The organism is Shewanella sp. N2AIL (assembly GCF_022690845.1).
GTDB lineage: Bacteria > Pseudomonadota > Gammaproteobacteria > Enterobacterales > Shewanellaceae > Shewanella > Shewanella baltica.
Map to the genome: position 1 here is coordinate 1 of NZ_JALBYT010000005.1, position 115,343 is coordinate 115,343.

Below are 115,343 nucleotides of genomic sequence, written 5' to 3' on the forward strand. Positions count from 1 at the left end.
TGCTGGGCGTGCCACTTAACAATCCAGTAGCCGCATTGAAGCTCAACCAGCTTGGTTTAATCACCGCGCTCAATGTCAGTACATCGCCCACATCGGTATCACTCGCCGCAAAGGTGTAGCTGTACGCCGCATCTTGAGTGGCGGCAGTGATAGCTGTTGAACTAATCGTCGGCGCATCGTTGACGTTGGTCACTGTGATACTGAAGCTTTGCTCTGCCGTTAAGCCGTCCGTGTCGGTGACTTTCAGTGTCACCGCATGGCTGCCCACATCGGTATTGCTTGGCGTGCCACTTAACACGCCCGTAGCCGCATTGAAGCTCAACCAGCTTGGTTTAGTCACCGCGCTTAAGGTTAATGTGTCGCCCACATCGGTATCCGCAGCCGCAAAGGTGTAGCTGTACGCCGCATCTTGAGTGGCAGCTGTGATGGCCGTTGAACTAATCGTCGGCGCATCGTTGACGTTGGTCACAGTAATGCTGAAGCTTTGCTCTGCCGTTAAACCGTCCGTGTCGGTGACTTTCAGTGTCACCGCATGGCTGCCCACATCGGTATTGCTTGGCGTGCCACTTAACACGCCCGTAGCCGCATTGAAGCTCAACCAGCTTGGTTTAGTCACCGCGCTTAAGGTTAATGTGTCGCCCACATCGGTATCCGCAGCCGCAAAGGTGTAGCTGTACGCCGCATCTTGAGTGGCAGCTGTGATGGCCGTTGAACTAATCGTCGGTGCATCGTTGACGTTGGTCACTGTGATACTGAAGCTTTGCTCTGCCGTTAAGCCGTCCGTGTCGGTGACTTTCAGTGTCACCGCATGGCTGCCCACATCGGCATTACTTGGCGTGCCACTTAACAATCCAGTGGCCGCATTGAAGCTCAACCAACTTGGTTTAGTCACCGCGCTGAATGTCAGTACATCGCCCACATCGGTATCACTCGCCGCAAAAGTGTAGCTGTACGCCGCATCTTGAGTGGCAGCTGTGATAGCCGTTGAACTGATGGTCGGTGCGTCATTAACGTTGGTCACGGTAATGCTGAAGCTTTGCTCTGCCGTTAAGCCATCCGTGTCCGTCACCCGCAGCAACACGACATGGCTGCCCACATCGGCATTGCTGGGCGTGCCACTTAACAATCCAGTGGCCGCATTGAAGCTCAACCAACTTGGTTTAGTCACCGCGCTGAATGTCAGTACATCGCCCACATCGGTATCACTCGCCGCAAAAGTGTAGCTGTACGCTGCATCTTGGGTGGCAGCAGTGATGGCCGTTGAACTGATGGTCGGCGCATCGTTGACGTTGGTCACGGTAATGCTGAAGCTTTGCTCTGCCGTTAAACCGTCCGTGTCGGTGACTTTCAGTGTCACCGCATGACTGCCCACATCGGCATTGCTTGGCGTGCCACTTAACAATCCAGTGGCAACATTGAAGCTCAACCAGCTTGGTTTAGTCACCGCGCTCAACGTCAGTACATCGCCCACATCGGTATCCGCAGCCGCAAAGGTGTAGCTGTACGCCGCATCTTGAGTGGCAGCAGTGATGGCCGTTGAACTAATCGTCGGCGCATCGTTGACGTTGGTCACGGTAATACTGAAGCTTTGCTCTGCCGTTAAACCGTCCGTATCCGTCACCCGCAGTGTTACTGGGTGTGCACCCACATCGGCATTGCTTGGCGTGCCACTTAACAATCCAGTGGCAACATTGAAGCTCAACCAGCTTGGTTTAGTCACCGCGCTCAACGTCAGTACATCGCCCACATCGGTATCCGCAGCCGCAAAGGTGTAGCTGTACGCCGCATCTTGAGTGGCAGCAGTGATGGCCGTTGAACTAATCGTCGGCGCATCGTTGACGTTGGTCACGGTAATACTGAAGCTTTGCTCTGCCGTTAAACCGTCCGTATCCGTCACCCGCAGTGTTACTGGGTGTGCACCCACATCGGCATTGCTTGGCGTGCCACTTAACAATCCAGTGGCAACATTGAAGCTCAACCAGCTTGGTTTAGTCACCGCGCTCAACGTCAGTACATCGCCCACATCGGTATCCGCAGCCGCAAAGTTGTAGCTGTACGCCGCATCTTGAGTGGCAGCTGTGATGGCCGTTGAACTAATCGTCGGTGCATCGTTGACGTTGGTCACTGTGATACTGAAGCTTTGCTCTGCCGTTAAGCCATCCGTGTCGGTGACTTTCAGTGTCACCGCATGGCTGCCCACATCGGCATTGCTTGGCGTGCCACTTAACAATCCAGTGGCCGCATTGAAGCTCAACCAGCTTGGTTTAGTCACCGCGCTTAAGGTTAAGGTGTCGCCCACATCGGTATCACTCGCCGCAAAGGTGTAGCTGTAAGCCGCATCTTGAGTGGCAGCAGTGATAGCCGTTGAACTAATCGTCGGCGCATCGTTGACGTTGGTGACCGTGAGATTGAAAGCGGGCAGGCTCGCACTGAGCACTCCATCACTCACACTGATCACTATTGCCGTCGTCACACCGACATCCGCATTCGTTGGTGTACCGCTTAATTCCCCTGTTGCCGTATTAAAGCTCGCCCATGCAGGTCGATTCGTAATGTCAAAGAGCAGGCTATTACCATCCGCATCTGCACCTGTTGGCACAAAGCTATAAGGTGCACCTTGAGCCACATTCGTCGCGGGTATTCCCAAAATAGTCGGAGCACTATTCACCACAACCTCGAAGGTTTGAGTACTAGTATTACCCGCACCATCTTCGAGCGTAAGGGTGATGGTACTGGTACCCGAGCCAAGCGCAGTCACAGTCACACTTCTGTCGGCATTGCTTCCTGCTAATACAACATCCGCCAGTGGGACCACTGTGGTATCTGAACTCGCTGGCGTCACAAGAATATCCGTCACAGCGGTTACATCATCGGCAATAGTAAACGCGAGCGTAGATGAACTCTCGCCAGGTTGAATGTTTTGATTATCAATTACTGAGGAAGTGGGCGCACTCGTATCAATAGTAACAGATAGAGCGCTCGATGCGACACTGCTATTTCCTGCGATATCAGTAGCAACCGCTGTGATGCTATGGGTGCCCGCACTCACGTTGGTCGCACTAACGCTCCAATCACCACTGCCATCCGCATTGACAGTGCCAAGCTCACCATCAAGTTGGCTGCTAAGGACGACACTGGCACCAGCCTCTGCGGTCCCCGTCAACACGAGTGTTGTATTCTTGGTGATATTATCCGCGAAACTCGTCCCCGAATCGCTTGCTGCATCCAGATCTGGCGTAGATGGAGCAGCTGGCGCCGTTGAGTCTTGAGTAATAGTAGGGACATTCTGGGGTGCGGAAACATTGCTCGCTGCATCGCTGGCAATCACAACGAAATTATTGTCGCTGTCCGTCGATAATGAGGCACTCAGAGTCCAAGTGCCCGCGACCACTATAGTGTCATCCAACACAGTCGCGTTATCGGCAACACCGTCATTATCCACATCGGCATAGAGGCTGATTGTCACCCCATCGTCAGGGTGCGTTCCGCTGATCAATGTCGTTGCCAGATTGGTACTTATAGTGCCAGCAGGCGCAGTAACAATAGGATCGACGGGAGCCGTCGTATCGACAATCACATCGACACTGCTCCACTGGCTGTAGCTTAAGTCGGCATCATTGCTACCCGCATCCCGCATAGTGTCGCCATTAAGTGCTATGCCATTGGTATCGACAATTAAACCACTCGCCCCCGTGTTATCACCCGCTTGGACTGTATATCTATAGGTCAGCACACCGCCGGTAGCAGACACGAATACCGCTTGACGAGCCACACCATCGATATCGAGCGACAGTGTAGAGAGTGTGCCAGAAACAGTCACATCCTCGGTCAAGGTGACAGTGATATCGATAGTGCTGCCGACACCATAATGCCCATCGCTAACGGCGACGACATCCACTGTAGGCACTGTGGCATCTTTCGATATGGTATCGGTCACGGCGGGGCTAAAAACATTACCCGCCGCATCTGTCAGGGTCAGGCTCACTGTCAAAGTGCCATCCCCTAAGCCACTCACATCTATATTGATGAGCTGTTGTGACGCACTCACGACGGCAATAGTGCCAGTGACAGGCGTGCCTGAACTGCCGGTAATAGTGTAATTTGCGCTGGTTCCCACCTCCGCACTCGCTAAGGTCAGGCTAATCGCATTTTGATTTGCCTGAGTCACCGACGTCTGGTCAAAACTGACGCTCGAAATAGTTGGTGCATCCGTATCGACCGAGTGTGCGGTGCCGGCACTATAGGCACCGAGTGCATTACCCGCATCATCGACAATATCACTCGCTGTGTGGCCGACCTTCAGACTACCCGTACCCGATATGCCATTAACAGTGACGGCAATACCGGTTCCAGAGCTAGCGGAAACGCTCGAAATAGTACCAGATACGGTGCCTGTGCTCACCAGGGCAAAATCATCCGTCGTCAGGCTATTCACCGATTCGCTAAAGGCGAGGTTGAATATCACACTGGCATCCGCCGCGGCACCTCCTGCAGGGGCCGAGCTGGTTATCGAGGGAATTTGTGTATCGAGCGTAAGCGCAAGTGCCGTCGACACCGCGCCAGTATTGCCCGCAACATCGGTCGCAGTGGCCGTAATATTATGCGCTGAATTACTGGTTAATAGCGGCGTGGTAAACGACCAATTTCCAGAACCATCTGCCGTTGTTGTACCCAATACACCATCGATGCTGCTCGTGAGCGTCACAGTACTATTCGCCTCGGCGCTGCCTGTGACTGTCGGGGTGGTATCGCTGGTTAAATTATCTGTACTGATGATCCCGGAATCGGAAGCCGTGGCAAGATCGAGCCCCGAAGGGGCTAAAGGTGGATCACGATCGACAGCATGGCTTGCGCCACCGGAATAAGCGGCGGTATAGCCATTGGTGCCATTACCATTACCGGAAGCATCTTGGATATTGGAATTCACCTTGACATCGAGTCTCAGACTACCTGTACCACTCACAGTATTCACAGTCACATCAACACTGGTGCCGGATGCCGCAGAAACACTGGCAATACTGCCACTTGCCGAACCTGTTGCCGTAAGAGCAAAATCATCGGTAGATAGATTGCTCGCTATCTCATCAAAACTCACAGTGAACACTAGACTAGCCGCATTCGCTGCGGGCGATCCCGTCACGACAATCCCAGTCACCACCGGTGGTGTAACATCGGCAACGGTAAAGTTCCAATCGGTTTTATTGCTAATCCCAGCGTAAAGGTTACCCACCAAGTCGGTAATAGCCCCATTAGCGATTTGAATGTAATAACTGGTGTTTTCAACTAGATTCGCGGTTGGGTTAATAGTCAACATGCCACCAGCTGTACTTAACTGTCCCGCATGTGCAGTCACATCAATGGTCGCTACGGCCAGATCATCGGCGTCGTAGATCACTATATTGCCGGTACCGAGTTGAATATCTTCATTCATAGTCAGCACAAAATTGGCACTAACTGCCACCCCAATATCGCCATCTAGTGGGTTAACACTCTGTACTGTTGGCGTGGCTGTATCTATCGCATAGTTATTGGAATCCGTTGTGCCTGTGCCTGCATTACCAGCCGCATCGGCCACCCCAGTGTTATCCAATGTAATGATGTTGGTTGCATCCGTCACACTGGCGGTTGGCGTCAAAGTCGCCGTCCAGGTAATGCCCCCGTCACCGCTGCTGACCACAGTTAAAGTGCCGTTGGCAATAGTCAGATCCGCATTGGTAAAACCAGTCACTGCCTCATTAAAAGTGAAGGTCACCAGGGACGTTTCACCAACCGCTAATGCAGTGTCCGCGACGACTATTGTGGCCGTTGGGCGTGTTGTATCTATGGCATAGTTGTTGGAATCCGCTGTGCCTGTGCCTGCATTACCAGCCGCATCGGCCACCCCAGTGTTATCCAATGTAATGATGTTGGTTGCATCCGTCACACTGGCGGTTGGCGTCAAAGTCGCCGTCCAGGTAATGCCACCGTCACCGCTGCTGACCGCAGTTAAAGTGCCGTTGGCAATAGTCAGATCCGCATTGGTAAAACCAGTCACAGCTTCACTAAAAGTGAAGGTCACCAGGGACGTTTCACCAACCGCTAATGCAGTGTCCGCGACGACTATTGTGGCCGTTGGGCGTGTTGTATCTATGGCATAGTTGTTGGAATCCGTTGTGCCTGTGCCCGCATTACCAACCGCATCGGCCACTCCAGTGTTATCCAATGTAATGATGTTGGTTGCATCCGTCACACTGGCGGTTGGCGTCAAAGTCGCCGTCCAGGTAATGCCACCATCCGATGAACTCACCGCACTTAATGTTCCATTCGCGATGGTAAGGTCCGCATTGGTAAAGCCAGTCACTGCCTCACTGAAAGTAATGGTGACCAATGACGTTTCACCAGCACCCAAAGCTGTATCAGCAACAACCAGTGACGCGGTTGGCCTTGTACTGTCAATTGCATAATTGTTGGAATCAGTTGTGCCTGTTCCCGCGTTACCTGCTGCATCTGTGATGCCAGTATTATCCAATGTGATGACATTAGTAGCATCGGTAATACTGGCCGTCGGTGTTAAAGTTGCAGTCCAAGTAATACCACCATCACCAGAACTCACCGCGCTCAGTGTTCCATTGGCAATCGTTAAATCTGCGTTAGTAAATCCTGTCACCGCTTCACTGAAAGTAATAGTGACCAACGAGGTTTCACCAATCGCCAGTGCAGTACCGGCAACCACTATTGAGGCTGTGGGGCGAGCAGTATCAATTGCATAGTTATTGGAATCAGTCGTTCCGCTTCCTGTATTACCAGCAGCGTTTTGTACACCGGTATTAGCTAGAGTGATGACATTGCTGGTATCCGTAATACTGGCTGTGGGTGTGAAGGTGGCCGTCCAAGTAATGCCGCCATCACCAGAACTCACCGCACTTAAGCTTCCATTAGCAATGGTTAAATCAGCATTGCTAAATCCAGTCACCGCTTCGCTGAAGGTGATTGTGACTAACGAAGTTTCACCTGCTGCAAGAGCTGTATCAGCAACGACAATTGATGCCGTAGGGCGCACAGTGGATATGGCGTAATTGTTGGAATCAGTAGTACCCGTTCCTGCGTTGCCTGCAGTATCGGTCACACCAGTGTTATCAAGTGTGACCAGGTTAGTGGCATCCGCAATACTGGCTGTCGGCGTCAATGTCGCCGTCCAAGTGATGCCTCCATCGCCAGAACTCACCGCACTCAAAGTACCATTCGCAATCGTTAAATCGGCGTTAGTAAAACCTGTCACCGCTTCACTGAAGGTGATTGTCACCAGAGAGGTTTCACCGGCTAACAAACTTGTATCCGCCACAACCAGCGAAGCCGTTGGACGCAGGCTGTCAATTGCATAATTATTGGAATCAGTAGTTCCGCTTCCTGCGTTACCTGCTGCATCTGTTACACCGGTATTATCCAAAGTGATCAGGTTGGTGGCATCGGTAATACTGGCGGTTGGCGTCAAAGTCGCCGTCCAGGTAATGCCGCCATCACCAGAGCTCACCGCACTCAAAGTACCATTGGCAATGGTTAAGTCGGCGTTGGTAAAACCAGTCACCGCTTCACTGAATGTGACGGTGACCAATGAAGTTTCATCTACAGCCAGTGCGGTATCAGCAACCACTATTGAAGCAATGGGACGAACCGTATCGATTGCATAATTGTTGGAATTAGTAGTACCTGTTCCTGTATTGCCTGATGCATCGCTTACACCCGTGTTAGCAAGCGTGATGACATTGGTGGCATCAGTAGTACTGACCGTAGGTGTAAAGGTGGCTGTCCAGGTGACACCACCATCACCGGAACTCACCGTACTGAGTGTGCCGTTGGCGATGGTTAAATCTGCGTTAGTAAATCCTGTCACCGCTTCACTGAACGTAATGGTGACCAGCGGGGTTTCACCAATCGACAGCGCTGTATCAGCCACCACAATTGATGCTGTGGGGCGGGCGGTATCTACGGCGTAATTGTTGGAGTCTGTTGTACCCGTTCCAGCATTGCCTGCGGCATCGGTCATGCCAGTGTTGTCCAGTGTGATCAGGTTACTGGCATCAGTAGTACTGGCTGTGGGAGTCAATGTAGCCGTCCAGGTAATGCCTCCATCACCAGAACTCACTGCACTCAAAGTACCATTCGCAATCGTTAAATCCGCATTGGCAAATCCCGTCACCGCTTCACTGAAAGTGATGGTAACCAGCGAGGTTTCCCCAACCATCAAGGCGTTATCGGCAACTACAATTGTTGCTGTTGGTCGCGATGTATCAATAGTGAAATTACCGGAATTGGTGGTGCCGCTTCCTGGTGTTGATGTAGCAACGCTGCTGACGCCAGTCATGTTAACCGTAAATACGTTTGTTGCATCGGTAATACTAGCTGTTGGTGTGAAAGTTGCCGTCCAGGTAGTGCCACCATCACCAGAGCTTACAGCGCTCAGTGAACCATTTGGAATAGTGATATCAGCATTGGTAAAACCGGTAACCGCCGTTGAAAATGTAAAAGTGACTGTGGAGGTTTCGCCTGCTCTCAGTGCTGAATCCGATAAGTTAACGCTGCTGAGTGTTGGGGTAACAGCAGGCGGTGTATTAACAGCGCCTTGGATGGTAAAACTTCTGAACTCAAACTTGGCGACGTCAGCCGCTTGGGTACAGTTTGTACTGCAATCAAAATAGAGCTTAAAACCTGTCAGCTTAACCCCGGAAAATGCGGTTAGTTGCCCCGATTCGAAAGTAAAGGATTCACCGAAAGTACTAGTGCCATTTATTGTAGAAGAGTTGACCGTGCCCCCCCCCCGAACCATACCCACAATCCGCACATTGGTGAAGTTATGGGTATACTCTCCACTACTTAAGCCTGTGAGCTCAAACGCAGTAGTATTGGTTCCGTCTGCCTTTAAATAGAAATAGTGATTACTATTAATATTGGGAGTACCGGTCGAGATATAAGCAATGCTGCCTCCATAAATTCCAACATTCTGTATACTATTATTTCCATCCGTTGCCGTTAATCTGAAATCGGTAGTACTAAGTTCTGTAGTGAGATTTCCTGACCAACCAGAAAATGTTTTTGTACCATTCGAAGCCGCTAATACACCCGAAAAATCCCTTAACGCCTTCTCAGAAAACGCCAACGTAGATTCAATATTTCCGCGGGTAACTTCTAAATCCCAGTCGCCCTGTAATTCGGCATTACCGGTTAAATTATTGGAAGCGGCAATATCCAAACCCGTGTTATTGCTAATGATATCCAGCAGCGCTTCACCGGTTTCGTTTGCGGCCAGATCGCAACCGTAAAATAATAAATCGCCACCTTCACGCACCGCGCCTTTTAGCGCGGCAAATGCGTGCACTTCATGCTGGATTGTCTCCGGGGTAATACGTGAATTACCGAGCAAAATAGCACCCGCTTGTGCGTGGGAGACCACATGAATAGCGGCGAGATTTTTGTGTTCATCAAGTACATTAATTAATTGCGGTAATCCAGCGATAGAAGAATCTAACTCTACCAATTGCATGCCCGGTTTAAGGGCGCGACGCAATACCAATTTATCAGCCTCAGTCACTGCGCCATCAACAATCACCAGCTCACGCACCGGATGTGCACTCTGGATATCCAGTTGATCGCCAGATAAATCAATTAGATCCTGTGGTAAAGAGGTGTCTGAACGCAATAATAGATCGGTCGATGCACTTATCGATGCATTCAAATAGGATCGCTGATAACTCGGCGCTGCAATAGCACCAGCACCATAGAGTCCGAATGGTAATAACAGCGAGGAAAGCCCACTAAGCAGTGCGTGTCTCATGATAAGTGATTCCCTTCATTTTTTGCGTTAGGTGCTACAGGTTTTTTACTTGCAATAATATTGGCTGCAGTGCCAGTACTATCCAGCCAGAAGTCCATTTCTTGATACTTCATAAATAAGTCAGGCGGTAAAATACTGCGCCTACTTTTGTATTCCACTTTCCGCTTAACGCTATGCAAACCTTTGACCCCAAGATTGTGGTCAAACTCATTTTCAGCATAGTCGACATGATTAAAATCGTGTTCGAATTGCGGTTCGCCAATAAAACGATAGATTAACTCCAGCGTGCGTGCCGGATGCTGGGTAAGCAGATCATAATCCACTAATAGCAAGCGATCAGAAAACTCGCCGTAATAGGCTTCCTTTAGTGCCGTCCATGCACTTCCAACCGCGCCACCAGCATTGATTAATGACTCGCAGCGGCTATACACAGTCTGGCGCGAGGCCGAATTGAACATACGGCTGTAATCAAAAGGGTTTTTACGGTAAATCACTTCAAAACTATCCATAATCCAAGCCGGATTGCGCACACAACAAATCACTTTAAAATCATCAACCAGCTCTACCAATTGGTGCAAACGGGCAGTCCAGTGACGGTTGGTGTCGAAAATCACCGGATGGCTTTTATCTTGGTAATAAGCATCAATTAATGCCCGACAAATGACCTTACGTTTATGTTCATCGAAAAATGAATAGGACTCACTACCCGCCCCCATTTGTTCGAGGGCGCCATTCACAAGCCCTGCCACAGGGCTACTCATAGCCGCATGAAAGCGTGGATTTTGCCGAAGTATACCTGCGAGCAGCGTCGAGCCTGCACGCGGTAAACCTGAAATAAAATGTAATTTGTTTGGCATCAATGTGACTTACTAATTAAAAATATTTATTAAAAAAACTTCCCGACAAACATGCCGGGAATCATTCATCAATTAATTGCGTGCCGGAAATACACCATAAAGGGCAATGCAATAATTCAATGCCAGAAATGGCTGACGGTTTTCATGGGGTAGACCACCACCACTTATACCTAAAGTCTGTGGTGCCATAGCGGTATTTAATGTACCCGGTGCGGTCTGCATATAGTTGACGATACCACTGCCACCACGAATATCCTTGGCCAGATAGGTATTCGCTGCCGGAGAAGGCAAAGTCCCCTGATTATTCAAACCGGTCAGCGTGTGGTTGTGTGCTGGCATTTCAGTGGAGATCAGCGTCACCCCATTTTCGCCAAACTGTTCACCCCAATCCCATATTCTCAGCCCGGGCCCCTGACCTACGCCCGCAACGACCTGCCCCTGCAAATTAGGCAATTGGAACGTGGTTGTACCATTGCCACCATACGTAATTCCGATAATTGAAAACAATGCGGTATTACTTGCGATTGACAATATTTGGCCATTACACAGCGCCCAATTGTGGGGAGCGAAGCTGAATGGCAACAAACGGATTTCACCAATAAATGGATCCATAATTTCGCTCCTTAATTACGCGATGGGAAAATGCCTTCAATACATATGATGTAATTTATCGCTGTAGTAGGCATGATGTTATTGTGTGGTTGTGTTCCCCCTGAGGCTTGCACACTGAGTGCATTCATAACTTGGAGATCGGCACCGCTAGATGGCAAAGGAGCATAAATATTATCGGTATTACTATGAGCAAAGACATTACCCGTAGGGCTGGGTGATGTGGAGGAACTTGCTGTGCTCGCCGACAAACTATGGCTGTGTGAAGGTATTTGCGGCGTTAATAAGGTCACGGATTCAACACCAAACTGCTGACCGATAACTCGGGGAGTCAGACCTGGGCCATTACCCTGCCCAACCGGAAGGCGACCGCGCAAATCCGGCAGCTGGAAAGTGGTGACTCCATCGCCGCCGTATGTCGTTCCAATCAGAGCGAAAAGCGTCGTCTGCTCACTAATACTTAATAGCTGACCCGCGCACAACATCCAACCCCTCGGTGCAAAGCTACCCGCAAACAGACGGATATCACCAATATAAGCATCCATAGTGATTCTCCTCTAGTTACGTGAAGGGTAAATGCCTTGAGTGGCAATGCAATAATTCATCACCAGCGAAGGCTGACAATTTTCATGGGCTTGATTGCCGCCGGTACTGGATACCGTTGCAGGGTCCAACGCTTGTAAACTTGCAGCGGACCCATACAAATTGACCTCACCTGCTGCATTTTTGGCGGCGGCAATATTATTGCCTGCAAGCAACGTGGTATCGCCGACAGTAGAACTGGCCATCACAAGGTGATTGTGTACTGGCAGGTTGTTAGGTACTAGGGTTACATTTTCAACACCCGCCTTACTGCCCTGAGGCAAACCTGCACTAACATTAGGGTGAACTGGTACGCGACCACGTAAATCCGGCAACGCAAAAGTATTGATACCGTCGCCACCGTAGGTCGTACCCAAGAGTGAAAAAAGCGCTTGGTTGGTGTTGATTGGCAATAATTGCCCTGCACACAAAGTCCAATACTTAGGTGCCCAGTTGTATGGGAGAAGCTTAATTTCTCCGAGAAAAAAATCAGACATCCATGACTCCTTAATAAAAGTAAACCTATCTATACATCATCTGTTTGATTACACACGCTTTCCTCTTCCCTCAAACAACACTACCTATGGTGATGGCCACGATAGCCACTCTTGAGTTGGTGATATTTCAAAAGGTGAGAAACCCAAGCGAAGATATAACTGTTTCGCACGCATATTTTGTCGATCAACGCTTAGACTCACACTCGCCTCTTTTGCTTGGGCATAGGCTTTTACCGAGTCCAAAATGACTGAACCATAACCATAGTCACGAAATTGCGGTGCGATGACAAAGTCGACGATATGGACACCGTTAGCAGAGGGATTAAGTATGATTTTGCCAATAGAAATTGATTGATATTCAATGATTAGAGTCACCGCTTGAGGGTATTGGGCAGCGTAACTCGCTTGCTGTAAGCGGTATTGTTGTTGTACTAACAGCTCTCGTTGCTGTGGGGGAAGCGGTAATAGAGACAATTCCGTCCTTGCAGAACAAAATAGTGCAAATACAAAAGCATCGTCATTTTTATACGCATAACGCAATGAATAGGCTTTAGGTAATACTATGTCTTCTACCATCAAATACATTCCCTGTAATAAGTAACTCTAAACAGCGCTTTATAGTTCTTTAATTCGTCGTGGCAGCTCGGGATTAACGGGCAAAACTCAACAAATCGAATGACACAGGTTTAAAGAGTGGCTCAGGGGAATGCGTTCGCAGAATAAAACGGCTAACGGCTTGAAATGACATGATTGCATTTTCCATCCCTAGAATAAAAACGTTAACTTGCTGATATTTTTTAATATAGATAGTTGGCTAAAGCTAGTTCACATCACACAAAAATACAAGATTCATGTTAACTTTTAGTTTCAAAAAGGTGAGGATTAGACCAGTTACAATAACGGTGGATCTGTTCTTTTTGCTTAGCCGAAAAAAAACTTTGTTTAGATTGTGAATCTGCTACAAAGGGCTGCGTGGCTGTTTTAGCATGTATTAACTGACATTGTTCAACTTGGCTGCACTCTTCTTTAGAGAGAGCCAACGAAAACCAATTTGCGATTTTATTCGCTATCGCGGGTAACAACTCCTGATAATCCACGACCATCACTTGGTTACGCTGACTCATCTCTAACCCATAACCCAATAACAAGCGCAATACCTTACATTGATAATCCAGTATCGACTCCCCCTCCTCTGGTACTGATAATTCAAGGAATAAAGGTCGAGACGGTTGTCGCACCATATGATATCCAGCAGACTTTTGCTGTGAGGCTAAGATCTCGACGGGGTCCCTAAGTAGCAATAACACGGGAACTTGAGGATAAAGTGATAGGATCAATGGCCAAAACTGCAAATCCCACGCATTCCATTTAATCAACAAATGCTGTTCAGGATGAAACAACTGACCTTGGGTATTAATGCAAAATATTAAAGCTGCGCGTCTTTCAGTGTCTGATAGGTTCCTATCCAATAGCACTTGAGTCAGCAAAGGCGATTCAGATAACGCCCTGCATTTAGATAACCCCGCAAAACTGCGCGACACTAAGGTAGAGCCACAGCGGGAGAGGTGAAAGATAAATCCGGCAGGCTGCACTTGTTCTACTAGTCCCGAAAGATTTGGCGCAGGTAAGAGAGCGGTTTTAGGTTTGATCAAGGCTGACAATAACTGACCCCGCACGGCAGAAATATGCTCAGAGTAGAAAAGATGAATCGGTTTTTCTGCGGCGGACATCCACTCTAATACTCTGCGTTTAGGGTCATAGTCTGCTGGCGCCCAAAACTGGCAGAAGAGTGAATAATCCGGCTCTATCCTTTGTCGATTACCTGTATGCAAGATGGCCAGTAACGTATCATCGCCACAATCTGGTAAGTGCCAAAAAAGCCGCAAATATTGGCAAAAGTTAGTGAGAGTCATAACCTTGCCAAGCTCCCTCAGGACGGTTGGATTATGAACTAACAACCAATAGCGTTGCTCCTGCTCTTTAAAATCAACCATTAGCAAGCCATAGGATAAAAGTTAATGTATTGCACCATACGCGGTAACGTCCCACGATTAGGACTGGCGCCGTGGGGCAAGGCATGGTGCCAAATGATTAAATCGCCCGCTTTAGCCGCGATTGGTTTAACTGGCCAGCGTGACCAATCCTGTTGCTGAAGCTCAATATCAGACTTGTTCTGTTCGAGAAGCCACTCCTCTATCTTGAGATGAAATCCGGGGACACAACAAAATGCACCTTGCTCGGCACTAGTATCGGTTAAATAAATTAACCCTTGAGTGCCAAACTCAACGGGTAGCTGCAGTGGCATATCCCAGTGCATATCTGGCCCGGGAAAACGCCAAGTTGGTGTTTCAGGTGGATTAAAGCTGACTCTATCGGTTGTCATAACTAAATCCGTTCGCTGCCATAGCTGTTCAAACACTTGACGGATTTGGGGGACTTGTCGATTCGCATCTAGTTGCGGATGGCGAAACAGTTGTAGCATTATTTTCTGCATAAACTCATGAGCTTGATACCAAGTGGCGGGATCTTGTTCATTGGCACCTAACTGCTGCCAAATAAAATCTCGAGTTGCGGCGCATTGCTCTACCGTGAGCACCTGCGGAATCACTAAGTAGCCTTCACTACGCCAAAAATTGAGTTGTGACTCGCTGAGTACTGCCGCCGGATTTGAGTCTTCAACCTCTGCTGAATTGAAGTCTTCGACTTCTGGTACAGTGACCGATGGCGTTAATCCATGGGAAATAGTGCTTAATTGCTGATTAATCGCAGCAATATCCGCAGCTGTCAGCTTGGCTATTTGCTGAATGTAAGCGACAAAAGCTGACTGATGGTCATGTTGATATAAGGCTCTCAAACCAGGCTCTAGCCCTATTCCACAAAGATCCAGCAAGGTTTTATCTAAGTGCCATTCATTAGCCAGTTCAATGAATGACTCCCCCCGTTTGCGTAGCTGTATCTTTTGCCAAAGCCGCTGCAAATGATAAATGCCTAAGCAGCTCAGATCGTCACTCGACACAAGCACAGGTTTTTGCGCTATAACATCAAACACAAAATCGGGATGAGCGCCCTGCTCATATCGGAAAGCCAGGCATGAAAGAGGCTTAAGCCAATGCTCGCGTCGATATCGAGGTAACGTGAGTTGAGATTGGTTTTCGCTCAACTTCGATTCACCATAAACTTGAATGCTGGTAGTAAACTTAAGTGTTACGGCACTCAGACTGAAATCGGGCAATAGTAATGTACCAGCCAAGAAGCTACGGTCTCCACTGGCAAGTAAGCGCGCAGTTTGCAGGTTGAGTGCAAACAAAGGTCCTAAATAATGCGTCTCCACAAAATCCTGCACAGTACGACACTCAAGCCAAGCGTCTAACTCAATATTTTGCGGGATGAGCACACCATCATCTGCAAGATACGCCTGTAAATGGGTAAAAATTTGCACTTGCGGCTCCTGTTGCAACAAGTGCTTCATGGTTTCGGAAAGAATCACATCAAACTTTACGACTGTATTTGGCTGCCAAAGCGTGGCATCCGCACAGACACTCTCCACCACACGATCAGCTAAATCAAAGTGTTCAATAAGTTTGGTGACTTTATCTAACGAGGCTTGATGAATGTCGAGCAAAGTCACTTGAATTTGACTCGCAGAAAATAACGGCAGCAGAGGTAATAATAACCAAGCAAAAGGCCCAGTCCCCGCATATAAGATGTTCACAATCTGCCCGGGATGAGCCTTTAGACGATCTTGTATTGCTTGATAAATCCCTTGTATAAAGACTCGACCCCGTTCGGGATCTTCGGCACACTGCGCCGCGGTAGTGAGTGACACCGCCTTACCAAAAGGCGTATGGCTCGCCTCAGTATCCAAAAAAGACTCGGGGTGTAACTCCACTGCTGCTATTTGGCACAACTGCTTCAGCATGGGATCGATGAGTCGTTTAGACTCCCCTGCTGAGGTTGACAGCAGTAGCGCATTAGCAAACTGAGTTAATACAGCTACATCCAAACTATGCCCTAATTCAAGCTCTGATCTTTGCAGCATCGATTAACTCCCTTAACCAAGTATTGACCTCGCAATCAATCACTAAATTGATCCGCGCATCCTGCCCTTTATTTTCAACCCAATGGACTTGGTCGGCATTGATATACCAAAGCTCTCCGGCCTGCATGGGTACACGTTTATCGTCCACGTAAAAATTGAGTTGCTCATTCGTTTGCAGTGGCAAATGTAATCTTGCCTCGCCTTGTTCTAGGCAGAGTCCTTGATCTCTATGGGGTTTGATTTCTGCCCCCGCATGTAAGCGCATCAAACGCACGGATTTCACTGGGCAGGCTAAGGATTGCAGAAAATGGCATAACGCAGGGCTCGATTCGAGTTGAGGCAAATCTTGCCAGTGCTGACCGGTAGAAATTGAGAAGGCTTGCAAGATAGGATGAGCACCGCGATACTCTGCAGCACAGCGTAAGACGAGAACATCCCAACCCCCCATATAATCACGCTGATTTACATGGGGTAACCAGTCTTGTTGCAGCAAAGCATTCAACTCTTGCTGTAAACTAAGGGAGTTTGAAACTTGAGCTAATAGGGCAAAAGAACAGATATCCATATCCAACCGCTTAATTTTCAGACTAAAAATAATTAATCATCCAAGACTAGCACAAAGATTTAAGCATACAAGTGACTCGAATCATCGTCATCACTGAGTATTACGCAGTGCAACAATCAATGCTAAGCGTGATTCAGTTTTGCAAAAATAGGAAATACCCATGTTTAACTGGAAGACTATCGATACGGTTCTGCTCGATATGGATGGCACCCTATTGGATTTGCACTTCGACAATCATTTTTGGCTGAATTTAGTACCGCAGGAATTGAGTCGACAACAAGGTGTGAGCCACAACGAAGCGCAGCAATTAGTTGTGAACGCCTATGAGAAAGTCGTAGGCACACTCGATTGGTACTGTCTCGATTATTGGCAGGAGCAGCTAAAACTCGACATTATGGGTTTGCATCGCACTTTGGTGGATCGCATTCAGCTGCGCCAAGACAGTATGCCGTTTTTGGCGGCCTTAGCCGCTGCGGGTAAACAGCGGATTTTGGTGACCAATGCCCACCCTAAGAGTCTCGCCCTAAAGCTTGAACATACCGAACTAGCAACAGGGCTCGATGCCATGATTTCCAGCCACGAGACGGGCTATCCCAAGGAACACCCACAATTTTGGCTGACCTTGTTTGAAAAGTTTCAACTTGAGCCGAGTCGCTGTCTCTTTATCGACGACAGCGAACCCATACTCAAGGCCGCTAAACTTGCCGGTGTGGGTCATCAATTAGGGATTGCTAACCCAGACAGTAAAAAGCCAGTCAAAGTCTTTCAAGATTTCCCCGCGATTACCGACTATCACTCGCTACTCAATGATCTAACACGATAAAAAGACAATAAAAAAGGCACCTAAGGTGCCTTCGTTTTCATTCATAGTGCAGATCTATCATCGCGCGCTGAAACAGCGCTATAGCCCAGGAATACGACCCTGATATATCACAGGGAAATAACCGTCGCTGCCGCGTTTGCCTAGCATACCCAGTGACTTACGCATATCTTCTGGTTGCTCAGCCGTTTCTTTAATCTTAGCTGCTACTTTGACCATATTGCCTTCGTCTAACTGCAAGGTGCCGACGATACCGAGCTGGTTTTTGGCTTCATCTGTGGCTAATTGCGCTTTGCCATCAACGCAACTCAGGCCGAGTTCGATATTACCTAGTGGATAATTGCCAAACTGGTTTTTAACGTTGGTTTGATTCAAAAACAGCTTACCAGACAACTGCTCGCACCAAGGTTTACCTTGCTCTAACGTCTCGACTAATAGGCTAACTTCACCGGATATTTCGGTTTTAAAGGGCAGTTTTGCATTGCCGAGTAAAAAGCTATCTGGCGCTTCGAAACGTAAACCCTGCGCACTTAAGCCGCCCATGGACCAAGAGATTAATCCTTTAGAGCTAACCGGCGTTGCACGGCTGCCCACTTGAAAATCAACTTTAACTTTACCTAACAACAAGGCCCAAGGGCTGAGATCCCAACGCACTTGTTCTAACTGGCGTTGCGGCATACTTAAGGTTTCTATGCTGCCAGACCAAATACTGCCGCTCACACCCGAAACACTGATATTGGCAGGTAATGGCGCTAACGCTATCGCAATCTTAGCGGGAAATAGAACGACTAAAAATACTAAATAAATCAGTACGCCTATGATGACTTTTTTTATCAAACTCACAGCTACACCTTAATTTATTGCGACAGTTGGATACGTCTGACTTTGACATAGCCAGGGGCATCGGCCTCTGCCAAATCAACACTTTCGAGTGAAAGTCCTTTTTTCTGCACTAACTCACTCAAATAACCTAACAAGGCATCAAAAGGAACATCGTCCATCCACACTTGGATCTTATCGCCTTGGGGCTGCATGCGAGTAATCACTAACCCATAATTGCCCGCAGTCTGGTTAACCACTGAGCTTAAACTGCCCGACATAGTCGGTTTAGCACCGTTCTGCTTCAAACCCGCAATTTTATTCGCCGTTTGTTTTACATAGTTCAACGTCTGTTGCTGTGCAGTGAGGTTACGTAATGCATCGGCTTCGGCAGTGGCGATTGGCGTCCAAATACCCCAATAAAAAATACCTATGACTAAGAATACCGAACCAAAACCGACTAACTGCTGCTCGCGCGATGCAAGCCCTTGCCACCAAGTCCGCAAATTATCCATCTTATTTGCTCCTCAAGGTTAAGGTACTGGTGACTTGATCTTCACCGCTGTTCATAGTGCCGCCGTCGAGTTGGAAACGACGCCCAACGATCTCTTTAAACTTCTCGATTTGCGCGTAGTTTTTCGCACTCACTTGCATGCGGATCTCGTTACGCGCGCTTTCGAATCTTAAGCTATTAGGTTTAAGTTCAGGTACTTGCTTAAAGGCATCCTGCAAACCATCGAGCATGGCAAAAAACTCGGCGCCACTGCCCTGTCCCTGCAATGCGCGTAATTGACTTTCCATCTGCGAACGCAGGTTAACAATGCGCGAATTCCCCGGCACCACTTGCTGATAAATGGATTCGCTCTGAGCTTTAAGATCGGCAATCTGACCATTGACTTGATGTATGGTCAGCCCTTTATTCACTAAGGCCAGCACACAAGCGATGGCGATAACGATGGCAGTGCTCTTCCACATCATCAACTGTTTGCTATATTCACGCTTAGGCGTGTAAACGCCGCTCAGTAAGTTCACTGGCGCATGCAAAATACCGCGGGCTAACACTAACATAGGTAGCTCAAGTGACTGCGGCTTAAGCTCAACACCTTCGAGTTGCATGTTGGTATAACTGGCGACAGACACTTCGCCCTGTGCGGGCCTAAGTTGCTCCAGCGCAATCGGTAACCAAGGCAAAGGTAAACTCTGGCCCGTGGCTAATCCGGTACGCAGTAATAGTTCATTACCAAAATTCATTGCCGCCCATTGGCACTCTTGCAATGGTAAGGCTAAGCAATCGGGTACGATGCGTTTCACTTTTAAACCCGCTTCGGTCAAACAACTCAGCCAAGTCTGCATTTGCTCATGGGCCACGGCGACCACGCTTAAGGCATCGCCATCACGCGGGCCGACGGTAAAATGCATGGCATCCACGTCCTCGGCTAAAGCTTCTTCGAGCATAAAGGGCAAGGCTTTCAAGGCTTGGCGTTGGCCTTTTTCGGGTAAATGCACGCTAGTGAGTGTCATTGCCGCGGCGGGCACTAACACATCGACGGGACGGTTACCCGCACGCTCAGTTAAGGTCGACAAACCTTGGGCATTGGCGAGCTCGCCAGAGGCGATAATTTCCTGTTCTTGCTCAGACCAAACGAGCCATGAGCATGCTTGCTCTGCTGTTCTGCCCAAGCGAATAAATAGCCGTTCACTCACAGTTTTTCTCCACCAGTCCCAGTCAAGAAAGCGTGACTGAGCTCGTTGCTATTATTTTTGTCCACCAGATTCTGCCGGGTGAGCACTTCCATTACTTCTGGCCACCAACATCAAGCCCTGCCGGGTGAGCACTGCCATTATTTTTGGCCACCAACATCAAACCCTGCCGGGTGAGCACTGCCATTATTTTTGTCCACCAACATCAACCCCTGACGTGTGAGCACTACCATTATTTTTGCCCACCAACATCAAACCCTGCCGGATGAGCACTTCCATTATTTTGGGCCACCAACATCAACCCCTGACGGGTGAGCACTGCCATTATTTTTGGCCACCAAACTGACGGGTGAGCACTTCCATTTTGTTGCCGCCGCCCTTTTTGAGCACGCTTTCCATTCTAAATACGGCGTTATCGACTTTCGCCCCCGAGGCCAACAGAAAATATTGGCTATCGATGACAAAACTCGACTTCATGGCACCTTCCCACTTGATCGAGCCCATAGATGAGCTTTCATAAAAATCTTCGATTTTGTCAAAACCATCGCCGGGACGTTGGTTGATGATACTTTCTGCTTCGCCGACCGAAATCTGATTATCGAGCATGCCAGCTAATAACGCCGCTTGCTCAACTTCTAAGGTATTGACGTTAAGCAATTGACTATCATTGCCTGGGATAACACAAACATAGGGCAAGAGTTTCAAATAGATATCTTGGGTGTATCCCATCACCGCCCGTAACTCACTGCGATGATTCATCAGCGTATTGGCCGCACGGTAAGGTACATTTCGCGCTTCGTATTCGGCATCTTCGGCACCATAAGGGCTGGCCGTGGTGTCATCGTCGATATAATCTTTTAAGGTCTGAGTCAGACGGTCCGCACTAAAGTCGTCCATCCCTAAGCTCACCAACAAAGCCTTATATTGCTTCGCCGCCAAGGGCAGCTTAGGTTGACCGTTTTCCACCTCTTTCGTGGTCGCCGACAAGGCGTTTAAATTAAAACAGGCGCGCATGTCAGTGATCTTGCCCGCGATTTCACCGTATTCCGCTGGAAACACTACATCGGCCATGGCCCAATATTGCTGCCTGTGGACTCGACCTTCAGAGTCATCTAAATCTTGTTTTAAAATCTTCTTCGCCAATTCTTCGGCGGAAATCGCATACCAATAAGCTTGATCGTACTGAGCCAAGTTTAAGGTTCGGCGCATGGACAACTGATTACGGCCAGTGATGTTTGTCGCGATGATCACCACCATAGCCACTATCAAGAGCACAACAATCAGTGCAACGCCGCGCTGTTTAGACCGAGATTGGGTTCTCATTCGCGGCCCTCTGCATCAGGATCACCGTCTCCGGTATCGCCAGAATCTGGGTCACCGGAACCATTGCCTGTTCCACTGCCATCGTCGTTTTTATCTTTGTTAGCATCGTCTGGATTTTCGTCTTTATTGTCTTCATCCTTGGACTTGTCTGGTGCGGCAGCACCTAGCGGCAGCAAGAACTTACGTTGGATCTTGCCTAAGCCTTCAATCTCAATTTCCATGGCGATCGCTTTAGGCAACTTAGTCGCCTCGACTTTGCGCTCCCATTTGTCATCCATAAAGAAGGAATATTCCACCGACAATACTTTATCTATGACCACTGTCTTAATCGGCTCGGCACCAAATTCAGGCTCAGGATAAGGAAAATACCAACGCTCCAGTCGCCCTTCGTGCACCACATACGCCACAGACTGTAAGCTGCCCCGCGGTAATAAACCGTCGGGATTTAACCAACCTAAACGGTAAAACACTAAGGCTTCTGATTCCGAGTCTAAGATATCATTGCCCGTTTGGAAGACGGTCGAACCTCGACCCCCTTCGAGTAATCTGGGTGTACGCGCCACCATTTGGGCGAGATCACGCTCAATCGCACCAAAGCCTTGCTGCAGGGCCTTAAGCCGAGTAGAGAAAGTGCGCGTCACTTCATCGTTAGTCAGCACAGTGCTGAGCACGGCATTAGAAGCCAAACCTATCATGGCGAAAATCGCGATGGCGATCAGCATTTCTAGCAGGGTAAATCCCCGCTGCACACTAGTCAGTTTTAAGGACATAACTGCTCACTTGTGCTGCAATACGCTGATATCGTTCATCTTCACTCACGCTAATCCGGATCATGCGAAAATTATCGTCCGTGGTTTTCACCACTTCTTTACGCCAATACCAATCCTTTCCTGCAAGTTCGACTTGGCCTTCTTTTTTACCGATTTCAGGAAACTGCGGCTCGAGTCTGGCATCAACCATCTGATTATCGGCCACCCACTGTGCCAAAGTACGCGATTCCAGAATTGGCATGTTGGCCATCTGCTCGCCCAAACTTTTAGTGATCGACACGGCCGCAATCGAAAACACGGCAAGGGCCACAATCACTTCGAGTAACGTCATGCCCTTAGCGCGTTTCATCGGGACGCCCTATGGTTAATCTGCCCAGCGCATCGCCGACCACTAACGCTTCGGCCTGCTGACCTTTGTCAGTTTTGGCGATAAACGTCAGCTCAAAAGCGCTCATTTCACCGCTCGGGAATAGCATGACCTGTGGCTCAGGATGTTTCTTCTTGTCATCGGCAGAGGGCTCAATCAGTGGTTCTTCAAACCAAGAATCGTCTTCTTCATCGTCTTGTACCAAAGGCAAACCATCAAGCACTAAGTTCATCACGACACCCGGCTCCATCTGCTTTTCAGACAAGAGCCTGTCTTTATCCAAAGGCTCCCACTTACCGTCTTTATAAAAAACAAACTGATAACTGGTTTTCTCAATCACAATCCCAATAAATTGGCCACTCAAAACGGTCTCATCGAGCACCATTTCAGTGGCAGCGATAAACTGCCGCGCCGTTCTATCTAAGGCCTGTTGTGGGCCCGAATTGCCGATAGACATAGTCACGGCCGCTGCCGTGAGTCCCATCAACAAGATCACTAGCATCACCTCCATTAAGGTGAAACCAGCGTGGCGCAGCTTTAACATCTTATTGGAAATTCTGTAAATTCCAGTTACCGATGTCATCTTCGGTACCTGGTTGACCATCTGGGCCTGCTGTGAATATATCTAGCTTGCCGTTTTCGCCAGGGCTGAGCAGCAAGTACTTATTGCGCCATGGATCTTCTGGCAGACGTTTTACATAACCATCTTCACGGTAATTACGTGGCTCAGGTGAAATCGTTGGCTTTTGCACTAAGGCTTCTAAACCTTGTTCGGTAGTTGGGTAGATGCCGTTATCTAACTTGTACATATCTAAGGCATTTTCGAGCGCGACTATGTCAGATACCGCTTTTTGTTGGTCAGCTTTATCTTTGTTACCCATTAAGTTAGGCACCACCATAGAGGCTAAAATCCCTAAAATAACGATAACTACCATCACTTCGAGTAAGGTAAAACCTTGATGTTTCTTGTTCATTTGCATCGACTACTTCTCCTAAAAAATCCTATGCCAATCGACTTGGTCATAATCCATAAATTCAAAAATTAACCGCTAATCAAGTTATTCAAGGCTAAGATTGGCTGCAGAATCGCCATCACGATAAACAGCACCACACACGCCATACTCACCACCAGCATAGGCTCAAACACCCCTAATGCTATGTTGACGTTTCCCTCGAATTCCCTGTCTTGGTTATCGGCTGCGCGTTCTAACATTTGCTCAAGCTGACCACTCTTTTCGCCCGAGGCAATCATGTATAACATCATTGCCGGAAACAACTTAGTATTAGTCAGTGCCGCACCTAAGCTAGTTCCTTCACGCACCCGCGCAGTCGCATCATCCACTGCGGCCCGTACTCGCACATTCTGCAATACTTCACTGGCGATACGCATACCGTCGAGCAAAGGCACAGAGCTTGCGGATAAGATACTTAAGGTCCGTGCAAAACGTGCCGTATTTAAGCCCTTACTCACGCGGCCCACAACCGGCATGCTCAATAGAAAATTGTCGTACTTCATTCGAAACGCAGGCGACTTTAACATACGCCGAAAGAGTGCGAACAGCATCACGAGGGCGATGACGACAAACACACCGTAGTTTTGTACAAAGTCAGAGGCCGAAATCAAGAAGCGTGTCGAAGCCGGTAACTCGGCGCCCATGTGTTCAAACTGCCCGACCACCTTAGGTACAACCGCCGCCAACAGGATGGAAATTACCCCAATCGCCACTGTGGTCAATACCGCAGGATAAATCATGGCTTGCGTCAACTTAGATTTAAGCTGTTGGCGTCGCTCTGTATAATCCGCCAGCCGATTGAGCACCACTTCTAAATGACCGGACTTTTCACCCGAGGCCACCATGGCACGGTATAAATCATCGAAAATGTGCGGAAATTCAGCCAAGGAATCGGCCAGACTGTAACCTTCAACCACCCGCGAACGTACCGCCATGATCATACTCGCAAGGCGATCTTTCTCGCATTGCTGACCAACGGCTTTAAGGGATTCTTCAATCGGTAAACCCGCGGCCACTAAGGTCGCGATTTGGCGGGTGATCAAGGCTAATTCAGCGACCGAGATACCCCGTTTGAAAAACGAAAAGCTGCTGCTCTTAGCTTTGGCTTCTTTTTCGGAAACAGGCAGAATTTCCAAGGGCATCATGCGCTGATCGCGCAACTGGCTGCGGGCGTGTCTGGCGGTATCCGCCTCGATTACGCCCTTAAGCTGCTTTCCCTTGGCATCCAGTGCCTTATATTCAAATGCTGGCATAAATTACTCCTCGCGAGTCACACGTAGCACTTCTTCGAGAGTGGTGATGCCCGCGAGCACTTTGCTCATGCCATCGTGACGAATGCTCGGCACAAACTGACGGATATACTTTTCGATAGCTAACTCACCGCGGCCGCCATGGATCAATTCGCGTACATTGTCATCAACCAGCAATAATTCATGAATACCGGTTCGACCACGGTAGCCATTGTTACCACAGGATTTACAACCATTGGCGCGGAAGATACGTCTGTCGTCATCGGCCGCTATGCCCAGTAACTCACGCTCACGTGCATCGGGCACATGCTCAATTTTACATTTTGGACAAAGGGTACGGATCAAACGTTGCGCCAACACACCGAGCAAACTCGATGATACAAGGAATGGCTCAACGCCCATGTCTTGCAAACGCGTAATTGCGCCAGAGGCCGTGTTGGTATGCAGGGTTGAAATCACCATGTGACCAGTCAGTGATGCTTGCACCGCAATTTGCGCGGTTTCGAGGTCACGGATTTCACCTATCATCACCACATCGGGATCTTGACGCAAAATCGCGCGCAGACCTCGAGCGAAAGTCATGTCAGCCTTAATGTTAACTTGAGTCTGGCCTATGCCGTCTAGCTCATATTCGATTGGGTCTTCCACGGTAAGTATGTTGGTGTCTTTAGAGTTAATCTCAGTCAAACCCGCATACAAGGTGGTACTTTTACCCGAGCCCGTTGGGCCAGTCACCAGAATAATACCGTGGGGGCGACGGATAAGATCTTCAAACTTAACCCGAATACTGTCGGTCATCCCCAATTGCTCTAAATCGAGGTTGCCAGTATTTTTATCCAGCAGACGCAGCACGACGCGCTCACCATGGCTCGATGGCATGGTCGATACCCGCACATCTACCGCACGACCAGCAATACGCAGGGAAATACGGCCATCTTGTGGTACACGTTTTTCGGCGATATCGAGGCGCGCCATCACCTTAATCCGCGACACTAACAGCGACGACAGCTTACGGTTTGGCTTAAGCACTTCCTTGAGCACACCATCGATACGGAAACGCACTATGAGCTGTTTCTCGTAGGTTTCGATGTGGATATCCGAGGCTTCTTCTTTAATCGCTTCAGATAACAAGGCATTAATCAGTTTGATGATAGGCGCGTCATCATCACCTTCGAGCAAGTCTTCGGTCTGCGGCAGTTCTTCGGCAAGGGTGAATAAATCCATCTCGTTGCCGATATCTTCCATCAACTGCTGCGCTTCAGACGAGTTCGCCTGATACGCTTGAGTGAGTTTGGCCTCAAACTTCGCGACTTCGAGCTTAACCAAAGGCAAATCAACACCCGAATAGCGCCGTGCTTCGAGCATGGCCGTTAACGGTGTTTTGCTGGTATAAAACAAGCTCAACTCGCCCGTTTCACCCGGCGCGAGCACCACATCGTGGCGATGGGCGAAGGCAAAAGGTAAGCGCTCTTTACTGCTCGAACGAAACACCTCATCACCTTCAGCTTCCAGACCTAGCTCATTGGAGACTTGGCTGAGGTCATCGACTTGGGATAATTGTATTTCACTCATTGGTTTTATCTTTATTCTTGTTTTCTTCCAGTGACTTTAAAGTCGGATCCGTTTGGCGCATCTGGGCATCTAAACCTTTGCCTTCTTTGTAACGCTCTAAAATCGCGTTAACTTCTGGCGGCAAATACTCTGATTGATTCCATTCTTCCAACACAGGCACTTTTGTATTTGGCATTAAGTTAACGCCACGCTCTTGCTGCTCAAGTTGTAATGCTCTGAAATAGTTATATTTACGCCCAGCAATCCCTTCCATTGTGATGCCATCACGGATAATGGTTGGTTTGATGAAGATCATCAGGTTTTTCTTGGTCTTTTTGCTCGAAGAAGATTTGAATAAATGTCCCAAAATAGGAATGTCACCCAAGAAAGGCACTTTTTGCACACTTTCTTGCACTTCTTCGTTGATCAAGCCCCCCAGAACCACAATTTGCCCTGAATCAGCCATAACGGTAGTGGTTAAACGGCGTGTCGCAAAGGAAATATCTACACCTGTATTACCGTTAACTCCTGATACTTCCTGCTCAATCGTCAGCTTAACCGCATTGCCTTCGTTGATCTGCGGCACCACTTTCAACTTAACCCCAACCTCTTTACGTTCAACGGTTTGGAATGGGTTGCTATTGTTAGAGCTGGCGGTAGAGCCCGTCAGAATAGGCACTTCATCACCGACGATGAAAGATGCTTCTTGGTTATCTAAGGTAGTAATAGAAGGTGTCGCCAGTACGTTTGAGTTAGTGTCACTGGATACGGCTTGGATCAGCGCACCAAAGTCACCCATGGCCACACCCCATGCCATACCGTTCACTTTACCTAAAGCTTGTGCAAGTAAGGTAACATCGCCCTTAGTACTCGGGTTTTGACCTATCACCTGACCAGTACTCGGGTTAGTGATGAATGTGCCTTCTTTATCTTGCGCCTGCCATACACCAGCGCCAATCTCACCAATGGTTGGGCCTAAGTTATTAAACTGAGTGCCACCACCCGCTTTCGCCGCCCATTGCACCCCAAAGCCGACACTGTCGCCTTCGGCAACTTCGACAATAATGGCCTCTACGAGTACCTGAGCACGGCGGATGTCGAGCTGATTAATCACGCTCTCAATGGTGCGCATTTGATCGGGCTCGGCGCTGATCACTAAGGCATTGGTTTCAGTATGCGCCATGATATTGATTTCATTACGGCGTTTACCACCAGCAGCCTGAGCGCTTGGGTCTTTATCACCCTCTAATTTTTGGGCAAACCCTGTCAGCACTTCAACTAAATCTTCGGCCTTGGCATAACGTAAGTAACGCACCTTAGTGTTGCCTGTGCTGGCTTGCTCGGCATCGAGACGATGAATAAGTTCGACCACACGTTGGCGACTCTTTTCATCACCGCTAACAACCACAGCGTTGATGCGTTCGTCGGCAACCACTTTTGGCGCTTGGCCTGGCAATTGAGCTTGGTTAGCCGTGGCACGGTAAAGGGTATCGATAATTCGTACCATTTCCCCCGCAGAAGCGTATTCGAGCGGCACGACTTGCACCGAGGTATCGCCTTGCTTATCTACGCGGCGGACAATTTCAACCAACTTATTCACCACGGCAGCACGGCCAGACAACATCAAGACGTTGGAGGGATCGTAGTTCACTACGTTACCGCCACCCGCGTTATCATTTAATTGGCGTAACAGCGGAGCTAATTGCTTGGCCTCAGTGTTATACAGCGCCACGATACGCGTGACCATCTCATCGCCTATCCCAGGTTCGGCATCATTAGCCACTCGGATTGCTGCAGTTTTGGCGTCTTTGTCTTTGATGACTTTGATGACGTTATTTTCCATCTCGACGATGGCATAACCGTAGACTTGTAAGACGTTGAGGAAGAACTGGTAATACTGTTCATCGTTCAGCAGATCATAACTGCGAACGTTGATTTTACCGCGGATCGTCGGGTCGACTATGATGGTCTTGTTCAAGTTTTTACCAACTATGTTGATAAACTCTTGAATATCCGTGCCCTTAAAGTTGGCCGCATACTGTTCAGACCAAGCGAATTGGGAGGAGAACATGGCTGCACCCGCAACAATCCCTGCAATCAGCTTGCGTCGAATCCTTTTGTTATTCATTCTTTTTCTTTCCTCTAACGCGTGTTATTGCGGCAAACTAAACATGATTTCAACCAATTGTCCTTCCCGTTCAACCATAATAGAAACTTCGGTTAACTCGGATAATTGGCTCATCATTTCTAACGCCTGACTCATTACGGTCAAGTCGTATCCATTAATCGATTTGGCTAAATCATTGGCTTTAAAACCCGCCTGCTTGAACAAATTGGCGTCTTTACCCGGATTCAAACGATAACCCGCCACAGAATCACCCTGTCTCACGGGTGAAATGGCAATGTAATCGGTGATCTTACTGGGGTCGGCTAACAATTCGGTGCGGGATTCGGCGAGTTCTTGGGAAATATCGGCATTGTTACGTTGATCAACACGGCTCACTGCCGAGCCAGCCTTATTACTTTTAGCTTGTTGTAACTGCTGATTGGCTGGGCTTTGGCTGGTGTACACTAAGCCATCGAGCATTAAGGTCTCGTAACGGCCAGCGTTAGTGATGATGATGCGGTCGGCATAAACTTCTTTGAGTGATGCAGAAGTGCCCTTGATCTTATCACCTAAACTGTAGGTTTCTTGGCTGCCACTAGATTCAATAATCGCTAAGCCTTTTTGGTCGGCCGTCGATGCGACAACCCCAGTCAGCTGAATTGAAAGTGTAGTCTTAGGTGCGTCGGTCACAGTCTCAACGACTTCGACTTTAGGTTTATCAGATGTCGCATCCGCCTTACCAAAGAGTCCAAGCTGCTGCAGACCTGCGAGATCAACCTGACCAGCACCTTTGCCATTCACGCTTACGGGCGTTGGGGACCAAGCACTGGCAGATGAGTGAGTAGGCACTAATTTCCATGTAATTTGCGCAGCTAACAACATGATCACAATAAAGCCCAACCAGAAGACAATCCGGCTTAGGAGTTTATGGGGCATGCCAATGGCTTTTGCGATAACTTTATCTAATAAATCCATATTTTATGTGGACCCTCGATACAGGTCTCTGTTCTGATTATAATAATTAGGCAATAACCGCCTCATGCTAACCTAGGCTGCATTTGGCAACAAGCCCATAACAGCATTCAAATTGGCGAAAATAGGCCAATTATGCTAACTTTTCCCGCCACAAAAGGGTGTGAAGCACGCCACCCTTTAACATAATAGAAATGCACTTCACGCATTTTCTTGCTCGGCATGTGAACTCATCGATCTTTTAGCTGGAGACACTATGACGCAAAGTCAAAGCGACAAAACAGACATTCGACTCGATAAGTGGCTTTGGGCTGCACGTTTCTATAAAACCCGTGCCATCGCCAAAGAAATGATTAACGGCGGCAAAGTACATTACAACGGCCAGCGCGCCAAATCTAGTAGGAATGCCGAGATAGGCGCCGTCCTTAAGATACGCCAAGGATATGACGATAAAGAGATCGTCATAAAAAAATTATCGCAATTACGCCAAAGTGGTGCGATTGCACAAGAATTGTACGAAGAAACCGCGACTAGTCTGGCTAAACGGGCCATTAATGCTGAGCAACGACGTCTCCACATGCTCAATAACCCGATACCCGATCAGAAACCAGATAAAAAGCAACGACGCCAGCTCATGCGCTTTAAAGACCTTTAACAGTGAGATACACGATGAACCAAGATACTTTACACCGCTACTTGTTCGACAATGCCGATGTGCGTGGTGAACTGGTGCAGTTACAAGACAGCTATCAACAAGTGATCAGCGCCCAAGAATATCCAGCCGTACTGCAAGTGCTGTTGGGTGAATTAATGGCGGCCACCTCGCTATTAACCGCGACATTAAAATTTAGCGGCGATATCAGCGTGCAGTTACAGGGCAACGGCCCTGTTTCTTTAGCGGTGATCAACGGTAACAATCTACAAGAGTTACGCGGTGTGGCTCGCTGGAATGCTGAACTTGCCGATGATGCTAGCCTTACCGATCTGTTCGGTCAGGGCTATATGGTCATCACCTTAACACCCGATGAAGGTGAGCGCTACCAAGGTGTGGTCGCACTGGACAAGCCAACACTTGCGGCCTGTGTTGAAGAATACTTCAATCAATCTGAACAGTTACCAACAGGCATTTGGTTATTTGCCGACGGCAAACAAGCGGCGGGCATGTTCCTACAAATTCTGCCAAGCCAGCAAGATCACAACGCCGACTTCGAACACTTGAGCCAACTAACGTCGACCATCAAGGCCGAAGAGTTATTCACTCTTGATGCAGAAAGCGTATTACATCGCCTCTATCATCAGGAAGAAGTGCGCCTATTCGATCCTATCGATGTGAGCTTTAAGTGTACTTGCTCCCATGAACGCAGTGCCGGCGCGATCAAGACCTTAGATCAAGCGGAAATCGAAGCCATTCTCGCCGAAGACGGCAAGATTGAAATGGGCTGCGAATATTGCCACGCAAAATACATTTTTGATGCCATAGACGTAGCGGCATTATTTGCGAACGGTCAGTCATCCGCGACTCAGCAATAATCACTTAACCGGTTCATCAAAGCTAAACAATATGGGCGCCCGATTAGGCGCCCATTTTTTATTCATCCCCACAATCCCCTCACACATTGCACTCGGCTTAGGCTACAATCGCCTCACTTTGTTACCTAGCACGACTTAGGTGATAAATAAAACAAAATCGGCAGACGATCGATAACAAAAATAACCTTACAAATCAAATGGAGACCTCACTATGGCGGATGGATTAAACCGCGTTCACTTTAACCCCTCAACAGCACAACTTGTCGAATTTGCCCTGCTACGCGGCGAAGGTGAATTGACAGCCAATGGCGCATTAGTCGCTAAAACAGGCGCTCGCAGTGGTCGCTCACCCGGCGATCGCTTTATCGTAAGAGAACCCAGCTCAAAAGCAGACATCGAATGGGGCCCAGTCAATCAAGCTTTCGATCCCGGTGCTTTTGAAGGTTTATGGGCGCGGGTAGAAGCTTACCTAGCCGATAAAGAACTGTTTGTATCTGACCTCGAAGTCGGTGCCGATACTGAGCATTACCAACCAGTACGTGTCACCACGCAATACGCTTGGCACCAACTGTTCGCCCGCAACCTTTTTATCATCCCAGAAGAATTTAACCGTAAAGACAAGCCAGTGTGGCAGATCATCAATGCCCCTGACTTTGTTTGCGATCCCGCGCGTGATGGGACTAACTCAGATGCAGCGGTGATTTTAAACTTCGCCGAACGTAAAGTGCTGCTAGCTGGCCTGAAATACGCTGGCGAAATGAAAAAATCTATGTTTTCTGTACAAAACTTCCTGCTGCCAGCCCAAGGCGTGCTACCTATGCACTGCTCGGCTAACGTAGGTAAAGATGGCGACACTACGCTATTTTTCGGTTTATCTGGCACAGGTAAAACCACACTCTCTGCCGATCCAAAACGCTTCCTGATCGGTGACGATGAACACGGCTGGGCACCTGGCGGCGTATTCAATATTGAAGGCGGTTGCTACGCCAAATGTATCGATTTAAGCCAGAAGAATGAACCTGTTATTTGGGATGCGATTCGTTTCGGCACTGTACTTGAAAACGTCGTAATGGACGAACACCGCGTACCCAACTACAAAGACAGCAGCCTGACGGAAAACACCCGCGCGGCGTATCCGCTGGAGCACATCGCCCAACGTAAAGAAGACAACTGCGGCGCCGAGCCACATGCCGTTGTGTTCTTAACCTGCGACGTATCTGGCGTATTACCACCAGTTTCTATCCTGACCAAAGAACAAGCGGCATACCACTTCTTGTCTGGCTACACAGCTAAAGTGGGTTCGACTGAAATCGGCTCAACCTCAGCGATCCAATCGACCTTCTCAACCTGCTTCGGTGCACCTTTCTTCCCACGCCCTGCTGGCGTGTACGCAGAACTGTTAATGAAGCGCATTGAGTCCTTCGGTAGCCAAGTGTACTTAGTCAACACCGGCTGGACTGGCGGCCCACACGGTGTGGGTAAACGTTTTGACATCCCCACCACTCGCGCCATCGTCGATGCGATTGTCAGCGGTGAATTGAAAGATGTGGAAACCGTCCACTTAGACACATTGAACCTCGCCGTTCCTGTGGCAGTCACTGGCGTAGACAGCAACTTACTCAACCCAATCAACACTTGGGGCGATAAAACGCTATACGCCGAATATGCCCAGAAACTGGCCGAAGCTTTCACTAAAAACTTCGCTAAGTATCAAGTATCAGACGCTATCCGCAACGCTGGTCCAAAGGCATAAGCGCTTAAGCATTAAGCCATAGCCTTACTTGTAAAAAGCGCCGACCCAGCAATGAGTCGGCGCTTTTTATTGTCGTGCCAAAGGCAAATACTTAGTCTTGATGCTATTAAGATCCCACAGAGTCAATGCTGCACGACCATTTAAAGCTCAGCGACTCCCTCATTAAAGATGGATGGACGCTTAATATCTCCCAACGGCATCATTGCGACGGCAACTATATTGGTGGGCATCCGAATGAAATTTATATAGCAGATGTTGCAACAGCCCCAAAAATCACAATTCATCAATCCGGCAGCTAAAATCGCACCATTAAATAAACTTTATTCATTTTTAAGCCAATAAATTTAAGCATTCCTCATTTAACACTTATGTGATTTAGACTTTGGTTATTTTGAAACCAAGGTTGGTAATGTTTCACAATCCCCAGCTATGCAATTGTGGTACTTTAGCCGGACAAAAAAAGTGTTGGGCATTGGCTTTTAGCCTAGAGTAAGCCTTAATCACTAAGGTTTACGGCATCTAGATTCAAATCGCCTACATCACACAAAATGCTGCGGCAACTGGGGAGTTTCGCAAGAATGAAGAGCAAGAGTTTATTAGGCAATATTGGTGTGCAAGTGGTTATTGCCATGATTATCGGCGCGCTAGTCGGTTTTATCATGGGCGAGAGTGCAAGCGTGTTTGCACCACTCGGAACCATTTTTATCCATTTAATCAAAATGCTAGTGATCCCACTAGTGTTAGTTTCTATCATCAGCGGCGCGGCGAGCTTAGGCGATAGCCCATCGGCGGGTAAGATTGGCATCGGCACTTTCGGCTTCTTTATCGTGACATCTGGCATCGCCGTGGTGCTGGCGTTGGTGATGGGAAATCTGTTCCAACCGGGCGCGGGTGTGGATTTCACTGCCCACAGCAGCTCAGATTTGATGGAAGTAACCAAGGAACACGGCGCATTGCCTGGGGTGATGGATACCTTTATCGGTATGATCCCAACCAATGTGTTCGAATCGCTGAACGGCGGTAACATCTTACAAATCTTAGTCTTTAGTATCTTTTTCGGTATCGCACTGACGAAGGTTAAAGGCGATGGCGCTAAGCCAATTTTGGCCGCACTCAACACTGTCGTCGACGCCTTTGTATGGATGATCAACTGCGTGATGATCATTGCGCCTATCGGTGTATTTGGTTTGATGGCCGATTCCGTGGGCACCTTCGGTTTCGATGCGTTAGAAGTGGTATTTAAGTTATTCGCCGTGTTTGTGGCCGCGATTCTGATCTACGGTTTTATCTTCTTCCCATTGGTAGTGCAGCTCTTCTCAAGAGTGTCGGCACGCCAGTTTATTTCGGCAATGAAGAAACCACAGGTGATGGCGTTATCGACCGCCTCGTCAATGGCGACGCTGCCGGTGAATATGGAAACCTGCGAAGAAGATCTTAAAGTCTCTAAAGCAACCACAGCCTTCGTGCTGCCGTTAGGCGCCACGATCAATATGAGCGGCAACGCGATTTATTATGGTTTAGTGGCCATGTTCTTCGCCCAAATGTATAACGTCGACCTGTCGATGACGGCCTATGCAGCCATTATCTTCACTTCGACCTTAGGCGCAATTGGTCAAGCGGGTGTGCCCGGTCCGTCTTTCTTAGTGGTGGCAGTGCTGTTAGCGGCTGGCATCCCTATCGATGGTTTACCTTTACTGTTTGCCTTAGATCGAGTGTTTGACATGATCCGCACCGCACTTAATATCACTGGCGATGCGGCTTGTGCCTTGATCATGGATAAGTACACAGAAGTTGAAGTTAAAGCGGATAGCGAGCACAGCTTAAGCTAGCAAATACAGTACTCAACGCTTCAAATACCGGCTTGAATAGGCAAGGCTTATTCAAGCCTTTTTTATGCCTACTGCACGGCATAACACCCCGCTTCTGCACACGACTGTTCAGCCAATCCAATTCAAATATCTGAATTTAAATGTGATCTCTCCCGCGCTATCCACTAAGCTCAATTTGCTAGATTTCGCAATTTGCATTTCTTTCTGGCGCAATAGCCGCAAGTGACACGGTTTTTCTGCGATACTGGCTCTACGTAATGTCGCTTGGCTAACGCCCAAAGGAATTCTGCCCTATGTCTGTATTTGCCCCAGCCACACCCTTTGCCGACTTTATCTATCGTCATTTCCGTTCAGTCCACGCCTTAAAACTCGGTTTAGCCCTGCTCGTTGCTGTCACTATTAATGCTATTTGGGCGCCGCCGCATTTTATTTGGAGCATGGTGACGATTGTTGTCATCATGATGAGTCTGCCGCAGGTCGGCGGCGCGATTGAAAAGTCACTTCAAAGAGCGATAGGTACCTGTTTGGGCTCAGCTTATGGGGTGATGCTGGTTGCCACAGTTGACAGTTATTGGCTGATCATGAGCCTGCTGATCTTGGCCGTCAGTTTGATTTGTTTTATCTCGGCCGGACGCTACAGCTACGCCTATTTAGTGTCAGGATTTACCATCATCATAGTGGTCGGCGATGCAAATCACGACACCTCCGAGGCACTGTGGCGCACGGCCAATATACTTTCTGGCTGCGTGATCGCTATTTTGGTCTCGCTGTTTATTTTTCCCATCAAAGCCAAACAAGATTGGCGCTCTCAACTCACTCATGCCATCGACAATATGGCCGAAGTACTAGCCCAGCATCTTAAGGCGCCCGCTAATCACGACCTCGATTTTCGCGCCAAACTCGAAGCCGCGATGAAAGCCGTACTCACCCAGAAGAAGCTGTTTTTCTCCTTAGAATGGGAAAGTAAAACCCTCAAAAAACACAAAGTACTGTTGTCGCAACTTGCCAATAAACAAGTGCGGCTAATCACCTTGCTCGAACTCTTGCCCTTAACCCGCTGGCAGGAAGAAGACAAAGACGCCTATCTGCAGATTAATGCGGTTGCCTCTGAGCTCGCCTTTTATTTACAACAGCTTGCAGAGTTTTTAGCGGGTAAAGCTCAACAATTACCGACCTTGCCGGAATGCTTAGAACAAGAGTTACAACACAGACTCCAGCTTTCGCTAGCCTCAGCCCCTATAACATCGACAATCGAGACATCAACAACCACGGCATCAACAACCGATTCAAATGCCGCCGCAACCAACGGCGAAGTCCCGCAGGGATTTGCGCTCACAGGATATAGCTGGCTTATTTATCAGCTCGCCATTGCCGTCGAAGCGCTTTACGAAGACATCGCCATTATCGAAATTGCCTATAACAAGCAGCCCGCATCGCAGATAACGTCCGGCAAAGCGGATTAGACTATTCGGACTTCTCATTCAGGGCTTTATACCAATCGTATCCACCGTCTGAATGCCAGATAAACCCTTGGCCGCCCTTGCGTTAACGGGGCGTTTAATGAAAAGATACCGTCCTAATAAAAACTCGATATATGGACTCTTTTCATGCGCTTATTTTCCCTCTCCGTTATCGCCATTGCCTGCCTTTCTGCGGGCAGTCTCTACACTGTCGATGCTGTTGCCAACGATGCAAAAACCTTAGATCAACCATCTACAGCTTTGCCAACCTCAACGCCAGTCGCTGCGGCGCAAACCGTCACCAACAAAACGCCAGTTGAAACCCCAGTAGCAACAGCGCCACAGGATGTAAGTCCAGCTGCGAATACCCAAGCAACCGAACCCGCTGCGACTGTCACAACCGATGCCACAACTGTAGCGCCAGAGCCCGCGCCGATCCCTGAGCGAGCCAACACCTTTGTCAACGATGCCATTTTACCGCCCAGCATCACTTGGCATGGCGCCAGCGAATCGCTCATGTTGAGTGTCGATAACGAGTGGGCGACGCCGTTTGAGCAAAGTAGTGGCATTGAGAGCCCAAGCTACGATGCCACTATCGCTTGGCTCGACAAACTTGCGGGCGAGTCAGATAAATTACAAAAGGTGAGCTTAGGTAAAAGTCCACAGGGGCGCGATATTTGGATGTATATCGCCAGCAGTGAAGGCATTAATGAGTCGGCGCGCCTCAAGCAAAACACTAAGCCAACGGTTTTAGTGCAGGCGGGGATTCATGCCGGAGAAATCGACGGTAAAGATGCCGGCATGATGCTGCTACGCGACATCATCAAGGGCGATAAAAGCACCCTGCTGGATAAAGCCAACCTCTTGTTTGTGCCTATGTTTAGTGTCGATGCCCATGAGCGCAGCGGCGAATTTAATCGCGTGAATCAACGTGGCCCTGTGAATATGGGCTGGCGCACTACGGCAAATAATCTCAACCTTAACCGCGATTATGCCAAGGCCGATACCTTAGAAATGCAGCACATGTTGCGCGCAATCAACGTGTGGCAGCCAGATTTGTATATTGATGTGCATGTCACCGACGGCATCGATTACCAATACGATGTCACCTTTGGTTATAACCTCGCCCAAGGGTTAAGCCCAGCCAGTTACCGCTGGCTCGAAAACAGCTACAGACCCGCAGTTGAAGCAGCATTAACCGAGCAAGGCCATATTCCCGGCCCGCTGATTTTTGCCGTGGATAACGCCGATATCACCAAAGGTATGTCGCTGTGGAATCCAAGCCCGCGCTTCTCTAACGGTTATGGCGATGCGCGCCATTTACCCACTATTTTGATAGAAAACCATAGCTTAAAACCCTTTTCGCAAAGGGTGCTCGGCACCTATGTGATGCTGGAGCAAACCCTCAAAACCGTGGGCGAACAGGCGACTAAACTGAAGAGTGCGATTCAGGAAGATAAGTACCGCGCTTCGCCGCTGATTACATTAACGTGGAAATCGGCACCGCTCGCAAAAGGTTGGGACTTTAAGGGTATAGATTACCAGCTAGAGCAGAGTCCGATTAGCGGCACAGAGGTGGTGCGCTGGAACGGTCAACCTAAGCTGTACCCAAATCTGCCTGTGCTCGCTGAGACTGTACCCGATATTAAAGTCACTCGTCCGAGCGCTTACTATATTCCGGCGCAATGGACGCAAGTGATTGATCGTTTGAATATACACGGCATTCGTATGACGCGCCTGACCAAACCGACAGAGCTTAAATTACAGCAATATAAACTCAGTAATCCCGTGTTTAACACTAAGGATTTTGAGGGCCGTCAAACGGTCAAAGCCGAGTCAGAGTTGACGAAAGTCAGCACCACTCTGCCCGCTGGCACCATTAAAATCAGCACAGATCAACCGCTGGGCGATCTGGCTGTTTTACTGCTAGAGCCGCAATCGCCAGATTCTTTGCTGCAATGGGGTTTCTTCAATCCTATCTTCACCCGCACTGAATACATTGAAGATTATGCGGTTGAACCGCTAGCAGCCAAGATGCTAAAAGATGATCCTAAGCTGCAGGCTGAGTTCGATAAAGCACTGACCAACGCCGAATTTGCCGCCGATCCCGAGGCACGCCTACGCTGGTTCTATGAACGCAGCCCTTACTACGATAACCGTTACCTTAAGTATCCGGTTTACCGTAGTCGTTAATCTTCGCCATAAAAACGCCATTAATTACAAAGACTTACGCGCGCTAACGCTATACGCTAAGGGCACATTCTGCCCTTGGTGTGTTAACACATAACGGCCATCGGTTTGCGCTTCGAGCCCTTCGAAACAGTTGTACGGGCTAAAATCGAATTCGTGGAAAAACTCCAACACTAAGCCCGCCTGCAATAACGCATTGATCACTTCCGATAGACTGTGTGACCAACACATTAAGGTTTGCTGTTCATCATCGGTATTTTCGGTATAAGTGCCCTCCAGCTCTATGTCTGGCTCACCCCGATTAAAATAGCTATAACCATCGAACAACTGCTGCGCCGGATGAAATTCAGCCATATAGAACTGTCCGCCGGGCTTTAAACAGTCGGCAACCGTCTGTGCCCACAGGGTTAAATCCGGCAACCACACAATGGCACCATAAGACGTAAACACAATATCTTGCGGCTCAACCTTACCCGCCACACTGTAAACATCGCTACAGATAAACTCGGCGGACAATTGTGTCTGCTGCGCCAGCTTTTGTGCTTCTTCAATCGCCACTTCAGACAAATCGACGCCTGTAACTCTGGCACCCATGCGCGCCCACGACAGGGTATCTAAGCCAAAATGACATTGCAGATGCAGCAAACTTTTCCCCGCCACATCAAGCTCGCTCAGCTCAATTTCCCGTAATGAGCTATTCCCACGCAGGAAGCCCGCCACATCATAAAAATCCGAAGTTAAATGTACCCGAGTGCGCGCATCCCAAGCCGTTTTGTTCGTCGTTAAATAATCCATCTGCATCCCTTCTTATGTTTTTTGTCTTGTCTGTATGTTTGCCCAGCCAGACCTATGAGGCTCAAGCTAACTTAATAAATGAGCAATTTCACTAATCTGTGAGTAAATCACTCATTTGGCGGACATGTCCGCACCGCAAAGCACGGACACTTTTAGTTTAAACATTTGATTATAAATGAAACTTAAAATTGGCATGGGCTGTGCAATGTCTTATCCATCGCCAGACTACTCTGCACTCACCCGAAAAACGAGTGCCAGATAAACAAGGAAGCTAACATGTCACTACGCCCATTTATATTCACCCTCGCTTTTATATTGGTGTTTACCGCAGGGGTATCGCTCACTGGCTGCATTATTAATGTCAACGCCGCTGGCATGCCCGATTTAGACCACCAGCAACGCGAACTCACACTCGATAGCCAAGACTTACAAGGTCTGATTGCCGAAACAGGTGCGGGCAGTCTCGAGATTATCGGTGTAGAAGGCCTAACTCAAATTAAACTCGTCGCTGATATCTATAGCAATAAAGACAGCAACGACAGCAACGACAGCAACGACAGCAAACTCATTCTCACCCTTGAGAAAAAGGCCAACAAGGCCAAGCTCAAAGCCGATTTTGAACAAAGCGGTTTTAATAATTACTCGCCCTATATCGACCTAAAACTGCAAGTACCTGCGAATTTAGCACTGGATATCGATGACGGCTCAGGTGCCATTTTGATCAGCAAGATGACAGCAGATATCAATGTCAAAGACGGTTCAGGCGAACTCATCATCAACGGCGGTAACAATGTCAGCATTGATGATGGCTCAGGTGATATTGAAGTCAGTCAAATCAACGGCAACCTAACCGTTGAAGATGGCTCTGGTGCCATCAAGGTGACTGATGTTCGCGGCAATATCGCTATCGATGACGGTTCAGGCAACATCGAAGTCGCCAATGTGCAAAGTGCTGTGACCATCACAGATGGCTCAGGCGACATTAATGTGTTTAACACTAAGGGATTAACGATTCTTGCGGCAGGTTCTGGCGATGTGAAATTTAACAAAATCGACGGCCCAGTAAGCATGGAATAACGCGCTATTTTGCCACCCTACACCCAAAGGTTTTACCCACTTCCCGGCGTAGAGACTGATGTTGCAAAGGTTCCCAGCCAAGATGTCAGTCTTCTACCCACCCTTTTAAGCTTGTGCCCGACTTATGCATTTATGCCACTAACCCCTTGTAGTGGCATTTTTTTATACCGAAATTAAGCTTGAGTTTGCAGAAATGATGTTGATTTTATTCAGACCGTTACGCTTTAACCTTGTGGATTTGCTAAGATTGTCAGCCTTCCCACTTCGATAGTCGAAAAGTCACACTGTATTGCCAGTAAGGTCGAGAATATGGATCAATTTTCGGAATACCAAAAAGCAATTGAAGCGCTTTCTCTATCGGATAATCCCAGACAGATAATGGAAGAACTTGGGGATATTTGCTTTGATGGCGAATCTTTGTATCACAATGGCAATAAAGCCCTAGCCACACATATTTTCAAGCATATTTACGCCTTAGATGCGCACTCAGACTATTTCTCACACGCCAGAACTGTCGCAAAAGCCTTTCTTATAACCTTGGAAGAAATTCCCACGATCTCCCTAGAAGAGGTTATTTTACAGATAAAGCATGAGCATGCTTCATTAGCGGCACATCAATTGAATCTCCTGATTGCAAAACGCATTTTTAGGGAGTTTAGTCACCACCAAGACGCTATCCACATCACAATGCACTACCTCACCAAAGCCGAAGCACTCGCACCGCTGAGCAAGAGTGACCTTCGCCTTAAAGCTTTAGCAAGCTCAAATAAGCGTGAGTAAAGGGATAGTGCGACAGAATAAATCATCAGAATTTAGAGCCGCTTCTCAAAAGAAATGCAAAAATATACCGGAAGAGATCAACGTTCTGAATTCGACAACCCAATTTTAATTAAGTGATAATATGGACATTTCATCTTTTAAGAAATATATAAAGTTAGCACCAGAAAATGTTTCAGAATGGCAGAGATGGGAAAATTCATTGCCTACCTTCGATTCTATATTACCAATATTGGATTATGTATATAACTCTGAGTGGCAGCGAGATGATTGGAAAGCCATAATGGCATTCATTCGGAAAGGTTATGTTGAGCAAAATAAATCATCTGAGTTGGTTGACGGAATTAAGCATGTAAATATATTCAACTCCAAGGTTATTAATGTAAAAGTTGATGCCGCAATTTCATTAAACTGCTCCATCGTTCGTTCATTAGAGTCAATTAATTTATGCTCAGATTCAGTGGAATCATTAAGTGTGTCCCATGCAAGCAAACTCTCTGAAATTACCGGAAACACACAGAGTTTAAGTTACTTATCATTAAATAAATGTCAAAAGTTAGATTTTGGTTCTATCATTTCAACGCTTGAAAGCGTAAAAATTTTAGACCTTAGCGGGAATCCACAGTTGTCCAGTATTGATGAGTTGCGTGGAAATAAAAATATTTTTGCGTTATATCTTGTTGAAACAAATGTCATTAAGACTAAAGAAACTATCGATATTTTGGCTTCGATACCAAACTTGAAAAAACTTTGGATTAAAGCAAACAAAAAGGAGTTGGAACTTTTGAGAGAAGCCCTACCAGAGATTGTAAATTAAGCATAGAAAAAGACCGGACATGTAGTTCGAGAGAAGTTTATCGAGAAACCCACTGTTGAATTTGGATATGTTCATGCAAATAAGATACTCAGAGGTTAGCGGGATTAAGCACTGTCATGGAAGTGACCGTCCGTGACATGGATGTCACGATCGAGCATACAGGGACGTACTTGCTGCGAGTCACTGGAATGACAGAGCTTAATCATTGTATAAAAATACCAATGACTTAATAGGATTTTGCTCTTTTATATCGCACTATGTTCGACAGACTCAATCAACGCCAGCTTTTGACTGCGACTCAGCTTTTTAACTGCGATCTCACGGCGCAGTGCATCGCCGTGACTGCCAACCTGCTCTTGATACATCAGTGTTAATGGACCTTTACCGCGCAGATACTTAGCGGATTTGATGCCACCCGACTGATGCTCGCTAAAGCGTCGTGTGACATCTGTGGTGACGCCTGTGTATAAATGCCCGTTGGCGCAGCGGACTAGATACAAATACCAAAGGGCAGATTCGGTCACTTGCGAATGACCTACTTCGCCATGCCTAACAGACTCAAGAAGAATGCATATTCTTGGGCTGTGTCTTGGTACTGGCGATAACGGCCACTCTTACCGCCGTGGCCAGCTTCCATATCCACATTGAATAACAACACCTTATCATCCATCTTGTACCACTTATTCTGTACATCGCGCAGTTTAGCGACCCACTTGGCGGGTTCAAAATACTGCACTTGCGAGTCATGCAAACCCGTCGTCACTAACATGTGTGGGTATTCTTGCTCGGTGACATTGTCGTAGGGCGAGTAACTCAGCATGTAATCAAAGTAAGTTTTCTCGTTTGGATTACCCCATTCATCGTACTCGTTGGTAGTGAGCGGAATCGACTCGTCCAGCATAGTGGTCACCACATCAACAAACGGCACATGGGCTGCGATGGCAAAATACTTGTCCGGTGCTTGGTTAGCAATTGCGCCCATTAGCAAACCACCCGCACTGCCGCCTGAGGCAACGACCTTGTTTTTATCACCATAACCTTGCGCCGTTAATGCCGTAGTTACATCGATAAAATCATTGAAGGTATTTTGCTTATTCAACAGCTTACCGTCGTCATACCAAGGGCGACCGAGCATTTCTGAGCCGCGCACATGGGCGATGGCATACACAAAACCGCGATCGAGCAGACTGATAACGGATGAAGAAAAATCGGGTTCAACTGTGTAACCGTAAGATCCATAACCGTATTGATACAGAGGGTTAGTGCCATCTTTCTTGAATTTATCTTTACGATACACCAAAGAGACAGGCACTTTCGCGCCATCACGGGCGGTAATAAACACACGCTCGGCACGATATTGGCTGGCATCGAAGCCGCCTAAGACTTGATCTTGTTTCAATAAATCACGTCTATCGGGATTCACCAGCGAATATTCGTATACGGCTTCTGGCGTTGTCAGGCTAGAGTAGAAAATGCGTAACTTATTGCTGTCTTGCTGGGCATTAACATCTAAACCCATCACATAGGCAGGCTCATCAAAGCTCAGTTCGAAGGGCTTTTGACCATTGAATGGCATCACTTTAATTCGCGTCAGGCCATTTTCGCGGGTCTGAATAATCAGATAATCCTTGAGCACTAACTCGTCTTCGATACGGGCATTGGGGTTATGCGCAACCACTTCTTGCCACTTAGATTTGTCCGCCGCATCTTTAATGGCGACCTTCATCAAACGGAAGTTTGTCGCCTGCCAGTTGGTGAGAATATAATAAGTATCACCCAGCTTAGACACACTGTATTCGTGGCCTTCTTCCCGCGCTAACACTGGCTTGAATAAACCCAGAGGTTCGCTGGCATCGAGCACTGACACTTCGCTCGTTGTGGTGCTCTCTTGGAACAACACAATTTGCGACTCATCTAAGGTTTTGCCCAGCGAGATATAAAATGAATCGTCTTGTTCTTCATACACTAAAACATCGCTAGATTGCTTAGTGCCCAGCTCATGGCGATACACTTGGTAGCCAAGTAAGGTCTGCAAATCTTTGGCGATATAGAACACATGTTTGTTGTCGTTCGCCCACACTACGCGACCTTCAGTGTTTTCAAGCACGTCGACGATCATGTCACCCGAGGCCAAATCTTTAAAATAAATGTGATATACACGGCGGCTGAGGACGTCTTCGCCAAAGGCCAACATGGTTTCATCTGGGCTGACACTGGCGCCGCCTAAGCCATAAAACTCATGGCCCTTAGCTCGCTCGTTCACATCGAGCATCACTTGCTCAACGCCATCGACGCCCTTACGGCTGATTAGCGGATATTCGCCGCCTTCTTTATAACGACTGTAATAGCTGTGCTGGTGCCATTGGTACGGCACGCTCGACTCATCGGCGACTAAGCGCTCAGTTAACTCTTTAAAAAGGCCATCTTGCAGCGGCTTTAAGGGTTTGAAATAGGCCGCAGTGTAGCGATTCTCGGCTTCGAGATGGGCCAACACTTTAGGATCTTTGCGCTCATCATCACGCAGCCAATAGTAATCATCGGTGCGCGTTACGCCATGCAAAGTCATCACATGGGGAATTTTTTCAGCAACTGGGGCGGGTACTTGCCCTTTTGAGGTCGAACAACCGGATAACAACATGGCAATACCTAAAGTTAGCAGCAGAGATCGCATTTATACGTCCTTGTGACGTCCATAACGACCGTCGCAGAATGCAACGGCAAGTCAATAAGCTTATGTGTTCAATATGATAGTGGTCAGGTGTGCACTAGCGCAAACATTGAACGCGAGAAGTTGCCATTCGCGGTAAATAAGAGCAACATAACGGCGTTTTTGAGCGCAAACGGCTCAAAAGCAAATTCTCAGGGCGGGGTGAAACTCCCCACCGGCGGTAAATGGGTAACAGCGAAGTGATTATTTTACTGAGCATCCCCAAAGCCCGCGAGCGCCCGAAATCACTTTCGGGGTCAGCAGATCTGGTGCCTTAGATTTTGCCTAGTGCAAAACTGACTATTCCAGAGCCGACGGTAATGGACTGTTTGCTTTAATGGCGACAGTGCTGAGTCCGGATGGAAGAGAATGTAAGACAACACCTTGTGGTATTTAAGTGCAACGCGCTTATGTATCGCAGTGTTAGCCTCATGTTTTGCAATAACTTCACCCCAAGTGAAGTGATATTGCTACAGCAAAATCGAGCCTTTTGGTTTGATTAGGTTGTATTTCTGCACGCCCTGATTCTGGATATTCCAATGTCGTTTATTTAAGGATATTAACCATGAATCAGTCTTTACTTGCTCCTTTTGGTACTGCTATCGAACGCGTTGAAGCGGGTCTTAATGCCCTGCGTCAAGGCCAAGGTGTGTTAGTTGTCGATGACGAAGATAGAGAAAACGAAGGCGATTTAATTTTCGCTGCCGAGACGCTGACTAACGCGCAAATGGCCATGCTCATCCGTGAATGTAGCGGTATTGTTTGCCTGTGTTTACCCGATGCAAAAGTCAAAGCCCTCGAGTTGCCCCCTATGGTGGAAAACAACTCGAGCCAATACGGCACGGCGTTTACTGTGAGTATTGAAGCTAAAGTTGGTGTGACTACAGGGGTTTCTGCCGCCGATCGCGTGACCACCATTAAAGCGGCGATTGCCGATGGCGCTAAGCCAAGTGATCTCGCTCGTCCTGGCCATGTGTATCCACTTCGCGCGCAACCGGGTGGGGTATTGACCCGCCGTGGTCACACTGAAGGCACGATCGATTTAGTGCAACTCGCTGGCTTAAAACCCGCTGGTGTATTGTGTGAAGTCACCAATCCCGACGGTACTATGGCGCGTTTACCCGAAATTATCGCCTTCGGCGCACTGCACAATATGCCTGTGCTGACGATTGAAGACATAGTGGTCTACCGTAAATCGCTACTGGCGAAGGTCGGTTAAGTCAAACCTCAATGGCCTAAACTTAGGTCATTAGCTAAAAAATAAAGGACGTTTCGCTGCGGCAAACGTCCTTTTTATTGGGCGTTATTTGCAGCCCAACTTCGCCTATCCCACTTTTTATATCTTCCCTGAATCACTGCCCATGGAACATGAAATAAAGTCTTTCTTTCGAATGACAAAAACTGCCTCACATCACAGACAAATGAAATGTTTGTTTGATAGGCACAAAATATGCTAATAAAAATAGCTGTTTAGCTCGATATATAACAATTTGCTTAATTTCGTGACCTAGATTAGATATCCATAAACTAAAGGTCGCGGTGACTGGCCGCCTATGTTAAATATTCTCACCCTGTGCCTAGTTCCATTTTCAACTCAAGTTCAACGTGATGACGTTGAATTTCTTTTTTGACTAGGCGAACGAGTGGAGTGATCTTTAATGCCGTCAGCGCTACACCACCTTAGTTTGAAGCAAAAGCTCATACTATTTTCGCTTGTCCCCTTGTTGATGATGAGTTTTTTTATCCTGACGCGCATGCATGGCTTAATAAATGAATCACACTCGGCCAAGCACAACCATCTTGCGGTGCAGGCGACAGTACACATCACCGAATTACTGTATCAGTTGCAGAACGAATATGGTCTGAGCACCAACAAACTGCCCACCGATAACGCGCTAGTCACGCAACAACAGGCGACCTCTAAAGCTCTCGATACGTTACTTAACAGTGAACCTTTAGCCCACCTCAGTGAGTCGCTCGATCCTAAGAGTATTGAAGCCAGTCAGATGAACGCGTTATTAGATGCCATCACACTCACGGGCCACAGACTCGCCAACGCACGCCAAACCCTTGCGAGCGAAACACAAAGCCCGTTTACTGACCTCTATAGTCAACTGCACACTCAGCTGTTGCAGCTCATTCAACAATTGCAGTTACAGACCAACGAAATCAGCCAATCCCGCGCTTATACCGATTTATTGAACCTGCTAATGGTGCAGGAACTCGCCGTAAAAGAACGTAGCGCAATTAATCATTTGCTGCTCAGCGACTCACTCAATCTGAATGACTACCGCACCATAGGCTCCTTCATGTATGAATATGGCCGAGCCGTGATGCACGCGAGCAATGCAGCGATTTCCGATAGAAAATCGTTACTGCAAAACCTGCAAGATTCGCCAGAGAATCAACGTATTCTGCAGATAAGCCAACAAATTGAGCAGCAAACCCGCATTAGCGCACTGGCAAAGAATATTAATGCCAACTTAGGTTACGGTGGCTTAATGGGGAGTTTTCAGGACTATCTGCTGAAGGGCGATGACGTTTCACTGCAAAAATTTAATGATGCGCTAGCGAACATTCACCTCAACTTAGATGAACTCAATCACGAAATTCGCTTTCTCCCCGAATTTAAGCCGGCGCTGAAAACCATTGAGGACAGCATAGATCAATACCAATTCAGTATGGCCAAGCTACTGCAATTGAAGCAGCAAGGCTTGCCGATGGCGGAGATCAACGCCATTGCGCAAGTCCCAGCCAGTGAGGACAAGTTAAGCCAAGCGATGACACAGTTGCTAATGCCGCCACATCCGATTGACAGCCAAAAATGGTGGGCGCTCACCACCCAGCGTATTGAACAACTGCATCAACTCGCCAAAGACATCACCCAAACCATGGCGCAACAGAGCGAGTATCAACAAAACCAAGCCCTGACCTTCCTCGGCTTGTACTTGTTATCAGCCCTATTTACCGCAACCGTTACACTCTGGCTCGGACAGAAGATCATTCGCAACTTTATGGATAAAATCACTAAGATTGCCAATGATATGCAGCAAATGGCGGAAGATCCCAAGCTCAATATCAATATCCGCGTCTCAGGTACCGATGAACTGGCTCGCATGGCTCGCGCCATGAACCGCATGATCAGCGAACGGCAGAAGGCAAACCATGCTCTCACCCGCGCCGCTGCGGTATTTGACTATTCTGCCGAGGGCATAATGGTGACTGATGCCGACAACCATATCGAACTGGTCAATCCGGCTTTCTGCAATATTACTGGCTATACATTGGAAGAAGTGAAAGGCCGCAGTCCATCCCTTCTCAGTGCTAACCGTCACCCACAGCACTTTTACACCGCCATGTGGGAGTCGCTGCAAACAGAAGGAAAATGGGAGGGCGAGGTTTGGAATAAGCGCAAAAATGGCCAAGTGTATCCCGAGTATTTAGCCATTACTGTGGTGCGAAATGAGCAGGGGAAAATAATCCAACACATTGGTTTATTTATGGATATCAGTAAGCGTAAGCAATATGAGCAAGATCTTTGGTATCAAGCCAACTTCGATGCGTTAACGGGCCTGCCTAATCGTAAGTTGTTTAATGAGCGCCTGCAGCACGAAATCCATCTGGCGCAGCATGACTCACGCAAACTGGCGATTCTGCTGATTGACTTAGACCAATTCAAATACATCAACGATGTGCAAGGCCATGCCACGGGCGACTTATTACTTAAAGATGTGGCCAAGCGCTTAGAAGGCATTGCGGGTAAAACCGACTTTATCGCCCGCATCGGGGGTGATGAATTTGTCCTTATTTTACCGCGACTGACCAACGAACTCGCCATCGAGCACATGGCAACGCGTATTATCGAAACCTTAGGCATGCCGTTTGACTTAAATGACCGCGAGATCCAGATTTCAGCCAGCTTTGGTATCGGCGTCTATCCCGAAGATGGCCTCGACGTCAGCTCACTCACCCGCAATACCGAAACAGCCATGTATCAAGCTAAAGATGCGGGACGGAACAATTTCAAATACTTTACCGCGGGCATGAATGAAGCCATGTTCGCTCGGATGGAGTTAGAGCAACGCCTGCGTCGCGCCGTGGCACAAAATGAATTTGCCCTGCATTATCAACCCATAGTGGATATGCAAACTGGAGTGGTCTGCAGCGTCGAAGCCCTTATCCGCTGGCAAGACCCCGACTTTGGCCTGATCCCACCGGATCAATTTATCCCGCTGGCCGAAGAAACCGGACTGATAGAGCCTATGGGCGAATGGGTGCTCAACCAAGCCATGCATGATTTGAGGCAGTGGCAAAAAAGTGGCTTAAAAATCAATGTCGCGATTAATGTTTCCGGTCGCCAATGCATCAACACCCGCGGCATGGGATTCGACCAAGTGCTGCAGGAATGCTTTAACCGCCACCATGTAAACCCGCGCAATGTGCATATTGAGATCACTGAGAGCATGCTGATGGGCGATGCCAGCCATTGCTTGAGCACGCTCGAATCGATTCGCCATTTAGGCTCGCAAATCTATATCGATGACTTCGGCACAGGTTATTCTTCCCTGAGTTATTTGAAGAAATTCCCGATTTCTGTGATTAAAATCGACCGTAGCTTTGTGGAAAATGCCCTCGAAAGTAACGCTAATGCTAACTTAGTCAAAGCCATTGTCATGATGGGGCAAAGCCTCGAAATGGAGTTAGTAGCCGAAGGCATAGAAACCGAAGCCCAGTGGCACTTCCTGCGGGATTTAGGTTGCCACTTCGCCCAAGGATATTTGATCTCTAAACCACTGCCCTTTGACGAGATCACCCCCTTGCTGCACATCAAGCACACAACACTGCTCAACCACGATTACCAAGATAGGTGCGTGAATATCTAAGATGCTGAAAGCTAGCAACTAATAGCAAAAAGAATTGAAGAATAAATAGCAAAAAAGCAGCCTAGGCTGCTTTTTTTGTAACGAATAAAACGGATTTACGCCTGTGGTTGGCCTTGACCGTTCATTATGCTTTCGCCGCCCTTAGAGGCTAACTTAGCTAAGTCTTTATCGATAAAGAACAGCGCCTTACCATCTTCACCCACTAAACGTATCTTATCGACAATCGACTTAAACAGCTTTTCTTCTTCGTGCTGCTCGGCCACATACCATTGCAGGAAGTTGAAGGTTGAATAGTCTTGATTCGAAAAGGCTGCATGGGCCAAGGCATTGATCTGACTGGTAATCAACTGCTCATGTTCATAGGTGAGTTCAAACAGAGCCAGCAGCGAATCAAACTGTGACTGTGGCGCTTCAATCGCCCCCAACAAAGGTAAGCCACCGGTTTCACTCACATAAGTGAACAAACGACGCATATGGCCCATCTCTTCGTCCGCGTGCTCGCGCATAAATTTAGCTGCACCTTCAAATCCCTGATCTTCACACCAAGCGCTCATTTGCAGGTATAAATTTGAGGAGAAGAACTCCATATTAATTTGTTCATTCAACTTTTCGATCATAGTGGCTGACAGCATAGTAAATCCTCTTTTGCGTTCGAACTGAATCATGGGGCACATTGTCATCAAGGGGGTCGACAAAAGCAACAAAATTTACCTTTAGATTTTTAGCTAAGTTAATGATTCATTGATAAAAATGATTTTCATTTGTCCAGCGACTCGCGTTCAGCCTTTGGCTTAGTGACATAAATTGCACCACTGCTTGCTAGGTTATCATCCAAAGTGGCAGGAAAAACTGACTGGCCTATCACAGAAACTCACATGCAAATCATAGCCATCACCGATCACCGTGGCATAATAGCCAGTCATAATCAGGTGGAAATTCATTTAGCGTCATCACGACCCATTGCATATAAGGCAGACCCTCATGTCCGTAACAGCCGATCCTTGTTCGCAACCTAGCTTAATGCATCCAGATCAAGCTATTCCCCTTTTGCTCGAACAAGTTAGCCCAGTGTCAGACACAGAAGTCGTATTGCTCCCCCACGCCCTTGGCCGCGTCCTTGCCGAAGATCTCGCTTCCTGCATCGACCTGCCGCCCTTCGACAACTCTTCAATGGACGGTTACGCCTTCCGTTTTGTCGACTTGAATACGCAAACCAATCGCACTTCATTACGCCTTATCGGCAGTTCCTTCGCCGGCCATGGTTTTGAAGGTGAAGCCAAACCTAATACTTGCATACGGATCATGACGGGCGCGCCTGTGCCTGCAGGTTATGACACAGTACAAATGCAGGAAGAAGCCGAAGTTGAAGGTGAGATTATTCATATTCGCCACCCTAAGGCGCAAGGCGCCAATGTGCGTTGCCGTGGTGAAGAGCTGACCCAAGGCACTAAAGTGCTCAGTGCTGGCATTCAAATTGGCGCAGCCGAGCTAGGCGTATTGGCGACTATAGGTGTCAGCCAAGTGCGAGTCTATCGCCAACTTAAGGTGGCGTTTTTCTCCACGGGTGATGAACTGCGTCCGGTTGGCAGCGAACTCGCACCGGGACAAATTTACGATTCGAATCGTTATTCGATTCAAGGTTTACTCAGTCGCGCTAATGTGGAATGGCTCGATTTAGGCGTAATCGCCGATGATCCTGAAGCCATACGTCAGGCATTTCGCCATGCCGCCAGCCAAGCCGACATGGTATTAACCTCGGGCGGCGTGTCGGTCGGCGAAGCAGACTTTACGAAACAAATTCTCGATGAAGAAGGCAAAATCACCTTCTGGAAACTCGCCATCAAACCAGGTAAGCCCTTCGCCATGGGCAAAATTGGCAAGGCAGTATTCTGTGGTTTACCGGGGAACCCCGTGTCTTCTATGGTGACATTTTACAAGCTGGTTTGGCCAATACTGAACAAGATGCAGGGTTTAACCCCAGTTGCACCTTTGATGTTAGACGCTACGCTCACCACGCCAGTGCGTAAACAACCGGGCCGCGTCGAATATCAACGGGGCATTTTAAGCCGTAATGCGCAGGGCAAACTTGAGGTTGCCATTACTGGTAGCCAAGGTTCAGGTATGTTGACCTCGATGAGTCTAGCGAACTGTTTCGTTTTATTGGAACAATTCCAAAGGGATACACCCGCTGGCACCCAAGTGACAGTCGAGCCCTTTAACAGCGTGCTTTGCTAGGAAAATCTCCATGAATGTGCCTGACGATATTCTCAGCGACAGTGAACTCTTAAGATACAGCCGTCAGATCTCCATCAAAGCCATGGATATCGACGGCCAAGAACACCTAAAACAAGCAAAAGTGTTGATGATAGGCGCTGGCGGTTTAGGTTGCGCCGCCAGCCAGTACCTCACAGTTGCGGGGATTGGCGAGTTGACTCTGGTCGATTTTGATACAGTTGAACTCTCTAACCTGCAGCGCCAAGTGCTGCATCAAGATGCCAATGTCGGCCAGCCAAAAGTCGAATCGGCCAAACAGAGCCTTAGTCAGCTCAATCCCTTCATTAAGATCAACATTATCAATGCCGTATTAGATGATCATGAGATTGACGCCCTTGTCGCCGATCACAATCTAGTGCTCGACTGCACCGATAATGTCAGTGTGCGCGAACAACTCAATCTCAGCTGTTTTAAGCATAAAGTGCCCTTAGTGTCCGCGGCGGCCATTCGGATGGAAGGCATGGTCACAGTGTTTGATTATCACAGCGACACACCTTGTTATCACTGCTTTAGCGCCCTATTTGGCGAGCAACAACTCAGCTGCGTCGAGTCGGGCATACTCGCGCCTGTCGTCGGCATGATAGGTTGCTTGCAGGCAGTTGAAGCCATCAAGGTCATCACTGGTATGGGTAAAACCTTAGCGGGCCGCATGTTGATGATCGATGCGATGACGATGGAGTTTCGTGAGATGAAACTCCCGAAACACGCGAAATGTAGTGTTTGTGCTACTCAAGCTTAAGATAATCTCGCTTGAAAAACAGCTTTACTTGCCTTAAGTTAGCCCGACGCTGGTGAGGCTGAACGACCAGTTAACATACGGAAATAAAAAGGAAAATATATGGATTCGGAAAACAGTGTATTTGATCGCATGACCACAGACGATCCCATCGTTGGCGCTGGTCTCTACAACCTCGTTATCGGCCTCACGCTGATTTGGGGTTTTGCCGTTAACTATTGGATGGTCACCAATATAGACCCAGAAGCGATTGCCAGCGTGAATCCTTGGATTTTCTTTATCGGCTATTTTGCCTCCTGTTTTTTCGGGATTTATCTGTTTCAAAAATCGAGCAATCCCGTGGTCAGCTTTATTGGCTACAACTTTGTAGTCGTCCCCTTCGGCTTAATTATCAATATGGTAGTCAGTCAATACGACCCTGAATTAGTGACGGAAGCCATTCGCATTACTGGCCTAGTAACCATTGCCATGATGTGTTTAGGCACACTCTTTCCCGCCTTTTTCCAGAAAATTGCCGGTGCACTCACGATTGCTTTGTTGCTGGTTATCGTAGTCGAGCTAATTGAAGTGTTTATCTTTAATACTCACCACGGCATTTTAGATTGGATAGTGGTGCTGATTTTCTGCGGGTATATAGGTTACGACTGGGGACGGGCGAATCAAATTCCGAAAACCATAGATAATGCCATCGATAGCGCTGCCGCTTTGTATATGGATATCATCAACTTATTCCTACGCATTCTGCGAATTTTAGGGCGTAAATAAGTCACCAAGGGGTGTCTATGAAAGTCCTATTACCGTTTACTGCAACTTTACTGCTGGCAACTGTGGCACTCGTGGGTTGCAGCGAAGCTGAAAAACCTGCTGCGCAAGTTAAGATTGCTAATCCGGCCTCTGAGTATTGCATCTCCCAGGGTGGTAGCTTAGTAATAGAGAAAACCGCCGAAGGTGAGCATGGTATCTGTACCTTACCAAACGGTGAAGCCATAGAAGAGTGGGCGTTATTCCGCCGCGATCATCAGGAAGAAAAGCCGCAGTAACAGTGGTTCTTTTACCTTTAAAAAAACAGGCGCCAATAATGGCGCCTGTTTTGTTATTAAGTAAACTGAAAACCTTAACGGGTTAAGTGTTCAGCACGCCAGATTTTGCGCTTAGCGGCCGACTGAAAGCTCCACGCTAAAACCCGCGTAATTTTATTGCCTTGCTGCATTTCAATCGTCTTCACTGTATCAACGTTCAACTGTGCTAAGGCTTGATAACAAGGTTTCAGGTTTTCTTGCTTCGACACTAGGCTAGTGAACCACAGACATTGCTCTGCAAACATCTGACTCTCGCGGATCATAGTCGCCAAAAACTGTCGCTCTCCGCCTTGGCACCAAAGCTCTGCCGCTTGACCGCCGAAATTCAGCTTAGGTGCAGCCTTTACTGAGCTCCCACGATTAAGCTGTAGATTGGTCACCTTACGCTTTGTACCTTCGCTCGCTTCGGCCATAGAGGCATGAAATGGAGGATTACACAGGGTTAACTCAAAACGCTCTTCGGCTTGGATTACTCCCTTGAAGATCGCCTTGTCATCTGGCTGTAATCGTAAGCTTATCCGCCCTTGCAGCGCTGGGTTTTGCTCGATAATACTCTGCACATTGGTGAGTGAATGGGCATTGATATCCGAGGCAACAAATTGCCAGCCATACACTTGGCTGCCCAATATGGGATAAATACCGTTCGCGCCTGTACCAATATCTAGCACTCTCGCCTTATCCATGGCACATGACTTATCGCCTTCGGCTAACAGATCTGCTACGTAATGCACGTAATCGACGCGTCCGGGAATAGGAGGACAAAGTGCTCCTTGAGGAATATCCCAAGATCCAATCCCATAGTGATGTTTAAGTAGCGCCGCATTGAGGGTTTTGACTGCCAAGGGGTCGGCAAAATCTATCGACAACGCGCCATAGGGCGTGGGCCGCACAAAGGTTTTCAGCCGAGGGAATGCACTGATTAGCGCCGGAAAATCATAGCCATTCAAGTGGGCGTTACGCGGATGCAGGGCTTTTTTGATTTCAGCCCTAGGTTTGTCTTTGCTGGGCTTTGACCTGCCTTCAGGTTTAACCTGCTTAGATGCGTTAGCTTTTTGGCGGGGGCTCGCTGCGCGGGTTGCGGTTTTCGCAGTCGCTGATGGAACGGATTTAACGACAGGTTTTGACATAGCAGCTCTTGTAACGCAATGGGCCGACATAAGTCAGCCCATAGAATAAGACAATGAATTAATCATACAGATAAGAGGTAAAGAGTAAGTTTACAATCAATGCTTTACCTGCTTCTTGAGTGATCAAGTTATTGACCATATCAAAGCACTCGCGGCGAATCTCTTCACGGCCAGTGAGTGACTTAATCTTTTCTTCCGATTGATTACCTAACACTTCAACAATCGCGGCCCGTAATAGCGGATCGTGACGCTCAATAGTGACCAGATCATCGGGACTCTTCACCATTAACTCGACGCTGATCTTCACAAATCCCAATTTCTTACGGTTAGAAATGTAGTTAGTGACGATTTCGGGCTCAAAACCATAGTAGGCGTACTCCCCCGTAGGTGTTGCCGCGGGTGCGGCTTCTTTTTCATCGGCCGCATAAACACTGAAAACACTGGTAAACAGGATCAGACAGACTGAGAGTAATTTTTTCATAGCGACTTGCGGCTCCCTAAAAACAATCATGGTGATGGAAAATACTTCCCAATCTATATAGCCAAACAACCTGAAAACGCCAGATCAGTATCAGGAGGTCGCTTGGGTATATATGCTAGTGTCGCGACATGTTAAACTGCCGACGTTTGCCTATATTGTAACGAGTATTTAATGAATGTGACTAGCTTAAGCTTCCCCTATGGTGAATCTATTCAGTGGTTTTCAGCCGAACTAGCCGACAAACTCCCAAAATCGCCCTTGAAAGAATGGTTGCTAGCTACAGGCAGCCTAACTCAAAAACTCAAAACTTGCTGCACTCAATTTGAAGTCAAAGTCCTTGGCGAAGGGCTGCATGCGCCCTTAGATGGCGAATATCCCCAGCAAGGCTCAGTATGGATCCGCGAAGTGTTACTTTGCCTCGACTCAATCCCTTGGGTGTTTGCCAGAACCTTGATCCCCGAAAAGTTAATGGCCGAGCGCCAAGCGGATTTTTTAGGGCTGGGCACCCGCCCCTTAGGTGAACTATTGTTTAGCCAAGATCATTTTGTCCCTGGCAGAATCGAAGTCGCCAGTTTTGAGACCTGTAGTCGCCTCGCGCATTTAGCCGAAAGTTTAGATCAGAGTGTCGAACATGAACTCTGGGGACGCCGCCGCTATTTTCATCACGGTGAACACGAAATGATCGTCAGTGAAATCTTTCTGCCTGCGGCCGAGCAAGCTATCCGTAAGCTTGAATCCGAGCTTTAGCCAAAGCTTGCTTTAATGACTGATGACAAATAAAAATGCCTCTAAATTAGAGGCATTTTTGATCTGCTATTACGCGATTCACTTAGCGAATATTTAACTGACGACGCCAAGTCAATAAGCCGAGGAAAGCAAGGCTCAACCAACCTAGACTACCACCGCCAGAACTCTCATTCGCCGGCGGAGTCACCGGAGGTGTGACTGGCGGCGTAACTGGTGCAGTAACGGTCACTGTCAGACTACTAATATCTTTAGTATTTTGCGCATCAGTTACTGTAAGCGTCACAGTATAAGTGCCCGCCTTTGCATAGGTATGGGTTGGCGAAGCCGCTGCACTTGTGGTGCCATCACCAAAATCCCAAGCGTAGGTTAATGCTCCCGCACCACCATTGACATTGCTGGTGAAGTTTACAACTAATTGATTGACTGTATTAGTAAAACTGACTGTTAACGGCGCTACAGCATCAGAATTTGCATTTGCTAATCGAATAACCGCTGTGCTGTTATTACTGGCTTGCGATAGTACCTGCATCGTCAAACCTAACTGCTGCAATACCATACCTGACTGGGGTTGTAGCGGCGCACTGTAATCTAGACTATCATCAAATAAACTGACAGCATCGCGATTATTGTCACCTGCATAGAAGGTTTGTTTTACTGTGCTAAAGGCTGCATCGCGGATTTGTACCTCGGTAGAGCGAGTGCCAATCAGGTTTTGGTCAGCATCAATCACGCCAATCAAGCCATGGCCCGCATGATCGGAGACATTATTGTCACTGTAACCAAAATCTTCTAACCAGACTAATACACCAGGATCAAAGCTTTTTGCTGAGGGCATTCCAGCCAAATCCCTGCCATAAAAAAACCGCATTAACAGCGTTAATGCGGTTTCGTTTTAAGCGAGCGAGATAAATTTAGCCGGCGGTTTTTAGATAATTTGAAATACCGTCGAGGAACATTTGTACTGAGATCATGACCAATACCATGCCCATCAAACGCTCAACCGCAGTGAGGCCTTTTTCACCCAACACACGGGTGAAGAGTTTATAAAACATTAAGATCACTGCGCTTGCCCCCCAAGCAGACACTAATGCTATGGTCCAATCGCCCATGCGTGAGCTATCTGTGTGTGCCAGTAGAATCAAAGCGGCAAGAATCGATGGACCCGCCATTAAGGGAATGGCCATAGGCACGATAAATGGCTCTTCTCCCGCGGCTAATCCAACGACACCGCCGGGTTGGGGGAAAATCATTTTAATCGCGATAAGAAACAGAATAATCCCGCCCGCGATACTCACAGACTCAGAGCGAAGATTTAAGAAACTTAAGATAGCCTCACCCGCATAAAGGAAAGACAGCATGATCACTAAGGCGAAGAGTAACTCGCGGATCAATACCTTACGACGTTTCTTAGGATCGATATGCCGTAGAATCGACGCAAAAATCGGCAAATTCCCCAGAGGGTCCATGATCAAAAACAACATTACCGCAGCAGAAAATATATCCATTTAACGTATCAACACCCAAGCCAACATAAGCCCATATTATATACCCAAACAACCTGAAGATGCAGGATTCAGCGGGAATGTAACGCACTTTAGGCAAGGCCCTTAATTGCTCCTGCATAAATGGCATTCACGCCATCCATGGCGATTGCGGTTATTTGCGGACCTAGTGGGCTAAGTTAAAAATAACCAACACGGCATAAAGTACGTTACAACCCGCCGGAACGGAGCGCTGAGGGAACTCCACTTCCGTGTTGCAACAATTCAAAAGGTGGCCGACATTCTGTCATTGATGCGCCTTGAATTGAAGCACCCTAGGCGCTCTGAAACTCGTATCTTCAGGTAGCTTGGGTATAGTACCTTTTCTCGAGTTAGATCTGAAAATTTCTCCGCAAAATGGTCAAAGTGAATAAAATTCGCCCCAGAAAACTCCAGCGCAAAATGTCAGTTTGGTAAATTGCCAGCAAGTCACTGCTCACTTTGCCTTACAGCTGGTATACTATGGCGTTTTTTCAGCAAATTTTCCGTGGAATCCATGCTCTATCTTCTTGCTAGCTGTATCGCACTCTTAATTGGGCCACTGTTTTATCGCTACTTTTCATCGGGCAGCGGATTACAGAAGGGGCTCGATGGCTTTATATTCGTCTCATTAGGCGGATTAGTGCTGATCCACATCTTGCCAGAGCTACTGCAGCATGGCGGTTTGTTAGCCGTAGTCTTTGTATTCCTAGGCATATGGGGACCGACCGCTAGCGAACGCCTTTTCCACCGTTATTCAGAAATCACCCATAATCTCACCTTATCCCTAGGGATTGGCGGCTTGCTACTGCACACCATCACAGACGGTGGCGCTATGGTATTGGCGCAGCAAGACGGCAGTTCGATCTTACTTGCCCTCGGGGTCATTATGCATCGCCTCCCCGTCGGCCTCGCCATTTGGTGGTTACTCAAACCTCAAGTCGGCACCCGCTGGGCTAGCTTAGTGCTGGTCGCTATGATGCTACTTACGGGCGTAGGTTACTTCGCGGGCGAGCAATTAATCACTCAGCTCAGTTTAGAAAATACCGTTTATTTACAAGCTTTTGTTACTGGTTCTATTTTGCATGTGGTGCTGCATCAACCCCATGGTCAGCACGATACCGACAAGCAAGGCAAATACGAATACCAAGCTGGCATCGGCAGTTTGCTCGGCATAGGCTTGCTCGTGATGCTGCTCTTGATGGATTCTGGCGGCCACGAACATGCCCGCCATGATCACAGCACAGAACAATTAATGACTTGGCTACTGACACTCGCCCCCATATTACTGCTGAGCTATGGTGCGGCAGCGCTGCGCTTTAAATTAGGTCTGACACCGCAGGATAGCAGCTTAGCCCGTCGCTGGTTCCAACGCTTAGCGGGGCCAGAAGCTCTCGTCATCATCGCCCTCTTGCTCGGTCCTTGGTTAGCGTTATTCCAGTTACTTGTGGTCTTTATTCTCAGCGCTTATTTAAGCCACGCTAACGTCACTATTACCGATCCACATACTAAATTACCCAGTAATTCCCTACGTTTCGGCTTTGCACATTTAGTCGATCGCAGCGCACCGTGGATTTTACTCAGCCTAGTACTAGTGAATTTAATCGGCCATCCTTCAGTGCCATTAAGCAATCCGCTGCTGCAGGTTATAGTCCTGTTACTCGTATTTTTACCTATGCGTTTCTGCAACTTAGGCGCAGCGGTGCTGGCTCTTGCACTGGCCTATAGTGGCTGGAGCCCTATCGCGATTATGATGCCGCTGATTGCCGCACCTGTGCTTAACATAGCGCAGCTTAAGTTAATGACATGGCCACAGAGGGCAATATTACTGAGTATTATTGCGCTGAGTTTAGTCGCTGCACTGCGTCTACCACTGTGGTTCTCGCTGTTCACTTTACCGGAAGTGGTGAACTTAATCGCGCTGCTGATCCTGTCGGGATTATTTGCCGCCAGCTTACTACGCTTAGGCCCACGTAAATTTTTACGCCGCTTAATGCTGAGCAAGCCGGTAGCGAACTCGCATAGTCATTCACACGCGCATGGACATTCCCACGAACATGCTCATAGCCATAGCGCTTCGCACGCATCTGTTCAAAGCACGACTGAAATACCTAGTGCCCATGATCATTCCGATGAACATACACACGAAAAAGCAAAAGCGGATAAGCACTCGCACCACTAACACTGTTCATTTGTGGGCAGACAGGCTAAGTTAATCTACCTTTGGATTAATTTAGCCTGCTATGTGCATACTCTTTGTCGCCATTAATGCCCATCCTAAGTATCCCTTAATCATCTGTGCCAACCGCGATGAGTTTCACCATAGACCGACCGCGCCAGCACACTTTTGGCCACCGGAAGAAAACATACTCGCAGGAAAAGATCTGCAGGCGGGCGGCACTTGGTTTGGGGTGAATAAGCAGGGACAAGTCGCCGCTGTGACGAATTTACGCGTACCGCAAAAGCCCCCAGAAGCCATGCGTAGTCGTGGTGAACTCATCACTATGACACTCAACTCTGGGTCGCTCGTGTGCCCAAATTGGCTCGTTGAGCACAGTGACAATTATCAACCATTCAATCTCATCTTCGGCCAAGGTACTGACTTATATTGTTTTAACAGCATCAATAAAGACACAGTTAAACTCGCCGATGGGTTTCATGCCATTAGCAATGGTGCACTCGATGATATTTGGCCGAAAATGGCGAAGGGACAACAAGCGCTAGAAACCGTGATAAGTCAGTCAGACAACCTAGAAGTGCAAGCGCTGTTACAGCTGATGAAAGACGACTCTCGACCACAAGATAATGAATTGCCTAACACGGGAGTGGGGATCGAGTGGGAACGGCGCTTAGCCGCGATTTATATTCGTCACCCCGACTATGGCACGCGCTCCACCAGCATTCTGCTTGAAGATGCTGAGGGCGGCATGCATTTCACCGAAGTGAGATACGACGGCAAGGGTCGACAGCTCGGACAGCAGGATTTCCATTTAACCCTGCCCGCCGAGCCACCCGCTAAGCCAGACTGTTTATTAACGCAAATCTAAACTGAGCAACTGTGCAGCCTTGTATTGAAACGGCGCACTATTAGTCAGCGCTGTTGTTCAATTAAAACTGCGACTTAGTCCGAACTGTGATCCATAGTGATCACCCAGCGGTCGTCAATTTTCTCAATCAACAGGGTAAACACGCCCGTTGGGGCATCTTTTATCCGCCGTAAATCCCAGCGCCCAACGACCATAGCGGCGTAATTGCTGAGCATTTTGATTTCTTTGATCGTGAACTTCAGCTCACCAAGCGCTTCTTTATTGGGATAATTTTTCTTATAGGCGGCAAGTGTATCCTCCCAACCGAAACGGAACTTACCGTTAGACACAAAGCGCAATTGCTCGCTCTTCCAGTAACCTTGCATATAAGCATCGAGATCGCCGCGATTCCAGGCGTCTTCTTGGCCTTTGAGCATCTGCGTAATTTCATCCGTCGGCACCGCACTCACATGGCAAGTCACTAAGAGTAAAAGTGCCGCAAAAACACGCTGCCAGCTAACCTTGTTTAATAGTCCATTTTTCAACATAGTATTGTTCCCCCACAATCAGGTTAAACTGTACTATAGCGAATTAAGCACAGACTATCTTGCTTAAGCCAATTTAAAATCTAAAAAAGCTGATGATATTATTAATTTTTCGACTCTGGGCACCGAACTATGTTTACACCACTTTGCCGTTGGCTACTTAAGCTTTCAGGCTGGCAGATAGAAGGCCAACTGCCCGACTGCGCTAAATACATCATCATAGTCGCACCGCATACCAGTAACTGGGACTTCATCGTGGGTATCTTAGCTCGTGGGGCGCTTGGCACTCGAATTCACTTTCTCGGTAAACACCAACTCTTTATCCCGCCTTGGGGATGGTTCTTCCGCGCGATTGGCGGCAGCCCAGTGGATAGACGCAAAAACAACAACTTGGTCGATGCCGCTGTGCAGCTGTTTGAGTCGAAAACCGATTATAAGCTAGCGTTGGCGCCCGAAGGTACTCGCAGCCCAGTAACACGCTGGAAGTGCGGCTTCTACCATATTGCCTGCAAGGCTCACGTACCTATCACTCCCGTTGGCTTAGACTTTAGCCGCCGCACTGTCGTTATCCGTACGCCATTACAGCCTAGTGGTGATATCGCGACCGACATGCACGAGATTTTAAGCTTCTATCGCACCATTAAAGGTCGCCATCCTAAGGTGATCCCTGATTTTGTGGCGAGTGCGAAACATTAATATTTTCCCCATTTAGAGCGTCACACATGCAACCCGAAACTTGGTTACTCTATCTCTTGGCCATTGTATTGATTGGGATCTCACCCGGCCCCATCGCTATGTTGTCTATGTCCCACGGGATCCATTTCGGCAAGATGCGCAGCATAGCCACAGGCCTTGGCAGTGTGAGTGCCGCTTTAGTCTTGATGATGGCGTCAGCGGCGGGATTAGGCGCCATTATCAGCACCTCAGAATACGGTTTTACCTTGCTAAAATGGTGTGGTGCAGCCTATTTAGTGTTTTTAGGCATCAAGCTGTTGTTGACCAAGAACCAAGATCAGCCCCTTGAGATCAGCCAATCAAAAGGAAAAGGCACACCAAGGCAACTTTATCAGCAGGCGTTTCTAGTGGGGATCAGTAATCCCAAGGATTTACTGTTTTTTGCCGCGCTGTTTCCGCAATTTATCAATCTTGCCGCGCCGCAATTACCGCAACTTATGATACTGGCAGCCACTTGGGCCGTGGTGGATTTTAGCTTTGTGATGATTTACGCCAGCATGGCCAATGTGCTTGCGCCCAGCCTAAAGGCGAGCAACAAGCTACATTGGTTTGACAGAACCAGCGGCGGTGTCTTTCTTACCTTAGCCGCGATTCTTATCTCTCGAAATTAAATCAATAATCATCGACTGTCATTAACACTAGTCGACCTTAACCGACTTTAAGCTACGAATATCGTTGCCCGTTGGCGCTTGGAATGCCTGCAGACCAAACTCAGGCAATATCGCAAAAATATGGTCGAAGATATCCGCTTGTATTGCTTCATAAAATGCCCAACGGGTGTCGTTGGTGAAGATATAAACCTCGATCGGCAATCCCTCAGTGGTCGGCGCTAATTGGCGCACCATTAAGGTCATTTCCTTATGGATTTTATCGTGACGCTGTAGGTATTCCTGCAGGTAAGCACGGAAGGTACCGACGTTGGTCAAATGGCGACCGTTCACTTTCATGTCGAGGTCAGACACTCTGGCGTTCGACTCACGGATTTCGTTGATTTTGGCGGGGAAATATTCTTTTAAGCAATTGATCTTACTCAGACGCTCGCGCTCTTCCTCGCTCAAAAACTTAATGCTGTTGATATCGATATTGATGGCGCGTTTGATCCTACGCCCACCCGACTCAGACATACCCCGCCAGTTGCGAAACGCATCCGACACTAAGGCATAGGCTGGGATCATAGTGATGGTTTTGTCCCAGTTGCGCACTTTGACCGTGGTCAGCGAGACTTCTTCTACCGCACCGTCGGCGCCGTATTTGTCCATCTGGATCCAGTCGCCCTTGCTCACCATACGGTTAGCCGCTAACTGAATGCCCGCCACGAAACCTAAGATAGTGTCGCGGAACACTAACATCACAAAACCCGTTGCCACACCTAAGCCGCTGAGGAAGTACACAGGGGACTGATCGGCCAAGATGGAGATAGATACGATAATACCGACAAAGAATAAAAACAGCTTAGTTAACTGCACAAAGCTTTTAACGGGTAAACGCCGACTCACCAGATTCACATCTGAAATTTCATCGACCGCATCTAAACCCGCATAAATAGCGCGGATCATCAGCACCACCAGCCAAATACTCAGCAGCCGATCGACTAAATTACTTAAGATTTGATGTTCGGTTAAGGCGATGGGCACTAATAGATTGAGCACGATTGCAGGCACTAGCATGGCCAGCTTTTCGAGCACCTTGTAACGCATGAACACATCGTCCCAAGTGACTTTGGAGCGCAGGATCACCATGTTGACCGCACGTATGACCACGCGTCGAACAATGAAATAAGCAATGCCCGCGAGCAGTAAGCAGGCAATGATCATGATGCTGGTTGATATGCCGTCCGAGGGTTGGCTATCAATCCCAAAACCCGCTAGCCATGCCGAAATTTCGAGCCTTACTTCCTGATCCACAATTCCACTCCAACGTAGGCGCTAGCGCAACAAACCCATACAAAGGTAACCGCCGAGTTGACCTCGGTTAATGTCACCCTAGAAAATACTGATATCCAAACACAATAAATTTACAAACACTTATTTTAAAAGAAATTTTAGCATTTTGAATTGACCGAGCACAAAGGAAAATGAACAATCTTCAACCTGTTCCCAAGGAAATCATCCCATGAGTCGTTATTCATCTATGCTAGCCTGTCTTAGCTTTGGACTATTGAGCCTAAGCCAACCACTTCAAGCTGCCGAATATAGCACTTCGAAGCCATTGGTGATGTCAGATAAATCAGAGAAAACCGCCAATCCTTCTTATATCGCCCTCATGCTGAATTACGTTCCCGCCGCAGACAATCTCTACGGCATTACATTAGCACCCTATCATTTCGATAATAATTACCAGCAAGGGGCTATTACCTCGGCTATGCCCGCAGCCGAGAAACCGATGTAATAGTGCCAGAACCAGCGCTGTCATATCGCCAAGAAAGCCTCTTTCGCTTAGGGTTAAGCTACAGCCTCACTGCCGACTTAAGCTTTTATGCGGGCGGCAGCGGCTATATCAGCACTGTGTCTTACACGAATAATATTTCACCCAAAATTGTCGATGGCAAACCCACATGGGAAGAAGATAAAACCACCCGTTGGGGCGCAGAAGCTGGGCTAAGATACCGGATTACCGAACATTTCATCCTGAGTGCGGGCTATAACTCCAGTACAGAATCCACAGTTTTGAGCATAGGTTATGCGGGCTAAGCCTAAAGCATATCCAAACGACTGAGCCTAGGCGACTTATTGGGTTAGCTCGGCTCGCGCCTTAGCAAGCTCCAATTCCACTTCGGCGACCTTATTGCGTTTCTTGTTGATTTTATCCATAGAACGACCTTCTTCTATGGCTTTGGCCAACTCGTTTTGACGCTCGGTCAGTTTTTCTTCTAAGGCCGCAACTTTGGCGGCGCGCTCGGCATATAAACTGTCATCGTCACAATGGGTTGAAACTTCGTAATAGGCCTTTTCGAGCCCGTCAACTTTATGCTTATTGCCCGCCGCTTTCGCTTGGGCAAGTTCGGCACTGATGGCTTCTAACTTAGCCGCGCAGCCCACTTTAGGGGCTTCATCGGCCCATGTTGCCGCGCTCAATACCAAGCTAATAACGACGCCATAAATTCCATGTTTAATCTGCATCTTAATCTCCTCTCGCTTAATTCATTGATCATTGCCGCTATCTGACTGTGTCCTGTCACCGCGCTATCAATATAGTGCCACACTCAGTGAACTCAATCTGTATTCGAGTCAGTATCTTCCAGCTAAATCCACTTTATTCATCAAAACACGACTTAGACAGTGACTAATATGCGGCAAATTGTTTATGTTAGGGCAGAATATTGACTCAGACGGATATCGGAGCCAGAAAATTAATGCAAACTTCATTACGCCTTAGCGCACTTAGCTCATTGTTATTGCTAACATCATCGGTTATGGCCGCCGACGTAGCTCAAATCACCCTAGAAAATGGCGCCCAAGTCAGACTCAAAGACGACTTTACCTGGGAATATGTGATCACAGAAACCAAAGCTGCGCCCAATGCCTTAGCTGCGACGGTAGTGAGCACCTCAAGCAATATTGCCAGCGTCCCAAGTGTTGCACTTGCCACTCAAACTGTAGCTGCGCCTATTACCACCTTGACTGCCACCGCAATTGCCCAACCTGAGCTACTAGGCTCAACCGGTAAAGACGGGATCAAAGTCAGCTTTGCCGAAGGTCAATGGAAAGGCGATAAACTCGGACTCAGTTTCGATCTTGCCAGTACCAGCAATGAACACGTGACCTTAGTCGAAGTGGAAGCCAGCTTCTTCGCCGATAATGGCACTTTGCTCAAAACCGAAAAACTCGAAGTATGGGAAGCCATTTTCCGCATGCCAGAAACCTATCTTCGCAAGGGCGAGCAGCGTAAAAGCAGCGTCATTTGGGTCGAAGGCATAGATAAAGCCCAATGGCAGAAGCAGCTAATTAACCTCAAAATCACCGAAATTAACTCCCGCTAACTGGCAAAGAAGTAAGGGATTGCGAACCCGTTTTCAATCCCTTATCAGTACTTTTAGCGAATGTTATTGCTTTGTAGTGCTAGAGTTCAGGTAAAATAACCACACACTAACGCCCTTATTTTGAGCTCATAAGCAAGATGCATAATCTGATATCCAATCCAGCATTGTACCTTGCTGCTACGCTCTGTAGTCTCAGCCCCTTGTGCTTAGCCGATACGGTTTTCTTGCTCAATGGCGATAAAATTAGCGGTGAAATTAAAGAATTCAACGATCAAGATTTAATCATCAAAACCAGCTATGCCCCTAAGATTGCCATTCAGCGCAGTGCTATTCTCAGTTTTGAAGTCTCAACGCCTAAACCTTGGAGTGTCGGCCGCTCAATACAGGACATCAGTATTCAGGCTTCTGAACAACATGGCATGGTATTGATTAATCACCAACAAACTCCAGTGGATGAGCTGAGATTTTCCCAACGCTATGCGGACTCAGCTTGGAATTATAACGGCAGCGTAGAAAGCTCACTCGATGTCACTAAAAACAAGAAAAATAGCCAGAAGCTGCATGTCAAAGGTGATATCACGGCGGAAACCCTGCAATGGCGACACAATCTCAAGACCGAAGTGCGCTACGAGACTGAAGATAACGTGACAAAGCGCAACACCTTCGAAGGACATTATTCATTAGACTATCTGATCAATGAACATTGGCTGTTACGTCAGGAAGATTTTTATCAACAAGATAAGCTCGGCATAGATAGCCATAGCTATTATGCAGCGCTCGGTCCTGGTTATCGTTTTTGGGGTGCTGGGCGCGATAAATTAGACTTCGTCGTAACCTACAACCATTTTTGGCTTGAACAACATTCCTTTAAACTAGAACTAAATGCTTGGGCTGCATCGCTTAACTATAAACAGTATTGGTTTGGTGGCATTTTAGAATCCTATGCCGATCTGCAAATTGCCTTTCCAGATATGCCTGCGATTAATTACATCTCAAACTCGACCGTTGGACTTAAATATCTGCTCACTCAGCGGATTTATTTGTCATTTAAATATGACTTCAACGACACTCAAACAGTGATAGGTAATACCAGAGATACCAGTTACACCTTAGGATTAGGGGTAAACTTCTAATCCTGAATCCTGATACGCTAACCTGTGCGCCATAGGATGCCCATCATTCAATTGCAGTAAATCCCATAAATTACCATAGAGATCTTTAAACACAGCGACTGTGCCGTAGTCTTGCTCTTGTGGCTCGCGCGCAAATTCGACGCCATCGGCGACCATACGGCGATAATCACGCCAAAAGTCATCGGTATTCAAGAATAAGAACACCCGCCCACCCGCCTGATTACCAATAAAATCGATCTGCTCTGGCTTAGAAGCCCGCGCTAACAAAATAGACGCGCCCTTAGAACCCGGCGGGGCAACGACGACCCAGCGCTTATCTTGCTCGGCTTGATAAGTGTCTTCAACCAGTTCGAATTTCAATTTATTCACATAAAAATCAATTGCCTCGTCGTAATCTCTTACGACCAAGGCGATATGCACAAGAGCTTGTTTCATGGCGACCTTCAATTAACGCTATTTGGTCACCAGTTTACAGGTCATTTCTGGCGCTTCGTAGCCCCAAACCACTTTTGCTTCGCCTTGATGTTCCCAAAGACTTTCATTGCGGCCTTGATACTTAGCACCACTGCCGCTGGGTTGTACAAACATCAATGAAGTACTATCACCATGTTCAGCAATTAGAGTCGCGGGTTCGGTTTTAAAATAAGTTACTACGACTTCATTAGCAGGATTGCCGTCACAGGCATAAAACACTGGGCCGGTCATATCGACTAAACGGTACTGCGCCTGCAGTTCGGCAATACGGGTTTGATAGCTAGCTTCAATACACGCGTGTTTATCCTCGCTCTTCCAGCACTCATTACGGCCTTTCACCCAACCACGCTGCATCGCTTTTAAAGTCGGTGGCTGTTCATTTTTTGCTTTTTCAAGCGCTTGGCTGTAAGCCTCAGCTAACTGATTATCGAGTTGGCTCAGTCCCGCATCCTTACAAACCATAGCTTCGATACTGCCCGCATTGACTTTTGCGCAGTCAAAGGAAGGCGCATCGGCCGCCATGGCGCCTGCACTTAACGAACTCACCATCACAACGGCGGCGCAATACCTAGTGAAGCCCAGTCGATTATTCAACATCTTATTGATTAACTTTACCATCTCAATTCCTTTATATTCTGTGGTTTACTTCAACGCTTGCCATAGCTAACCCTAGATCGGCTTAACCTAACCTGACTCAAAGAGTCATGCCTTAAATTGCACTCAAAATAGTGTACAAATCGTGATTAAATTCACCTTTATCTCAACTCTCACGAGCACTTCATTCTAGTGCTAACAATCAAATTCGGCGAAAAAAATACATCGACTTAGCCACCCGTGTCCACCAGCTTGAACGGACACATTAGCGGACACTCTTACGCCTTCTCGGCAACAATGCGCGGACACTTAAACATTATTACATTGATAAATAAGATTAATTTTTTATGGCACAGATTCTGCTGTGGCAGGGTAGCAAGTTAACGCGCTCAGGCATAACCCGCCGAGCCACATAGCCATTCAAGGAAGCACTATGAATACACGCACTCAACTTATGGGCGGTCTGTTTATTCTCGCTCTGATCCCAACCGCCATTTGGGCAACTCAAGCGAAGATCCAAGCAACGAGCAACAGTGAAGATGGAGGCATATCAGTGCTCAGCCAAAGTCAGCCAGATTTCTCATGGATTTATGTTCAGCAAGATGGCGAAATGACTATCGGCGCTGGTCACAGTGACGATTGGGAGCAACTTGAACGCCAAGGCAATCCTTATCATGCCGATTATCTGTGGGTGAAAACCGCAGGAACGCCTTACGTGATCACAGATCCCGCCATAGTGGCGCAAATCAAAACCGCCATCATGCCTATGCAACAACAGGGAGAAAAAATGCAGGCAATAGGTGAACAGCTGCAGCAAAAAGGCAACGCGATCAACAGCCAAACTCAGCAACTTTTACTCAATGTTGCGACCGAGAATGAAGATCCTAAGATACAGGCGGAGATCGACAGCCTGAGCGCATCGATGGACTTGCTGGATCAACAAATGAATGAGCTAGGCAAAGTTCATGAAAGCCTTTCCAATACCGCAGAGAAGCAAATTGTCAGCCTCGCTCAAGCAGCCATTAAAGCGGGCACGGCGATAAAGGCACCTTAACCGTCTTTGGAAAACAGCCAGCGCATTTGCCAACAGGCAAAAAGCCGCAAGATCCTGACACATGCTTCCTACGCCAGTCGCGCATAATGCTGATTTAACCGAATCACAGAACGGTTAATTTTGGCATTACGCGTGATAGTGGTTGAATTTTCGAGCGAAATTGACTATTTTCACGCCGCTTGTCACTTCACTAGGAAAAGGATCAACATGGAACAAGTTATTACCCCAACCGCAGGGAAAGATAATCCGATTCAAATGACAGAAATTGTCTATTCGAAGGAAAAATCGCTATTCACTCTGTTAGCGATTATCTCAGGGATCGTTTGGGCAGCATTGATCATAGGCACTTTGGGCATGGCCCTGCTCTATGTGTTGATGTTTTTCATTATTTACCTCTTCAGCCACTCCGCTTTTATCAGCTACCTAAAAGGTACGGCTGTCGAAATCAATGCAGAGCAATTCCCTGAATTACACAAACAATATTTAGCATGCTGCGATCGTTTAGAAATGAAAGAGCCACCACGGGCTTACTTGTTGGCCGCCGATGGCATGCTAAACGCGCTGGCAACCCGCTTCCTCGGCCGTAACTATATCGTGTTGTTTTCATCGATTGTAGATGCGCTTGAGTCCGATAAAGATGCACTTAACTTCTATATCGGCCACGAATTAGGCCATATTCGCCGCAATCATATTGGCAAAGCGCCCTTTTTAGTCTTCGCCACTTGGTTGCCTTTAGTGGGTGCGGCTTATTCTCGCGCCTGTGAATATACCTGCGACCTCCACGGGTTACGTTGCTGCAACAGCTTACGTTCTGCCACCAATGCCGTCGCCGTATTAGCCGCTGGCGTAGAGCAATGGAAACGTATGAATGTGGATCAATATATCCGCCAAGCTCGCGAATCGAGTGGTTTTTGGATGTCACTGCACGAGCTTAACGGCAGCTATCCTTGGCTGACTAAACGTATGGCAAGAGTCGACGCCAAAGCGCAGGGAACGGAATACACGCCGCCATCACGCAGTGCATGGGCATTTGTATTTAGCCTCTTTATGCCACGCATGGGCACAGCTGGCGGTGGACTCATTATTTTTGCTGCGATTATTGGTGTTGCCGCCGCAGTTGCGTTGCCAGCGTACAAGCAATATCAAGAAAAGATGACTGCAGCCACGAGTTATGAAGCCCCGGCCGCAACCGAAGCGACACCAGCAGCTATGACTGTGCCTGACGCAACACTCGCCATTGCCAGTATCGATCAGCAGCACCAAGCACTGACGCCGATCACCGACATCTTAGTTGGCTATTATCAAACCAACCAAGCATGGCCAACTGAATTAGATGCCCTAAAGCTGACGGACGAGCAGATTGCGACATTTAATTTGTACACAGATGGCATAGTCGGCTTTGTCGGAGGCGAAGCCCTCGGTGATTATCAAGGCTACGAAGTCTATCTATCGCCACAAGTTGATGAGCAAAGCAATATCACTTGGGTATGCAGCAGTAGCGACATTCCCGACGAATATCTGCCAATAGATTGCCAAGGCTAAGATCAAAAAGCGCTGCAAATGCAGCGCTTTTTAGTTGAGGACGAGTTAGCCCTTTTGAATCGTCATAGTCCAAGCAGCATCGCCCTTCTGGGCAAAGTGGGTCACCTCATGCCCGGCTTCAGCCGCCCAGCGGGGAATATTCTCAGTTGCTTGGCCACAATCGTAATCCAGTACCACTTTATCGCCAGTCTCAAGACTCGCAATTAAGCGTTGTAACTCAATTAAAGGAAAAGGGCATAGTTTACCCGTTGTGTCGAGATACTGTTCCATATACAGCTCCTTTATAAACGTTAAATCTGCGCAAGACGCATTGGCCTCAGTAGCGCAAAATAGTTAAAGCACCAACTGCCAAATAAAATAGCAGGGATAAATAGCCAGCCTTGCCACGACAAATAAGCCGTGCCAACGAGCGCATTACCAAGCATGCAACCTCCGGCAAGCCCGCTCCCCACACCCATCAACAGGCCACCAATAAACCCAAATAACACCACTTTATGACCTGGGTAGCGCCAGCGCTGCTCAGCACTGCCCCGAGCAGCGATAAAAGCGCCTACAAATAATCCCAAGAGAAAATATCCAGGCCAACTAAAGAACTTAGTGTTACCTGTGGTGACAAGATCCCATAACTGCGCACTCGGGCCACTGATCCCAACACTGCCTACACGACCACTTTCAAGACTTGCAGGCCATGCAAGTAGCGCCAGTAAACCAATCAGCAAAGCACTTACAAAGGGATGCCAGCGCGCTTCAAACAACCAATGAGCTAAACCCGTTTTACGGGGTGCCATCAGTGCAACCGGACGTTTGCGGCGTTTGAGATAACCCAATGCCAACCACAATGTGAGTAATACGAGGACAAGCACGATCACCCAAGGGGAAACGCCCAGAGTTTGATAGAGCGTTTGGTCCTCGAGTTGATGCTGTTTAAAAGGTTTAAGTAGACCTTTCACCTCATCAAGACGCACTAATTTACTGGCAGCAATAAAACCGAGAACGGCCATCACACTAGCAGCTAACCCTTCGGCAGCGCGGTAATAGGCACCAGTGGAGCAGCTTCCCGCTGCTGCCATACCCACACCAAACAATACACCACCGACTAAGGTTGCCAACCAAGGGAAATGCCCTTCTGGCAATTTAACCCAACCCCATTCGTAAAACAGGAACAGCCCTAGACTTTGGATGCTGATGGCAATCAAAATAGCGATCACCATGGTAAAGTCCCGTTGCAGATAGGTATCGCGGATCCCGCCCGCCATACAAAATCTCCCCCTTTGCATCACAAACCCCATGGCTAAGCCAATACCTAAGCCACTGAGAATAGTCAACATAGTCCTATCCTCAACGCTGGATCAGATAACGAATAGTCGGACCATTCTGCTCAATTTCCAGCACTTTATAACCATGATTTTTAGCGTCGAGGGGAATGTTGTTAATAGACTGCGGGCAGTCACTAATCACCTCGAGAATTTCACCGGGCTTTAACTTTGGCATAGCCTCAAGGGTAGCCACTGCGGGATAAGGGCAAGGTTCCCCCACCATATCGAGTTGATAATCTGGAATATATTGAGCCATTACGCCGCCTCCGCTAGCAATTGTTCATCACGCTTCGCCTTACGAGCAAAGAAACGTTTTTCCCACAGCAACATAGCGCCAAAGGAGAGCCCCAGCAGCACATAGGTCAGCAATAATCCGCCTTTATCGCCAAAGCTGGTCAGTAAATTAACTTTGTCCCAGTTCGTTGCTAATGGCTGAGCGATATCATCCCAGTAATACGCCAGTAAGGTTGAACCCAACACGTTACCTAAGCCCACCCACCAGAAATGCACTTGGCCTTCGACTGCACGATACATCCAACCCGTTTCACAACCACCAGCCAGTACAATACCAAAACCAAACAGTAAGCCGCCGATCACCGCATTAGGGCCAGCCCACATGATCTTAGGTGGCACACCCAGTTGCACATAGCTGTAAATACCTATCGCACTGACCGCCATGCCTAAGATAATCGCCTTCGCCATGTGAGTACGACCAGTGATCCACATATCGCGGAACGCTGAGGTAAAGCAGATTTGGGCCCGTTCGATTAATAAACCAAAACCAACACCACAGAGCATAGCAATGCCGAGTTTTGGCGCATTGAACATAGTCAATAACCCCCAACCGACGATGCCTACAAACACCAACATACCGATACGGAAACGACGTCTAGCTTGGTTTTCGTCCTGCTTGATTGAAGTCGCTTTATTTACCTTTTTCAGTTTTATCGGAATACGGAACATCGGCAGCAAGGTAAATCTTGCACCAAAGTAAGAGCCTGCCGCAGTCGCCAAAGCAAAGAACCAAGCATGTAAAGAGAACTGCGGAATACCCGTGAAGAAGGCGGCAAGGTTACAACCCATAGCTAAACGGGCACCAAAGCCAGCAATAATGCCGCCGATCAGTGCCTGAGCAATACGGATACGGCTCTGTGGCATACGCAGTTTGACGTTATTGGCCCAAAGCGCAGCAGCAATACAACCACCAAACATACCGATAATCATCATGCCGTCGATACGATCTAGAGGAGAGCCCTGCAGACCTATCACTTTGAAATAACCCCAAGTTTCTGGTTCTGCACCTAAAAACTGCAGTAAATGACCACCCCAACGAGTGAATTCCCCAGTAACGGCCCAGAAGGTTCCGGTCAAACCAAAATAGTAAGTAGAAAGGATACCCGCAGCGATAACCGCTGGCATAGGCGCCCAAAAACGGACTAAATATTCTTGTTTAAATTGTTGCCATGTCATGTCATTACCCTAATGAACGAGACTATAAAAAATAAGCGCAATGCGCTTATAACCTGTGTGCCAGAGTGATTGAAGTCGTTCGACAACTTCAATCACAAGTGGCCTCACGCTTAAATGGCTTTAGCTAAGCTGACACACTGCTGCCCCAACAGGCGATAACCGTGGGTGTAAAGCGTTGCCCTGCCATTACGGCAAAAACCGATAAGCGTGATATTGCTTTTCTCTGCTAATTCCAACGCCAGTGAAGTCACGGCGGACATAGCAAACAGAATTTGGATATTGGCACTAGCGGCCTTTTGCACCATCTCAAAACTCGCGCGACTGGTGAGCAATACGGCCACAGGACGTTCCACATTGTGAGCGGAAAAGGCGCCAATTAGCTTGTCTAGTGCGATATGCCTGCCTATATCCTCATAGGCGGCGATGATCTGTCCTTGATGGTTAAGCCCCATGGCCGCATGAGTGGCACCCGTCAGCTTAAAATGTTGTTGATTATCTTTAATTTGCCCAAGTGCGACTTGTAAGTGTTCGATATCGAATCTAGCATCTGAGTCCACCCGCATCACAGGCTTGACGGCCTCTTCGAGCTGGGCAACACCGCACAATCCACAACCTGTGCGCCCCGCCATATTGCGCCTTTGTTGCTTGAGTTCCATAAAGCATCGTTGGTTGATTTCCACTTGGATCAACACGCCTTCACTGGTGAACTCGAGCTCCACCCCTTTGATATCATTGATATGGGAAACGATACGTTCAGATAACGTAAAACCAATAGCGAAGGCTTCTAAATCTTGAGGGCTCGCCAACATCACGGTATGCGCTATGCCGTTATAGACCAGTGCAACCCGCACTTCATTAGCTAAGTAGTCTGTCAGCTCAGATGCGTGCCCATGTTCTAACAAGATCACGTTTCTTTCTGTCACCACTTCATGTGAATGATATTCCATAGCGCCCCTTTAAAACTATAAAACCAAATAAAAACAATTAGTTTGATGACAATTTAAGACTTGTATCACAAACCCATAAACTAAATAAGAATCGCCTTGAATCATCTTTACGCATTTTCTACTATCCCTAGGTCTTCTATTGGAAGAACGTCGTCTCCGGTGAGGCGTCCGGATTTCAAATCCGGGTAGGGCTGCCAGCAGTCCTGGGTAGGTTCGACTCCTATGTTCTTCCGCCAATTCTCATGGGAAAAAAACAACTCCGCATCCCGAACTTCTCGGCTATTACTGCGATACTTCCTACGGGTAAAACCACTTCTGTCAAAGAACTCAAGCAGTTGAATACTCACCTTACGCCCAAGCCCAACCATGTCTTTAAATTCTGCCGTTTCGAGCTTGCCGTGTTCTGCAATATGAGTACGCACTAAGCTGGCGTAGTAACAGATTTGTTCGCTGAGCAAATATCTGTCCTTCACCACAGCAGTAATAAACCCCTGCTGCACCAGCTGGAAACACAGCAGCCTTAATTTGGCAGGTTCAAGCTCAAGGTATTCGCCCATTTCGGTGACCCACACGGGGGCGGTTTGCTCGGCAAGCCAAGGCGCAAGCGCCTGCCAACAATGCTGAGCCTCAGCGTCTAGTACTATTTTGTGTTCAGCGAGCTGCAACAAGGCACCACGCAGCACCATGCGACCTTCTTGGCAAAGCGTGTCGAGCACTTTATTGGCTAATTCGAGCGGCAAAGCGCTATGGCTCATGCGCTGCAGGCGATTACGCCCAAGCCCAAGTTGGTCGGGATGCTGTTGATGGAACTCGCTAAGTAAAGAAACAAACTGTTGTTTTTCTTGCTTAAGTAAACTTGTCGCTATAGCAAATGCCCCAAAACGAACTAAACCCGCTTGGGCTAACAGCATTGCCAGCCCTTCGTCGGTTAATTGCCAACGCCACGCGATTTCATCAAGCTCTATCGCCTGAGTTTGGCCGAGTAAAGCCACCACATGGGCAGGATTATCCAAGCGTGCTAATTGCAGTAATCTCGCGACTCGTTCAGGCGTGCGTTTCTTACGATTAGGGACTTTCAGCGCCAACACTCGCCCCGCACCTAAAGTCTGTTTACCTCCAATGTGTCGCAGGACAATTCGATCGTCCTGACATAGGAGTAGTGGCTTTTCGAGTACTAACTCCGCCAGACAGAAGCCTTCTTCATCAGCTTCATTTAACAGGGAAACTCGACCTAAAGTATGATCGGCGCCATGGTGACAGTGGACATTTTGCCAATGCACCAATGACTCACCGCCTAAAAAATCGAAGGCTCGAATGTGCACAACTGGGCGACTACAGAGCTCGGCTTGAGGCAAGCTGCTCAGCCAATCGCCACGCTCTGGCTCCCTATGGTTATCAACGCCGGTTAAATTGAGTGCTACGCGTGTCCCCGTGACAGCCCTTTGGGCTTCTTGTCCCTGACAATGTATGCCTCGCACTCTGAGTTTGGCCTTTTGCCCTGAGCTAAAAAGACTATCACCCACGCATACGCTGCCGCTGATCACTGTGCCCGTCACAACACAACCCGCACCTTTCACACTAAAGGCGCGATCGAGCGTCATCCTAAAACTGCTGGCATCCTCAGCCCGCTTAGACTCCTGCTCAGCTAAATCAAGAATATGCGCCTTAAGTGCGGCCACACCATTGGATGCTAAGTCGGCAGTTTCACTTGCCGACACCTGAAAAACACCACGGGCCTCAATGCCATACTCGGCCAGCAAAGTGAGTCCATCGGCGACAAGCTGCTCAGCCATATCACTATCAACCAGATCCCGCTTAGTCAGTACTAAGGTCAAACTGTGCAAAGGTAAAAGCGCCAGGATTTGCAGATGTTCGCGGGTTTGCGGCATAACGCCATCATCACAGGCCAGCACGAGTAAGGCATGCCGAGCATGACTCACGCCCACCAGCATGTTGTTGATAAATTTTTCATGCCCAGGCACATCAATAAAAGCGAGGCGCGAACCATCCCTAAGCGGCATAAACGCATAGCCGAGATCTATCGTCATACCGCGGCGTTTCTCCTCCGGCAGCCGATCGGTATTCATCCCAGTCAAGGCGCGAATAAGCATACTCTTGCCATGATCGACATGACCCGCAGTTACAATGATCACAACTGCACACCTAATGTGCTCAGCTCGGCGAGTAGCTCGGCTTCGCTATCAAGACCGCGTAAATCCAATCTGAGTTGATCGTTACTCATGCGACCGATGATAGGACGTGCCGCCTGCTTAAATTTTTGTTCTAACAAACTTAAACTGCCGCCATCGAGTGCAATAAAACACAGCGCCACTGAGGGTAAAAAAGTGTCGGGCTGCGAGCCACTGCCGACCTGTGTTTGGCACTCAACTAATTCAATGCGATAACAAGGTTCAAAGTGAGCTGCCAAAGCATGCTGTAAGCGACGACCAATCTGCCATAACGTCTCTTGGCTGCGGGCAAATTTCGCCATAATGGGCAGCTCAGAGTCTAAGGTTTCAGGGTTAAGATAGTGGATCAATGTTGCCTCTAACGCCGCCAAAATCAGCTTATCGCAACGTAGGGCCCGCTTTAGTGGATGACTCTGTAACTGCTTAATCAGCGACTGTTTACCGACAATTAAACCCGATTGAGGACCGCCCAATAATTTATCGCCAGAAAAACTCACTAAATCGACCCCATCGGCTAGCATGGCTTGGGGCGTAGGTTCTTGTTTTAGCCCAAAGCGGCGCAGGTCCGTCAGTGAGCCACTACCAAGATCCGAAATGAGTGATATGCCACGCTCACGGCATAACTGACCCAGCCTTGCCTCCTCCACTGCGGCAGTAAAACCACTAATATGATAATTGCTGGTGTGGACCTTCATTATTGCAGCGGTATTTTCAGTAATCGCCTGCTCATAATCCTTAAGATGTGTCCGATTGGTGCTGCCGACCTCGACTAAGGTGCAGCCTGCTTGGCGCATAATGTCAGGGATGCGAAACGCGCCGCCAATTTCCACCAACTCACCACGGGAGACAATCACTTCTTTCCCCGCAGCCACAGCTGACAGCATCAACAACACAGCTGCGGCATTGTTATTCACCACACAACAAGCCTCGGCACCCGTTAAGCGCTGGATTAAAGCACTGATTGCATTATCCCTGTGACCACGTTCACCTGCCGCAAGCTCAAACTCCAGCGGTGTGGGGTAGCGCATAACAGAAGTCACGGCTCGAATTGCCGCTTCTGACTGCTGCGCTCGGCCAAGGTTGGTATGCAGTATGGTGCCAGTAAGATTCCACACAGGTATTAAGCTGTGGCTGTAATCTTTAGACAGTTGATCAACCAAACATCCGTGCAATTGCGCAAGCTCGCCACACCATGTCGGCAAACGGCGCTCACTGCCGATTAAGCTACGCGCCGCCTTTAACTGGCTATCCAGCGCCGCCTTTACTGCCACTTTGCCGTAAGACTGCTGCAATATGACAAAGCTAGGCTGCGCCAGTAAGCTGTCCATTGAGGGCAAAGCGCGGTACAAGGCTTGTGGCGTTTCGGGTGCTTGGGTCATCATCTGTGTCATCTTGTTTAAGTTATTGCCATCTGTTGGATAAAAAGCAGGAAGGGATCAGCAACCCGACTCCCTCCTGCATTGACTTTAGCTATTTGGCTTACGTGGTTTCGTGGGCCATTAGCAGTGGGTTCAATGTTGTCGCCCCAAAGCCTTTGGCATTGAGCTCACTGTCTAACATCAAGGTCGCGAGATCGTCAGCCGCCACATCCATAGACGGTGACATTTCAACAAACATCATCTTGGTGTAGCCATGACATTCATCGCAGCTTTCGATCCGCACTTGAGCCTGAGCATCATCTAGCGACCAAATCGTCATCTCTTTGTCCTGACCGCAACTGGTGCAATGGGCGCGAATGTAATGCCACTCGCTTTCACACAAACTGCAATGCAGATAGCGCAAACCAGCACGGGGCTGATCGACTATCACGCTCGCCACGGGATGACATCCACATACGGGGCACATACTCTGTTGCGCCACCTTACGTTGATCCATCCGCTTGATGACCATAGGTGCCCAATGCGACCAGTAGACGCCCATCGCCGCCCAGATGAATAAGCTAAAATGGGCCGGCACTTCACTGACATGTCCTTGGCGCAGTGAACGCCCCCACGAACTCAGCTGTTCTGGAGATTGCTGCATCAGCAACCGCAGCACTCGCGCCATATCCTCATCCACCTGCGGCAACAAATCACTTAACAGTTGCTGTAGCAGTCCTTGCCAATAGCTATCTGCCTCTGAGCCCAAGCGGGAAAGCGGAGTCGCCTCATCTTTCCCCCAAGCGAGAAGCTGACCGAAGTCAGCCTCCTCCGCCAATTTGGCCTGTATAGAGACCAGACGGCGGCACAGCTCAAAGTAGTCAGCCAGCGGCGAGTCCTTGGCCAATGACAGCAAACGATGCGCCCTTCTGTGATACACAGCTTGGGGATCTGCCGCTTTTAACGGTTTTAGTTCCAGCGGCGATTCGCTGCCGGGGACCAGAGGTATCTCGGCTGTATGACTCATTATTTTTTCTCCACGTCCGAATGTTCATCCAACATCACTGGGTGATGTTTACGGCACCAAGCCTTAGAGACTTTGCCGTAAAGCATGCCCGTTACCGACCCTTCCACCCACGTCGCCATCCAGAAATGCACCATCACAAAAATCAACATGATGAGCGCACAAATGGCGTGTAACAGAATGGCCCAACCCACCACAGTGGCGGAGAAATAAGGCGCAAAATAAGGCTGCCACATGATGATCCCCGTCACGGTTAAAGTGACAGACGTCAGCACGAAGGCGCGAAACAATACCTTTTGCCCCGGGTTGTAATGGCCGATAGGCGGGATTTTCTCCTCGTTCTCGAACATCACATCCTTAATGGCGAGCATCCAAGCGAGGTCGTGCTTTTCCCATTTGTTGTGTTTGTAGTAACGCACCAACATCAACATCAGCGGTAGACACATCATCAAGCCCGCAATGGGATGAATGAACTTCGCCAATTGCGGTGTGCCCGCTATCGCCCCCAACCATTGAAACGACGGATAAAAGAAGGAAAAGCCAGTGAGAAAGGTGACTAGGCCAACTGCTACAATGAACCAATGACAGATGCGATCGAACAGCTTGTGACGCACTATCATTTCTTGCTTATCATGCTTGCTCATTTGTCGCCCTCCTCTTCCTGCTTAGCCTCTTCCTCTGGCGGTTGATAACCCGGCTGGTCCTCTTCCACTATGTTGCGACCGACGGTGATCTTATGCAGACAAGCGACAGCGGCAGTGGCAAGAATGCCCATAGTGCCTAAAGGTTTGACCCAGTCTTGCCACAGAGTCAGTGACAGCGGGATCTGCGGGTTATCAGGCATGTTGTAGCTTTCGGGCTGATTGATATCGTGCAATATCATCATCATACCCGTACCACCTACGCCCTCAGGGTTATAAAGTCCTGCCTTAGCAAAGCCCCTTTCCTTCAGTTCTTCGACCCGTTTTTGCGAGTAAAACAACATGTCCTCACGGGTGCCAAAACGCAGCGCCCCTGTGGTACAGGACTTAACACAGGAAGGTTCCAATCCCACGGCTAAACGGTCAGAGCACATAGTGCACTTGTAGGCCTTGTTGTCCTTAGGATCGATTTTGGGCACATCGAAGGGACAAGCACTGGCGCAATAACCGCAGCCGATACACTTGTCCGAATCGAAGTCCACCACACCATTGGCGTGCTGGATAATCGCGCCCGAGGTCGAACAGGCAGTTAAGCAGGCAGGGTCGGCACAATGCATACAGGCCGAGTGGGTAAATTGCCAACGCAGCTTGTTGCTTTCCATCACCTCATGGAACTCCATCAGGGTCCAACATTGGCCCGATAGCGACATAGGGTTTTGGTAACTACCTTGGAACGTGCCCACTTCTTCCCGTAAATCATTCCACTCAGAACACGCCACTTGGCAGGCTTTACAGCCATTACACTTAGTGGCGTCGAACAGCTTGGCGACCTTTTCTGACGAATTACGCCCCTTTGCCGCAGGCGTCACCGCTGAAGTACCGGAGCGGCGGATAATGTCTTGTGATGCCATAATCAGAGCCCCTTAGCTTTAGTGATGTTAACCAAAAATGCTTTGAACTCAGGCACCTGTGTATTTGCATCCCCCACTTCCGTGGTGAGCACGTTACAGGAGTAACTCTTACGAGTGAGCGCATTATGGCTGCCGTGACGGGGTAACCCGACGGTATGAACTAACTGACCATTCACCTTTAACGGCTGCAGACGTTTAGTCACTAAGGCTTTGGTTTCAATGCTGCCACGTTTAGAGCTGACAGTGACCCAATCCCCATTGGCGATACCTTTTTCTGCCGCCAACATTTCATCGATTTCGACGAAGGTTTCCGGCATAGAAATCGCTGCCAAACGGGCATGAGTAGACCAAAAATTAAAGTGTTCAGTCACACAGTAAGTGGTTGCCACATAAGGGAAGTCCTTATGGGAACCTAAGGTTTCCTTCACACCCGGTAGCATACGTACCGCAGGGTTACTGGTGACCTTGTGTAACGGGTTCACCCCAATAGGCGACTCCATAGGCTCGTAGTGCTCAGGGAACGGACCTTCGGCCAACAACTTAAGGGCAAAGAAGCGACCCACACCTTCAGGTTGCATGATGAAGGGACCTGCGGATTCCTGTGGGGTTAACTTCATATTGAAGTCGCCCACATCGATACCATTCCACTTACCATCAACCCACTCGACGATAGTACGTTTGGGATCCCATGGTTTGCCGTTGATATCGCAAGAAGCGCGGTTATACAGCACGCGACGGTTGGCTGGCCAAGCAAATGCCCAGCCCGGAGTGACACCTTTACCCGAAGGATCATGGTTGTCGCGGCGAGCCATCAGGTTGCCCTCTTCGGTCCAAGAACCCGCATAAATCCAACAGGCGCTAGCAGTACTACCATCAGCTTTGAGTTCAGAGAAGCTACTGAGCTGACGCTGAGTAACGAGATCCTTACCGTTAAGCTCGCGAGCAACTTCTTCGGCATGCGGCGAGTAAGGATTGTGATAATCCCAACTTATCGCTTGCACTGGCTCAGGCAATTTACCGCCCTCTTGCTTGTACAGTTCACGCATGGCCATTAAGACACCGGAGAGGATCTCAGCATCTGGCTTAGCTTCACCCGGCGGGTTAGCGCCCTTCCAATGCCACTGCATCCAACGTCCAGAGTTAACGATGGAACCTTCTTCCTCAGCAAAACACGTCGTCGGTAAGCGGAACACTTCCGTCATGATTTCAGCGGGATTCACCTCGTTGAAGCCATCGGCGTTTTGCCAGAAGGTTGCCGTTTCCGTTGCCAAGGCATCCAGCACCACCATGTACTTAAGATTACTCAAGGCTTTGAGTACCTTATTGCGGTTCGGCATAGAATTAATGGCGTTAACCCCTTGGATAATGTAGCCATTCACTTCACCGTGGAAAGCCATGTCTAAGTGCTTAGTAAAGTCGTACTGTTTATCCCACTTAGGCACCCAGTCATAACCAAAGTCATTTTCAACCGTGGCGTTATCGCCCCAAAAGCTCTTCATTTGCGAAATAAAGAATTTAGGGTAATTCTGCCAATAGTTGGTTTGACCTGGACGCAAGGCGACAGGCGTGTAACGATCGAGATAGGTCTTAAGATCAGTGTCTTTTTCACTCGGTAACTTCAAGTAACCAGGCAAGCTTTGGCACAATAAACCCATATCGGTCGCGCCTTGCACGTTAGAGTGACCACGCAGTGCGTTAACGCCACCGCCCAACACCCCAATGTTACCCAGCAGCAACTGCACCATAGCCATAGAGCGAATGTTCTGCGCCCCTTTAGTATGGTGAGTCCAACCTAAGGCATACATAAAAGTGGCGGCCCTATCGTGGGTATGAGTGCTGCCAATTTGCTGGCAAACCATCTCATAGTCCGGAATCGGCGTACCGGTAATATTGCTTACTGTTTCAAAGTCATAGCGATCTACATGTTGCTTCATTAAGTTCCACACGCAGCGTGGATGCTCGAAGCTAGGATCGACTTTCGCGTAACCCTGTTCGTCTAACTCGTAGTACCAAGACTCTTTATCGTAGCTATCTGTTTCTTCATCGAAACCACTAAACAGACCTTCACTAAAAGAGAAGTCTTCGCGCACTATGTAACTGGCATTGGTATAAGCCTTCACATAGTCGTAGTTCACTTGTTTGGTTTCAATAAGATAGCGGATCACCCCGAGCAGGAAGGCGATATCTGTGCCCGAACGGATCGGCGCATAATAATCGGCCACAGCGGCGCTACGGGTGAAGCGAGGATCGACCACCAAAAGTTTAGCGTTATTATGTTGCATCGCTTCTGTAACCCAGCCGAATCCGACAGGGTGAGCCTCTGCAGCATTACCGCCCATGATAATGATCAAATTAGAATTTTTAATATCGATCCAGTGGTTGGTCATGGCACCACGTCCAAATGTCGGAGCAAGACTTGCTACCGTTGGAGAGTGTCAGTTACGCGCAATAGTATCGATTGCAACTAGGCCCAGTGCCCGTGCAAATTTCTGGGTGATATAGCCGCCTTCGTTCGGCATCGCCGACGAGGTCATCATCCCAGTGCTAAGCCAACGGTTAACCGTCGTCCCGGCAGAATTCTTTTCAATCAAGTTAGCATCACGATCATCTTTCATCAGGCGGGCGATGCGTTGGTAAGCTTCGCTCCAGCTGATACGCGTCCATTCATTGCTGCCTGGCGCACGGTACTCTGGGTATTTAAGCCGATTAGGGCTGTTTACATAGTCCACTAAACCAGCGCCTTTAGGACACAAGGCCCCACGGTTGACTGGATGGTCTGCATCCCCTTCGATATGGAAAATACTCTGTTCGGCGTTCTTGCCATTACTCCCTTTGCTGTACATCAGCAATCCGCAACCCACTGAGCAATAGCAGCAGTTATTGCGGGTTTCTTTCGCGCTAATGAGTTTGAATTCCCGAACGGCCGCATAGGCCTTTTCGGACATCAATCCCAACGCTGAAATTGCTGAGGTGGCAGCTCCGGCAGCACACAGTCTAAAAAACTGGCGTCTGTTCATTGCGTCCTCTCACACTCTTGTCGTTATGAGTCTAGTGGTTGCTGTGGTAAAAATGGCAACCGATTGAGTGAGTCCTACTAAAGACCACACTTAATTTAAGATTATCCCCAAAGAAGAAATAGATAACAAATAATGACATTAGATCAAGATCTCAAATAAACAACCACAGAACTTAACTCCAAAAAAAATCAATAAAAAAGCATTAAAGACCATTTATAAATGATAAAAGCACAACAATAGGAATTAAAAACCAATAATCCACAAAAGACAATTTGTCCAACATGACAACCCCATATTGTCCCACACCATAGAGTTATGGTTATTAAAAATGATTATATGCATTCAAATATGCATAATGATGGCGGATAAAAACACAAAAGTGACGGTTTATTGAGGGGTAAGTAGCCACTGAAATTGACAATGTAAAGATCAGCGCAAAAAGTGCAGAGTCTGCGGTGTTAAACACACCAAAAGGGCAAAGATGAGGATCGAGCTAAAAAGGGGAAACACTCAAGAAAAAGGCATAAGAAATCCACTTATGCCTGCATTTTGTTTTATTTCAGCAGTTATGTTTAGCAAGTTGGGGAGTGAATCCTGAGTATTTCAGCAAAAGCGCCCCAATACACCCAACTCAACCGAGTCAACAACGGCTTAGTCGTTACACACTAAGAACTAAAGCGCTTAAAAGCTCGCTAGCGTTCCTGCTGGCAGGTAAGCGTTAAAGCTTGCTGTGTATAACAGGTCTGTCGCGGCTTCGATATCTGGTGCGAAGTACCTGTCTTTATCGTAATAGGCGACGACTTCACGCAATTCGGCTTTGGCCTTAGCCACTGCAACACTTGGCATTAAAGGTGCGCGGAAATCTAAACCCTGCGCCGCCGCTAACAATTCAATTGCCAGTACACCACGAGTGTTTTCACTCATATCGCGTAAACGACGGGCCGCAAACGTCGCCATAGAGACGTGATCTTCTTGGTTAGCCGATGTTGGTAAACTGTCTACCGATGCTGGATGGGCGTAGGTTTTGTTCTCAGACGCCAAAGCTGCCGCTGTCACTTGAGCGATCATAAAGCCTGAGTTCACGCCGCCGTTTTTCACCAGGAAAGGCGGCAGTTTCGACAGGCTAGAATCGATTAACAGTGCGATACGACGCTCAGCAATAGAACCCAGTTCGGCAATCGCAATCGCCAGATTATCCGCCGCCATAGCCACAGGTTCGGCGTGGAAGTTACCGCCCGAAATGATATCGCCCGTGTCTTGGAACACCAGTGGGTTATCGGTTACGCCGTTGGCTTCAGTGCCTAACACATCGGCCGTATGGCGAATTTGGGTCAAGCAAGCACCGAGTACCTGTGGCTGACAGCGCAGTGAGTAAGGATCTTGCACCTTTTCACAGTTAACGTGACTTAAGCTTATCTCAGACTCTTCGCCCAATAGATGACGGAAAATCATGGCCGAATCGATTTGACCTTTCTGACCACGGGCCGCATGGATGCGTGAATCGAACGGGCTACGACTGCCCATCGCCGCTTCGACGCTCATGGCACCGATCACTGAACTCGCCGCAAACAAGTCTTCGGCGTGGAATAACCCTTCCAGTGCCAGCGCTGTCGACGCTTGCGTGCCGTTAAGCAAAGCGAGCCCTTCTTTGGCCGCTAAATCGATTGGCTTGAGACCAGCAATTTCTAAACCTTCGGCGGCAGAAATTAACTCACCTCGATAGCTCATTTCGCCTTCGCCCAGCATAGGCAAACACATGTGCGCCAGTGGCGCTAAGTCACCCGATGCGCCCACTGAGCCTTTTTCTGGCACGCAGGGATAAACTTCGGCGTTCACTAAACTGATTAAGAAGTTAATCACTTCTAAACGAATGCCCGAGAAGCCACGGCTTAATGAATTGATTTTTAACACCATCATCAAACGTACTGTGGCGTCTTGCATGTATTGGCCCGTACCAGCAGCGTGCGACAACACGATTGAGCGTTGCAGTAATTGCAGATCTTCGGGCGCTATCTTGGTATTGGCCAACAAGCCAAAACCCGTGTTGATGCCATAAACGGTGCGACCTTCATCCAACACTTTTTGCACGATTTGCGCGCTGGTGTTGATGTCAGTAATGGCCTCTGGCGCGAGTTCGAGTGTCAGCTTATGGCGGCTGATTTCGCGTAATTGCGCTAGGCTCAAGCTACCCGGCGTTAACACTAAGTGATTCACAGATTTCATATTTTTAGCTCCAAGCTTTTAGTTATTATTGTTATTTTAAGAAGTTAGCATCGGCTACTCTTGCATAGGTAAGTCGAGGCCTTGCTCTTTGGCGCAGTTTTTCGCAATCTCGTAGCCCGCATCGGCATGGCGCATCACGCCTGTCGCTGGGTCATTCCACAGCACACGGCCAACACGTTTTGCCGCCGCATCAGTACCGTCACACACAATGACCACACCCGAATGTTGGCTAAAGCCCATGCCGACGCCGCCGCCGTGGTGTAATGACACCCAAGTTGCGCCACTAGCCGTATTGAGTAGTGCATTCAATAATGGCCAATCGGATACTGCATCTGAGCCGTCCAGCATAGATTCGGTTTCGCGGTTCGGGCTGGCAACTGAGCCAGAATCTAAGTGATCGCGGCCAATCACCACGGGCGCCGACAACTCGCCATTTTTGACCATTTCATTAAAGGCTAACGCTAAACGGGCGCGATCTTTTAAGCCGACCCAGCAAATACGCGCAGGCAGACCTTGGAAGGCGATGCGCTCGCGTGCCATGTCTAACCAATTGTGCAAGTGTGGATTATCCGGAATAAGCTCTTTCACTTTGGCGTCGGTTTTGTAGATATCTTCTGGATCGCCAGAAAGCGCCACCCAGCGGAATGGACCAATACCTTCACAGAACAGCGGACGAATATAAGCAGGCACAAAACCTGGGAAATCAAAGGCGTTTTCAACGCCCATCTCAAACGCCATTTGGCGAATGTTGTTGCCGTAATCTAAGGTAGCTGCGCCGGCAGTTTGCAAATCGAGCATGGCTTGTACTTGCACCGCCATCGAGGCTTTTGCTGCTTTCACTACGCCCGCTTCGTCGGTTTTACGCATGGCCGCAGCCTCTGCCATAGTCCAACCCTGCGGTAAATAACCGTTTAATGGATCGTGGGCAGAGGTTTGGTCGGTTACGACATCAGGTGTAACGCCGCGCTTAACCAGTTCTGCAAACACATCGGCGGCATTTGCCAGTAAGCCAACAGATACAGGCTTGCCAGCTTGGTTTGCCTCTTCAATCATCGCCAATGCTTCATCGAGCGAAGTGGCTTTCTTGTCGACATAGCGGGTGCGCAAACGGAAATCGATGCGGGTCTCGTCGACTTCACAGGCTAACACCGAGAAGCCCGCCATAGTGCCCGCCAGCGTTTGCGCGCCGCCCATGCCACCTAGCCCGCCAGTGAGGATCCATTTGCCTTTGGAGATACCATCAAAGTGCTGTTTCGCTACAGAAACGAAAGTCTCGTAGGTGCCTTGAACTATGCCTTGAGTACCAATGTAGATCCACGAACCTGCGGTCATCTGGCCGTACATGGCCAAACCTAACTTATCTAACTCGTTGAAATGCTCCCAGTTCGCCCAATGTGGTACTAAGTTTGAGTTAGCGATTAATACGCGCGGCGCATCGGCGTGGGTGCGAAATACGCCCACAGGTTTGCCCGATTGCACTAATAAGGTTTCGTCATCTTCGAGGCGTTGTAAGACTTCGATAATTTTGTCGTAGCAATCCCAGTCGCGGGCGGCGCGGCCGATACCACCATAGACGACTAAGTCTTCTGGGCGCTCGGCCACATCTGGGTGCAAGTTGTTCATTAACATGCGCATTGGCGCTTCGGTGAGCCAACTCTTACAGCTTAATTGTGTGCCATGCGGTGCAATAATGCGGCGGCTTGGGTCGTGGCGCTTGTCCATTGAATTTTCCTCTTTCAACCTGTGGTGCTAACTCGTATTCGCTAAGTCGCTAATACGGGTCAGCACTATTGTTTTTATTGTGTTTTTATCTTTTAACTTATAAGGGTACAGCTATTGGAGTGACTGATTTACATCGGTAAATAACGCCACTGGCGCTACTTGCTAAAAGTTAAGTGGCCGCCGAGTTTAAAGCGGCTGCCGGGGTGAACTAACTTGGCAAAACTCACGACGCCTTGGCGTGACCAAGTGCGGCGTAAAATCTGTAAACAGGGCTCAGTGGCGGGGATTTCGAGCCTTTGCTGTAATTCTTCACTGGCGATAATCGCTTCAATCGTGTGATGCGCCTCGGTCAGCGGTGCCACTTGGGACAAATATTCGTGGGGTGTCTGCTGGGTAAAATCCTGCAATAAATAATCGGGCACCAACTCGGGATTCACATAACGCTCTTCAACTTGCAACGGTAAGCCCTGCTCGCAATGCACTAAGATCGAATGGAATACTGTCGCACCGTGCTCAAGTCCAAGGGAAATTGCGATACTCGTACTCGCCACGACTTGTTCTAACACCCATTGCTGCACGCTATAGCCGTGGCCGCGGTCTTTTATCTCATCGGCAATATTGCGGATCGCCAACATAGACGACTGGGATTTACACCCTGCGACAAAGGTGCCTAGCCCTTGAGAACGCTCAAGCACACCGCTATCCGTCAGTTCGGTTAACGCACGTCGCGCCGTCATTCGGCTGCAGGTAAATAAGTCGGCCAGCTGATTCTCGGAAGGCACGCGGGCGTTTTCTTCCCACTCGCCAGATTCGATAGAGGAGATAATGTATTGCTTAATTTCTGCAAACTTAGGAATAGCCAAAACACATCCTCTTAAATTCAGCTTCTTGTTCCTGTGCCCTTGCGAAAGTCATGCTTGCTAAAGTGGCACGGACGAAGGCGACAAAGACACGGGTCTGTCATGCCACTTTCAAACGGTGAAAATAGCGGCTACAATCCTAGCTTGTATATACAAGTAAATACAAGCTAGCTCACATAAATTTAATAAACCGTTAATCACTTGGTTAACATCTGCCAGCACAGCGAGGGGAATACATGTCTTGGGATCAGGTTTGGATTGACGTTAACTTAGCCACAATGGACCCTTCCATATCAGCACCTTATGGCGCGATCACCAACGCGGCTATCGCAGTTAAAGATGGCAAAATTGCTTGGCTTGGCCCCCGCAGCGAACTGCCCGCCTTCGATGTGTTGTCCATTCCCGTTTACAGAGGCAAAGGCGGCTGGATCACTCCAGGATTGATTGATGCCCACACCCACTTAATCTTTGCCGGTAATCGCGCCAATGAATTTGAGTTACGCCTACAAGGCGCGAGTTACGAAGAAATTGCCCGCTCAGGTGGCGGCATTATTTCGACCGTTAAGGCCTGCCGCGAAGCGGATGAAGCAGAATTATTTGAACTCGGCCGCCAGCGCTTAAACGCCCTAGCCAAAGAAGGGGTGACTACGGTTGAGATCAAATCAGGTTACGGCTTAGATACTGAAACTGAATTGAAAATCCTGCGTGTCGCACGCGAGCTCGGCAAGCATCACCACGTAGATGTGAAGACCACATTCCTTGGCGCCCATGCGATTCCGCCTGAGTATAAAGACAACAGCGACGGCTATGTCGACTTAATTATCAATAAGATGCTGCCCGCAGTGATCGCCGAAAACCTTGCCGATGCGGTGGATGTGTTCTGCGAGAATATCGCCTTTAATCTTGAGCAAACCGAACGGGTACTTAGTGCTGCCAAAGCGGCGGGCTTAGAGATTAAACTCCACGCCGAACAGCTAACCAATATGGGTGGCAGCGCACTGGCTGCACGTCTTGGCGCTAAGTCTGTGGATCATATTGAATACTTAGATGAAGCAGGCGTTAAAGCCTTAAGTGAAAGTGGCACCTGCGCCGTACTGCTGCCGGGCGCGTTTTACTTTTTGCGGGAAACCCAAAAACCACCTATCGATTTACTGCGCCAATACGACGTACCTATGGTGCTCGCCAGTGACTTTAATCCTGGTTCATCCCCCATTTGCTCAACCCTGCTGATGCTGAATATGGGCTGCACCTTGTTCCGCTTAACGCCAGAAGAGGCCCTCGCGGGTTTAACACTCAATGCCGCCAAGGCACTAGGGATTGAAGATAACGTCGGCAGCTTAGTGGTTGGTAAACAGGCTGATTTCTGTCTGTGGGATATCGCCACGCCTGCACAACTAGCCTATTCCTACGGCGTGAATCCCTGCAAAGATGTGGTGAAAAATGGTAAGTTAGTTCATCAATAGAATGCTCGTACTCGCCGCAAATGTGCATAAGTAGCAAACAAAATAAGGTCGCAAAATCAAACTTGGCGACCTTATCTTGTTTAATGGCTCGGTTAGTTTAAAAAAGGATTTAAGCTTAAACACTGGCCCCATTTTCTAACTGTTCATCTTCTTGTTTCACCAGCTTATGCTCACCTTCGTTACAACCGATTTTCCAATAGCTCGAAGTATAAAAATGACTCTTAGGCAATGAATGCGCTTGCTTAAAATGCCTTCTTAACGCGCGCATGCTATTAAATTCACAAGCAATCCACACGGCGGGCTCGCCAGTAAGCCAAGGTAATTGGGCAATCCGCTCAACCAAAGGGCGACCTTCGGGATCGGCCTCAGGATTAATCACCCAATGCAGCTCAACATTTTCGGGATGCACAAGAGGCTGAATGTCGGCTTCGCTCAATACTTCAATCACAGCGTAACCCACGGCATTGTTTGGTAATTGTGCCAGATTCACGCTGATAGCGGGCAAGGCGGTCATATCACCTGCGAGTAAAAACCAATCCGCCTCAAAGTTGATCTGTTTTTTAAGCCCGGGTCCGCCAATTTGAATAATATCGCCCACCTGCGCCGTTTTCGCCCAACTCGATGCGGGGCCGTCGGTATCGTGCAGTACAAAATCCACATCAATTTCATCAACACGTTGCTGGCGAATCGTGTAGGTTCGCATCAAGGGACGTTCACCCGCTTGTGGAAATAACAACTTGATATAGGCACTCTCTTGATCAATAGGAAAACCAGCGAATCCCGCACCGCCTAAGGTCATGCGTAACATATGCGGGGTGATATAAGTCGAGCGGATCACTGCCAGCTCACGTGGTGCAGGTTTATTCATTATGATTTTCTCCTATGGCGTGTTCTTCCATTAAGCGTGCCTCAACGGCTCCTTTGCCAATCGGGTCTTTTGGCTTACTGGATGGTCTTTTTTGAGCAGGGCAATCCGCACCACTTTTAGCGGCAGCCGCCTCATCCACACTTTTGCTGATCCGATTGGCAAGTTTAATAAAAGTATCAACTTCGGCTGAACTGAGCGCCTGCGTCATGCGCGCCACGGTTTTACGTTCTGAGGCATTGATCTGAGTCATGATCTTTTCCCCCTCAGCCGTGGGTCGCAGCAACTGGCTGCGGCCATCCTTAGGGTTATCGATTTTAGTGATCAACCCACTCTGCTGTAGCTCATTAAGAACACGGGTAATTTGTGCTTTATCCCGCTGCATACGCAGGGCGATAGACTGAGCTGTCGATTCAGGATTGCGACACACGCCCTTCAAGGCACGGATATGAGTGACAGGTAAATCAATCTCTTGTGCAGCAATATCGCTACGCAATTGCTTTTTGTAGGCATGCACTAATCTGTGCAAAGTTTCACTGAGTGACAATGAAGGCATAGAAGGCTCTCGATATAGTTGACTTAATCAACCATATCGAGACTAATTGACAGTGTCAACTATACTGAGCTTAAAAACCGTATTTTTGGCTAACATCCGCTAACAATGCCTGCCACTTAGGATAGCTCGATAACTCCCCATTCCAGGGCGCCATGGTCTTTTCTATCTCAGGCTTTTGGCCTTGCTTTAACTGATATAAATAAGCAAACGCTGAGGCACGATAATTAGCAAGACAATGAACTAAAACATTTTTTCCTTATGCTGATCCATTGCTGTAAAGAAGGCTTCTACATCTTCTACCTTTGGATTTTGCCAATCCACGGGAATATACACGTACTCCATTCCGGCCTGAGTCACGAGTTTTCTTTCATCGGGATGGGCATCTTTGCTACTGTCCGGCATAAGGTTGATCACTACATCCACACCCGCCTGTTTAAGCTGTTGAAACTGTTGTTCATTCGGTAAACCCGAACTTAATAGCTGTGGCGCTTGCTGCTGTAATGCCCTCACATCTTTTATATTTTCGACCGATTTAAATTCAGTAGTGATATTAGCGGCATTCGCCAGCGGAGCACCTAGAAACAGGGCAAAAACAAGGCTCGACAGTGCGTTTTTTCTCATCAACAACTCCTTAATCAACATAAAAAATCTGAGGCTTGCTTAATCCTCTGATAATCTCTTATCCGCTAAGTTCAGTAAAATCACTCAGGATGTAAAAACCTTTGAGCAAGCGCTCATTTTTAATATTAGGGCACCTTAACTAAGGGGATTTTCAATAGAGACATTGGTACGACCAAACTGGTTTCAGGGATGTCATTGAATTTACAGAGGAGAATCCTGTAAGTTAGTGAAAACAAGCTAACAGGCGCGAAATGGAGTTGTTATGTTAAGGATACTGAGTTTGCTGCTACTGATTTTTTCCAGCCAAAGCTTAGCCAGTTCATGGCCTGTACCTAAGTCGATCGTGATGGTTAGTCCTGATGGAGGAGTGATTGCGCGACTCCACTCAGGCTCATTTCCCTTAAACAAACCTGAGTCAGCACAGATGAGTATTTTTATCTGGAATGAGCAGTCTGGGTATGTGCTTTCCGAGCGCTATCCACTGCCTTATCGCTTTGCTCCAGCCAAATTTGCAGTAAACGACAACGGGTTTGTGATTACCGTAGGCAAATATGTTGCGGAAGAAACTGGCCCAGATATTGGCATTTTTAATCCTCAAGGACAGCAAATACAGTCCTATATCTTGGAGCAACTTTTCCCTGATGCAACACAAAGACAGCAATTAATCGCTCAGTCACAAAAATTAACCGCTGAATGGCAGCAACGTCAACAAGATGAGCCTCAATGGTATTGTCTGTCGGCACCAGAAGTCATGATGAGTAATGCTTTCTCTGTTAGGCATGAATTAGGCGCTTTACTGTTTTATGTGGATGAGAATCCATTTGAAATCCACTTATTCGATGGTGGCTGCCCATGATAGTGTTCCACAAGGATTCCATTAGTTCCCGGACAACGAATCCTCTCTTCTCACTCCAAAGTATCTATAAAACTAGCAACAAAATTTTTGCGGTTTGGTTGCAATAAACTGCTAGGATAACCGTTCAAATTTGAGCTTGATCACACTAATCACGGATTAACACTTGAGGTATAGGTTCAATAACGGATTTGCCTCAATGTCTTTGTATGAGTAACCCGATGAAAAGAATAATAAATGCGTTAATGCTGGCCATGTTAGCAACGGGTTGTAGCGATCCAAACCCAACGCAGACCAATCAAACCACCGAGCAAGCCAAGGCCGAAACCGTTCAGGTCCTGAGCCTTAAGCAGCAACTCGCGCCAATCACCCAGCGTTATTTTGCCCTAAGACCCGAAATCGCCACCTATTATGGCGTGGCCGAGAATGAGGCAGGCAAGGATGTGCTTTCTAAGCTGACCGATTACAGCCCATCGGGGGAAAATCATCGCCGTAAAGTGCTTAAGGCCATATTAGCTGAACTCAATACTATCGATGCCAGCCAGCTTAGCGCCTCGGAGCAAGTGAGTTTAGGCTCGATAAAATCCGAAATCGCTGGTGCCCTGTTACCTGCCGAAACCGTGGCCTATGGCACTATGCTCGGTGAATACGGTGTTTGGTTTTTACCATATGTTGTCAACCACTTATCTGGATTGCATGTTGAATTTCCGGGGTATATGGAAGATAAGTTTGCGGTCACCACCCCAGAACAAGCTAAGGCCTATCTCAACCGCTTAACCATGTACCCAGCCGCCATGGGCACAGTTATCGATAAGCTGGATCAAGATGTGCAAATGGGGGTGATCCCACCCGACTTTATTATCGATAAGACCATAGCCGTGTTGCAGCAACAGTTAGTGTACCATGCTAATGAGCATCCCTTAGTCAGCAGTTTTAAAGCCAAATTAACCGCCGCCCAAGTACCTGAAAGTGAGGCGTTGGCGAACTCTGCCGCCGAACTGGTGGAGACCAAATATTACCCTGCGACGCGCCAGTTGATTTCCGCACTGCAAGCCGTGCGCCTCAAGGCCACCCATGTGGCGGGACTCGGCCACCAACCTCAAGGCGCTAAACTCTATAAGGCGATGATTAAACACCTCGCCAATTCGGAGATGACCCCAGATGAGATCCACCAACTAGGATTAGACGAAGTTGCGCGCATTACCGCCGAGATGGATGTGTTACTCAAACAAGTGGGTTACCGCAAAGGCACAGTTGGCGAGCGCATGCAGCGATTGCTCAAGAATCCTAAATACATCTACCCCAACACCGCCGAGGGTAAACAGCAATTAATGACGGACATTCACGGCTATCTCGCCAAAGTGAATACCAAATTGCCGTTATGGTTTGGGCTGTTACCGAATCAAGACGTCGCGATTGAAGCAGTGCCCGATAGCCGCGCCGCCGCGACCAGCGGCGCATTTTACGATGCGCCTTCACAGGATGGTTCGCGTAAGGGCACCTTCTGGATAAGTCTGTACGATATGGCGGCGCTGCCCTCCTATTCGCTGCAAACCTTAACCTATCACGAGACCAACCCCGGCCATCATCTACAGACGCTCATCGGTCTGTCGGATACCTTGCCGCTGCTGAGTACCATTTTTTACTCTAATGCCGCAGGAGAAGGTTGGGCGCTGTATGCCGAGCGCTTAGCTGCCTAGATGGGCATGTATCAGGATAATCCAATTAACGATCTTGGCCGCTTGCAGTCTGAGCTCCACCGCGCGGTGCGCTTAGTGGTCGACACGGGTATTCATGCCAAGGGATGGAGCCGTGAGCAAGCCATTGATTATGCGGTGGCTACTGAGGGAATACACCTCTCTGAAGCCACGGGCGAAATCGAGCGCTATGTGGTTTGGCCGGGGCAAGCCTTGGGTTACAAGTTAGGTGAACTGAAAATTATCGAACTGCGGGCCAAGGCCAAAAAAGCCTTGGGCGATAAGTTTGATATAAAAGTCTTCCACGACAGGCTGCTCGAAAACGGCGCCTTGCCCTTAGATCTATTAGAGCAAAAAATCGATCAGTGGCTCGAATCCGCTAAGGCGGCCAATGCCGCCGCAGAGACCAAGGTGTAACTCGGGTAAAACCACTCAAATCATCTTAATATAGGGGCAGCTTAGGCGGCCCCTGTCTTTTTACGGCTCCCTTTGTTTTTACGGCTCCCTATGCTTTTACGTTTCAGGTTAATCCGCAAAACGACGCTGATACTTGCCGCTTAAATAGCGGATCACCACAAAACCGACAACACCAGGCAGTGTCCACGACAGCAGGCGCAAATTGCCATGGTCGATAAACAAACGGCTGCCACCAAAGGCGAAAAAGGCGGTGTAGCAGGCGATACCCGAACCAATCATGGCGCCTAAATGCTCAATCCACCATTCTAATTTGGTCAGCGTCGCCTTAACGCTATAACGCAGGAATCCCGCCCCAACTGTTGTACCTAACAGGCCGAAAATCATCGCAAGGATCAGCTTTTCTTGGTATCCCCATAGCGCCATCACAGGGCCAAGTAGCGTCAAGCTCAGCATTAACGACAAATGCAGCGGCGACTTTAATTGCTGACGCTGCGTCTTATAACGCAGAACCAACACGCCATGCCTAACGGTCACTAAGGTTAATAAGCTGATATAGATGAGAAATATCCAAGCATTTTTACGATCCGCAATCTGCGCTGCTAAGGCGTCGGCACTGGCCTCAGGCTGTTTAATCACGGCGAGCGGATCAATGAGGCCCGTCGTTGCCATCGCCACGCCAGTCGCTGCCACTGTATACATGGCATAGACATAATAACGGCCAAAACGACTATGGTTCGCGCTGCCCTTTTTCAGCATGGCAGGCATCCAAAATAACACTAATGCCAGTGCGCCGGCGGTAATATGCACAAATTGCGACAGGGTGAAAATCGTGTTCATCATCTTGCTCCATCAAAGTTTGAAGCTTGATATTAACGAGCGTGGGAGTCACCCATAAGTGCCAAAAGTCATGTTTTAGGGATTAGCAGAAAGCAGCCACTGGGTGTGGCTGCAATTGGGGTGCTTATAGTCCGGTATGTTTATCAAGTTTTAAAGTATCGATTATCGAGAAGGTATAACCTAACTCGGTAAACATTTGCTCGATATTACGCTTAAAATCGATGGGGCGATCTAAATCGAGTTGATTGATAAAGAAATGGTGTTTGGTCGGGATCTTTATCAGTAATTGTTTTTGATAGAAACAGGCTTCAACTTCGGCATTTAATTCGCGACCTAAGGCCAAGAGATTTTCCATCATCAAGGGATTGAGTAAGTAGCGCGCCTCGACTTGGTCGCTGCTATAAACCTCAAAGCGCCGCTCGAACCTTACGTCCTCAAGCTTGACGCGCGACAACTTAGTCTTAAAACCCTCAAGGCGATTTTTTAAACTGCCCTTATCTGTGACTAACAGCGTAGTACTATTGAATCGCTTAGGAATATTGCAAGCCAGCAGCACACCATTGAAGATGATCTCCCGCTGAACCGAGCCATTATCGTTCGCTTTAGTGTTGTAAGCATCGACCTCATAAAACTGAAACGGCACCTTGTTATAGGTTCCCTTAAGGCAATTTTGCGCATACTGCTTATCGGTTTTAGGCAGCAGCCCCAACTCAAGGAAGGGAGAGAAATCGACCTTAGGCTCCCTCGTTAACGCAAAGTCATCGCCAAAATACTTAAGGCTAATAGGATAGAGTTTTTCAAAGGCGGCATTATAGAGCTCATTGCTTTCCTTACCCGAGGCAATGACCGCTAACGCTATCACGGGAGCGGGCAGGAACGCGACAATCATCAAAGGCACAAAATAATCCATAGGCACCAGCATAAACTGGACCCCGAGCAGCCCGGCGAATGCACCCAAAATCACCGTGATGCATATGTAGTAGATTGGGGTGGTGAACTTGGCATTTTCACGCCGCCTTTGGTTTACGCCTTCACGCTTTGCTTCAAACGGACCGCATTTAGGGGCGACTTTTTGTTTGTAATACTTCTGAAAAGCAATACGGTGATCTTCGGGAATATCAAATTCAATCGAACTCATTGGCTCCTACTCTTACGATTCAAATCCATTTAGGCCAATGATTTTACATAATTTAGTGACCGAAAAACAGTTAAGCAGCCTGCGGTATATGCTGAACTAATCGTTAACCGAGGCTAAAGACAAACGACGCGCTCAACGCTGCAACAACCAAAAGATGACTAACACCCCAAAGGAAGCGGCTAAGGTGGTCAGCGTCAGCGCAAAACCTTTGAATGATAATAGGTTTAAGCTAAAACCATCTAACGCTAACACAGCCAAGCCCAGTGGCATTTGGATAAACACAGCAGTGAACCAATCGAAGGGAAGTTGAGGAAAAATCCTGTGATAAGCGTAAAGCACTAAACCTGCTAGTAATATCAGCAAACTCGCATCGTGAGCCCCTAACAACAGGTACTCCACACTGTTCGGCGTAATCTTGGGCACTGCGCTCAACATATCCAGCATATAACCCGCGCTAGCGACTAAGGAGAAACTGATAAAACTCAGTAAAGCTAATAAGATACCAAAGCCAAGTGCGGGTAAATATTTCATTGAAGGTCTCTCTATTTGCAGCTGAAAATAGGCAGTCTCATCTCCCGAAAACCACAGCATGCAAGCCACAGAATAGAAAAGGGACTTTAGCTACAATAGCAGGCTAAATTTCCCTTAGCTATTAAGACCATAGTCTTATGGCCGCCACAAACTTAAGCGCAATAAACGAGATGAAAGCCAGTATCAAGCCAGTGTTTTCTCCGACAATCAGCGGATAAGCTTTTAAAATTACTAGATTAATCAAATTTCAATCTATCTGCTTAGTGATATCGACCACAATTTGCCCATGTGTTTGGGCGAAATAGACTAGCCAATTTCGCCAATAACGCTTAGGATCGGAGTTGCATTTTTAAGCCAACATATTGTGGAGTATCAAAACATTATGGGTATCAGAGCCATAGTCGTAGACACAGCAGGCACCACGACAGACCTAAACTTTATCCAAGATGTACTATTCCCCTATTCTGTCAAAGCCTTGCCAGACTTTTTAGAACAGAACCAACACAATGTATTGGTTGAAAACTGTATTTGTGACACCCGAGATATCGCCCTAGAGCCAGATGCGGACTTAGCACGCGTGACTGAAATTTTGCAGCAGTGGGTCAGCGAAGATCGTAAAGCAACACCACTCAAAACTCTGCAAGGCTTGATCTGGAAGCAAGGCTACGCCCATGGCGAATTTAAGGGCCATATCTTCCCTGACTTTATTGAAGCAGTGAAACGCTTTAGCGCACAAAATCTGCGTATTTATAGCTTTTCATCGGGTTCGGTCGATGCGCAAAAACTGTTGTTCAGCCACAGTGACGGCGGTGATTTAACCGAGATGTTTAACGGTCATTTTGATACCCGTACCGGCAACAAATTAGATAAACAGGCTTACTGCAATATCCTCAACACTATCAGCTTAAGCCCTAAGCAAGTGCTGTTTGTGTCTGATGTGATTGAAGAATTAAAGGCTGCCGACGCTGCAGGCATGATGACCTGCCAAATGGTACGCGATAGCAAACAACGCACGGGTGAGTTCCGCACCATCAGCAGCTTCGATGAGCTACTGATTGAATAACGTGATTGTTGAATAACACGATAGTCGACTCACTCAGCCAAGCTGATTTAGCCAAAATGAAAGCGACCTTATGGTCGCTTTTTTATGGGGCAGCTTATTTGCCCTTTTCCGTCAAAGGAAATGCGGCCGAGATACACTTTTTCACCTCAAAACGATAACCATAATCCGCTTTCTTATCCGGCGTGATCTGCAAAATCTCATAGTCATTTAACTCGATCACATTCGATTCGGCGGGCTTCTCACAACGCGAACGGCTATTGGCTTCAAGCGCAAAGGCAAACGTCGCTAACCACTGCCGCACGAGATACTGATATTGCGCCCGCACCGACGCATAGGTTTGCTTGCGTTCCGCTTCTTCGCGCTCATCGGCAGTTTGTTTATCAGCCGGTTTGTCGGCTTCAAGCTCGGGCTTAATCTTAGCTAACTCAGCAATCGGTGCCGTCAGCACATCGGTCGTATGCGGCATAAGCCCTAATGCTGGCTCGACGGGATTATGTTCAGAGGCTTCTTGAGTTGTTGTAATAAAGTCTGCGAACGAGGTTTGAAGGCGGGTTTCTAAATCAATCAGTAAGCTCAAGTGATACAAAACCACAGTCGCTAGCACGATACGGATCATAAAGGTCGTTTTACGGAATGAAGTATGCGAGGTAAGCCGTAACGATTTGACACCTAAAGGTTTAAGCAAAAAAATCAATACTAAATAGATGGGGATAATCAACTGCAATGCCAGCAGCACAATTGCGCTCACCATTAAAAACCAAGCTGGCATATAGAGTAAAATCGCTAAGTTATGGGTGTAATCCAGATGACTTGCCGACACCCCAACCACTTCGTTAACTATGGCGCCAGACCAACCTAAGGCAAAGTTGGCAATAATGGCGTAAAACAGCAACAACACGGCCTTGCCCGCCAAACTGTGCCAGACCCGCTCGAACACGGGCCAAAACTCGATGGCCATGGCGATGACAGCAATCACTGCGACCACACCCATCAAATCGGAACTAAAGGCCAATATCAAGGCAATAAGATACAGCTTTTGCGCAAAGGATAACTTAGCAAACCCTTGGCTTAAGTAGCGCCACAACTTGCTCAACCCTAGCTGGAGCTTGCTAAGTAAAGGCTTGATGACTTGCCGTAAGTGCTGGCGGGCAGATTCAGTGTAACGACCTAAATTCATTATAATTTTAAATTCCGGTTACGATTAAGACACGCTTGAGTTGCCGATGTAAGCTGCAAAATCTATGGCGACACTCGCGTCACCTATGCCAGTGTAGCGACTAACTTTGGCAATTCACTAGCAAAATTTGCCGAGTCCTCCCTTACGGCGAAATGAATCTCCCACGAGATTCTATGTCGATGATGTGGAAAAGAAATACCGTTTAAATGGATTTGGAAGTAATACCTATGATTAAAATCAAAGCGACCTAAAGATCGCTTCACTGAAGTGCTATGAAGCTGACTCAAAATAGACTCAAACGACACTTAACTCCCGCTCGGCAAAGACAGCTTTCGCGACGAACATGCCATTCAGTGCTGCGGGGAAGCCAGCATAAACAGACATTTGCAGTATCACTTCGACGATTTCCTGCGGTGCACAACCGACATTCAACGCGCCATTAATATGGACGTTGAGCTGCGGCTGACAATGCCCCAACGCTGTGAGCGCCGCGACTGTAACTAACTCCCGCGTCTTAAGATCGAGTCCTTCACGCAGATAAATATCACCAAAAGGATATTCGATAATGTACTTGCCCAAGTCAGGGCAAATATTTGCCAGACTGCTGATCACTTTCTCGCCCGCCTCGCCGTCGATTTCAGTCAGCTTAGCTAAGCCCTGCACATACCTTTGATTACTCATTTTGACTCCTTTGGATTTGACCACAGAAGTCAGCTTACGCCTTAGAGTTAACTCTAAGTCAACAGTTGATTGATGAATAATACAGGTAGCCCTGTGATTGAAGAAGAAAGACAGCAGCTAAAGATAAAAGCGAAGAATATTAATCGATTAGGATTTAAATGCGGGACTGAGCGACTCAGCCGAATCGCTAAGCTTAATCACTGAAATGCGTTTGGTAATAGCGGATTTTTTGCTCGAGGGCAATCAGATGCGCCTGCTCTTGGCGAATACGCTCAGCCAATTGTGTTGCATGTTGCTCGAGCAACTGCTGTCGCGGGCCTGCGGTTACATCGCCTTGAGCACGCAGTTCGGCATAGGTCAAAATCTGCTTTAGTGGCATGCCCGTTTCTTTTAAGCGATTGATAAACTCAATCCACTGCGCCTCTTTCTCAGCATAATCGCGGTGCCCGCTCGCATTTCGCACCACAGACTGCAGCAGGCCGATTTTCTCGTAATACCTGAGTGTATGCGCCGACAAACCTGTGAGTGCAGCAAACTGACCTATGTTCATAATCTAACGATCCGCAGGATGGTTAACACCATCATTCGTGGGCACATTGTCTAAATCGAATGGATTGACCCCTTCGAGGCAACCAATGTTGTAACCATATTCATGGGGATTGGAACGCCGCTGGTGATGGGTGTAAATGCCGCAATTAGAGCAGAAGTAATGCTTAGCGGTTTTGGTATTGAATTCATAGCATTTCAGCACATCTTCACCCTTGAGGATCTTGATCCCCGCCAGCGGAACCGAGCCGACAATCGCGCCCTTACGGCGGCAGATAGAACAATCGCAGCGGCGAGGATTTTCAATGCCATTAGGCAGCGATAATTGCAACACCACAGCGCCACAGTGGCAAGACGCTTGGTGTTCAGCTTGAATATGGGTGTTTCCGACTCGTTTAATCATGCACTGCTCCTTGTTTCGCTTAATGTTATCGCTAAATGCCTATAACGCCATGGCTTGTCGCTTGTTCTTTATGCTGCTAGTCTGACCATCTTAAACGAGCGTTTCAACTCGCATTTTTAGATCGGCAATTCAATGCCAAACACACTGGAAAACACAATGGAAAAGTTTCTCGCACAGCACCCTATAGTGACCGAAATCCCCGTGGCTTGGGGCGAAATGGATGCGTTGCAACACGTCAACAACGTCGTCTATTTCCGCTATTTTGAGACAGCACGTATCGACTTTTTCAATCGCCTCTTCCCGCTAGATACCCTGTATAAATCAGGTATTGGCCCGGTGATCAGCGAAAATCAGGCCCGCTATAAACGCCCAGTGACCTTCCCCGATACTCTATTAGTGAGTGTCAGCATTAGCGATATTCACAGCGATAGATTTACCATGCATTATCAGGCTTTTAGTAAACAGCAGCAGGCAGTAACCACCTTAGGTACTTCAGTCGCCGTGATGTTTAACTTTAAAACCGGCAAAAAGGCCGACTTACCGGCAGAACTGCTGGCGATTCTCAAACAGCACGAACTCGCCTAAGCTAACCAAATCGATAGCTAAATTGCCAGCACACTTTAGGCCACTCCTTGAGGGAAGCATGTATGTCAGATAACGAAAATATTGAGATAGCCATTGAACATCAACAGGATAGACAGCGTTTTATTATCCCTGTCGATGGCTATGAAGCCGTATTGGAATACCAATTATCAGGCAAGGATATCGATTTTAGCCGCACCTTTGTCCCCAACGAACTGCGCGGAAAAGGCCTTGCCGAACGCTTAGTTCGCCATGGCCTAAAGTGGGCAAAAAACCAGGATTTTGAGATAGAAGCCAGTTGCTGGTATGTGCAGAAGTTTTTGAAAAACTAGACTTAAAACATAAGCAAACACATCGCAGCAAAGGAGTGCCGCTACATGACAGTCGCATTATGTCGTAAAAGCTTACTGCTTGTAAGCCTACTTATCTTGTCCGCCTGCCAACAACGCCAAGCTATTCTGATTACCCAAGGTATTGAACCCGTTAAGGTAAAAGCCATTGAAACCGCCTTGATTCAATCTGGCTGGCAAGTAAGTCAGAGTACCATCGCCATTCCGGCAGAATTCCCTAATACGGCCATTGCCACCAATCCCGCTTATCGCGATTCCCAAGCCATCACTGAGATTGAAGATCTCCTCAAAGGCCAAGGTTTTGCCGAACCGACAGAGTATAAATTTGCCGAAGGTAAGCACTTTTTCAGTATGAATAATATCGGTATTTACTTACGTAACAGTGAACAGGCTTTGCAACCTTCGCCACCAGACTTTATCAGAACAGACCATTGCGCTGCGGGAGATGCAACCCTGAATCTTTCGCCTCAAGGCCAAGCCGTGCTCGAATATGAGAGGCCCATTAATGACAATTTTGAATTAGAACAACACACAGGAACTTGGCAATTCGATGGTGCGCAACTCAGTGTCACATTAAACCGAGCCCAGCAGGTGTTTAAGTTAACCCACGAGCAAAGACCTATTTGGCGTGGTCTCAGCCCTGCCGATATCTACACGCCAATCCAAGATTCTAATTTCAAAGTGCTTAACTGCACCTTTTTGCTTATCTATCTTGAGTAGAGCCTTAAGCCGTATCCGAGCTTAAGCCTTTATTTTTACATTTAAAAACACTTCTACTGTACAGAGCTAAATCCAATACACAGGGTAATGGCGCTTGGGATCGGTGGAGAGGTTATTGACCACCAGCGCGACCAGTAAGAGCAATACTGAGCCGAGAAATACTGGCATTAGCGCGTAGAGAAAACCGAGTTGATGCACGTTTTCACCACCAATCACAGCGATCAATGCCGTTGCGCCGCCCGGTGGATGCAGAGTGCGGGTCAAGTACATTAATGCGATAGACAGGGATACCGCTAAGGCGCTGGCCAGCACCACATAATCGCCACACACTTGGTACACTGCGACCCCAATTAAGGCCGATAACACGCTGCCACCAATCAAGTTGCGCGGTTGAGAAAACTCCGCCAGCGGTGCGCCGTACACAAGCACAGCAGAAGCGCCGAATGAGCCAATCACAAACATAGTACCGACGAGGTTTTCGCTCATATAATTTGCGAGACTCGCGACCAAGTAAATGCCACAGAAAGCCCCAACCCATGACCACACAATCTTTTTAAGTGGCTGTCTTGGTGGACAAATATCCTTCGAGCGCATGCGGGTAAAATAGAATCTCATGGTTAATCCGAACCGATAAAAATTAGGCGATACAGAGAAGTGATCTGCATCACAGTTAGCGGGTCGACAAATTAACGCTTCAGCAGCGCAATTGCAATTGCGCTGACCGAGAGACAGGACAGATTAAGCGCTTTCACCATTCAAATTAGCGAGCATTTCGCGGATATCTTCAGGGATAGGGCGACTTTTTTCGCAGCTGTAGTCGTAATGCACCAGTGTAGTTTTCACTTCGGCGGTTTTATTGCCCGCTTGCCAACAGGTTTGAGTCAGTTCGAAGCTGCTATTACCGATGCGGCTGACAAAGGTTTTCACTGTCACGCTTTTGCCGTAATAGGTTGGCGCAATAAACGCCACGGTAAAGCCCGCGACAATTAAGTTCCATTGCTGCAAATCCAACTCTGGATTAAAAATCTCGAAAATTGGCGTGCGCGCGGCTTCGCACCATACGGGGATCACTGTGTTATTGATATGGCCTAGGCCATCGGTTTCTGTGAATCTTGGGTGGATTTCGAGGCTGTATTCGGTAACTGACATTCGGGCTTCCTTTTTATTGTTATTCTATAAACTGATGAATTTAATGCTTATCGCGATTAAGCTACCCGCACCAAATTCATCCTTTATCCCAAGCCTACCAGACCCTAAAGGCTAAACAAACCTAGACCTTAGAATTGGCAACTGGCGGTTTCTGCCGTTTGCTTGCCATTGGCATCATACTTTTTAAAGCATCCTGCCTTACCCATATCATAAATTTTTTCATATTCTAACTTGCCGCTACGATAGGACTTAAACACGCCATGGCTTTTGGGGTTTTCTAAGTGATAAATTTTGCGCCCTTTGGTCACATGCGAATAATCGGAAAAACCCGGCTCTTCCTGATAAATTACCCCATTGATATAGCGCTTATGGACCACATGTTGTTCATCGATACGCAGCATTTCACTCGATAACTTGCCATTGATGTCGTAACAGACTTTATCTACGGCATAATTGCTATCTAACTCTTCGATGCAATTCACAGCACCGTTATCAAAATATTCCCGCTGTATACCGCAGCGCGCAATGGCGTTATCCCAGAAATAAGGTTCACCGTTCCAGGTTTCACCTTCTTGCTGGCAGTAGTTCCAAAAATGCTTTAACTGGCCATTCGGATAGAAGCTGTAATGGGGGCCAGAGAGACGGTTATTCACCAGCTGACCATATTGAGAGAGTGAGTATCCACCATCTGTGGAATAACTGATACTTGGGCCATATTCCTTACCCGCTTTAAAGGCCTTCATATACTTTAAACGGCCGTTAGAATCGAATCGATATTCTTTATCAACTGACCCATTAGTGTAATAAGTTAATTCGGATAGTCGGCCGCCGCGATACACGCGCTGCTCACCATCTTTAATCGAGCTAGTCTCAGCATTTTTTGAGTTTAACACACCCTCACAATCGCCTGTGTAAGGCTCTTTTCGCATCATGCATTCATCCTGCGAGGGTTTAAGCTTAACGGCTGCATTAAACTTATACTGACTCAATTCATTGAGATCGCCGTTAGGCTCGAGCCACATTTGTGGGCCATCTAACTCGCCATAATGATAGTTAGCAACATTGCTGACGGCATTTGGGCCTGAATACCATAAGCTTTCACCGTGGAGTCGGCCCTTATCATAATGTTTAAGGGCAAACATAAAATTATCTTTATTGAATAACTTTGCCTCACCTTGGCGTAGGCCGTTCTCATAGTTGACTTCGGTCTTGTAGAGGTAAGTCACTGATTGCTTAGTGGTAAAAGCATCGTTGGCATCTGGCGTTCGGATATATACCCAAGGGCCTGAACGTTTGCCATCAAGGTAGCTGCCTTCACCGGTTTGAAAGCGATAGTCCCCTTGGGTGACCTTTTCCACCCAAGCGCCTTGTTTTACGCCCTTTTGGTATTGGCCTTTACTGCCATCAGACTCAAGCCACTCGCCATCTTTTACGCCATTGAGATAAATGCCCTTTTCGGACAACTTCTTCGCGCCTTCTGTGCTGGAATCGTAATCTGGGGTATAGATTTCACTCGGGCCATCGGGCACGCCCTTGTTGTAGTGAATAAAGCCGTAGTTATCGGCGTCATCCATCATGGACTGCAACACCCATTTACCCTGTTTTTGGCCGTCGAGGTACTCGCCTTCCCAATAGATTTCACGGCTGTCGGCTTCAATCCACTTACCCACTTGCTTACCTAGTTTATAGTCACCGGCATACATCACACTGCCATTACGGGCATCGTAGGCGGCAAAGTGACCATCAAGCTCACCTTGCACATAATGGGCTTCACTGGCAACGCCAGCCCAAATACTGCCCATGCTCATATATTCATAGAAAGCGCCAGTACGCGGAATTTTTTCACTGCCATTTTTAAGCCAATCGATGTCGTCGGCCTCGTAACCAATGGCCACCAGCATAAAGCCGCCATCTTCTTCGACATAGGCACTGCGATCAAAAGTCGCGACTAGACTGTATTTTCGTTCACGCCCCTCGGCATCTTTATCGGTGCGAGTCACGGGATAACGCAGCTTGTATTCCACTGCGGTTTTCACATCCGTCGACGTACCTTCAGAGTTTCGATAACCGATTAAGGTTGGCTTGAGCTTAGATGACCCATCAAGAATCGCTTTGATGTCAGGATCTTGGACACCCTCAGCCTCATAGGTCATACGGTATTGCTGTGGCGGAATTTGGTTTAGTACTTTACGGACGCCGCCCACGGTAAACGTGGTTAAGGTTGGGGCCACTTCATCGAGCACAACTTGTAGGCGCGGTAGTTTAGTCAGCTCTTCCCCATCAAAACCATAGCCGCGCAGGTGCTGACCATCGGCATCCTTGAGCATGACGATCACTTCTTTAGTGCCGCCTTTATCAAAGTCATAGTAAAAAACCGCCACAATTTCGGCGCGGCCATAATCGTCAATACGCACGCCGGGCGCATCGCCGTAGAGCATTTCGCCCCACACTTGCTGATCTTTTTGATAGAAATTAAGCCATTGGCCATGGGGTAAATCCACAGGTCCGTGGACGATTTTGTCGTAATCCGCAGCGATAGCAGCAGGAGTGACAGAAAAAGCAGACAACAACACCGCTGTGGCTGCGAAAAGACTACGAATCGAAAGTTCCATTTAAACTACGCCCTTTATACCGATAACTTGCGCCTCGTGCGCACCAGTAAACGGAGCGAATTTTAAGCTAAGTTAAGCGCTTCAGGAAGTAGCAGAAACAAAAAAGGCCGCAATAGCGGCCTTTAGTAACAATGACTTAACAATCAGTTGTTGTACATAGCATTAATTTCGTGGGCGTATTTATGATAAATCATCTTGCGGCGCAACTTGAGCGTTGGGGTGATTAAACCCGCTTCCATCGAGAAGGCTTCTGGCAACAGCGTGAACTTTTTGATCTGTTCAAAACCCGCCAATTCATGCTGCAACTGCTTGAGACGTTGTTCAAAATGCTCAACCACATGACTATGGCGTAGCAATTCTAAAGGCGACTCATACTTCAGCCCTTTGTCCTTCGCCCACGCTTCCAGTGATTCAAACGCTGGCACAATTAAGGCGGTCACATAGTTACGCGCATCGGCAATAATCGCCACTTGCTCGATAAAAGGACAACAGCCCACGGCACCCTCAACCCGTTGCGGCGCAATATATTTGCCGTTAGAGGTTTTCATTAACTCTTTGATACGGTCGGTAATAAATAAGTTACCGTTCGCATCGAAACGTCCCGCATCACCGGTTTTTAACCAACCGTCTTCGAAGGCGGCGGCGGTATCTTCTGGTCGATTGTAATAGCCACGCATCACAGTCGCACCGCGGACTAAAATCTCATCGTCCTTGCCTAGCTTGATTTCGGTTTCCAACAGAGGTTGACCATTAGAACCTGGCACTCGATTACCTAAGGTATTGCAGGTCACGGTTGCGTTGGTTTCCGTCATGCCGTAACCACACAGCACAGGAATATTAATCGCATGGAAGAAGCTGCCGACATTCACATCTAATGCCGCGCCACCGCAGGGCATAAACTTCAAACGCCCGCCAAGCACGGCTTGCAGCTTGCTATACACAAGTTTGTGGGCCAAACGCCATTGCAGTGACAACCATAATCCGCCCTTAGCACGACCTTGGCCGACTTCGAACTGGCGTTGGCCAACGCGCATAGCCCAAGCAAACAACTTCTTACGACCGTCGGCAGATTTGGCGACTTTATCTTGTACGGCGCTGTACACTTTTTCGAGGAAACGCGGCACCACACACAAGGTATGCGGACGCACGGCGCTAATCGCCTCTTTCACTCTTTGGGTATTTTGCAAATAGACGTTATGACCGCCACGGCACAAAACGTAAAAACTCCAACTGCGTTCAAAAACATGGCTTAAAGGCAAGAATGCCAAAGACACATCGCCAGAATGGAATGCCAGTTTTTGATCGTGTTGACGTATGGTCGAGGCCATATTGCGGTAATCCAGCATCACGCCTTTAGGATCGCCCGTGGTGCCAGAGGTATAAATCAAGGTCAGTAAGTCATCAAGATTAGCCGCTTGTAAACGCTGGTTAAGCTCAACTTCTTGCTTAATCGCTTTCGCATCGCCCGCTAGCAGCGCATCTAAATGCCAATGCTGCTCAGCTTTGTCAGCGGCAAGTGCCACGCTGGCATCAAAAACAATCACATGCTCTAGGCTTGGACATAAGCTTTGAAGCTCGCAGGCCATAGCGTATTGCTTAGCATCGTCGACAAAAATGACTTTCGCCGCCGCATCGTTAACGATAAAGCTCGCCTGCTCGACGGTACTGGTGGGGTAAATCGGCACCACAACGGCGCGACTTTTAAGTGTACCGACATCGGCACAAGTCCACTGTGGGCAGTTTTGCGCCAAAATAACGCAACGGTCTTGCACTTGTACGCCAAGTTCGATCAACACTTGTGCAATTTTACTGCTAATTTGGTCAAAGGCTTGCCAGCTCACCTGATACCAAGGAGCGGCCATTTCAAAACCTTCCAGCGCTATCGCGTCTTTTAAAGACTCGCTCTGCTGCTGTAATAGTCGAATAACATGATATTGATCGAGAGACATAAGAGACTCACCTTTTAGCTTACAAGTGTACCGCTTTTGCGCCATTCTACCTGAAGGCCAGTCAAAAACTAAGAGTTTTTGCTCTAATCTTGTGCAAGCTGAGTCCCAATATTGCAATCTATATCCGTTTAGCCGCTAATGACATCTCCCTTCCAGAGGGTTTTCTTGCCCCAAATCAGTACTATGCTCCCAAGTATCATTAAGAGCATATCCCAGATAATCCAATCGACTAGATTGCCGCCATCGCGTAACGATGCAAGGCTGATGGACACCCACAGGGAATGCCCCGCAACAACCATCATAGTGAGCGTGACATGCAACACTCGGCGACACATACAGCCAAAACCTAAGGTCAAAGCGCAGGCCCAGTAAGTGCTGAGCACCAGATGACCCACTAACGGCATATTCAGATCACCACTGAGCCAACCCAGCAGTAGACTACACGCCAGCATAATGCCGACGACCACATTCAGCAGTCGTTGCTGCCCACGGCAAAAAGCCGCAATGAGCCCTTTTCGGCCATCAAACCCAGGCATCAGCAATAAGGTTTCGGTCGAGCGCGAACGCTGCACTCGACTCCAATGCACCAGAGCACAGCTAATCACGCTGAACTGTGCCAACAGCAGTAATACAGGGAAATTCTGATGGAATTGGTGCGATAACACCCCAAGCACTAGGCAGACTGCCGGTATAAGCAGCAATAAAATCGTCAGCATAGGACCGATAAAAAAATTGGTGGGATGCAGATAACGCTCAAAGCGGCTCAAAATGCGCATCGATTGCAAATTTGGCAGCCAGAACCAGCCCATTTCGAGGCCATTGAGGTACACGGTTCTCGCCTCAGCACGCCAAGGTAAAGCACGGCAGGCACGGATAATGAAAGCACCTAGCGCCACCAGTGCAATCGCGCTTAACCATAGGGGAATATAAGCTGTAATCAAAGAGATAAATGGCACTAAAACAAACAATAAAAAGGAAGCGTAAAACCACTGAGTGCTGAGTAAACACAGGCAAATAAAGGCAAAACTCATCACCAAGGCCAACACTAAGGTGGGTAGACTAGACGTTGAACCCAAAGCTAAACAAAACAATACGCTTATGCCAAATACGCTGGTTAACACCGCTGCACTTTGGATATAAATATGGCGGCGATAATGGGGAATTAACTGGGCGCACTCGCTCGCCATCAAACGTATGAGTTGCCATGCCACCGCCGCCGAGCTTGAAACGATTCCCATAGAAAACAACAATTCAGCACTGTCGCTTTTGCCCTGCAACGCTGTAATGCAACCTAAAACCATTCCCAGTAAGCCGGTACCTAAAAAGCTCACACTGCCGACGTCAAAACACCAAAGACGCAGCATGCCATTAAATGGATTCATCAACCGCGCGCCTTTCATTTTAGCTGTCGGCGTGATGTTAAGTTCTGGCGCACTCATCTGTGTAGCTCCATAAAAAGCTGTTCCAGATTAAGCGCTTCGTTCTTTAACACGCCCGATATTGGCGCGCTGTGCTCGCCTAAATCCACCAGCACTGAATCACCGACACGACTCAACACAGTGACCGACTCAGGCAAAACCGTTTCGGGCGCGAGAGTGAGTAAACGCACTTGTTCCCGTAGGGAATCGATTTCTTTAAACAGCACTAATTCGCCCTGTTTAATCAGCGCCACATGACTGGCAACCCGCTCGATATCTGAGGTGATATGGGATGAAAACAGTACAGCGGAACCAGATTCGAGGGCGAGATCGAACAAATCGACCATAAATTTACGCCGTACAATCGGGTCGAGACTGGCGACGGGCTCATCGAGGATCAACAGCTCAGGGCGATAGGCCATCGCCATAATCAAGGCTAGCGACTGCCTTTGCCCCACAGATAAACGTTGCACCTGTTGAGTCACATCTAGCTCGAACCGTACTAGCCAATCTTGCTCTAATTGCATGTCCCAATTGGGATAAAAACTGCGGTGTAAATCGAGAGCCCGTTCAATGGTAAAACCTTCATAACCAAAAGGTTGCTGCGGCACATAACCTAAACGCTCCTTTGCCTTTGAGGTTAAGTTTTCGGGCGTTTCGCCTAAGGTAACAATACTGCCTGAATCCGGCATGAGCACACCCAAAGCGCAGCGCATTAGGGTCGATTTACCCGCCCCATTTTGCCCTAATAGCCCAACCACCATGCCCGCCGACAAGGTTAACGATAAATCCTTAAGCGCCCACTTTTCACCTGCGCCTTTACCGCGAAAGACTTTATTCACTTGGCTAAATTCAAGTATTGGTGTGCACGCTTGGTCCATCGAATATCATCCTTTTTTATTCTATTTTATCGATAAGTGACAGTTGGTTAACGCTAGTCTTGCCAGCGTTCATTTATCAATTGCATTAACTCGGACAGGCTGACGCCTAGCTGTTTAGCCTGCGACAACAAAGCATCGAGTTGGGGTTCGAGCATGCTCGCCCCCGATGCCATAGTCTCAGTGCGCTGCGCGACTTTTGTCGCTTGGCCACGGCGGCGTTCAAGCCACCCCTGATCGACAAGCTGCTGAATCGCACGGGAGACAGTCATAGGATTCACCGCAAGATACTCGGCAATCTGGCGTACAGAGGGCAAGACATCATCCACTTGCAGTTGACCGCCCACAATTAAACGCACGACTTGTTCGTGTAATTGCTTGTAAATTGGTTCACCACTACTGGGGTTGACATTTAAAAGTTCTAACATTAGCCTCTACACACTGTATTAATACATTGATACACCGATACACCGATACACCGGTAGTTAAATTAACACACTCGTCCTGAAATGCAAAAAGGAAAGCGCGCATGATAGATAGCATGACACACAGGAAGTTAAGCAAAACCGCTCAACGCCCTTCGCCAACTCGGCCACGGCATGGCGCTACTAATGCCACATGGTGCACGCGTATTTTAAGCACGCGCATGTTAAGCATAAGCGCACTTATGCTGGCGATGGCAAGTACGACGACGTGGGCGAGTGATGTAAAAAGCCAACAGACACAAGCGGCTGATATCGCTAGGAACATGGCGAATAACACCGACACTTGTTATGTGGAAGGCGTATCCGATCGCCTAAACTGCGGTTTTGTGACTGTGCCAGAAAATCCTAACAAACCCGATGGCAAACAGATCCAAGTGCATTACGTCGTTTTGCCCGCGGTGAAAAACGTCAACCATGAAGAAGCCTTACTCGCCATTGCTGGCGGCCCAGGACAATCGGCCATAGACAATGCCACAGGTTTCGATGCCATGCTGAGCAAAGTCCGCCAACAGCGGGATATCTTGCTGATCGACCAAAGGGGCACAGGCCGCTCGAATCTGCTGACCTGTGATGAAGGCGCGCAATCTCCACTGTCATTCGATGATGACAATGCCGACACTTTAGCCGAAACCCAAAAATGCTTAGCCAAAATCGATGCCGACGTCACCCAATACGGTAGCCTCAATGCGATTAAAGACTTCGAAGCCGTGCGCCAGCATTTGGGCTACAAAAAATTGCATGTTTACGGTATATCCTACGGCACGCGTATGGCGCAGCTTTACATGCGTTTATACCCTGCACACTTAGCCACAGTGACCTTAGACGGCATAGTGCCAATGCAACAAAGCGTGTTAGAAATCGGCGCATCGATTGATCGAGGCTTTGATTTACTCTTTAAGGATTGCCAAGAAACCACCGCTTGTCATGCCCAGTTCCCTGAGCTTAAAGCCGAATTCGACCAAGTCGCGGCCTCACTCGCCAAAGCGCCTGTGATGGAAAACGTCTACGACCCAGTCACAGGTGAAAAGACTATGCTGACAATGACGCGCGGTAAGTTCTACGGCTCCATCCGCATGGCGCTGTATCAAGCCAATGTGCGCGCCTTAGTGCCCCATGCAATTCATCAAGCCGCGAAACACAACTTCCAACCCATACTCGGTTTGTATTCCCTCACTATCGACAATGCTGGCATGGCGATGGGTATGCACGCATCCGTGGTCTGTGGCGAAGATATGCACCGTATTACGCCCGCCATGCGCGAGCAGGCTCAGCATTCCTTTATGGGCAAAACTATGCTCGAAGGCTTAGAAGCCACCTGTGAAGTATGGAAAGTCCCCGCGGTCGATAAAAGCTTTAGCGAGCCCATCAGCAGCGATATTCCGACCTTGTTGTTATCCGGCGAAATCGACCCTGCGACACCACCGAGTTGGGGCGAGTTAGCGATGGAAAAACTCACCAATGCCAAGCACTTTGTCGCACCCTATGCGACCCACGGCGTAGCCTATCAATCCTGCGCTAATAACCTGATCGCCGATCTCGTTCGCTCGGGTTCCGTTAAGGATCTCGACGGCGAATGTTTAAAGAAAGATGTGCGCCGCAGCTTTTATTTGAATGCCAGCTCGGTAGAACCGCTTGATGCGACCAGCACAAAAACCACAACGACTGATGATAACGCCAGCACTGGGGCCAAGGAGTAAGCCATGATCAAAGTATCCAACCTTTCCAAGCGCATCGGTGACGTACAGGCGCTCAATGACTTAAGCTTCGTCGCCCAAAACGGCCAAATCACAGGATTACTCGGCCCCAACGGCGCGGGTAAAACTACCTGTTTACGCACGATTTTTGGCTTGCTGAAACCCGATAACGGCAAAGCAGAAATCGAAGGCATAGATGTCGCCATCGACCCTATCGGCGCTAAGCAGCAACTCGGATTATTCCCCGACCCTTTTGGTCTGTACGAACGCTTAACGCCGCGGGAATACATTCGTTATTTTGCCGAGCTAAGCGGCTTATCACCCAAGGAGGCCAAGGAAGCCACCAGCCAAGTGATTGCGAAATTACGTTTGGAAGACATTAGCGATCGCCGCTGCAAAGGCTTCTCCCAAGGCCAAAGGATGAAAACCGCCCTCGCACAAGCCATAGTCCACAGCCCGAGCAATATTATCCTCGACGAACCAACCCGTGGACTCGATGTTATGAGCACTCGCCTGCTGCGTGACATTCTTATTGACCTTAAGAATCAAGGACATTGCGTGCTGTTCTCTAGCCATGTGATGCAGGAAGTCGCCGCGCTATGTGACCAAGTGATTGTTATGGCTCAGGGCAGAGTCGTCGCCATTGGCAGCCCCACCGAACTGTGCACCCAAACGGGTAAGGACTCGCTAGAAGAAGCCTTTATTCAACTGATCGGCACAGATGAAGGGATAGCGGCATGATGACCCAGCAAAGATTACGCCCGCAGGTTTTATCCTTTAAAACCTTGATATGTAAAGGCATGACATTTAAGAACATGGTTAAAGGAATGACAGTATGAATAAAATAATCGCTATGGTTCGTAAAGAACTCATCGATGCCGCTCGCGATAAGCGCTCCGTGATGGCGGGGCTTTATTACGCCATAGGCACGCCGCTGATCATGTGCGGCCTGTTTATGGTGTTAATTGGTCAGCTAACGAGTCCAGACGATCTTAAAATCACTATTACCAACCCTGATAAAGCGCCGGATTTAGTGCGTTTTTTATCGAATAAAGGCATTAGCAGCGGTGAAGTGAAGGACAGTGAGCTTAAAGCCATAGAGCTTATCATCAGCCCCGAATATGCCGCGCAGATGAATCAAGGCAAAGGCGCCGAGATCACGATTGTTGCCGATAATTCCAATGAAAAACTGCAAAACTCAATTCGAAGACTCGAGAAGCAACTGCAGTCCTACAGCACAGAAATGGGCAGCCTACGACTGATTGCCCGCGGTATCGATCCCCGCGTGATGCAGCCACTGAAGGTCAGTGTCCACGACCAAGCGACTACAGACTCTAAGGGCGGGATGATCTTAGGTATCGCGATTTTCACTATGATTTACTCGGTATTTATCTCGGGCATGAACCTCGCCATAGATACCAGCGCGGGTGAACGTGAACGTAACTCGCTGGCTTTGTTACTTAGTCATCCACTGACGACGCGCCAATTAGTGCTGTCAAAAATCATCGCCGTGAGTCTGTTCGCTTTGCTCGGTTTAGTGCTGATTTTGCTGGTGTCTAAAATCGCTTACACCTTTGTGCCTTGGCAAGAACTCGGCTTTAGCGTCAACATCACCACGGAATTTATGGCGCTGATGTTAGTGGTCGGTATTCCCGTCGCGTTAATGGCCGCTTGCCTACAATTGTTTGTGTCTTTTATGGCGAAAACCTTTAAGGAAGCCCAGTCCTATCTGACTATGGTGCTGTTTGTGCCCTTAGCTTTGTCGATGGCCGCCAGCTACAACATAGCGCCAGACATGCTGCAGTGGCTGCCAGTTTCGGGTCAGCAACAGGCCTTAATGGACTTTATCAAAGGTAAAGACTTGCCCATGTTGCAGTTACTGGTTTCGACCTTAGGCACACTCGCCATTGCGGTACTACTCGCCTTTGGCATGGAAAGGTCGCTCAAGAGTGAAAAAGTGATCTTCGGTTTGTAGGGTGCTTCGATTGATCAACTTGGGGCAATAAACTTTAACCGACAAACTTGGGAACGATAACACTGTCGTTCCCAAGTTGAAAACCTCAATAATCACAGGAGTTTGTTATGGAAAACGAATATGTCTTAATGGTGATTATGGTCACCTTCATCATAGGAATCAGTGCCACTGAGATGTTTAAGCACTATCTAAAGGCGCGCCAACTTGGAGTAGGCACCACAGACGATAGCCACCTTAAGGATAAAGTGACTCAACTCAGCTTACAAAACCAAGCGCTAATCGAGCGAGTGCAAGTGCTTGAAAAAATAGTGACAGAGCCAGAGTACGAGCTAAAGCAACAGATTAGCGCGTTAAAATAAGAGTCAGGCCTAAAACCATTAGGGTTACTGCAAGATGCTGACATTAAGATTCAAACTCGCACTGCGACCCTTGTCGTCAGTGACTGATAACTTATAGTCACCCGCCGTCGAGGGCCGCCACTCTAAGGTCTG

The 115,343-nt window shown here is 48.2% G+C and carries 98 protein-coding genes, 1 tRNA gene, 4 pseudogenes and 1 riboswitch (1 of these 104 running past the window's edge); of the genes and pseudogenes, 38 read left to right on the forward strand and 65 right to left on the reverse strand.

What is annotated here, in order from left to right:
- From MO387_RS04735 to MO387_RS04775, 9 genes are all read right to left on the reverse strand, one after another.
- On the reverse strand, positions 1–9,808 hold a 9,808-nt coding region (locus tag MO387_RS04735), incomplete at its 3' end, for an Ig-like domain-containing protein (RefSeq protein ID WP_242326107.1).
- The gene (locus MO387_RS04740) at positions 9,805–10,665 is read right to left on the reverse strand and encodes a sulfotransferase (protein WP_107946248.1); all 861 of its coding nucleotides are present in this window, start codon (positions 10,663–10,665) and stop codon (positions 9,805–9,807) included. The genes MO387_RS04735 and MO387_RS04740, both read right to left, overlap by 4 nt.
- A 72-nt stretch (positions 10,666–10,737) precedes the next feature.
- Complete coding sequence (locus MO387_RS04745; protein WP_107946247.1) at positions 10,738–11,277, reverse strand: tail fiber protein; 540 nt, start codon at positions 11,275–11,277, stop codon at positions 10,738–10,740.
- Positions 11,278–11,288: 11 nt separating this feature from the next.
- Positions 11,289–11,819, reverse strand: a complete 531-nt coding sequence (locus MO387_RS04750; protein WP_107946246.1) for a tail fiber protein — start codon at positions 11,817–11,819, stop codon at positions 11,289–11,291.
- A gap of 12 nt (positions 11,820–11,831) precedes the next feature.
- A complete protein-coding gene (locus MO387_RS04755) occupies positions 11,832–12,353 on the reverse strand; it encodes a tail fiber protein (protein WP_107946245.1) in 522 nt (173 codons plus the stop codon).
- A gap of 84 nt (positions 12,354–12,437) precedes the next feature.
- Complete coding sequence (locus MO387_RS04760; protein WP_159074993.1) at positions 12,438–12,929, reverse strand: GNAT family N-acetyltransferase; 492 nt, start codon at positions 12,927–12,929, stop codon at positions 12,438–12,440.
- A 278-nt stretch (positions 12,930–13,207) separates the two neighbouring features.
- Entirely contained in the window at positions 13,208–14,347 is a 1,140-nt protein-coding gene (locus tag MO387_RS04765) for a sulfotransferase family protein (RefSeq protein ID WP_107946243.1), read from the reverse strand.
- Positions 14,347–16,392 carry a phytanoyl-CoA dioxygenase family protein gene (locus tag MO387_RS04770; RefSeq protein WP_107946242.1) on the reverse strand — a complete coding sequence of 682 codons (2,046 nt, stop codon included), beginning with the start codon at positions 16,390–16,392 and terminating at the stop codon, positions 14,347–14,349. The genes MO387_RS04765 and MO387_RS04770 overlap by 1 nt, the downstream gene beginning before the upstream one ends.
- The gene (locus tag MO387_RS04775; RefSeq protein WP_173497006.1) at positions 16,370–16,957 is read right to left on the reverse strand and encodes an aspartyl/asparaginyl beta-hydroxylase domain-containing protein; all 588 of its coding nucleotides are present in this window, start codon (positions 16,955–16,957) and stop codon (positions 16,370–16,372) included. The genes MO387_RS04770 and MO387_RS04775 overlap by 23 nt, the downstream gene beginning before the upstream one ends.
- A 160-nt stretch (positions 16,958–17,117) precedes the next feature.
- Between MO387_RS04775 and yrfG the strand changes: the two genes are divergently transcribed.
- On the forward strand, positions 17,118–17,780 hold the full coding sequence (gene yrfG, locus MO387_RS04780) for a GMP/IMP nucleotidase (RefSeq protein WP_107946240.1): 663 nt from the start codon (positions 17,118–17,120) through the stop codon (positions 17,778–17,780).
- A gap of 78 nt (positions 17,781–17,858) precedes the next feature.
- On the opposite strand, the gene MO387_RS04785 is transcribed toward yrfG, so the two are convergent.
- The 12 genes from MO387_RS04785 to gspC form a co-directional block, all read right to left on the reverse strand.
- Positions 17,859–18,620 carry a type II secretion system protein N gene (locus MO387_RS04785; RefSeq protein WP_107946239.1) on the reverse strand — a complete coding sequence of 254 codons (762 nt, stop codon included), beginning with the start codon at positions 18,618–18,620 and terminating at the stop codon, positions 17,859–17,861.
- A 14-nt stretch (positions 18,621–18,634) separates the two neighbouring features.
- Positions 18,635–19,111 (reverse strand): type II secretion system protein M, encoded by a 477-nt coding sequence (locus MO387_RS04790; RefSeq protein ID WP_107946238.1) that lies wholly within the window; start codon positions 19,109–19,111, stop codon positions 18,635–18,637.
- A gap of 1 nt (position 19,112) precedes the next feature.
- On the reverse strand, positions 19,113–20,300 hold the full coding sequence (gene gspL, locus MO387_RS04795; protein ID WP_107946237.1) for a type II secretion system protein GspL: 1,188 nt from the start codon (positions 20,298–20,300) through the stop codon (positions 19,113–19,115).
- 321 nt (positions 20,301–20,621) lie between these two features.
- Entirely contained in the window at positions 20,622–21,620 is a 999-nt protein-coding gene (gspK, locus tag MO387_RS04800) for a type II secretion system minor pseudopilin GspK (protein ID WP_107946236.1), read from the reverse strand.
- Complete coding sequence (gene gspJ, locus MO387_RS04805; RefSeq protein ID WP_107946235.1) at positions 21,617–22,390, reverse strand: type II secretion system minor pseudopilin GspJ; 774 nt, start codon at positions 22,388–22,390, stop codon at positions 21,617–21,619. Before gspJ ends, gspK begins: the two co-directional genes overlap by 4 nt.
- The gene (gene gspI / locus MO387_RS04810; RefSeq protein ID WP_006083643.1) at positions 22,371–22,739 is read right to left on the reverse strand and encodes a type II secretion system minor pseudopilin GspI; all 369 of its coding nucleotides are present in this window, start codon (positions 22,737–22,739) and stop codon (positions 22,371–22,373) included. The genes gspJ and gspI overlap by 20 nt, the downstream gene beginning before the upstream one ends.
- On the reverse strand, positions 22,726–23,301 hold the full coding sequence (gene gspH / locus MO387_RS04815) for a type II secretion system minor pseudopilin GspH (protein ID WP_011848173.1): 576 nt from the start codon (positions 23,299–23,301) through the stop codon (positions 22,726–22,728). Before gspH ends, gspI begins: the two co-directional genes overlap by 14 nt.
- Position 23,302: 1 nt before the next feature.
- The gene (gene gspG, locus MO387_RS04820) at positions 23,303–23,737 is read right to left on the reverse strand and encodes a type II secretion system major pseudopilin GspG (RefSeq protein ID WP_006083645.1); all 435 of its coding nucleotides are present in this window, start codon (positions 23,735–23,737) and stop codon (positions 23,303–23,305) included.
- Between the two features lie 62 nt (positions 23,738–23,799).
- Positions 23,800–25,023: a type II secretion system inner membrane protein GspF gene (gspF, locus tag MO387_RS04825; RefSeq protein ID WP_006084929.1), complete on the reverse strand. Its 1,224-nt coding sequence runs from the start codon at positions 25,021–25,023 to the stop codon at positions 23,800–23,802.
- Between the two features lie 3 nt (positions 25,024–25,026).
- On the reverse strand, positions 25,027–26,592 hold the full coding sequence (gspE, locus tag MO387_RS04830) for a type II secretion system ATPase GspE (RefSeq protein ID WP_107946234.1): 1,566 nt from the start codon (positions 26,590–26,592) through the stop codon (positions 25,027–25,029).
- Entirely contained in the window at positions 26,585–28,699 is a 2,115-nt protein-coding gene (gene gspD, locus MO387_RS04835) for a type II secretion system secretin GspD (protein ID WP_107946233.1), read from the reverse strand. Before gspD ends, gspE begins: the two co-directional genes overlap by 8 nt.
- 24 nt (positions 28,700–28,723) lie before the next feature.
- Entirely contained in the window at positions 28,724–29,653 is a 930-nt protein-coding gene (gspC, locus tag MO387_RS04840; protein WP_107946232.1) for a type II secretion system protein GspC, read from the reverse strand.
- Between the two features lie 253 nt (positions 29,654–29,906).
- Between gspC and hslR the strand changes: the two genes are divergently transcribed.
- The 6 genes from hslR to MO387_RS04870 all read left to right on the forward strand — a co-directional run bounded on the left by hslR (position 29,907) and on the right by MO387_RS04870 (position 38,415).
- Positions 29,907–30,305, forward strand: coding sequence for a ribosome-associated heat shock protein Hsp15 (gene hslR / locus MO387_RS04845; RefSeq protein WP_107946231.1), 399 nt, complete (start codon positions 29,907–29,909; stop codon positions 30,303–30,305).
- Between the two features lie 14 nt (positions 30,306–30,319).
- Positions 30,320–31,180, forward strand: a complete 861-nt coding sequence (gene hslO / locus MO387_RS04850) for an Hsp33 family molecular chaperone HslO (RefSeq protein ID WP_107946230.1) — start codon at positions 30,320–30,322, stop codon at positions 31,178–31,180.
- Between the two features lie 211 nt (positions 31,181–31,391).
- The gene (locus MO387_RS04855; RefSeq protein WP_107946229.1) at positions 31,392–32,933 is read left to right on the forward strand and encodes a phosphoenolpyruvate carboxykinase; all 1,542 of its coding nucleotides are present in this window, start codon (positions 31,392–31,394) and stop codon (positions 32,931–32,933) included.
- A gap of 578 nt (positions 32,934–33,511) precedes the next feature.
- The gene (locus MO387_RS04860) at positions 33,512–34,762 is read left to right on the forward strand and encodes a dicarboxylate/amino acid:cation symporter (protein WP_011848179.1); all 1,251 of its coding nucleotides are present in this window, start codon (positions 33,512–33,514) and stop codon (positions 34,760–34,762) included.
- 293 nt (positions 34,763–35,055) lie between these two features.
- Entirely contained in the window at positions 35,056–36,225 is a 1,170-nt protein-coding gene (locus MO387_RS04865) for an FUSC family protein (RefSeq protein WP_107946228.1), read from the forward strand.
- 144 nt (positions 36,226–36,369) lie between these two features.
- Entirely contained in the window at positions 36,370–38,415 is a 2,046-nt protein-coding gene (locus MO387_RS04870; protein ID WP_107946227.1) for a M14 family metallopeptidase, read from the forward strand.
- 24 nt (positions 38,416–38,439) lie between these two features.
- Here MO387_RS04870 and MO387_RS04875 read toward each other — a convergent pair whose 3' ends face one another.
- A complete protein-coding gene (locus MO387_RS04875; RefSeq protein WP_107946226.1) occupies positions 38,440–39,207 on the reverse strand; it encodes a class I SAM-dependent methyltransferase in 768 nt (255 codons plus the stop codon).
- Positions 39,208–39,483: 276 nt separating this feature from the next.
- Between MO387_RS04875 and MO387_RS04880 the strand changes: the two genes are divergently transcribed.
- The 3 genes from MO387_RS04880 (at position 39,484) to MO387_RS04890 (ending at position 41,878) form a co-directional block, all read left to right on the forward strand.
- Entirely contained in the window at positions 39,484–40,284 is an 801-nt protein-coding gene (locus MO387_RS04880) for a hypothetical protein (protein ID WP_242326109.1), read from the forward strand.
- A 309-nt stretch (positions 40,285–40,593) separates the two neighbouring features.
- Positions 40,594–41,064, forward strand: coding sequence for a hypothetical protein (locus MO387_RS04885; RefSeq protein WP_107946224.1), 471 nt, complete (start codon positions 40,594–40,596; stop codon positions 41,062–41,064).
- Between the two features lie 121 nt (positions 41,065–41,185).
- On the forward strand, positions 41,186–41,878 hold the full coding sequence (locus MO387_RS04890) for a hypothetical protein (RefSeq protein ID WP_107946223.1): 693 nt from the start codon (positions 41,186–41,188) through the stop codon (positions 41,876–41,878).
- 245 nt (positions 41,879–42,123) lie between these two features.
- On the opposite strand, the pseudogene MO387_RS04895 reads toward MO387_RS04890, so the two are convergent.
- Positions 42,124–42,393, reverse strand: a pseudogene (locus MO387_RS04895) (GIY-YIG nuclease family protein); the annotation flags it as partial.
- A gap of 20 nt (positions 42,394–42,413) precedes the next feature.
- Positions 42,414–44,549: a S9 family peptidase gene (locus MO387_RS04900; RefSeq protein WP_107946221.1), complete on the reverse strand. Its 2,136-nt coding sequence runs from the start codon at positions 44,547–44,549 to the stop codon at positions 42,414–42,416.
- Positions 44,550–44,729: 180 nt separating this feature from the next.
- Positions 44,730–44,960: riboswitch (FMN riboswitch) on the forward strand.
- Positions 44,961–45,150: 190 nt separating this feature from the next.
- Here MO387_RS04900 and ribB point away from each other — a divergent pair.
- Positions 45,151–45,804, forward strand: coding sequence for a 3,4-dihydroxy-2-butanone-4-phosphate synthase (gene ribB / locus MO387_RS04905; RefSeq protein ID WP_107946220.1), 654 nt, complete (start codon positions 45,151–45,153; stop codon positions 45,802–45,804).
- A 439-nt stretch (positions 45,805–46,243) separates the two neighbouring features.
- Positions 46,244–49,468, forward strand: coding sequence for an EAL domain-containing protein (locus tag MO387_RS04910; RefSeq protein ID WP_107946219.1), 3,225 nt, complete (start codon positions 46,244–46,246; stop codon positions 49,466–49,468).
- A 95-nt stretch (positions 49,469–49,563) separates the two neighbouring features.
- On the opposite strand, the gene ftnA is transcribed toward MO387_RS04910, so the two are convergent.
- Positions 49,564–50,100 carry a non-heme ferritin gene (gene ftnA / locus MO387_RS04915; protein WP_107946218.1) on the reverse strand — a complete coding sequence of 179 codons (537 nt, stop codon included), beginning with the start codon at positions 50,098–50,100 and terminating at the stop codon, positions 49,564–49,566.
- A 349-nt stretch (positions 50,101–50,449) separates the two neighbouring features.
- Between ftnA and glp the strand changes: the two genes are divergently transcribed.
- The 4 genes from glp (at position 50,450) to MO387_RS04935 (ending at position 53,518) form a co-directional block, all read left to right on the forward strand.
- Positions 50,450–51,703 (forward strand): gephyrin-like molybdotransferase Glp, encoded by a 1,254-nt coding sequence (glp, locus tag MO387_RS04920; RefSeq protein WP_107946217.1) that lies wholly within the window; start codon positions 50,450–50,452, stop codon positions 51,701–51,703.
- Positions 51,704–51,713: 10 nt separating this feature from the next.
- Positions 51,714–52,481 carry a molybdopterin-synthase adenylyltransferase MoeB gene (gene moeB / locus MO387_RS04925; RefSeq protein WP_107946216.1) on the forward strand — a complete coding sequence of 256 codons (768 nt, stop codon included), beginning with the start codon at positions 51,714–51,716 and terminating at the stop codon, positions 52,479–52,481.
- Between the two features lie 99 nt (positions 52,482–52,580).
- A complete protein-coding gene (locus MO387_RS04930; protein WP_107946215.1) occupies positions 52,581–53,243 on the forward strand; it encodes a Bax inhibitor-1 family protein in 663 nt (220 codons plus the stop codon).
- A gap of 17 nt (positions 53,244–53,260) precedes the next feature.
- On the forward strand, positions 53,261–53,518 hold the full coding sequence (locus MO387_RS04935) for a DUF333 domain-containing protein (protein WP_107946214.1): 258 nt from the start codon (positions 53,261–53,263) through the stop codon (positions 53,516–53,518).
- 74 nt (positions 53,519–53,592) lie between these two features.
- On the opposite strand, the gene rlmF is transcribed toward MO387_RS04935, so the two are convergent.
- Together rlmF and MO387_RS04945 are read right to left on the reverse strand one after the other, a co-directional pair.
- The gene (gene rlmF / locus MO387_RS04940) at positions 53,593–54,684 is read right to left on the reverse strand and encodes a 23S rRNA (adenine(1618)-N(6))-methyltransferase RlmF (RefSeq protein ID WP_107946213.1); all 1,092 of its coding nucleotides are present in this window, start codon (positions 54,682–54,684) and stop codon (positions 53,593–53,595) included.
- Between the two features lie 58 nt (positions 54,685–54,742).
- The gene (locus MO387_RS04945; RefSeq protein ID WP_107946212.1) at positions 54,743–55,165 is read right to left on the reverse strand and encodes a flagellar basal body-associated protein FliL; all 423 of its coding nucleotides are present in this window, start codon (positions 55,163–55,165) and stop codon (positions 54,743–54,745) included.
- Positions 55,166–55,336: 171 nt separating this feature from the next.
- Between MO387_RS04945 and MO387_RS04950 the strand changes: the two genes are divergently transcribed.
- On the forward strand, positions 55,337–55,912 hold the full coding sequence (locus tag MO387_RS04950) for a chorismate lyase (RefSeq protein WP_107946211.1): 576 nt from the start codon (positions 55,337–55,339) through the stop codon (positions 55,910–55,912).
- 82 nt (positions 55,913–55,994) lie between these two features.
- Here MO387_RS04950 and MO387_RS04955 read toward each other — a convergent pair.
- Together MO387_RS04955 and MO387_RS04960 are read right to left on the reverse strand one after the other, a co-directional pair.
- Positions 55,995–56,753 (reverse strand): annotated as a pseudogene (locus MO387_RS04955) (PKD domain-containing protein); the annotation flags it as partial.
- A gap of 70 nt (positions 56,754–56,823) precedes the next feature.
- Positions 56,824–57,417 carry a YhgN family NAAT transporter gene (locus MO387_RS04960; RefSeq protein WP_011848195.1) on the reverse strand — a complete coding sequence of 198 codons (594 nt, stop codon included), beginning with the start codon at positions 57,415–57,417 and terminating at the stop codon, positions 56,824–56,826.
- Positions 57,418–57,949: 532 nt separating this feature from the next.
- Between MO387_RS04960 and MO387_RS04965 the strand changes: the two genes are divergently transcribed.
- Both MO387_RS04965 and MO387_RS04970 read left to right on the forward strand, forming a co-directional pair.
- Entirely contained in the window at positions 57,950–59,614 is a 1,665-nt protein-coding gene (locus MO387_RS04965) for a metal transporter (RefSeq protein ID WP_242326115.1), read from the forward strand.
- A gap of 61 nt (positions 59,615–59,675) precedes the next feature.
- Positions 59,676–60,479 (forward strand): NRDE family protein, encoded by an 804-nt coding sequence (locus tag MO387_RS04970; RefSeq protein ID WP_242326111.1) that lies wholly within the window; start codon positions 59,676–59,678, stop codon positions 60,477–60,479.
- 74 nt (positions 60,480–60,553) lie between these two features.
- On the opposite strand, the gene MO387_RS04975 is transcribed toward MO387_RS04970, so the two are convergent.
- A complete protein-coding gene (locus MO387_RS04975) occupies positions 60,554–61,006 on the reverse strand; it encodes a nuclear transport factor 2 family protein (protein WP_006083706.1) in 453 nt (150 codons plus the stop codon).
- A 129-nt stretch (positions 61,007–61,135) separates the two neighbouring features.
- Here MO387_RS04975 and MO387_RS04980 point away from each other — a divergent pair, with 129 nt between their 5' ends.
- Together MO387_RS04980 and MO387_RS04985 are read left to right on the forward strand one after the other, a co-directional pair.
- Positions 61,136–61,699 (forward strand): lysophospholipid acyltransferase family protein, encoded by a 564-nt coding sequence (locus MO387_RS04980; RefSeq protein WP_011848198.1) that lies wholly within the window; start codon positions 61,136–61,138, stop codon positions 61,697–61,699.
- 26 nt (positions 61,700–61,725) lie between these two features.
- Positions 61,726–62,349, forward strand: coding sequence for a LysE family translocator (locus MO387_RS04985; RefSeq protein ID WP_242326112.1), 624 nt, complete (start codon positions 61,726–61,728; stop codon positions 62,347–62,349).
- Positions 62,350–62,376: 27 nt separating this feature from the next.
- Here MO387_RS04985 and MO387_RS04990 read toward each other — a convergent pair whose 3' ends face one another.
- A complete protein-coding gene (locus MO387_RS04990; RefSeq protein WP_107946206.1) occupies positions 62,377–63,642 on the reverse strand; it encodes a mechanosensitive ion channel domain-containing protein in 1,266 nt (421 codons plus the stop codon).
- A 208-nt stretch (positions 63,643–63,850) separates the two neighbouring features.
- On the opposite strand from MO387_RS04990, the pseudogene MO387_RS21315 reads away from it, so the two are divergent.
- Positions 63,851–64,428: pseudogene (locus MO387_RS21315) on the forward strand (TonB-dependent receptor).
- Positions 64,429–64,464: 36 nt separating this feature from the next.
- Here MO387_RS21315 and MO387_RS05005 read toward each other — a convergent pair.
- The gene (locus MO387_RS05005; RefSeq protein ID WP_107946205.1) at positions 64,465–64,857 is read right to left on the reverse strand and encodes a DUF1090 domain-containing protein; all 393 of its coding nucleotides are present in this window, start codon (positions 64,855–64,857) and stop codon (positions 64,465–64,467) included.
- A 233-nt stretch (positions 64,858–65,090) separates the two neighbouring features.
- Here MO387_RS05005 and MO387_RS05010 point away from each other — a divergent pair, with 233 nt between their 5' ends.
- Both MO387_RS05010 and MO387_RS05015 read left to right on the forward strand, forming a co-directional pair.
- The gene (locus tag MO387_RS05010) at positions 65,091–65,717 is read left to right on the forward strand and encodes a DUF3157 family protein (RefSeq protein WP_107946204.1); all 627 of its coding nucleotides are present in this window, start codon (positions 65,091–65,093) and stop codon (positions 65,715–65,717) included.
- Between the two features lie 137 nt (positions 65,718–65,854).
- A complete protein-coding gene (locus MO387_RS05015) occupies positions 65,855–66,850 on the forward strand; it encodes a DUF481 domain-containing protein (protein ID WP_107946203.1) in 996 nt (331 codons plus the stop codon).
- On the opposite strand, the gene MO387_RS05020 is transcribed toward MO387_RS05015, so the two are convergent.
- Together MO387_RS05020 and MO387_RS05025 are read right to left on the reverse strand one after the other, a co-directional pair.
- Positions 66,833–67,285 carry a VOC family protein gene (locus tag MO387_RS05020; RefSeq protein WP_107946202.1) on the reverse strand — a complete coding sequence of 151 codons (453 nt, stop codon included), beginning with the start codon at positions 67,283–67,285 and terminating at the stop codon, positions 66,833–66,835. The two genes, MO387_RS05015 and MO387_RS05020, sit on opposite strands and share 18 nt — an antisense overlap.
- 18 nt (positions 67,286–67,303) lie before the next feature.
- Positions 67,304–67,942 (reverse strand): MliC family protein, encoded by a 639-nt coding sequence (locus tag MO387_RS05025; RefSeq protein ID WP_107946201.1) that lies wholly within the window; start codon positions 67,940–67,942, stop codon positions 67,304–67,306.
- Positions 67,943–68,351: 409 nt separating this feature from the next.
- On the opposite strand from MO387_RS05025, the gene MO387_RS05030 reads away from it, so the two are divergent.
- Both MO387_RS05030 and MO387_RS05035 read left to right on the forward strand, forming a co-directional pair.
- The gene (locus MO387_RS05030; protein WP_107946200.1) at positions 68,352–68,972 is read left to right on the forward strand and encodes a hypothetical protein; all 621 of its coding nucleotides are present in this window, start codon (positions 68,352–68,354) and stop codon (positions 68,970–68,972) included.
- 207 nt (positions 68,973–69,179) lie between these two features.
- Positions 69,180–70,514 (forward strand): M48 family metallopeptidase, encoded by a 1,335-nt coding sequence (locus tag MO387_RS05035; protein WP_107946199.1) that lies wholly within the window; start codon positions 69,180–69,182, stop codon positions 70,512–70,514.
- A gap of 45 nt (positions 70,515–70,559) precedes the next feature.
- Here the strand turns inward: MO387_RS05035 and MO387_RS05040 are convergent, their stop codons facing one another.
- From MO387_RS05040 to fdhD, 5 genes are all read right to left on the reverse strand, one after another.
- On the reverse strand, positions 70,560–70,784 hold the full coding sequence (locus MO387_RS05040; protein ID WP_107946198.1) for a sulfurtransferase TusA family protein: 225 nt from the start codon (positions 70,782–70,784) through the stop codon (positions 70,560–70,562).
- Positions 70,785–70,804: 20 nt separating this feature from the next.
- Positions 70,805–71,842 carry a YeeE/YedE family protein gene (locus MO387_RS05045; protein ID WP_107946197.1) on the reverse strand — a complete coding sequence of 346 codons (1,038 nt, stop codon included), beginning with the start codon at positions 71,840–71,842 and terminating at the stop codon, positions 70,805–70,807.
- Positions 71,843–71,852: 10 nt separating this feature from the next.
- Positions 71,853–72,086: a sulfurtransferase-like selenium metabolism protein YedF gene (gene yedF, locus MO387_RS05050; RefSeq protein WP_107946196.1), complete on the reverse strand. Its 234-nt coding sequence runs from the start codon at positions 72,084–72,086 to the stop codon at positions 71,853–71,855.
- Positions 72,086–73,300: a selenium metabolism membrane protein YedE/FdhT gene (gene yedE, locus MO387_RS05055; protein WP_107946195.1), complete on the reverse strand. Its 1,215-nt coding sequence runs from the start codon at positions 73,298–73,300 to the stop codon at positions 72,086–72,088. The genes yedF and yedE overlap by 1 nt, the downstream gene beginning before the upstream one ends.
- A 110-nt stretch (positions 73,301–73,410) precedes the next feature.
- The gene (gene fdhD / locus MO387_RS05060) at positions 73,411–74,247 is read right to left on the reverse strand and encodes a formate dehydrogenase accessory sulfurtransferase FdhD (RefSeq protein WP_107946194.1); all 837 of its coding nucleotides are present in this window, start codon (positions 74,245–74,247) and stop codon (positions 73,411–73,413) included.
- Between the two features lie 141 nt (positions 74,248–74,388).
- Here fdhD and MO387_RS05065 point away from each other — a divergent pair.
- Positions 74,389–74,483: transfer RNA gene (locus MO387_RS05065), tRNA-Sec, on the forward strand.
- Positions 74,484–76,396: 1,913 nt separating this feature from the next.
- On the opposite strand, the gene selA is transcribed toward MO387_RS05065, so the two are convergent.
- From selA to hutC, 8 genes are all read right to left on the reverse strand, one after another.
- Positions 76,397–77,818: an L-seryl-tRNA(Sec) selenium transferase gene (gene selA, locus MO387_RS05070; protein WP_107404887.1), complete on the reverse strand. Its 1,422-nt coding sequence runs from the start codon at positions 77,816–77,818 to the stop codon at positions 76,397–76,399.
- A gap of 97 nt (positions 77,819–77,915) precedes the next feature.
- Positions 77,916–78,821, reverse strand: a complete 906-nt coding sequence (gene fdhE / locus MO387_RS05075) for a formate dehydrogenase accessory protein FdhE (RefSeq protein ID WP_242326113.1) — start codon at positions 78,819–78,821, stop codon at positions 77,916–77,918.
- Complete coding sequence (locus MO387_RS05080) at positions 78,821–79,462, reverse strand: formate dehydrogenase subunit gamma (protein ID WP_006084873.1); 642 nt, start codon at positions 79,460–79,462, stop codon at positions 78,821–78,823. The genes fdhE and MO387_RS05080 overlap by 1 nt, the downstream gene beginning before the upstream one ends.
- A complete protein-coding gene (gene fdxH, locus MO387_RS05085) occupies positions 79,459–80,370 on the reverse strand; it encodes a formate dehydrogenase subunit beta (protein ID WP_011982053.1) in 912 nt (303 codons plus the stop codon). Before fdxH ends, MO387_RS05080 begins: the two co-directional genes overlap by 4 nt.
- A gap of 2 nt (positions 80,371–80,372) precedes the next feature.
- On the reverse strand, positions 80,373–83,387 hold the full coding sequence (fdnG, locus tag MO387_RS05090) for a formate dehydrogenase-N subunit alpha (protein ID WP_087486586.1): 3,015 nt from the start codon (positions 83,385–83,387) through the stop codon (positions 80,373–80,375).
- A gap of 681 nt (positions 83,388–84,068) precedes the next feature.
- Positions 84,069–85,610 (reverse strand): histidine ammonia-lyase, encoded by a 1,542-nt coding sequence (gene hutH / locus MO387_RS05095; RefSeq protein ID WP_107946192.1) that lies wholly within the window; start codon positions 85,608–85,610, stop codon positions 84,069–84,071.
- A 54-nt stretch (positions 85,611–85,664) separates the two neighbouring features.
- Positions 85,665–87,332, reverse strand: a complete 1,668-nt coding sequence (hutU, locus tag MO387_RS05100) for a urocanate hydratase (RefSeq protein WP_107403176.1) — start codon at positions 87,330–87,332, stop codon at positions 85,665–85,667.
- Positions 87,333–87,487: 155 nt separating this feature from the next.
- Positions 87,488–88,195 carry a histidine utilization repressor gene (hutC, locus tag MO387_RS05105; protein ID WP_107946191.1) on the reverse strand — a complete coding sequence of 236 codons (708 nt, stop codon included), beginning with the start codon at positions 88,193–88,195 and terminating at the stop codon, positions 87,488–87,490.
- 233 nt (positions 88,196–88,428) lie between these two features.
- Between hutC and hutI the strand changes: the two genes are divergently transcribed.
- Positions 88,429–89,655: an imidazolonepropionase gene (gene hutI / locus MO387_RS05110; protein WP_107946190.1), complete on the forward strand. Its 1,227-nt coding sequence runs from the start codon at positions 88,429–88,431 to the stop codon at positions 89,653–89,655.
- A gap of 115 nt (positions 89,656–89,770) precedes the next feature.
- On the opposite strand, the gene MO387_RS05115 is transcribed toward hutI, so the two are convergent.
- The 3 genes from MO387_RS05115 to MO387_RS05125 all read right to left on the reverse strand — a co-directional run bounded on the left by MO387_RS05115 (position 89,771) and on the right by MO387_RS05125 (position 91,697).
- Positions 89,771–90,523, reverse strand: coding sequence for a siderophore-interacting protein (locus MO387_RS05115; RefSeq protein WP_107946189.1), 753 nt, complete (start codon positions 90,521–90,523; stop codon positions 89,771–89,773).
- Positions 90,516–91,076: a MarR family winged helix-turn-helix transcriptional regulator gene (locus MO387_RS05120; protein WP_107946188.1), complete on the reverse strand. Its 561-nt coding sequence runs from the start codon at positions 91,074–91,076 to the stop codon at positions 90,516–90,518. Before MO387_RS05120 ends, MO387_RS05115 begins: the two co-directional genes overlap by 8 nt.
- A 240-nt stretch (positions 91,077–91,316) precedes the next feature.
- The gene (locus tag MO387_RS05125) at positions 91,317–91,697 is read right to left on the reverse strand and encodes a protein tyrosine phosphatase family protein (protein WP_234420983.1); all 381 of its coding nucleotides are present in this window, start codon (positions 91,695–91,697) and stop codon (positions 91,317–91,319) included.
- A 262-nt stretch (positions 91,698–91,959) separates the two neighbouring features.
- Here MO387_RS05125 and MO387_RS05130 point away from each other — a divergent pair, with 262 nt between their 5' ends.
- Both MO387_RS05130 and MO387_RS05135 read left to right on the forward strand, forming a co-directional pair.
- Positions 91,960–92,553 (forward strand): hypothetical protein, encoded by a 594-nt coding sequence (locus MO387_RS05130; protein WP_107946187.1) that lies wholly within the window; start codon positions 91,960–91,962, stop codon positions 92,551–92,553.
- A 251-nt stretch (positions 92,554–92,804) separates the two neighbouring features.
- Positions 92,805–94,664: pseudogene (locus tag MO387_RS05135) on the forward strand (DUF885 domain-containing protein).
- Positions 94,665–94,772: 108 nt separating this feature from the next.
- Here the strand turns inward: MO387_RS05135 and MO387_RS05140 are convergent.
- The 3 genes from MO387_RS05140 to MO387_RS05150 all read right to left on the reverse strand — a co-directional run bounded on the left by MO387_RS05140 (position 94,773) and on the right by MO387_RS05150 (position 97,170).
- On the reverse strand, positions 94,773–95,504 hold the full coding sequence (locus tag MO387_RS05140; RefSeq protein ID WP_199908775.1) for a hypothetical protein: 732 nt from the start codon (positions 95,502–95,504) through the stop codon (positions 94,773–94,775).
- A gap of 121 nt (positions 95,505–95,625) precedes the next feature.
- On the reverse strand, positions 95,626–96,639 hold the full coding sequence (locus MO387_RS05145) for a DUF3137 domain-containing protein (protein ID WP_107946185.1): 1,014 nt from the start codon (positions 96,637–96,639) through the stop codon (positions 95,626–95,628).
- A gap of 132 nt (positions 96,640–96,771) precedes the next feature.
- A complete protein-coding gene (locus MO387_RS05150) occupies positions 96,772–97,170 on the reverse strand; it encodes a hypothetical protein (protein WP_107946184.1) in 399 nt (132 codons plus the stop codon).
- 382 nt (positions 97,171–97,552) lie between these two features.
- Here MO387_RS05150 and mtnC point away from each other — a divergent pair, with 382 nt between their 5' ends.
- Positions 97,553–98,233, forward strand: a complete 681-nt coding sequence (gene mtnC, locus MO387_RS05155; RefSeq protein WP_107946183.1) for an acireductone synthase — start codon at positions 97,553–97,555, stop codon at positions 98,231–98,233.
- Between the two features lie 94 nt (positions 98,234–98,327).
- On the opposite strand, the gene MO387_RS05160 is transcribed toward mtnC, so the two are convergent.
- The 4 genes from MO387_RS05160 to MO387_RS05175 form a co-directional block, all read right to left on the reverse strand.
- On the reverse strand, positions 98,328–99,410 hold the full coding sequence (locus MO387_RS05160; protein WP_107946182.1) for a hypothetical protein: 1,083 nt from the start codon (positions 99,408–99,410) through the stop codon (positions 98,328–98,330).
- A gap of 294 nt (positions 99,411–99,704) precedes the next feature.
- Complete coding sequence (locus MO387_RS05165) at positions 99,705–100,091, reverse strand: carboxymuconolactone decarboxylase family protein (protein WP_107946181.1); 387 nt, start codon at positions 100,089–100,091, stop codon at positions 99,705–99,707.
- A gap of 193 nt (positions 100,092–100,284) precedes the next feature.
- Positions 100,285–100,641 carry a MerR family transcriptional regulator gene (locus MO387_RS05170; RefSeq protein ID WP_107946180.1) on the reverse strand — a complete coding sequence of 119 codons (357 nt, stop codon included), beginning with the start codon at positions 100,639–100,641 and terminating at the stop codon, positions 100,285–100,287.
- Positions 100,642–100,644: 3 nt separating this feature from the next.
- A complete protein-coding gene (locus tag MO387_RS05175; RefSeq protein ID WP_006083738.1) occupies positions 100,645–101,040 on the reverse strand; it encodes a GFA family protein in 396 nt (131 codons plus the stop codon).
- 156 nt (positions 101,041–101,196) lie between these two features.
- Between MO387_RS05175 and MO387_RS05180 the strand changes: the two genes are divergently transcribed.
- The 3 genes from MO387_RS05180 to MO387_RS05190 all read left to right on the forward strand — a co-directional run bounded on the left by MO387_RS05180 (position 101,197) and on the right by MO387_RS05190 (position 102,692).
- Positions 101,197–101,625, forward strand: coding sequence for a thioesterase family protein (locus MO387_RS05180; protein ID WP_006084846.1), 429 nt, complete (start codon positions 101,197–101,199; stop codon positions 101,623–101,625).
- Positions 101,626–101,687: 62 nt separating this feature from the next.
- A complete protein-coding gene (locus tag MO387_RS05185; protein WP_006084845.1) occupies positions 101,688–101,954 on the forward strand; it encodes a GNAT family N-acetyltransferase in 267 nt (88 codons plus the stop codon).
- 45 nt (positions 101,955–101,999) lie between these two features.
- A complete protein-coding gene (locus MO387_RS05190; protein ID WP_006084843.1) occupies positions 102,000–102,692 on the forward strand; it encodes a hypothetical protein in 693 nt (230 codons plus the stop codon).
- 66 nt (positions 102,693–102,758) lie between these two features.
- Here the strand turns inward: MO387_RS05190 and MO387_RS05195 are convergent, their stop codons facing one another.
- The 7 genes from MO387_RS05195 to MO387_RS05225 form a co-directional block, all read right to left on the reverse strand.
- Entirely contained in the window at positions 102,759–103,307 is a 549-nt protein-coding gene (locus tag MO387_RS05195; protein WP_006084842.1) for an HPP family protein, read from the reverse strand.
- Positions 103,308–103,430: 123 nt separating this feature from the next.
- Positions 103,431–103,841 (reverse strand): thioesterase family protein, encoded by a 411-nt coding sequence (locus MO387_RS05200; protein WP_011982033.1) that lies wholly within the window; start codon positions 103,839–103,841, stop codon positions 103,431–103,433.
- A 128-nt stretch (positions 103,842–103,969) separates the two neighbouring features.
- Entirely contained in the window at positions 103,970–106,453 is a 2,484-nt protein-coding gene (locus tag MO387_RS05205) for a hypothetical protein (RefSeq protein ID WP_107946179.1), read from the reverse strand.
- Between the two features lie 143 nt (positions 106,454–106,596).
- Positions 106,597–108,402 (reverse strand): long-chain fatty acid--CoA ligase, encoded by a 1,806-nt coding sequence (locus MO387_RS05210; protein ID WP_006083744.1) that lies wholly within the window; start codon positions 108,400–108,402, stop codon positions 106,597–106,599.
- 128 nt (positions 108,403–108,530) lie between these two features.
- Complete coding sequence (locus tag MO387_RS05215) at positions 108,531–109,841, reverse strand: ABC transporter permease (protein ID WP_107946178.1); 1,311 nt, start codon at positions 109,839–109,841, stop codon at positions 108,531–108,533.
- Positions 109,838–110,701: an ABC transporter ATP-binding protein gene (locus tag MO387_RS05220; RefSeq protein ID WP_107946177.1), complete on the reverse strand. Its 864-nt coding sequence runs from the start codon at positions 110,699–110,701 to the stop codon at positions 109,838–109,840. Before MO387_RS05220 ends, MO387_RS05215 begins: the two co-directional genes overlap by 4 nt.
- Positions 110,702–110,754: 53 nt before the next feature.
- Positions 110,755–111,126, reverse strand: a complete 372-nt coding sequence (locus tag MO387_RS05225; protein WP_107946176.1) for a GntR family transcriptional regulator — start codon at positions 111,124–111,126, stop codon at positions 110,755–110,757.
- A gap of 101 nt (positions 111,127–111,227) precedes the next feature.
- Here MO387_RS05225 and MO387_RS05230 point away from each other — a divergent pair, with 101 nt between their 5' ends.
- The 4 genes from MO387_RS05230 to MO387_RS05245 all read left to right on the forward strand — a co-directional run bounded on the left by MO387_RS05230 (position 111,228) and on the right by MO387_RS05245 (position 115,211).
- Entirely contained in the window at positions 111,228–112,880 is a 1,653-nt protein-coding gene (locus MO387_RS05230; protein WP_107946175.1) for an alpha/beta hydrolase, read from the forward strand.
- A gap of 3 nt (positions 112,881–112,883) precedes the next feature.
- Positions 112,884–113,618: an ATP-binding cassette domain-containing protein gene (locus tag MO387_RS05235; RefSeq protein WP_107946174.1), complete on the forward strand. Its 735-nt coding sequence runs from the start codon at positions 112,884–112,886 to the stop codon at positions 113,616–113,618.
- A gap of 94 nt (positions 113,619–113,712) precedes the next feature.
- On the forward strand, positions 113,713–114,852 hold the full coding sequence (locus tag MO387_RS05240; protein ID WP_242326114.1) for an ABC transporter permease: 1,140 nt from the start codon (positions 113,713–113,715) through the stop codon (positions 114,850–114,852).
- 107 nt (positions 114,853–114,959) lie between these two features.
- Positions 114,960–115,211, forward strand: a complete 252-nt coding sequence (locus tag MO387_RS05245) for a hypothetical protein (protein WP_107946172.1) — start codon at positions 114,960–114,962, stop codon at positions 115,209–115,211.
- Between the two features lie 24 nt (positions 115,212–115,235).
- Here the strand turns inward: MO387_RS05245 and pbpC are convergent, their stop codons facing one another.
- A protein-coding gene (gene pbpC / locus MO387_RS05250; protein ID WP_107946171.1) for a penicillin-binding protein 1C crosses the window boundary here: on the reverse strand, positions 115,236–115,343 show its 3' end. The gene runs 2,175 nt beyond the window's last position; only the last 108 of its 2,283 coding nucleotides appear in the window; its start codon lies off the right edge, out of view — the gene reads right to left on this strand; the stop codon is at positions 115,236–115,238.

Bases quoted from the DNA above. Each gene is read 5' to 3' on its own strand.
- MO387_RS04855 (WP_107946229.1), top strand. From the start codon at position 31,392: ATGGCGGATGGATTAAACCGCGTTCACTTTAACCCCTCAACAGCACAA.
- MO387_RS05125 (WP_234420983.1), bottom strand. From the start codon at position 91,697: ATGAGAAAAAACGCACTGTCGAGCCTTGTTTTTGCCCTGTTTCTAGGT.
- MO387_RS05010 (WP_107946204.1), top strand. From the start codon at position 65,091: ATGCAAACTTCATTACGCCTTAGCGCACTTAGCTCATTGTTATTGCTA.
- MO387_RS04970 (WP_242326111.1), top strand. From the start codon at position 59,676: ATGTGCATACTCTTTGTCGCCATTAATGCCCATCCTAAGTATCCCTTA.
- MO387_RS04770 (WP_107946242.1), bottom strand. From the start codon at position 16,392: ATGCTGCAAAGATCAGAGCTTGAATTAGGGCATAGTTTGGATGTAGCT.
- MO387_RS04945 (WP_107946212.1), bottom strand. From the start codon at position 55,165: ATGAAAAAATTACTCTCAGTCTGTCTGATCCTGTTTACCAGTGTTTTC.
- MO387_RS05170 (WP_107946180.1), bottom strand. From the start codon at position 100,641: ATGAACATAGGTCAGTTTGCTGCACTCACAGGTTTGTCGGCGCATACA.
- gspC (WP_107946232.1), bottom strand. From the start codon at position 29,653: ATGGATTTATTAGATAAAGTTATCGCAAAAGCCATTGGCATGCCCCAT.
- MO387_RS05225 (WP_107946176.1), bottom strand. From the start codon at position 111,126: ATGTTAGAACTTTTAAATGTCAACCCCAGTAGTGGTGAACCAATTTAC.
- MO387_RS05190 (WP_006084843.1), top strand. From the start codon at position 102,000: ATGACAGTCGCATTATGTCGTAAAAGCTTACTGCTTGTAAGCCTACTT.
- hslR (WP_107946231.1), top strand. From the start codon at position 29,907: ATGACGCAAAGTCAAAGCGACAAAACAGACATTCGACTCGATAAGTGG.
- fdhD (WP_107946194.1), bottom strand. From the start codon at position 74,247: ATGGAATATCATTCACATGAAGTGGTGACAGAAAGAAACGTGATCTTG.
- MO387_RS04900 (WP_107946221.1), bottom strand. From the start codon at position 44,549: ATGCGATCTCTGCTGCTAACTTTAGGTATTGCCATGTTGTTATCCGGT.
- MO387_RS04775 (WP_173497006.1), bottom strand. From the start codon at position 16,957: ATGGATATCTGTTCTTTTGCCCTATTAGCTCAAGTTTCAAACTCCCTT.
- MO387_RS05040 (WP_107946198.1), bottom strand. From the start codon at position 70,784: ATGGAACAGTATCTCGACACAACGGGTAAACTATGCCCTTTTCCTTTA.
- MO387_RS05210 (WP_006083744.1), bottom strand. From the start codon at position 108,402: ATGTCTCTCGATCAATATCATGTTATTCGACTATTACAGCAGCAGAGC.
- MO387_RS05180 (WP_006084846.1), top strand. From the start codon at position 101,197: ATGGAAAAGTTTCTCGCACAGCACCCTATAGTGACCGAAATCCCCGTG.
- MO387_RS05130 (WP_107946187.1), top strand. From the start codon at position 91,960: ATGTTAAGGATACTGAGTTTGCTGCTACTGATTTTTTCCAGCCAAAGC.
- gspE (WP_107946234.1), bottom strand. From the start codon at position 26,592: ATGAGTGAAATACAATTATCCCAAGTCGATGACCTCAGCCAAGTCTCC.
- MO387_RS04745 (WP_107946247.1), bottom strand. From the start codon at position 11,277: ATGGATCCATTTATTGGTGAAATCCGTTTGTTGCCATTCAGCTTCGCT.
- MO387_RS05015 (WP_107946203.1), top strand. From the start codon at position 65,855: ATGCATAATCTGATATCCAATCCAGCATTGTACCTTGCTGCTACGCTC.
- MO387_RS04860 (WP_011848179.1), top strand. From the start codon at position 33,512: ATGAAGAGCAAGAGTTTATTAGGCAATATTGGTGTGCAAGTGGTTATT.
- gspJ (WP_107946235.1), bottom strand. From the start codon at position 22,390: ATGTCCTTAAAACTGACTAGTGTGCAGCGGGGATTTACCCTGCTAGAA.
- MO387_RS05030 (WP_107946200.1), top strand. From the start codon at position 68,352: ATGAATACACGCACTCAACTTATGGGCGGTCTGTTTATTCTCGCTCTG.
- MO387_RS05240 (WP_242326114.1), top strand. From the start codon at position 113,713: ATGAATAAAATAATCGCTATGGTTCGTAAAGAACTCATCGATGCCGCT.
- MO387_RS05115 (WP_107946189.1), bottom strand. From the start codon at position 90,523: ATGAATAAACCTGCACCACGTGAGCTGGCAGTGATCCGCTCGACTTAT.
- rlmF (WP_107946213.1), bottom strand. From the start codon at position 54,684: ATGTCAAAACCTGTCGTTAAATCCGTTCCATCAGCGACTGCGAAAACC.
- MO387_RS04880 (WP_242326109.1), top strand. From the start codon at position 39,484: ATGTCACTACGCCCATTTATATTCACCCTCGCTTTTATATTGGTGTTT.
- fdxH (WP_011982053.1), bottom strand. From the start codon at position 80,370: ATGGCATCACAAGACATTATCCGCCGCTCCGGTACTTCAGCGGTGACG.
- MO387_RS04980 (WP_011848198.1), top strand. From the start codon at position 61,136: ATGTTTACACCACTTTGCCGTTGGCTACTTAAGCTTTCAGGCTGGCAG.
- MO387_RS05245 (WP_107946172.1), top strand. From the start codon at position 114,960: ATGGAAAACGAATATGTCTTAATGGTGATTATGGTCACCTTCATCATA.
- MO387_RS04910 (WP_107946219.1), top strand. From the start codon at position 46,244: ATGCCGTCAGCGCTACACCACCTTAGTTTGAAGCAAAAGCTCATACTA.
- MO387_RS05205 (WP_107946179.1), bottom strand. From the start codon at position 106,453: ATGGAACTTTCGATTCGTAGTCTTTTCGCAGCCACAGCGGTGTTGTTG.
- MO387_RS05120 (WP_107946188.1), bottom strand. From the start codon at position 91,076: ATGCCTTCATTGTCACTCAGTGAAACTTTGCACAGATTAGTGCATGCC.
- selA (WP_107404887.1), bottom strand. From the start codon at position 77,818: ATGATGACCCAAGCACCCGAAACGCCACAAGCCTTGTACCGCGCTTTG.
- gspD (WP_107946233.1), bottom strand. From the start codon at position 28,699: ATGAATAACAAAAGGATTCGACGCAAGCTGATTGCAGGGATTGTTGCG.
- MO387_RS05215 (WP_107946178.1), bottom strand. From the start codon at position 109,841: ATGAGTGCGCCAGAACTTAACATCACGCCGACAGCTAAAATGAAAGGC.
- MO387_RS04985 (WP_242326112.1), top strand. From the start codon at position 61,726: ATGCAACCCGAAACTTGGTTACTCTATCTCTTGGCCATTGTATTGATT.
- glp (WP_107946217.1), top strand. From the start codon at position 50,450: ATGTCCGTAACAGCCGATCCTTGTTCGCAACCTAGCTTAATGCATCCA.
- moeB (WP_107946216.1), top strand. From the start codon at position 51,714: ATGAATGTGCCTGACGATATTCTCAGCGACAGTGAACTCTTAAGATAC.
- mtnC (WP_107946183.1), top strand. From the start codon at position 97,553: ATGGGTATCAGAGCCATAGTCGTAGACACAGCAGGCACCACGACAGAC.
- hutH (WP_107946192.1), bottom strand. From the start codon at position 85,610: ATGAAATCTGTGAATCACTTAGTGTTAACGCCGGGTAGCTTGAGCCTA.
- MO387_RS04765 (WP_107946243.1), bottom strand. From the start codon at position 14,347: ATGGTTGATTTTAAAGAGCAGGAGCAACGCTATTGGTTGTTAGTTCAT.
- MO387_RS04760 (WP_159074993.1), bottom strand. From the start codon at position 12,929: ATGGTAGAAGACATAGTATTACCTAAAGCCTATTCATTGCGTTATGCG.
- MO387_RS05150 (WP_107946184.1), bottom strand. From the start codon at position 97,170: ATGAAATATTTACCCGCACTTGGCTTTGGTATCTTATTAGCTTTACTG.
- MO387_RS04935 (WP_107946214.1), top strand. From the start codon at position 53,261: ATGAAAGTCCTATTACCGTTTACTGCAACTTTACTGCTGGCAACTGTG.
- MO387_RS05195 (WP_006084842.1), bottom strand. From the start codon at position 103,307: ATGAGATTCTATTTTACCCGCATGCGCTCGAAGGATATTTGTCCACCA.
- gspI (WP_006083643.1), bottom strand. From the start codon at position 22,739: ATGAAACGCGCTAAGGGCATGACGTTACTCGAAGTGATTGTGGCCCTT.
- MO387_RS05185 (WP_006084845.1), top strand. From the start codon at position 101,688: ATGTCAGATAACGAAAATATTGAGATAGCCATTGAACATCAACAGGAT.
- MO387_RS04865 (WP_107946228.1), top strand. From the start codon at position 35,056: ATGTCTGTATTTGCCCCAGCCACACCCTTTGCCGACTTTATCTATCGT.
- MO387_RS04965 (WP_242326115.1), top strand. From the start codon at position 57,950: ATGCTCTATCTTCTTGCTAGCTGTATCGCACTCTTAATTGGGCCACTG.
- MO387_RS05230 (WP_107946175.1), top strand. From the start codon at position 111,228: ATGATAGATAGCATGACACACAGGAAGTTAAGCAAAACCGCTCAACGC.
- yrfG (WP_107946240.1), top strand. From the start codon at position 17,118: ATGTTTAACTGGAAGACTATCGATACGGTTCTGCTCGATATGGATGGC.
- MO387_RS05005 (WP_107946205.1), bottom strand. From the start codon at position 64,857: ATGCAGATTAAACATGGAATTTATGGCGTCGTTATTAGCTTGGTATTG.
- MO387_RS05200 (WP_011982033.1), bottom strand. From the start codon at position 103,841: ATGTCAGTTACCGAATACAGCCTCGAAATCCACCCAAGATTCACAGAA.
- MO387_RS05080 (WP_006084873.1), bottom strand. From the start codon at position 79,462: ATGAGCAAGCATGATAAGCAAGAAATGATAGTGCGTCACAAGCTGTTC.
- MO387_RS05045 (WP_107946197.1), bottom strand. From the start codon at position 71,842: ATGTTGACTATTCTCAGTGGCTTAGGTATTGGCTTAGCCATGGGGTTT.
- MO387_RS04975 (WP_006083706.1), bottom strand. From the start codon at position 61,006: ATGTTGAAAAATGGACTATTAAACAAGGTTAGCTGGCAGCGTGTTTTT.
- MO387_RS05020 (WP_107946202.1), bottom strand. From the start codon at position 67,285: ATGAAACAAGCTCTTGTGCATATCGCCTTGGTCGTAAGAGATTACGAC.
- MO387_RS04885 (WP_107946224.1), top strand. From the start codon at position 40,594: ATGGATCAATTTTCGGAATACCAAAAAGCAATTGAAGCGCTTTCTCTA.
- gspK (WP_107946236.1), bottom strand. From the start codon at position 21,620: ATGAGAACCCAATCTCGGTCTAAACAGCGCGGCGTTGCACTGATTGTT.
- ftnA (WP_107946218.1), bottom strand. From the start codon at position 50,100: ATGCTGTCAGCCACTATGATCGAAAAGTTGAATGAACAAATTAATATG.
- yedE (WP_107946195.1), bottom strand. From the start codon at position 73,300: ATGACATGGCAACAATTTAAACAAGAATATTTAGTCCGTTTTTGGGCG.
- MO387_RS04740 (WP_107946248.1), bottom strand. From the start codon at position 10,665: ATGCCAAACAAATTACATTTTATTTCAGGTTTACCGCGTGCAGGCTCG.
- MO387_RS04875 (WP_107946226.1), bottom strand. From the start codon at position 39,207: ATGGATTATTTAACGACGAACAAAACGGCTTGGGATGCGCGCACTCGG.
- MO387_RS05025 (WP_107946201.1), bottom strand. From the start codon at position 67,942: ATGGTAAAGTTAATCAATAAGATGTTGAATAATCGACTGGGCTTCACT.
- gspH (WP_011848173.1), bottom strand. From the start codon at position 23,301: ATGTTAAAGCTGCGCCACGCTGGTTTCACCTTAATGGAGGTGATGCTA.
- MO387_RS04960 (WP_011848195.1), bottom strand. From the start codon at position 57,417: ATGGATATATTTTCTGCTGCGGTAATGTTGTTTTTGATCATGGACCCT.
- MO387_RS05235 (WP_107946174.1), top strand. From the start codon at position 112,884: ATGATCAAAGTATCCAACCTTTCCAAGCGCATCGGTGACGTACAGGCG.
- MO387_RS04950 (WP_107946211.1), top strand. From the start codon at position 55,337: ATGAATGTGACTAGCTTAAGCTTCCCCTATGGTGAATCTATTCAGTGG.
- ribB (WP_107946220.1), top strand. From the start codon at position 45,151: ATGAATCAGTCTTTACTTGCTCCTTTTGGTACTGCTATCGAACGCGTT.
- MO387_RS05175 (WP_006083738.1), bottom strand. From the start codon at position 101,040: ATGATTAAACGAGTCGGAAACACCCATATTCAAGCTGAACACCAAGCG.
- hslO (WP_107946230.1), top strand. From the start codon at position 30,320: ATGAACCAAGATACTTTACACCGCTACTTGTTCGACAATGCCGATGTG.
- MO387_RS05035 (WP_107946199.1), top strand. From the start codon at position 69,180: ATGGAACAAGTTATTACCCCAACCGCAGGGAAAGATAATCCGATTCAA.
- hutI (WP_107946190.1), top strand. From the start codon at position 88,429: ATGTCTTGGGATCAGGTTTGGATTGACGTTAACTTAGCCACAATGGAC.
- MO387_RS05160 (WP_107946182.1), bottom strand. From the start codon at position 99,410: ATGAATTTAGGTCGTTACACTGAATCTGCCCGCCAGCACTTACGGCAA.
- gspF (WP_006084929.1), bottom strand. From the start codon at position 25,023: ATGCCAGCATTTGAATATAAGGCACTGGATGCCAAGGGAAAGCAGCTT.
- yedF (WP_107946196.1), bottom strand. From the start codon at position 72,086: ATGGCTCAATATATTCCAGATTATCAACTCGATATGGTGGGGGAACCT.
- MO387_RS04790 (WP_107946238.1), bottom strand. From the start codon at position 19,111: ATGGATAATTTGCGGACTTGGTGGCAAGGGCTTGCATCGCGCGAGCAG.
- fdhE (WP_242326113.1), bottom strand. From the start codon at position 78,821: ATGAGTCATACAGCCGAGATACCTCTGGTCCCCGGCAGCGAATCGCCG.
- gspG (WP_006083645.1), bottom strand. From the start codon at position 23,737: ATGCAAATGAACAAGAAACATCAAGGTTTTACCTTACTCGAAGTGATG.
- MO387_RS05145 (WP_107946185.1), bottom strand. From the start codon at position 96,639: ATGAGTTCGATTGAATTTGATATTCCCGAAGATCACCGTATTGCTTTT.
- MO387_RS05140 (WP_199908775.1), bottom strand. From the start codon at position 95,504: ATGATGAACACGATTTTCACCCTGTCGCAATTTGTGCATATTACCGCC.
- MO387_RS05165 (WP_107946181.1), bottom strand. From the start codon at position 100,091: ATGAGTAATCAAAGGTATGTGCAGGGCTTAGCTAAGCTGACTGAAATC.
- MO387_RS04890 (WP_107946223.1), top strand. From the start codon at position 41,186: ATGGACATTTCATCTTTTAAGAAATATATAAAGTTAGCACCAGAAAAT.
- MO387_RS04755 (WP_107946245.1), bottom strand. From the start codon at position 12,353: ATGTCTGATTTTTTTCTCGGAGAAATTAAGCTTCTCCCATACAACTGG.
- hutU (WP_107403176.1), bottom strand. From the start codon at position 87,332: ATGGACAAGCGCCACGACCCAAGCCGCCGCATTATTGCACCGCATGGC.
- MO387_RS05220 (WP_107946177.1), bottom strand. From the start codon at position 110,701: ATGGACCAAGCGTGCACACCAATACTTGAATTTAGCCAAGTGAATAAA.
- MO387_RS04870 (WP_107946227.1), top strand. From the start codon at position 36,370: ATGCGCTTATTTTCCCTCTCCGTTATCGCCATTGCCTGCCTTTCTGCG.
- MO387_RS04930 (WP_107946215.1), top strand. From the start codon at position 52,581: ATGGATTCGGAAAACAGTGTATTTGATCGCATGACCACAGACGATCCC.
- MO387_RS04750 (WP_107946246.1), bottom strand. From the start codon at position 11,819: ATGGATGCTTATATTGGTGATATCCGTCTGTTTGCGGGTAGCTTTGCA.